Raw genomic sequence first — 111,892 nt, 5'->3', positions numbered from 1 at the left:
CCGCTGCTCGCCGACCCGGACTTCGCGAAGAAGACGCGGCTTGGCATGGCCGACGAAATCAACACATGCATCGGCTGCAATCAGGCTTGCCTCGACCGCATCTTCACGGAACGCACTGCGACATGCCTCGTCAATCCGCGCGCCGGGCGCGAGATCGAATTCGCGGCGGGCAAGGCCTTGCAGCCCAAACGTATCGCGGTGGTGGGCGGCGGCCCGGCCGGCATGGCGTTCGCGATCAACGCCGCCGAACGTGGCCATACGCTCACGCTGTTCGAAGCGCATGCGCAACTGGGCGGCCAGCTGAATCTGGCGAAGGTCGTGCCCGGCAAAGCCGAGTTTCACGAGATGCTGCGCTATTTCGAGGTGCGGCTAAAGCGGCTTGGCGTGACGTTGCGGCTCGGGCGAGCGGCAACGGCCGATGAACTGGCCAGCGAGGCGTTCGACGAGATCGTCATCGCCACCGGCGTCACGCCGCGCGTGCCCGATATCGTGGGTGTCGACCATCCGAAGGCGGTGTCATACATCGACGTGCTTGCGGGCAAGGTCGACATGGGCGCGCGCGTGGCGATCGTCGGCGCGGGCGGCATCGGCTTCGACGTGGCCGAGTATCTGCTGGGCGATGCGCAGGAATCGCTGGACCGTGGCGCGTTTTTCCGAGCGTGGGGCGTCGATGCCGCGAATGTGGATGCGGGCGGCTTAACGCGTAGCGACGCTCATGGCGCGCCGCGCCGTAGCGTGCACATGTTTCAACGCAAGGAGGAACCGCTCGGCAAGGGCCTCGGCAAATCGACGGGCTGGATCTTGAAGGCCCGCTTGCGCAAGGCGCGCGTCATGATGACGTCGGGCGTGACCTACGATGCGATCGACGACGAAGGCTTGCACTATCGCGTCGATGGCAAGCCGCATGTGCTCGCCGTCGATCATGTCGTGCTGTGCGCGGGGCAGAATTCGAACCGTACGCTTTACGATGAACTCGTTGCGCGCGCAGCGAAACCGAAGGTGATAGGCGGTGCCGACGTCGCCGCCGAACTCGATGCGTTGCGCGCTATCGATCAGGCCACGCGGCTCGCGATGTCGATGTGACGTCGCCGTCGGCGCACGCGCCGGCTCACACGCTGGTTACGAATACGCCTTGTCCGTGAGCGGCGCGCTCTTGCGGGCGTCGCGAATGAAAATTGCCGAGAGCGCCGCGCCAGTGACCGCAACCACACCGGCCAGCGCGAACGCCGTGGCGAACGACCCGCTGCGCTCCACCAGAAAGCCTGTCACTGCCGGCCCGATCACGCCCGAAAGGCTGCCCACGCAGTGCATGCAGCCGCTCACGCTGCCCACCCTGGCGGGATGCACGACGTCCTGCACGATCGCCCAGTAGAGCGCGCCCGTCACATAGAGCAGGAAGAGCGCAATGGACATCAGCGCGATGGCCGCGACAGCCGTATGCACCAGGCCGGCAACGCCCACGCACACGCCCGTCGCCGCGAGGCAAGTGGAAAGGACAATCTTGCGTGAGAGCATGAGCTTGCCGGTCCAGCGGAAGATCGCGTCGGAGATCGCGCCGCCCGCCGCGAGGCCAACGGTGCCCACGAGCCAGGGCACGACGGTGGCGAGACTCATTTCGCGGATGTTGAGGTGATGCGCCTGCACGAGGTAGCTGGGGAACCAGCTCAGAAAGAAGAACAACACGTAGTTGTAGGCGAAGAACGCCACGGCCGTCGCGATCACGAGCGGCTGGCGCAGCCATGCCGAGAGCGGCAAAGAAGCAGCGCTGTCGGGCACCGCGTGGGTCGTGTGCGCGACGCTCGGTCCCCGCCGCGCGGGCTCGGCTTCGTCGAGCGTGCTGACAAAGCGGCTTTCCGAAGGACGGTTGGCGGTGAGCAGCATCCACGCGACGCACCATATGAGGCCGATCGCGCAGATGATCCAGAACGCAGGGCGCCAGCCGAAGCTGATCGCGAGCAGCCCGATCACCGGGCCGGCAATCGCGCCGCCGAGGGGCGAGCCGGCGCTCAGGAGTCCCATGGAAGTCGCGGCGATGTCGCGCGGCATCCAGTTGTTGACCATCTTGTTCGCGCCTGCGCAGAGCGGCCCTTCGGCCATGCCGAACAGCACGCGCAGCACGAGCAGGCTCGCGAAGCCCACGGCCACGGCCGTGAGCCCGCAGAAGATCGACCACAGCCCGACCGCGAGGACATACACGATCTTCGGCCCGAGCTTGTCGCTCGCGAGGCCGCCCACGAAATTAAACAGCGCATAGCCGACGAAGAAGCTGCTGAACACGATGCCCATCTGCGCCGCATCGATGCCGAGGTCCTTTTGAACGAGCGGTGCGGTGATCGAGAGCGCCACCCGGTCGAGGTAGTTGATGCCGTAGACGAGGAATAACAGGAATACGGTTATCCATCCCATCGTGCGTTGCTTCATGTTCTGTCTCCAGTCTTTATCTAGTTGGGCGCGCGTGCGGCTTCAGGCCGGCGCGGGGCAGGCCAGCAGCGCAGTCGTGCCGTGCCGGCGCAGCGATTGCAGATGCGCGGCGAGACGCTCGGAGAACGCCTGCGGCCAGGGCGTTGCGCCGAAGACGCTCGTGTGCGAGATTGCGGCTTGCGCGGCGTCGAGCGCCGTGCTCGCGCCGCGCAGCTTCGCGGCGAGCGCGGGGGCGCCAGGATCGCTCACCACGAGCGACATGCCCGCGTCGCTGCGTTCGGTCGCGAGGTAGTGCAGCCAGGCGGCGAGCGCGCGTTCGAGATGAGGACGCTCGATACCGCGCGCCAGGCTCTCGCGCAGCGCGGGTAGCCAGCGCACCGGTATTTTCTGCGTGCCGTCCGTCGCGATCTGGCTGGTACGGTGCGCGAGCGTCGGGTTGGCAAAGCGCGCCAGCAGATCCTGGCAGTACGAATGAATGTCGAAGCCGGGCGGGACCGTCACGGTGGCGAGCAGGTCCTCGGTCATCAGCGCGCGCACGAAGGCGGCCAAGGCAGGATCGACCATCGCGTCGGAAACGGTTTCGCGCCCGCGCAACTGGCCCACGTACGCAATCGCCGAATGCGAGCCGTTCAGGAGGCGCAGTTTCATGGCCTCGTACGGATGCACATCGCGTGTGAGCAGCGCGCCCGCCTCTTCCCACGCGGGGCGCGGGCCGCTGAAGCGGTCTTCGATGACCCACTGGGTGAACGGCTCGCATACGATCGCGGCTTCGTCGCGCAGGCCGAGTTGCGCGGCAGCGGCGTCGAGCGACGCCGGCGTGGCGGCCGGCACGATGCGATCGACCATCGTGTTGGGAAACGCGATCGTCTCGCCGATGCGGCGCGCGAGGGCCGGGTCGAACTGCTCCGCATACTGGATCAGCAGCCTGCGCAGCGTGTCGCCGTTGGCCTGCATGTTGTCGCAACAGACCACGGTGAGCGGCGCGCCGGCCGGGCGGCTGCGGATGCCCGCGGCGAGCACGCCAAGCGTGGTGCGCGGCGCATCGGGTGTCATGAGGTCGTGGCAGGTGCCCGGGTCGCCGGCGTCCAGTTCGGCGCCGGCGGGCGCGATGCTGTAACCCTTCTCGGTCACGGTCAGGCTCACGATGGCCACGCCGGGGTCCGCAATCGTGCCGAGCACCCGGTCCATCGCCTCGGGCGCGTAAAGCGCGCCGCGCAGCGCGCCGACCACGCGACTCGCCGCCGTCTCGCCGCTGCGCTCGGTGACCGAATAGAGGTGGTCCTGGGCGGCCAGCGCCTGAGGCACGCGCCGCTCGCGCAGGCTCACGCCGACGATGCCCCAACGCGTGTCGCCGCGCTCGAGCAGCGTTTCCGTATAGAGCGCCTGGTGCGCGCGATGAAACGCACCCAGCCCGAGATGGACGATGCCGGGCCGCACGCGCTGGCGGTCGTACCCCGGTTGGCGCACGGCTGTCGCGGCGTTAGTTAGTGAGCGCTCACACAGGAGAGGTGCTGTCATTGCGTTGTACCATGGTACGTATGCGAATGACCGAAGCTTAGTCCGATGTTTTATCTCGTTTTATCGGGGTTAACGCTATGCAATGACCGTAAAGCGTATTTGCTACCATGGTACAAACAGTCACCCGTTACCCGCCATGAGCCAGACCGTCATCGAACCGCAAGAGGACACCGTCCTCGCCGCACTGAGCGGATTCGTCGCCAACCCCGACGCTTCTTATCGCCCGCAGGTGCACGCCTTTCTGCGCGACACCATCGTGCGCGGCGCGCTGCCGCCGCACGCCAGCCTTTCCGAAGCCGCGATTGCCGAAGCGCTGCAGGTGAGCCGCACGCCGGTGCGCGAAGCGCTCGCGCAACTCGCCGACGAACATCTCGTGAACATCTACCGCAAGGTCGGCACGATCGTCGCGCCGATCTCCATTTCGCAGCTCGAAGAGGGACGCTTCGCGCGCAGCACGCTCGAATGCGCGAACCACGTGCAGCTGGCTCAGACCATCACGCTCGACCAGCTCACGGAGTTCGGCCGGATCGTCGACGACCAGCGCGACGCCGTCGCGCGCGGCGACGTGGACCGCTTTTTCGATCTCGACGAGCTGATGCACCGGCGCCTGTTCGAATTCGCGGGCCGCTCGCATGTGTGGGAAATGCTGCAGCCAATGAAGCGCCAGTTCGACCGCGTGCGCTGGCTGCTGCTCGACCGTGTGGCGGACCATGCGCAGCGCGCGCTGCGCGAGCACGAGTTGATCCTCGCGCATATGGCCTCGCGCAACTTCGCGCAACTGGGCGCGACGGTGGCGAGCCATATCGACCGCGTGGGCTCGCATTTGCCGGAAGTGCAGGCGCGCGTGCCCGACTATTTCGTCGAATGAAAGAGAGTGGAGACAGCAATTGAAGATTGAACGGCTGCAGACGATCGTCACCTGCCCTGGCCGCAATTTCGTGACCGTGAAGATCGTGACCGACGAAGGCGTGTACGGTCTCGGCGACGCTACGCTCAACGGCCGCGAACTGGCCGTGCGCGCGTACCTCGAAGATCACGTGTTTCCGTGCCTCGTGGGCCGCGACCCACGCAATATCGAGGACATCTGGCAATACCTCTATCGCGGCGCGTACTGGCGGCGCGGCCCGGTCACGATGACGGCGATCGCCGCGATCGACATGGCACTCTGGGATATCAAGGGCAAGCTCGCGAACATGCCCGTGTATCAACTGCTGGGCGGCAAGAGCCGCGAAGGGCTGATGGTCTACGGCCACGCAAACGGGCGCGACCACGAAGAGGCCATCGACGCGGTGCGTCAGCATGTGGAGGAGGGCTACCAGGCGATTCGCGTGCAGTCGGGCGTGCCCGGTCTCGACAAGGTGTATGGCGTGGGCAAGGTCAAGGGCGAGTACGAGCCCGCCCAGAAGGGGCTGCCGCCCGAGGAGCCGTGGGACACGGCGCTCTATCTGCGCCATACGCCCGAACTCTTTCGCAAGGTGCGCGAGGCCGTGGGCTTCGGCCCGCATTTGCTGCACGACGCGCACCACCGCCTTACGCCGATCGAGGCCGCGCGCCTCGGCCGCGACCTGGAGCCGTATCGCCTCTTCTGGCTGGAGGACGCGACATCGGCCGAGAACCAGGAGAGTTTCCGCCTGATCCGCAGTCACACCAGCACGCCGCTCGCGGTGGGCGAGGTGTTCAACTCGATCTGGGACTGCAAGGACCTGATACGCGAACAGCTCATCGACTATATCCGCGCGACCATCGTGCACGCGGGCGGCATTACGCATATGCGCCGCATTGCCGATTACGCGGCCATGTACCAGGTGCGCACGGGCTTTCATGGCGCCACCGATCTTTCGCCGGTCTGCATGGCCGCCGCCGTGAACTTCGGCCTGTGGGCGCCGAACTTCGGCATTCAGGAACTGATGCCGCACAACGCGCTCACGAATGCCGTGTTCCCGCATCAGTACCGCTTCGAGAACGGCTTCCTCTTGATGGACGACGCACCGGGGCTTGGCGTGGACATCGACGAGACGCTGGCTGCGAAATGTCCCTATGAACGCGCCTATCTGCCGGTCGCCCGTCTGCGCGACGGATCGATGTGGAACTGGTAGGCATACCTGATCAAATATCCATGGAAGCGTCTACTATGTTGAGCGTCGTAGTCGATCGACCGAACAGCCTCGCCGTGCGCGAGATGCCCACGCCCACACCCGCAGCGGGAGAAGTGCGTGTACGGGTGCGTTATGCGGGCATCTGCGGCTCGGACCTGCACATCTATCGCGGGCACAATCCGTTCGTGTCGTATCCACGAATCATCGGCCACGAGTTCGTAGGCCGCATCGAGTCCGTGGGCGAGGGTGGCGATGCTGCGCGCGTGGGCGAACTCGTGGCCGTCGATCCCGTCATCAGCTGTGGGCGTTGCCACGCATGCCAGATCGGGCGGCAGAACGTGTGCCGTAATCTCGTCGTGCTGGGCGTGCATCGCGACGGCGGTTTCAGCGAGTATGTGTGCGCGCCCGCGCGCAACGCGTACCGCATTCCCGAGCGCATTGCGCAATCGTGCGCGGCGATCGTGGAGCCGTTTGCCGTGGCGGCGAACGTCACGGCGCGCACCGGCGTGCTGGACAGCGACGTTGCGCTGATTTACGGCGCGGGCACCGTAGGGCTCACGATCCTGCAGGTGCTCAAGCGCGTGTACGGCGTGCGTGCATTCATTACGGATCAGCTCGACGAGCGGCTCGAACTCGCACGCAGTTGCGGGGCGCAAGCCGACGAAACGATCAACACACGCAACGAGCCGCTTGCCGACGCGCTGCGCGCGCGCGACGTGGAAGACGGCCCAACGCTGATTTTCGATGCGGTGGGCCATCCGTCGATCCTCGAAGAAGCGGTGCGGCTCGCGGCTCCCGCGGGGCGTATCGGGCTGCTCGGCTTTTCGTCGACGCCTTCGGCCATCGCGCAGCAGGAGCTGACGAAAAAGGAGCTCACGTTGTGCGCCTCGCGCCTGAACTGCGCGATGTTCCCGACCGTGATCGACTGGCTCGAGCGCGGGCTCGTCACGCCGGAATCGATCATCACGCATAAGGTGGATTTTCGCGAGGTGAGCAGCGCGTTTGAGCTGGCGGAGCACAATCCTCGCGAAACCTGCAAAGTGTTGCTCGACTTCGGCGCGTAAAATACGGGGCATTCGTGCAACAGACTCTCATCGCGCATGCTCCCCCGAATACTCGTTAGCGCTTGCCTGCTTGGCCGCCCGGTTCGATACGACGGCTCGGCGAAAACCGTTGCGCATGCACTGATCGAGCAGTGGCAGCGCGAGGGGCGGCTCGTGCCCGTTTGCCCGGAGGTCACAGGCGGGTTCGGCGTGCCGAGGCTGCCTGCGGAAATCGCAAACGCCGCTTCGGGCGCCGCTGTGCTGGCAGGGATCGCACACGTGATCGACGCGCGTGGCGAGGACGTCTCCGCGCATTTCGTCGAAGGCGCCCGCGTCGCGCTAGAACTGGCGCTCGCGCACGACTGCCGCTACGCGTTGCTGACCGATGGCAGCCCCTCGTGCGGCAGCCGGGCCATTTACGATGGCAGCTTCGCGGGCCGCAAGCACGCGGGCGCAGGGGTGACGACTGCGTTGCTGCGCCAGCACGGCATCGAGGTTTTTGCCGAAACAGAAATCGAAGCGCTTCACGCGCGCCTCACGCAGGCAAGCGCGTAACACTACGACCGCGCAATCACGCATCCTCGCCGCTGCCGGATTCTTTCACGATCCATTGTTTGAACGCGCGCATGGCGGGCGTCGCCGTTTTCCCCTTTTGCGACGTGAGCCAGTAGCTGCCGGCCTGCACCTCGATATCGAAGGGCCGCACGAGCCTGCCCGCCGCGAGATCGCGCTCGAACATCGAAACCGGGGCGAGCGCGATGCCCGCACCCTGCATCGCCGCTTCCACCATGAGGCGCGACGAATCGAACACGGGCCCGCGCACGGGGCGCGGCGCGAGCCCGGCGGCTTCGAACCAGAGCGTCCAGTCGTCGGCGCGATACGAGCGCAGCAGTTTTTCGTTGGCGAGATCGGCGGGGCGCTGCAGACGGTGTGCGATATCGGGCGTGCAGAGCGCGGCGAGCGGCGCGTCGAACAGCTTCGCGGCGCGCGAACCGGGCCAGGTGCCGTCGCCGAACCGAATGGCGAAGTCGAGGCCTTCGCCCGCGAGATCGACGAGATTGTTGTTCGTCATGATGCGCAGCTCGACGAACGGATGCGCGTCGTGAAACGACTTCAGGCGCGGCATCAACCAGCCCACCGCGAAGGTCCCCACGGCCCCCACGGTCAGTACCTCGTGAAAGTGGCCGCCTTCGAACTGCCGCAACACGGCTTCGATGCGGTCGAACGCATCCGTGAGCACGGGGCGCAGCGCGAGACCTTCGTCGGTGATCGCAAGGCCGCGCGGCAGACGCTTGAAGAGGGTCGCGCCAAGCCGTTCCTCGAGCGTGCGGACTTGCTGGCTCACGGCCGCCTGGGTGACGTTCAACTCGCTCGCCGCGCGTGTGAAGCTCAGGTGCCGCGCCGACGTTTCGAAGGCGCGCAAGGCATTAAGGGGCAGATACGTGCGCATGATCGGTCTATAAGTTTTTCTGGGGCAGCGCGCAATTTATCATCGTTTGTCACCTCGTGGAGAACACGCGATAGTGGCGGCTCTTCAAGGAGAGGCCATGATCACGCGACGTAGATTCACGATGACGGTGTTGGGCGGTGCGATAGCTGGCATTGCATCTCAGGCATTCGGCGCGACGGTGGGAACGGCGCCGGAAGCGGACGCGACGCCCGCTGGCGCAGCGGACAAGCAGTTCGCCGCCATCGAGGCGCAGGCAGGCGGGCGTCTTGGCGTGGCGATGCTCGATACGGCGAGCGGAGACGCGCGCGGGTGGCGCATGCACGAGCGCTTTCCGATGTGCAGCACGTTCAAGGTGTTGCTCGTATCGGCCGTGTTGACGCGCAAGGATCACGGCAAGGAAGACCTCGCGCGCAAGGTCGTGTATTCGCCTGCGCAAGTCGTGTCGTATTCGCCGGTGAGCGGACCGCGCGCGGGCGGCGAGGGCATGACGGTCGCCGAACTGTGCGAAGCCGCGCTCACGCGCAGCGACAACACGGCGGCCAACCTGCTGCTGGAGAGCATTGGCGGCCCTTCGGCGATCACCGCTTTCGCGCGCAGCATTGGCGACCCGGTAACGCGCCTCGACCGCAACGAGACCACGCTCAACGAAGCGATCCCAGGCGATCCGCGCGATACAACCACGCCCGCCGCCATGGTCGCGAACCTGCGCGAATTGCTGCTGGGCGAGCGTCTTTCCGCGGCATCTCGCGAGCAACTCATTGCATGGCTCGTCGCCAACAAGACTGGCGACGCGCGTTTGCGCGCGGGCTTGCCGAAGGACTGGCGCGTGGGCGACAAGACCGGCACCGGCGACCGGGGCACGGCGAACGATGTGGCCATTGTCTGGCCCACCGGGCGCGCGCCCATTCTCGTCACGACGTATCTGACGGGCGCGACGCACGCGAGTTCGGCGCAGCGCGATGCGGCGATCGCGCGAGTCGGAGTATGGGTGGCGGGTCTCTGACTTGATACGGGCTCCTTATCGTATGAAAAGAGACCGATCGTTCGCTCGGCGCGCGTTCCTTACGCGTTGTTATATTTGCAACATTGACTTAATTTTTTGGCGTCGATGTCGTCAATACGGGTGACCTCTCACTACGGCGTCCCCATGTCATTCCTTACCAGAATCAAGATCGGCCCGCGTCTCGGCGCGGGCTTTGCCATTGTGTTGCTCCTGCTCGGCGCGGTGGGCGGGATCGCGCTGCTTCAGGCGTCGCGCATATTCGACGGCACGCAGGAAATCGCGACGGACTGGCTGCCGAGCGTCGAGACGCTCGGCAACATGCGCAACCAGGCGCAGGACGTGCGTCGCACGTCGCTGCGGATGCTGATCGCCAGCGACGCCAGCGAGAAGGCCACGCTGCACGACCAGCACGCCCAGATGATCAGCCAGTTCGGCACGCTGCTCGACAGTTATTCGAAGTTGCTCTCCTCGGCCGAAGAGCGCCGCTTGTTCGATTCGATCGGCGCCGCATGGACGCAATATCTGGACGACGACAAGAAGATCGAGGCCCTGGTCATGTCCGCCGATGGCGGATCGCCGGACGCCCGCGCTGCGGTTTCGAGCGCATCGGCGAAATCGTTCGTGGCGGTCATGGATCTCATCAACCAGGACGTGACCCTCAATCACAATGGCTCGACCGCCGAAGTCGCCACGGCGAAGGCGGCGTACCACAGCGCAGTCACCTGGACCATCGCGCTGATCGTGATTGCCATTGGCTTCGGCGCGACGATTGCGCTCTTCATTACGCGTTCGATCACGGGCCCGATCGCGCGGGCCGTGGACGTGGCCGAAACGGTGGCGCGCGGCGATCTGACCGCACGCATCGACGTGGACGGCACCGACGAGGCGGCCCAGTTGCTCGGCGCGCTTCGCCACATGAACGAGCGGCTCGTCGACCTGGTGGGCCGCGTGCGCACGGGCAGTGAAGGCATTGCCACGGCCTCTGCGCAGATCGCGGCGGGCAACACCGACCTGAGCCAGCGCACCGAAGAGCAGGCCGCTTCGCTCGAAGAAACGGCGGCGAGCATGGAAGAGCTGACGGCGACCGTCAAACAGAACGCCGACAACGCTACCCAGGGCAACACGCTGGCGGGCCAGGCTTCGCAAACGGCCACGCGCGGTGGCGAAGTGGTGGGCCGCGTGGTCAATACGATGCGCGACATCGCGAACAGCTCCGAGCAGGTCGCGCAGATCATCTCGGTGATCGAGGGCATTGCATTCCAGACCAACATCCTGGCGCTCAACGCAGCCGTGGAAGCAGCGCGTGCAGGCGAACAGGGCCGCGGCTTCGCGGTGGTGGCCGGCGAAGTGCGCACACTCGCGCAGCGCAGCGCGACGGCGGCGCGCGAAATCAAGGAACTCATCGGCGTATCGGTCGAGCGCGTGAACAACGGCACGGCGCTCGTGGACGACGCGGGCCGCACGATGGGTGAGATCGTGCAATCGGTCAAGCGCGTTGCCGACCTGATGAACGAGATTTCGGCGGCCTCGGGCGAGCAGCGCACCGGCATCGAGCAGGTCAACCAGGCCGTCACGCAGATGGACGAGGTCACGCAGCAGAACGCGGCGCTCGTCGAGGAAGCGTCGGCGGCGGCGCAGTCGATGTCCTCGCAGGCAGCGGCGTTGCGCGAGCTGGTATCGGCGTTCAATATCGGTTCTGGGGGCGGTGCGGCAACGACGAGCATCGCGCCGATTGCGAAGGTCGTCGCGGGCGCAACGGTCAAGCGTCCCGCAACTTCGAGGCCCGCGCCCGTGCGTGCCGCCGCCGCGCCCGCTCCGAAGGCGGAACGCCGTGAACCGGCAACGGCTACGTCCGATGACGACTGGCAGACCTTCTGATGGTCTTCTGATGTAGCGCGCTAAAGCGCAGTTCAAACGCACCGGTCAGCAGCACAACCGGGGCGTTTGTATTTTGATGCGCTTAGCGACGCATCAAAGCACGCCGAGCGTGGACTTCGGTTCCAGGAACGCTTCGATTCCGAACGCGCCGTATTCGCGCCCGATCCCCGATTGCTTGAAGCCGCCGAACGGCGCAGCCGGCTCATGTGCGAGCGTGTTGACGAGCACGCGGCCTGCTTCGATCTGCGTGGCCACGCCTCGCGCGCGCGCGATATCGGGTGAGAGCACGTAGGCTTGCAGGCCGTAGGGCGTGTCGTTGGCGATCTCGATGGCGTGTTCGGTGTCGCGATACGCGATGATCGAAAGCACCGGCCCGAAAATCTCCTCGCGCGCGATGGTCATATCGTTCGTCACGCCGCTGAACACGGTGGGGCGCACGAACCATCCCGACTCGATACCCTCGGGCCGCCCCGCGCCGCCCGCAATCAGGCGTGCGCCTTCGTCGATGCCGATGCCGATATAGCGCTGCACGCGCTCCCATTGCTTCTGGCTCACCATCGGGCCGACGCTCGTGTGCGTGTCGCGCGGATTGCCCGCCTGAATCTGCGCCACGGCTTGCCCGACGCGCGCTTCGAATTCGACGAGCCGCGACTGCGGCACCAGAATGCGCGTGCCTGCAATGCACGCCTGCCCGCTGTTCATGAAGCCTGCCTGCAGCGCGAGCGGCACGGCTTCGTCGAAATTCGCGTCGTCTAGCACGATGACCGGCGACTTGCCGCCCAGTTCGAGCGTCACGCGCTTGAGCGTTTCCGCGGCCGTGCGCAGGATCGTCTTGCCCACTGCGGTCGAGCCCGTGAACGAGATCTTGGCGACGTCGGGGTGTTCGGCGATGCGTGCGCCCACGACGTCGCCGCGGCCCGTGACGATGTTGAAGAGGCCCGCAGGCAAGCCCGCCGAATGCAGCGCCTCGGTCACGATGCGCGTCTGGATCGCGCTCATCTCGCTCGGCTTGATGACGGCCGTGCAACCCGCTGCGAGCGCGGCCGCGAGCTTGCCGCAGATGAAGCCCGCGTCGCTGTTCCAGGGCGTGATTAGCCCCGCCACGCCGAGCGGCTGCATGGTGACCTCGGCCGTGCCTGCGCGCCGCGTGAACGCGTAGCCTTCCAGCGTCTTCGCGGCGTCGCGCAGCACGTTGGAGGCGTGCTGCGCCATCCAGCGGCCGCGCGAGACCGGCGCGCCGTACTCGTGCACGATCGCTTCGAAGAGTGCGTCCTCGCTCGCGACGACCGCCTCGTGCAGCGCCATGAGCATCTCGATGCGCTGCGCTTTCGTGGTGCGCGAAAACGCCGGGAACGCGCGCTTCGCAGTGGCGATGGCCGCGTCCGCGTCCGCCGCGTCGGCGAGGCGGACGCGGCCGACCACGGCCTCGGTCGCGGGGTTGAAGAGGTCGAAGGACTCCTCGCCGTGCGGCATGACGAACGCGCCGTCGATATAGATCTTGTCGATGATCTGCATGGTTGCTCCAGAAAGCGTGAGTCGAAGAGGGCAAGATAGACGCCTGGCATTGCGTTGGCTAGCCGTACAATGCTGCATGACCTGTTGAGCGATTTGGGACAATGAAAACATCGGGCCTGGTGGAACTCGAAGCCGTGCTGGCCGTGGCGCGTCATCGCAGCTTTCGTGCGGCAGCGGATGAACTGAGCGTGTCGACCTCGGCGCTCAGCCACGCGGTGGCGGCGCTCGAAGCGCGCATCGGCGTGCGGCTCTTCAACCGCACCACGCGCAGCGTGGCGTTGACGGAGGCCGGCGCGCAGTTCGTGGGCAGCGTCGCGCCGGCGTTGTCCACCATCCGCGAGGCGCTAGACCAGGCGGGGAGCTTTCGCGACACGCCCTCCGGCACGTTGCGCATCAACGCTTCGGTGGGCGCGGCGAAACAGGTCATGCCCGTTTTTATCGCTTATCTGCAGCGCTATCCCGAGATGAAGCTCGATCTCGTCACGGAAGGGCGGCTCATCGACATCGTGGTCGAAGGCTACGACGCCGGCATTCGTCTGGCCGAAACGGTGCCGCAGGACATGATCGCCGTGCCTTTCGGCGACCGTCAGCGCTTCGCCGTGGTTGGCAGTCCAGACTACTTTACGAAGCATAAGCCGCCGCGCACGCCCGCCGACCTCAAGTCGCACCGCTGCATACGCAGCCGCATGCCGAGCGGGCAAATCTACCAGTGGGAGTTCGAGCGGCGCGGGCAGGCCGTGCGCGTGGACGTGGAGGGCGCGTTGACGCTCGACGACCCCGGTCTCATGCTCGCGGCCGCGCGCGACGGACTCGGCCTTGCGTATTTGACCGAATGGAACGTGAACGCGGACCTGGCGGCGGGCACGCTCGTGCGCGTGCTGGAGGACTGGACGCCGCCGCTCGACGGGCTCTGCCTCTATTACCCCGGGCGGCGGCACGCGCCGGCGGGATTGCGCGCGCTGATCGAGACGATCCGCGGGCACGCGGACGCCGTGCGCGAGCGCGCGCCCGCGCCCGCGAAAAAGAGCCGGCGCGGGGCTGCCGCCAAAGGCTGATCGTGGCGTGCGGGTTCATCGCCGGTTCCGATCGCCGTGACCCAGGCCATGACGCGCTTACGCGAGCCATACATCGCTGTTGCCTTTCCCCGACAGTCAGTGGGTCCATCTTTTGAAATAAGAATAATTCGCATTATCATCTCGCTCTTTCGCTGATCGGGGCTGGATGGCAGCGCGGCCCGGACAGCGCTCGTTGAACGCAAAGAAGAAGGGAAAGCATGGTTTCGGGGAAGCGCGCGTCGCGCACGCGCATGTCGCAAACGCGCATGTCGCAAACGCGCATATCGCATACGCGCATGTCGCAAACGCGCATGTCGCATACGCGCACGCAACAATGGCGCAGGATCTACGCACACGCGATCATCAACTCCGCGCTGGCAGCGGGCATTGCCGGCATCGCACACGCGGCGCACGCAGTCGACGCCGACGCGGCGAGCGCAGTCGCAAACCCAACCGCACCGGCCGACGAAGCCACCCAGCTCGCGCCCGTCAAGATAACGGGCAGCAAGACCAAGGGCTACGCGCCGCAAACCGTCGAGACGGGTCAATACCGTGGCATGGATGCGCTCGACGTGCCGGCCACGGTGAACGTCGTCACGCGCTCGGTCATGGACGCCCAGGGCGACACCGGCCTTTACGACGCGCTGCGCAACGTCGCGGGCGTGACGCGCCAGCAGGTCAACGGACTCGCGTACGACAACCTCTCGGTGCGCGGCATCCCGCTCGACAATCGCTCGAGCTTCTATCTCGACGGCCTGCTTCCCATCGACAACAACATCTGGATGCCGATGGAGAACAAGGAGCGCGTGGAAGTGCTCAAGGGGGCGTCCGCGCTGTACTACGGCTTCGGCGCGCCGGCGGGCATCGTCAACATGGTGATGAAGCGCGCGGGCAGCGCGCCCGTCACGAGCATTACGGTGCTCGGCGACTCGAACGGATCGATCGGCGCCGCCGCCGACATAGCACGCCGCTTCGGCCCGAGCGCCCAGTTCGGCATCCGCGTGAACGCGATGGACGAGCACGTCGAAACGCCGATCGAAGGCGATCGCGGCTACCGCAAGTTCGTGAGCGCCGCGCTCGACTGGCGCGTCAATGACAAGCTCAAGCTGCAATACGATTTCGAGCACATCGAAACGCGCATTGTCGAGCAGGCCGGCATCGCGCCGCTGGCCGCCGTGAACGGCAAGATCACGCTGCCTGCCATGCCGGACCCCTCGAAGCTGCTCGTGCCGAACGACAGGCCGACAACGGCGAGCGCCACGTCGCAGCTCGTGCGCGCCGACTATGCGTTCAACGACCAATGGAGCGCGATGCTCTCGCTCGGCCAGTCGATCACGCGGCGCGACCGCTGGGCCTGGGTGTTCCAGAAGTACAACGTCGCAACCGGCGCGGGCACGCTGCAAGGCAGCCAGCAATACGGGCAGATGTACGAGAACAAGAACGTGCGCCTCGAAGTGAACGGCGACTTCAAGACCGGACCGTTCACGCATACGGTCACGACGGGTGTCGTGCAGAACTGGCTGTTTCAGCCGGACTTCACGACGTACACCTATACGGCGGCGCAAAACCTCTACGATCCGATCGACATCACGACGCTCAAGCAAAGCGGCAGCGCGCGGCAGTTCTACGCGCAGCACGTGCGCAACAGCGGCGTTTATTTGTTCGACCAGATCGACATCACGCCGCGCCTGCAGGTCGTGGCCGGCGTGCGCCGCTCGGAGTACATGACCTCGCAGGCCGGTACGCCGAACTCCGATATCAACCACACGTCGCCCTCGGGCAGTATCACCTACCGCATCACGCCGCAGACGAGCGTCTACGCGAGCTACGTTGAAGCGCTCGAATCGGCGGGCAGCGCGCCGGCTACGGCCGTCAACGCGAACCAGATCCTGCCCGCGGCAGTGAGCCGGCAGCAGGAAGTGGGCGTGCGCACGCGCCTCGCCGGCAATGCGCTCGTATCGCTTGCGCTCTTCAACCTCAAACAGGCCAGCGCCGAAACGAATGCCGACAACGTCTATGTGATGGACGGCAACGCGCGCTATCGCGGCGTGGAGTTTTCGGTGCAGGGCGATGTGACGAAGGACGTTTCGCTCACTGCATCGGCGGTTTATCTCGACGCGAAGCAGATCGATTCTTCCGACCCGACGCTCGTCGGCAAGACGCCGGAGAATACGCCCCACGTCACGGCGAGCCTGTTTGCCGAATATCGCGTGCCGGTGCTCGCGGGTCTTTCGGTGAATGGCGGCATCTATTACGTGGGGCCGCGCCAGGTGAACAACGCGAACCAGGCGCAGATTGGCGGCTATACGCTGTTGACCGCAGGCGTGCGTTACGCAGCGCGCGTGTACGGCAAACGCGTTTCGGTGCAGGCGAATCTGGAGAACGCGGCCAACCGGCGCTACTGGAGTGCGGCGGGGTCGAATCAACTAGGCGTAGGACTCGGACGTACGCTGGAATTGACCTCAACGCTGGAGTTTTAAGTGTTGGCGCGGGGCCTTAAAAAATCTTCGCGCAGGGCCTTCAAAAATGCGCGGCGAGTCGATACAATGGCGACCCTTCGAGCCCACGAGGCGAGAATGGACGGGATCTAACGAGTCCCGGGTTGTATTGGATTGCCGACGTGGTGAAATTGGTAGACACGCTATCTTGAGGGGGTAGTGGCGAAAGCTGTGCGAGTTCGAGTCTCGCCGTCGGCACCAAAATTGAATCGAGTCTCGTGCGCAGGAACTGCGCGGTGATACTGGAATGAACTGCATACGCGCGCTTCTGCTGCAAATGGCGCAAGAGAGCCGGCTCATAAGCCGGCTTTTTGTTTTTGCGGGAAATCGTAAGGACTCCAGTATAGTTGCTGACGAGCACGCGAGACTGCTTGCGAGGTTGCGTGCGCGACGTATATAATCGCCGCTCTTCGAGCAGGTCCTTTAGCTGACATTGCTCGATTCTGCGTCATCCCACTGGCGCGGAAGCCGTTCTGCATGGGGGTATAGCTCAGCTGGGAGAGCGCTTGCATGGCATGCAAGAGGTCAGCGGTTCGATCCCGCTTACCTCCACCAACAGAACGCGTGGCCTTCGGGCACGTTGCTTCATCATCCTGATTCATTTCCCCGCGCCGCATCGAAATTCACGCATCCAATTCAATGGATCGCATTCGCGCGCGCATCGTCACAGCGGCAACGCGTGCGTCGACAGAATCTCCTTGAGCACCATGAAGCTGCGGACCTGCCGCACGCCCGGCAAGTACAACAACTGCTCTGCATGCAGCTGGTTGAAGCTTTCGTTGTCGCGCGTGCGCACCAGCATGAAGTAATCGAATTCGCCGGTGACGACGTGGCATTCCACGCAGCCTGAAACCTTCTGTGCCGCTTTTTCGAAAGCGGCGAACGCCTCGGGCGTCGAGCGGTCGAGCACGAAGCCGATCACGACCAGCATGCCTGCGCCGAGCGCCTTCGGATCGAGCAACGCGACGATCCGGCGTATCAGCCCCGACTCCTTGAGCCGTTCGACACGCCGCAGGCACGCGGGCGCGCTGAGCTTCACTTTGGCCGCGAGGCTGACGTTGGAAATCGATGCGTCCTGCTGCAAATGCCTGAGGATCGCGCGATCGATGCGATCCAATGCGAGCGGCTCATTCGGCGTAGCGGGAGAGCGTCTGGTTAATTTCATTGCGTCCTTTAGTCGCTTCGAAAATTAAAACTGCTCTGGAGTCAAAGCGAATGCTTTAAACGTAGGCTGTCGATATTTTTTTAGCAAGCTCATTTCGCGGCAACGCGCCTAACATTTCTCCATCGGGTTGCGCGTTCCAGGCGCGCACCGACCGTTGACCACGCCCCGCATGTGCCGACCTTCCGGAGATATTCGATGAACCTCCAGCGTTTCCCCCGTTATCCACTCACGTTCGGACCCACGCCCATCCAGCCGCTCAAGCGCCTGAGCCAGCATCTCGGCGGCAAGGTCGAGCTCTACGCGAAGCGCGAGGACTGCAACAGCGGACTTGCGTTCGGCGGCAACAAGACGCGCAAGCTCGAATACCTGATTCCCGACGCGCTCGCTCGAGGTTGCGACACGTTGGTCTCGATTGGCGGCATCCAGTCGAACCAGACGCGGCAGGTCGCAGCCGTCGCCGCACATCTCGGCATGAAGTGCGTGCTGGTCCAGGAGAACTGGGTCAACTATTCCGATGCCGTCTACGACCGGGTCGGCAACATCCAGATGTCGCGCATGATGGGCGCGGACGTGCGGCTCGTACCCGACGGCTTCGACATCGGCATTCGACCGAGTTGGGAGGAGGCGCTCGAAAGCGTGCGTGCGGCGGACGGCAAACCGTATGCGATACCGGCGGGCTGCTCGGAGCACCCGCTCGGCGGCCTCGGTTTCGTGGGCTTTGCCGAGGAGGTGCGGGCCCAGGAGGCGCAACTGGGCTTCAAGTTCGACTACATCGTCGTGTGCTCGGTGACGGGCAGCACGCAGGCGGGCATGGTGGTCGGCTTTGCAGCGGATGGCCGTGCGGACCGCGTAATCGGCATCGACGCTTCGGCTACGCCGGAGAAGACCCACGCGCAGATCACGCGCATTGCGCGTCATACCGCCGGGCTCGTCGATCTCAACCGCGATATCAGCGAAAAGGACGTGATTCTCGACACGCGTTACGCTGGCCCGGAGTACGGATTGCCGAACGAAGGCACGCTGGAGGCGATTCGCCTCTGCGCGCGCTTGGAGGGCGTGCTGACCGATCCCGTGTACGAGGGCAAGTCGATGCACGGCATGATCGACAAAGTGCGCCGCGGCGAATTCGAGCCGGGGTCGAAGGTGCTGTACGCGCATCTGGGCGGCGTGCCGGCTTTGAACGCGTATAGCTTTATCTTCCGCGACGGCTGAGTTCAAGCGTGGGTTCGCTGGCGTGCGAGGCGGCGCGCGGCGGACGCCACGGTCTTCGAGTTTGATCACGGTGTGCCGGGAGAATGGCATCGACAATGGCGCCCGACACGTCGTGGGAGTGCCGGGCCCTGTTGCCTCTACTGCGAACTCCGCGCCGGGCTTTTTAGCCCGGCGCTTTTTTTGGGGATCCAGATCGATCTGACAAGCGCCGTTCAGGTGACCCCATTCGCGCAACGTTGACGCGACGGCGAAGCCAGGCTCGAGTGACGGTCGTCATGCCCGCACCAACTTTGTGCGTGAATTACTTCACGTTACGGCTGCACTCCGATGACAGTCGCCAACGCCGCAACCGTCGAATCGCTTACGTCCTCATGTCGAAGCGCCTTTCAACAACGTCAGGTTCTCCGCTCGTTGGTTGCATTGGCGTATTTCGCAGGTGCAAAGCTAGGCCTTTCCTATGCGGTAGTGGGCGGCGCAATCTCTCTTGTATGGCCCTCAAGCGGCATCGCTCTCGTTGCGCTACTCGCTCTGGGCGTCGGAGTCGCCCCGGGTATTGTCGTTGGTTCCTTTCTCGCCAACGTGTCGGGAGGCGTGCCTGCAGCCGTCGCCGCGGCGATAGGCATCGGCTCGATGGCTGGACCGTTGACGGCAGCGCTATTGCTGAACCGCGCGACACGATTCCAGATCACCCTCGAGCGCATCAACGATGTGTTGGCCTTCATCGCCCTCGCTGCGGTGATGAGTACTGCAGTCAGTGCGCTCGTCGGCACGACCGCTCTGCTGGGAGGGGGACTCGTGCCGGTCGCCGGGTATGCCGCAGCCTTTCTGAAATGGTGGCTCGGCGACATGATGGGGGTCCTCGTCGTGGCGCCGGCCCTGTTCAGCTTCCTCACGTATTCGAACCCTCTCCGATCCGCACAGCGGATCATGGAAGCGTGCGGACTCATTGCGGCGACCTTTTGGGTCAGCTACCTCATTTTCGGTGCCCCGCAACTTGCCGGGCACGGCTACTATCCTGCCGCTCTGGCGGTCTTTCCATTCATTATCTGGGCGGCGCTGCGCTTCGATCGCCTGGGCGCCAGCAACGTGACGCTGATGGTCTCAGTCGTGGCCATCTGGGGCACTACCCACGGCACGGGGCCCTTTGCTGCCGATTCTCCTGTGGACAGCCTCGTGAGGTGGTGTGCCTTCGCGAACGTCGCGGCGGTAACGGGACTGTTGCTGGCGGCGGCACGCGCTCAGGAACGGGGCGCCCATGACCTGCTGCAGGCGGCCCGCATCGAACTGGAGCGACGCGTCGAGGAGCGCACCGAAGACCTGGAGAAGGCGAACAACGAGCTAAAAGAGGAGATGGGGCGACGCCGTCTGCTGGAAGGGGAACTGATCCAGATCGGCGATCAGCAACAGAAACTCATCGGCCAGGAACTGCACGACGGGCTCGGGCAACACCTGACCAGTCTGGGCCTGTACTGCGCCGCCTTGAATCAGAAACTGCAGACGCAGGGTCACCCGGCCGCCGCCGACGCCGCTATCGTCGTGGGCCTGGTGAAGCAGGCGTCCTTGATGACCCGCAGGATTGCCCATGGCCTGGATCCGGTCGCGATGGAATATGGCGGACTTGCGGACGCATTGCATGCGCTGGCGGAGACGGCTGGCGCGCTCAACGGCGTAGATTGCAAGCTGCGGATCGCGCCGGATGTGGATTTGCTGGACCCGCTGCTGCAGATCAACCTGTACCGGGCAGCACAGGAAGCCGTCAACAACGCGCTGAAATATTGTCATGGCCACCGCATCTGGATCGACCTCGAGCGGGCGGGCGGTCTCCAGACGCTTTCGATCAGTGACGACGGGGTAGGCATCGGCCCGGAAGAAATGGAGCGTGCCGCGGGCCTTGGACTGCACAACCTGCGTCACCGGGCAAGCCTTCTGGGCGGCTCCTGCACCGTGACCCGCAACGGCTTGGGCGGCACCACCGTCGCCATTAGCTATCCGCTACCGGAGGGTACTGGCCATGCAGAGGAAATGCGCTAGCCCAGGCCGTGCGACTCAAATCCTTATCGTGGATGACCACCCCATCATCCGGGACGGGATGACGCTCTTGCTCAATCTGCAAGAGGATCTGCACGTCTGCGGTGCGGCGGGCAGCGCCGAAGAAGCGCTCGCGGCGATGGAATGCCTGCCCGACATGGCCATTGTGGACATTAGTTTGCAGACGGACTCCGGCCTCGAGCTGGTCAAGACGCTGCGGCACCGTTATCCGGATCTCGCGATCCTTGTCCTCAGCATGCATGACGAAAGCTTGTTTGCCGAACGCGCACTGCGGTCCGGGGCTAACGGGTATCTGATGAAACTCGAGGCCACGGAGCATGTCGTGAGTGCCATCCGCGAAGTGCTGGCAGGCAACATCTACATGAGCGCCGCCATGCACGAAAAGCTCGCGCGGGCGCTTGCCGTCCCACACAAAAAGCCCGAGGGCCAAATTGCGAACCTTTCGGAAAGGGAATTCGAAGTTCTGCACCTGATCGGGCTCGGCTTCAGCAGCCGCGATATCGCAGAGAAGCTGAACCGGAGCGTGAAGACCATCGAAGCTCACCAGGCCAATATCAAGGAAAAGCTGAACATCCGTAGCGGCAAGGAGCTGACGCGGTTCGCAATTCAGTGGATCGAGAGCCAATAGGGCTGAGTCTGCCCACTGAATAAGGCAATCCCCTAGCCTCTTTTAGGACGGGCGCCTGGTTCATGCACATGGGGTCGGCGCATACAGTCGTAACTGGCCACCACCGAGCGCTTTGCCGCCGGTGCCTCTGCCGGAACCGTGCGACGGGCAAGCGCATGGCGATGCGAGCCTGCTCGATGCTCGCTGTAGCTGCCCTCAAGCGCGGAATCGTTTGCATATGTTCAACACAGTCGTGCTCGACGCAAAGAGGTTCGCTTTGAGCAGGATTTCGTTCGTCACAGGAGGAAATCAGCGAAGTGAAACGGCTAGTTATGGCGCCGCTCGCGCTCGCGTGACTGGGCGGCTCCCCTGGCGCCGAGGGCAGTCGGATGTGCGGCCAGCTCGCTTGAACGCACCCTGCTTCACTGCATCGATGGGTCGTTGACGCCGGTTGCATACAAGAAGACTTGTCGAACTGTACGTGGCAATCGTTGGAGGTAACTCATCATGAAATACCTTGCTCAAACTGTCGTTCTCCTGACTATCGCGGCTGCTCCGGTTCTCTCGTTCGCGCAGACGAACGGCGCCGTGACGACTGAACAAGTTCGCGCCGAGCTCGTCCAGCTCGAACAGGCTGGCTATCATGTCGGGGACGGCGACAATGCAAGCTATCCCGCCGATATCCAGGCTGCCGAAGCGCGCGTGACCGCGCAGAACGGCGGGAGCAGTTACGGCGGGATGGTCAGCGGATCGTCAGCATCTGGCGCACCCACGGCTATTACCGGTTTGAAGCCGGTTTACTTCGGCCAGTAAGGCATTGCGTTGACGGACTGTCTTGCGTGGTCTCGCAGCACGTCGCACTAACGCATCACACGTTACGCGAAAGCCCCTCTTCCGAATGGAGAGGGGCTTTTTGATTGCTTTGCGGAGTTTGGGGGAGAAGGTGGGGATCGGCGGAGGGCGGCTGCGGATTCAACCGATCGATGCAACGGTTTGATGAAATCGCTCAGCCGGTGTATCGAAGTTTAGTGTTTTTCGGCGGCGCTCATTGAGCCGCCTTGCCACGGCATTAGGCCTGCCCTGTGAGTAGACGGAGAGATCGGTACCTTTCGGGAAGTACTGCCTCAGCAATCCATTCGTGTTTTCGTTCGTGCCCGCTCCGCCAAGCTTACCTTCCTGTTCAGCGTTGACCCAGTCGGGGCTACGGTTCTTGCAGTATCGGGATAGTCCGTGCACGAATTGGATAGTTCACCAAGTGGGGTTGGCATAGTCTGCGAGCAACGATCTTCAGCGCGATCAAAGCATTCAAGAGAGCAGTCAAAAATAGACGGAGACGGTGCGAATGCATATGTATGAAGATGGTTTGCAACGTTGCAATGCCAATTACACCCCGCTGACCCCGGCGAGGCACAGCCGGTTCCGAAGTGGGGTGGGGTTCCTTGTGCGTTTATTGCACTCCGACCCCGCATGGAATGCGCGCCCGAGGAAATCATCGCTGACCGTTGTTCGTTCCTCGCGTCGTTCAAGGTTTCGAAGGCGGTCCGCTTCCGTGAACTGCCCAAAATATTTGAATTTTGCCTGTCGAGGGCATTGCGTAAGCAGCTGAATTCGACCTCCGCGATTGATCAGGGCCAGTTCGCGTTGTAGGGGAGACACGGATGGGTGAGTTGTTTTAAGGAATGTATAATTATTTAAAATCCGATCCCGATCCCAAATAGCTGAATATCTTCCGAGTTATTAATCAATGAAACAGAAAGAGGAGTTTCATTCTGAGGCTGACGATGACTCCAGTCCCTCAAATGAGGCCGAGCTATTTCGGACCCGGGATATAGAGCAGGCCAGAGATTGGGGGACGCGTACATTCTGCGAGAACGAACTTCGAAATATTGATGTGCGCGGTAAACTCGATGCGCGTCTAATGTATCGAAAGTACGGATCAATCGGCATTGGACGAATGAGCTACGGCGGCGAACTCAGGATTCGACCGACTACATTTGATGATTTCTATTTAGTACAGGTGCCACTCAGTGGCGGTGAGCACATCACCAATGGCAACCAGTCCGTCAGTTCATCGCCTACGGTAGGTTCGATTCTTAATGCCGGACAACAACATGAAATCGTTCATGCGACGGGCACCGAAAAGCTGATTCTCCGTATTGATCGCGGTTTGGTGGAGCGCCTGTGTGGACAGCATCTCGGCAAGGAAGCGCATACCCGGGTGGAATTCGAAACTGCGATGCCGCTCGATTCCGCAGCCGGCAGACGGTGGGCTTCCACCATGCAGTGGCTCTTCGACTACCTGGGCGGTACGCCTTCGTCATCGCCGCTGTTGGCAGCGCAAATCGAACAGATGATTGGCTCACTGCTGCTCATCAGTCAAGCAAGCAATCATAGTCTGGCACTCAACGAAGATCGGTCACGTTCCGTGACTCCGGCGTTTATCAGGAAAGCCGAGCTTTTCATCGAAGAGCGGGCGCACGAGCCTATTACGGTGGGGACCATTGCGGAGCACGTTGGGGTCAGCACCAGTTCGCTATACACAGGATTCAGAAAGTACCGGAATACATCACCCATGCACCTGCTGAAGAGCATCAGGCTCAATCGGGTGCGCGAGCAGTTGTTGAACTCTGACCCAAAAAATACAACGGTGACAGCGGTAGCGTATCAGTGGGGTTTTGCCCATCTAGGGCACTTCACCACTTATTACAAACGTTGGTTTGGCGAGACCCCTAGCGAAACACTAACTCGTTAAGCGGGCTAACGGGTGAGTGTCACGAACTCGCACCTGACGCCCCCGGCTGAGCGTCAACTGAAGATCTCCACCACGTGCGGCCAGAATCCGGAAATCGCGCGCCGCCTCGCCAAATGCTTCCGATGATGCGAAGGGCTTGCCCTTGCGGACAATTACGCCACGCTCCAAACTAAAAGTACTACGAATGAAATAGTTGATCAAGTCAAGCGCTAACCCGAACGGGGCTCTCAGGAGCCCCGTTTTCGTTTGTAGGGATAAACCCTCGAAACGCATATTGAATGCACAGATGGGATAGGGCTCGTAGTCATTGGAGTGTCGACTGCGCGGTCGGGCAATACGATTTGTCTTGCGGTCACTGCCTTACCTGGTGCGCAAAAAAATACCCCCCTTTACAAGGGCTAACCCCCTCCGAGGAGACATACAGATGTCGGACCAAACTGTTGTTCGCCGTCGCGTAGCGCAGCATTCGATCAGCGATTCGCGCTACAACGATGCAAAGTCGCAATCGCAATACCAGCCCTACAAGGACGCAGCTTGGGGCTTCATCAACCACTGGTATCCGGCGATGTTCAGCAAGGAACTGGTGGAAACCACGACCGAGAACGAAGAAGAACTCCAGACGGGCATTAAGGGCATCATGATCGCCGGCGTGCCCATCGTGCTGCGACGCGTCGATGGCAAGGTCTACGCAGTCAAGGACCAGTGCGTTCACCGTGGCATTCGTCTCTCCGAGAAGCCGATGTGCTTCAACAAGGAAACGATCACGTGCTGGTACCACGGCTTCACGTTCAATCTGGACGACGGCAAGCTCTCGACCATCGTTGCCAATCCGGACGACAAGCTGATCGGCACGACCGGTATCACGACGTACCCGGTTCAGGAAGTCGCGGGCATGATCTTCGTATTCGTTCGTGAAGACGACTTCCCGCTCGAAGACGTTCCCCCGCTGTCGGATGACCTGCCGTTCCGTTTCCCGGAAAACAACGAGCGCTTCCCGCACCCGCTGTGGCCGGACACGCCATCGATCCTGGACGAAAACGCAGTCGCTCACGGCATGCACCGCACGGGCTTCGGCAACTGGCGTATCGCGTGCGAAAACGGCTTCGACAACGCGCACATCCTGGTTCACAAGGACAACTCCATCGTTCACGTGAACGACTGGGTGCTCCCGCTGGGCATTCTGCCGGTCTCGGACGACTGCATTCAGGTCGTTGAAGACGAAAATGGTCCGAAGGGCATGATGCAATGGCTGTTCACGGACAAGTGGCAGCCGGTGCTGGAAAACAAGCAACTGGGCCTCAAGATCGACAACCTGAACGGTCGCTTCTATCGCACGTCGGTGGTCCTCCCGGGCGTCCTCATGGTCGAAAACTGGCCGGAAGAGCACGTCGTTCAGTACGAATGGTACGTTCCGGTCACGGACGATCTGCACGAGTACTGGGAAGTGCTGGTCCGCATCTGCCCGACCGAGGAAGATCGCAAGAAGTTCAAGTACCGCTTTGACCGCGTGTACAAGGAGCTGTGCCTGCACGGCTTCAACGACTGCGACCTCTACGCCCGCGAAGGTATGCAGCACTTCTACGCGGACGGCACGGGCTGGGATGACGAGCAACTGGTGTCGACCGACATCTCACCGGTCACGTGGCGCAAGCTCGCTTCGCGCCACAACCGTGGCATCGCGAAGCCTGGCAAGGGCGTCTACGGTGCAGTGAAGACTCATAGCACGCGCTTCAAGGAACTCGCCGATGGCAAGCGCCCGGCGTACTTTGTAGAACAAGTCTGGTTCTAAGGATTGGTCGGCACTCGTCAGGGTGCCTATCAGTTCTCCTTGGCACCTTGTAGCACGCTGATGCCCAGCTACGAGGAAGGAGATCGGTTCGTATTCCTCTCGGTCTCCATTCTCGTTTCTGTGTGCCATCAGGCCTCGACCTAACTAAACTTATCATCCGTATCCGTCATGAGCAGCCTTCCACGCGACCTGACTAATTTCGAAATCTACGACCTGTCGTTGCAGATTCGCAGTGGCAAGATCAGTCCGGTAGAAGTCACCAAGGCGATTCTGGCCCGCGTGGAAGCACTGGACGCGAATTTGCATAGCTATGCCCGTGTCACTCCTGAGTTGGCGTTGAAGCACGCAGAGCAGGCGGAGAAAGAGATTCGAGCCGGGGATGTAAGGAGTCCCCTGCACGGTATTCCGCTCGCAGTTAAAGATTTGTTCGATACCAAGGGCATAGTGACTGCCGGTGGTATGCCGATCCATGCCCAGCGCGTACCCACGGAAAACGCGACGGTCGTGCAACGCCTGCAAGATGCAGGGTCGGTGATGCTGGGCAAACTCCAAATGACGGAGGGCGCATTTGCCATCCACCATCCGACGATCCCTGATCCTGTTAATCCATGGGGTGCCGCGCACTGGTGTGGTGCGAGTTCCTCGGGTTGCGGTGTCGCTACGGCGGCTCGTCTGTGCTATGGCACGCTCGGTTCGGATACGGGTGGCTCGGTGCGTTTCCCCAGTGCAGCTAACAATCTGACTGGATTGAAAACGACTTACGGCACGATCAGCCGTAAGGGCACGATGGAACTGGCTGCATCGCTGGATCACGTGGGCCCCATGGCTCGCTCGGCCCGTGATGTGCTGCTCCTTCTCGCAATCATTGGTGGTCACGATACGCAACGCCTGCTCGCTACCATCGACGAGCAACGATTCGACAATTTCCTGAAAGGCTTCAAGGGATTGCGAATCGGCATCGACGAATCGTGGATTTCGGATGGCGTCGATCCCGTGATTCAGCGCGCGATTCAGCAGGTCAAGGTCATCCTTGCTGAGGCGGGCGGCGAAATCAAGAGCATCAAGGTTCCGGATACGCGGGCGACCAGTTCCAACTGGGAGCATCACTGCGGGGTTCAAACAGCTGTTGCTCATGGAGCGACGTATCCCGACAAGGCCGCTGAATACGGTCCCGCACTGGCCCGTTTGATTGATCAGGGACGCGAACTCAAGGCTGTGGACTACGAGCGAATCATTCGTGATGCTCAGCAGTTTACCCGCGAGATGGATGCGGTATTCACAGAAGTGGATGTCGTATTGGCTCCGGTGCAGCCCTATGCGGCACCGACGTATGAACAGTTGGCGGGTTTGGCTTCGGATCCTGAGGCTAACCGGCGTCTGATTCAGTTCACGTCGCCGTTCAACGCCTCGGGACACCCCGCATTGTCGGTACCCATTGGATTTACCGAGCAAGGATTGCCCATCGGTGGGCAACTGGTTGGCCGCAAGTATCAAGATGACCTGCTGTGTATGGTCGGCATGGTATTGCAGCGCCACAGTGATTGGCATCGTCAGGTCCCGCCTGGGTTGGCTTGATTGATATTGAAAGTGTTTATTTTGCGGATTAAGTCATGACCCAAGCTCATCAGGTAACCATTAACTTCGCAGACGGCGTGAGCCGTACATTTGCCGCCGGGTCGGGTGAAAACATTCTCGAAGCCGCAATCAAGGCAGAAGTGCCTGTGCTGTATCAGTGCAAGGCCGGGGCCTGCGCGTCCTGCACGTGCCAGCTCGCGGAAGGTGAGGCCGTGACTATCCCTGGCGCCAGTTCGACGCTCCTGGCTTCGGAATACGCAGAAGGAAACCGGCTGCTCTGCGTGACGAAGGCTGAATCCGATTGTTCAATCAACGTCGCATACGGTTCGGAAGTCGGCTCGTCGGTCGCCCAGGAGGTGAAGGTCTTCATCGACTCCGTGGAGCGTATCGCGCCCAATGTCATGCGTCTGACTGTCGAGCTGGCCGAAGGCAACTGGCTCGAATTCAGGCCCGGGCAGTTCATGCAGATCACGGTACCGGGTTTGGGTGTTCTCCGCAGCTACAGCCCGTCGTCTACCTCGCTGACCCTGCCGAAGATGGAATTTCTGGTCCGGCTGCTGCCCAATGGGGCGATGTCCACGTTCCTCGAAAACGAGGCGCAAGTGGATCAGGTTCTGACGATGAAGGGCCCCTATGGCGCGTTCTTCCTGCGCGAAGAGCATCGTCGCGCGCCGCACATCTTCGTTGCCGGTGGGACGGGTCTGGCTCCGATCCTGTCGATGATCGATGGCCTCAGGCAGGCCTCGGGCAAGAAGCCGCCGATGCTGCTCTCGTTTGGTTGCGCGGTCCCTGAAGCGCTGTTTGCGCTGGATGACATGGAACTGCGTCAGCACTGGTTGCCGACGTTGAAGACCCGCATCTGCGTGGATCGCAACGCTACGGAAGACATGCACGAAGGTTCACCGGTCTCGGCCCTCAAGGAAGGGGATGTGACGGATCCGAACACGGTGGCTTATCTGTGCGGCCCGCAGCCGATGATCGACGCGGCAACCAGGCGTCTGATCGAGTTGGGCATGAAGCCGGACTTGATTTTCGCAGAGCAGTTTGTTGCATCGAATTGAGGAATGGGCACATGGAATTCAATCCTACGAAGCAAATCCCGCTTTCGGCTCAGCAAACCGAATGGTACGAAAGGGCTAAGGCCAACCTGAGTTCGAAGCGTCTTCAAAAGCTGCTGTTCGAGCTGACGGACATTCACAGCCCTACGGGTTCGACGCGTGATGCTGCTGACTATATGCAGCAGCACATGGAGATGATCGGGCTGCAAACGAAAACGTACGACAACTCGGCCATCAGCCGATCGGTTATGGGTGAGCACCGGGGAACCGGTGGCGGCGCGTCGTTGCTGCTTTATGCGCCTATTGACACCCACCTGGATCGCACCAAGGAAGAAGAGATTCTTTCCGGCCCCGGTCAAGAAGCCGATTTGCAGCCGCACGCCAGGCAGATCGAAGACTGGGTATTCGGCCTCGGCGCTTCGAATCCGAAGGGCATGATTGCCACGCACGTTGAAGTGGCAACGGCAGTGCTGGAAACGGGTGTTCCGCTGAACGGCAATCTGCTTGTCGGTATGGCCGATGGCGGTATGCCCGTTGACATCAAGGAGCGTCATTCGGGCATGTCGAATGGCGTGATCAATCTGCTGAATCGTGGCATGTACCCCGATTTCGCAATCATCATGAAGCCGTGGAACTGGGTTTACCACGAAGAGCCGGGTATGGCGTGGTTCAAGATCACGGTCAAGGGCACGATGGGCTATGCGGGTATCCCGCACGACGTGCCGGGTTTCCGTTCGTCGGTGGTTCCCGCTGCCACGGTGATTCAGGAGCTGCAAGCATGGCTTCCTGAATACACGAAACGCAATACGTCGGGCGTTATCGAGCCCCATGGCTGGATTGCCGGCGTTCGTGGCGGTCAGATCGAAAGACCTGCATTCCCGTCCGCAGTCACAGAGATTTTCTTCGACGTTCGTGTGAATCCCCGGACGAGCCCCGCTGATGTCAAGGCACAGTTCGCGAACTTCATCGAGGACGTGAAGACTCGTCATCGGGAAATCACGATGGACTGGGAGATGTACGGCTCGGTCCCGGGCGGCACCACTGACCCAGAAAACTGGATTATTCAGTCGGCCAGGCGAGGTTGGGAGCACATCGAGGGCCGTCCGCATGGCGTACCCGACATGCTGGCCGGTCAAACGGACGGTGCGGCACTGCGTCGTTACGGTGTGCCGACTGCTCGCATCGGTTGGCCGTGGCCGGCTCAGGGCGCGCCAGTGCCTGTTGCCGAGGGACTGGGCGGCATGGGCGCCACCTACGTTCCCGACCTGATGCCCTGCGCCGAAAAAATCCTGTACGCGGTGATCGACACGCTTACCCGCGAACGGAGCGAGCTTGGCCTTTAAGTTTCTGTGGTTGTAGCTCCATAACCAGAAAGCAAGGAGACAGACATGAGCAAGACTTCTAAAGCTGTCAAGGATGCCTGGGTTAAGGATTAAATATGACCCACGATAAACATCAACCGTTCATCGATTTCACGATGGCCGATGCCGCTCAGGCATTTCACGACGGATCGGTGACGAGTACACAGTTGGTATTGGCCTGTCTGGAACGTATCAACGCAGGCAAAGCCCTGAACGCATTCGTTACCGTTGATGCAGAGGGCGCTCTGAAGGCTGCAGCGGCGATTGATCGGGCACGGCAGACAGGGATTCCGTTGGGGCCTTTGGCAGGCATCCCTATCGTGGTCAAGGACAACATTCATAGCGCGGGCATCCGCTGCACCGCAGGTAGTCCCGCATTTGCAGACTTCGTGCCGGTCGCGGATGCACCGACCTTGCGCAAGCTCCGGGATGCAGGAGCCATCGTGCTGGGCAAGACCAACATGCATGAACTGGCCTATGGGGCGACGGGCTACAACGGTGCCTTCAATACGGGTGCAGGCCGTGGGGTCCGTAACGCATACGACCAGACCAGAATTGCCGGCGGTTCGTCCTCGGGCTCGGCCGCTGCTCTGGGTGCACGGATGGCCCTAGGGGCATTGGGAACCGATACAGGCGGCTCAATGCGCATTCCCCCCGCACTCAATGGCGTGGCTTCGCTGCGTCCGACGTGGGGTCGCTACTCGGGCCTGGGCGTGATCCCCATTGCGAGGACGCGGGATACCGTGGGCCCCATGGCATTGAACATGCACGATGTGGCGCTCCTTGACAGTGTGATTTCTGACGAGTGCGCGTTGCCCCACGTGGAACTCAGGAAGCTACGGCTAGGCCTTCCCGCCGAGTTTTGGGCGAATCTCGATCCCGACACGCGCGAGGTCGCGGGCTCTGTGGTTACGCGTCTCACACAGTTGGGCGTGACCATCATTGATCTGGGCAAAACCGGATTGATCGAACTGAATGCTGCAGTTGGCTTCCAGGCGGTGGTTGGCGAGTCCCGATCCAGTATGGAGCAGTACCTGAAGGACAACGGTCATCAGATGACGGTCGAGAAACTGGCCAGGAAGATCGACAGTCCAGACGTGAAGTGGATTTATGAAAACTGGGTGCTGCCCAACAAGTTCCCGAATGCCGCAGGTGAACTCGTGGATGTGACACCCCTGTACGAACAGGCACAAAAGGCCGGTGGCGGACGTGATCAGTTGCGGGCCAGGTATGCCGAACTGTTTGCCCGGCATCAGTTGGATGCGCTGATGTTCCCGACTACCGCGTGCGTGGCGCCCGATGCTGACGACAGCATTTATGAGGAAGAGAACTTCCGGCGTCTGATCCAGAACACCGAGCCGATGGCGAGTGCCGGGCTTCCGGGCCTGAATCTTCCGGCAGGACTGGGTTCCCGAACGGGGCTCCCGGTTGGCATGGAGTTCGACGGTCCGCAAGGTTCGGATCGACGGCTGCTCGCTATTGGCATTTTGCTGGAAGGCGTTTTGGGCGGCATTGCGCGCCCCTGAGGGATCTCTATTGATCGGGGCTGGTGTGAGCCGCGTCGGCGCCTCCCGGCCCGCGACGGGCCTATACGTTGTTTCTGCAAGGATTGAACAGAGATGATTAATGCGCTGAGCTACATCGTGGTCGAGACTCACTGTATGCAGGAATGGATCGACCAGGTGACAAATCACATCGGCATGCAGATCGAAGTGACCGAAGCCGGAAAGACCATGCGCATTCGCGCGGACGAAAAGATTCAGCGGTTTGTCGTCACGGCTACCGATGGCGAGTCCATGATGGGTATGGGCTTCGAAGTTCCCGACGCCCCGACCCTGGTGGCGTGCACGATGGCATTGGAGGCCGCTGGTTATAAAACGACACCCGGCACGGCTCAGGAAATCGAATTCCGGGGCGTCAAGAACATGGTGCACTTCCATGACGATGATGGTGTGCGTCTGGAAATCGCCTATGGTCTGGCCGATGCGGACACGCAATTCGTGCCCGGCCGTCCGATTGGCGGCTTCCGTACCGGCAACATGGGCCTGGGTCACGTGGCGCTCATTACCGAGCACTTCGAAGAACTCTCGAACCTGTATCGCAGCGTGCTGGGCATGCATCTCACGGACTACACCTATAAGCCGTTCAAGGTCGAATTCCTGCACTGCAACCCACGCCACCATACGATTGGCATCGCGCATACGGGTGGCAAGGCCGGCATCTATCACCTGATGCTCGAATACAACGACTTCGATGACGTCGGTCGCGCGTACGATACCGCGCTCCTGAATCCGGATTCGATTGGCGTGACGCTGGGTCGTCACATCAACGACCACGCCACCTCGTTCTATCTCAAGAACGCGGACGGATGGATGTTCGAACTGGGTTGGGCTACGCGCACGGTCGGACCTGACTGGGAAGTCGAGGAACTGAAAGGTATGAGCCTCTGGGGTCATGACCGGACATGGCTTCCGGATCACAAACGCGAGGAAGCGCGACAAATTCTTAAACAACTGGCGGCCGAAGGCATGCGTGCACCGGTTGTTATCCCTGATACACAAAAGGCAAATTGATGAGCAACGCAAGCCCCGAAATCGCAAATTCACTCACGCTGGGTGACTTCGCGCTGAACTACCACGACGTTGGTGAGGGCGCGGGCGATCCGATCCTGCTGATTCACGGTTCGGGCCCCGGTGTCACCGCCTGGGCTAACTGGCGGGGCATTATTCCGGTACTGAGCCAGAAGGCTCGAGTTATCGCACCGGACATGCTGGGATTTGGATATACCCAGTGCCCCGAGCAGTTCAAGCTGACTCCCGCTGTCTGGGTGGAATCGTTGATCGCGTTGCTCGACGCGCTGGAGATCGAGAAGGTGTCGGTGGTCGGCAACTCCTTTGGTGGTGCCATCGCACTGGCACTGGCCAAGGCATATCCCGAGCGCGTGAATCGTCTGGTATTGATGGGCGCGGCAGGCATCAATGCGCCGATCAGCGAGGGTCTTGACAAGGTATGGGGTTACACGCCTAGCCTGGATGCCATGAAGGGGCTAATGGAAGTGTTCGCCTACGATCACTCGATCATCACCGACGACCTGGTGCGTATGCGTTACGAGGCATCGATCCGCGCAGACGTGCAAGAACGATTTTCCCGCCTGTTCCCGGCGCCGCGTCAGCAGGGCGTGGAAATGCTGGCCCTTGCTGAATCGGATCTGGCGGCAATCACGCACGAGACGCTGCTCATCCATGGCCTGAACGACCAGGTGATCCCGGTCGAGTGGTCGCGACGTATGAAGACGTTACTACCGAGCTCGACGCTGCAAGAGTTCGATCAGTGCGGACACTGGGTACAGATCGAAAAGGCTGCGACGTTCACGCTCGCGGTTTCGGAGTTCCTGCTCAATTAATTAACGGGACAAAGATGGAAGATCTCGATATCAAAGGCCGTTGGCAAATTCGGGCCTGGGAACAAATTTTTGATGATGGTCGAGTCACCCACCCGATGGGTACGGAGCTCGAAGGGTTCATGGAATACGGGCCGAATGGCATGTTCTGTGCCATCGCCAAAAAAGATCGCGCACAGTTCACGACCGGTGGTCAGTGGAATGCATCGGACGCAGAGAAGGCCGTGGCATACAACACCTACCTGACCTACGCCGGCGATTGGAGCATCGAAGGTAACGTGGTCACGCACGCGGTCAAGCACTGCCTGTTCCCGAACTGGGTAGGTGGCGAACAGAAGCGCTATGCGGAGTTGAAGGGAGATCTGTTGTCGCTGACCACGCATAAGCTGGAAGCGGGTACGTCGGAAGCCCGGGTCGCTCGTCTCACATTCAATCGCGTTTAAGGCCTGTGCATGTCAGTTATTCTCGAATGCCTTTCCCATACGCCGCTGCACGGGTATTTCGATCCGAAACCCGAAGTCGTTGCCGAAGTGGCCAGAATGGGTGCCGCCGCACGGGAACGCGTTCGCCAGTTCGATCCTGAACTCGTGGTCGTGTTCGCTCCCGATCAGAGCGTCATACGTTTGCCGGTCTGATCGGTGCGACGGACTACGCGGTGGCGGCCATCGAAGTCGTGGACAGTCGAATCCGCAACTGGGACATCAAGTTCGTGGATACGGTTGCCGACAACGCTTCGCGTGCCGCGTTCGTTTTGGGTTCGCGTCCGGTCCCACTCTCGCAACTCGATCTCACCGCGTGCGAGATGAGGCTTGAATCAGAGGGCGAAGTGCTCTCCACAGGCAACGGCGCTGCGTGTCTGGGCAATCCGCTCAATGCCGCGGTATGGCTCGCAGATCGTATGGCAGCACTGGGTGCGCCGCTGCGTGCGGGAGATGTGGTTCTCACCGGTGCGCTGGGACCCATGGTTGCCGTGTCCACGCCCGGCACCTACACGGCGGTAATCGAAGGGCTGGGCTCGGTCCGCGCAACTTTCATCGAGTAACGAATATGGCGAAGAAACTCAAAGTAGCAATCATTGGGTCGGGCAATATCGGCACCGACCTGATGATCAAGATCATGCGCAATAGCCAGGCTCTGGAAATGGGCGCAATGGTCGGTATTGATCCGAAATCGGATGGTCTGGCGCGTGCGGATCGTCTGGGTGTTGCGGTCACCCATGAGGGCGTTGAAGGCCTGACCCGGTTGCCCGTGTTCAAGGACATCGATTTCGTGTTCGATGCCACGTCGGCTGGCGCACATGTGAAGAACGACGCATTCCTTCGCACGCTGAAGCCCGGCATCCGCATGATCGATCTGACACCCGCTGCAATCGGACCGTACTGCATTCCTGTCGTGAACGGTGACACGAACGTCGATGCACTGAACGTCAATATGGTGACGTGTGGTGGTCAGGCCACGATTCCGATGGTTGCGGCTGTCTCGCGCGTGGCCAAGGTCCACTACGGCGAAATCATCGCCTCGATCTCCAGCAAGTCGGCAGGTCCAGGTACCCGGGCCAACATTGACGAGTTCACGGAAACCACCTCGAAGGCAATCGAAGCCGTGGGTGGTGCATCGAAGGGCAAGGCCATCATTGTTCTGAATCCGGCAGAGCCTCCGGTCATCATGCGTGACACGGTTTACACCCTGTCGGAACTCGCAGATCGTGATGCAGTTGAGGCGTCGATTGAAGAGATGGCCTGGGCCGTGAACGCCTACGTTCCGGGCTATCGTCTGAAGCAGAAGGTCCAGTTCGATGAAGTTCGGAACCTGAACATTCCCGGACTCGGCAAGTTGAGCGGTCTGAAGACCTCGATCTTCCTCGAAGTGGAAGGGGCCGCACACTACCTGCCCGCTTATGCAGGCAACCTCGACATCATGACCAGCGTCGGCATGCGTACCGCAGAGCGCATGGCTCAATCCATGATCGGCGCATAAGGGGACTGCAAATGACTCAGGGCAAGAAACTCTACATCTCGGACGTTACGCTGCGCGACGGCTCGCACGCGATTCGCCATCAGTACTCGATCCAGAACGTGCAGGACATCGCACGCGCGCTGGACAAGGCGAAAATCGATTCTATCGAAGTCGCGCACGGTGACGGTCTGCAGGGTTCGAGCTTCAACTATGGCTTCGGCGCACACTCGGACCTGGAGTGGATCGAAGCGGTTGCTGACGTGGTGACGCATTCGAAGATCGCGACCCTGCTGCTGCCCGGCATCGGCACGATTCACGATCTGAAGGCTGCCTACCAGGCGGGTGCGCGCGTGGTTCGTGTTGCTACCCATTGCACGGAAGCCGACGTTTCGAAGCAGCATATCGAATACGCCCGTGAACTCGGCATGGATACCGTGGGCTTTTTGATGATGAGCCACATGACCACGCCGGAAGCACTGGCTGGGCAGGCGAAGCTCATGGAAAGCTACGGCGCCACCACGATCTACGTCGTGGACTCCGGCGGTGCGCTGTCGATGCAAGACGTCCGTGATCGTTTCCGTGCTTTGAAGGCGGTCCTCGATCCCGCAACGCAGACGGGCATGCATGCCCACCACAACCTGTCGCTGGGTGTCGCAAACTCCATCGTTGCTGTGGAAGAAGGGTGTGATCGTATCGACGCATCGCTCGCCGGTATGGGCGCCGGCGCCGGCAATGCGCCGTTGGAGGTATTCATTGCCGCAGCAGAACGCATGGGCTGGAATCACGGCACGGATCTGATGACGTTGATGGATGCAGCCGATGACATCGTGCGCCCGCTCCAGGATCGCCCGGTTCGTGTGGACCGTGAAACGCTCGCCCTTGGCTACGCAGGCGTGTATTCGTCGTTCCTGCGTCACTCAGAAGTCGCGGCCAGGAAGTACGGTCTGAAGACCGTGGACATTCTGGTCGAACTGGGCAAGCGCCGTATGGTCGGTGGCCAGGAAGACATGATCGTTGACGTGGCGTTGGATCTGCTCAAAGCTCAAAAATAAATTGGTGATGGTTAGCCGTCACGCACGGAGGTGACTCCCTCGATTGCAGAGGGAGTCATAAATCGCGGTCCCCAAGGACACAGCGCTAAACACAGTGCCCGTAAATCAGGTGGGTGCTGACAGGTGAGGAGAAGCCAGAAGTGAAGATCAAACAATTTGTACTACTGATCGGGTCGGTGGTGGCAGTCAACGCCAACGCACAATCCGTTCAGATATACGGCCTTATAGACTCGGGTGTCATGTACACGTCGAACGTCGGTGGCAAGAAATTGGTGTCCATCGACCCGGATACTCAAGCACCTGATCTGTTCGGTTTCGTGGGTAGTGAAGATCTTGGTGGCGGCACCAAGGCGATCTTCAAGCTGGAAGGCCAGTTCAACATGAACAACGGCGCGATGATCAACGGTCTGTTCGGCCATACGGCATACGTTGGTCTTAAGGACGAAAAGTGGGGTACGCTGACGGCTGGCAATCAAATCGACTTTATGTTCGATTCGCTGGTCGCAGAACGCTGGGGTCCCGCATTCCCCGTTGTCAACGCAATGAACTTGCGCCAAAGCTCGTTCCAGGGCCTCAATAGCCCGCGCGGCGGTCCCGGCAACGGCTCATTCGACTTCGACCGTCTCCTGGGTTCGGCAATTCCGAACTCCATCAAATACACCAGCCCGACGTACAGCGGTTTCTCCTTCGGTGGTCTGTACAGCTTTGGCGGCGTCGCAGGCAACTTCGGTTCAAACTCGGCCCAGAGTTTCGGCGTGAACTATCGCAATGGCGGCTTCTCGCTGAATGGCGCATACACGTATATCAAGTATCCGTCGCTGAACAACGGGAATGACGGTATTCGAAACTTCGGCGTTGGCGCTTCGTACATGTTGGGCGCTGCTGAATTCGCTGCGCTGTATACGAATACGGAGAACACGCAAAATAGTGCACGCGTCGGTGTCTACGAAGCGGATTTGACGTATGAACTGTCCACTCCGCTGCACGCGCACTTCTCGTATCAGTACCAAAAGGGCAACGACGTGCTGAACGAGCAGCACGTGAATCAGGAAACGCTTTCGCTGATCTATCTGCTGTCGAAGCGCACGAGCCTGTATTCCACGCTGGCGTTCCAGCAATCGTCGGGTGGTCCGGCATGGATCCTGATGGCTGCGGGTCCGGCTTCGGGTGGCCGTCAAACGGCATTCAGCCTCGGCCTGATTCATTCTTTCTGATCCAGAGCGGACACATAGTGACGGTTCCTGACGCACCGTGCGTCAGGAGCATTTTAAGGAGACGTACGAATGAGCAACGAAGGCCGATACATGCGCGCTGCGCGCCTCCACGACAACACGTCGGGCACGTTCAGCATTGATACGATTCCGTATCCGACGCTCAAGCGGCCGACCGACGTCGTGATCAAGCTCAAGGCTTCTGGCATCGTTCCGAATCTGGGCAATGTGATCACCAACTACCGTTCGGAAAAACCGTATCTGGCGCATGCGGCATTGCCCGCCATCTACGGTCTGGACGCGGCGGGTGTTGTGGCTGAAGTCGGTCCCGCAGTGACGGGCCTCAAGGTTGGCGACCGCGTGTACATCAATCCGGGCCGTTCGTGCGGTTCGTGCCACGCCTGCCGCGTGGGCGAGCCCATCAACTGCGAAGCCTACGCATTTCAAGGCTACTTCGGCTTCGGACCGAAGTCGCAGTTCCTGTATGAAGAGTACCCGTACGGTGGCCTCAGCGAATACGCTACGGCGCCTGCTGACGGTCTGGTGAAGCTCGGCGAGAAGGTTTCGTTCGAAATCGGCGCGCGCATGGGCTATCTCGGCACGGCCTATTCGGGTCTGCGCAAAGCACAAGTCGCGGCCGGCAAGTCGGTGATGATCATCGGCGGAACGGGCACGCTGGGCCTGTGCGCCACGCTGATCGCACGTGCCATGGGCGCGACGAAGATCCTGGTCGTGGCTCGCAACGAGCAAACGCTGGCCGAGGTCAAGGCAATCGACCCGGCTCGTATCCTGACGTACTCGGTCGCCAACGGGTCGTCGGGCCTGGCTGCATGGGCCAAAGAGCAGACGGACGGCGTGGGCGTCGATTCGGTGATGGACGCTATCGCTCCGGGCCCGAACATGCAAGTCACCAAAGACGCATTCGGTGCTCTGCGTCGCGGCGGCAAGCTCGTGGAAATCGGTGCCCAGATCAACGAAGTGCCGGTAAACATGCACGAAATGATGTGCTCGGCGCTGTCGGTGATCGGCTCGCTCTGGTTCACGGTCGGCGAAGGCCAGGATCTGGTCGCGATGATCGAGGCGGGTACGCTCGATGTGTCGTCGTTCAAGAACCGCACCTACACGCTCGATCAAGCAAATGAAGCGCTGGAAGACGCAGCAAAGCGCGTCACGGGCTTCGTCAACGTCGTGGTTATTCAGGACTAGGAGATATACGAAATGGTACGTCGCGTTGTGACCGGCCAAAACAATGGCAAGTCCGTAATCTTGAGCGATTCCGAAGAACCGGGCCATGCTTTCGCAGCCGTTCCCGGTTTCAGGACCACGCAGATTTGGGCAACGAGTCCCGAAACCATACTCCCGCATTCGGCTGGGGACCCCGTTGCCGACGCAGCCACGGTGATGCCGGCGCTGAATGGCACGCGTCTGATGATCGTGCAGTTCCCGCCTGATGCGGTGATGGCGGATCCTTCGTTCGACGGCGCTGCCGCCGGCGCCGAGTATGCAGCCATCCTGCCGGGTCTGGCTGAATGCTTCGAACCCGATGGCTCGGGCTTTCATATCACCGACTCGGTTGACTACGACATCGTCCTTAGCGGCGAACTCTGTCTGGAACTCGATGACGGGGAAACACGTGTTCTGAAAACCGGCGATATCGTGGTTCAGAACGGCACACGTCACGCATGGCGTAACAAAAGCAATGCACCTGCCGTGATGGCTTCGATTCTGATTGGAGCCGAACGGAAGGCCTAACCAGGAACCGAAGTGGGGGAATGAAAAATGAACGCTCAACAGACCAATCGCAGTGACCATCATGCACACCATGCACAGCGAAAGACCAACAGCGTCGAAAAGCTGGAATGGAACGATGCTCTGCTACTTGGACATGGCCCTATGGATGATGAACATCGTGAGTTTGTTCAGGTTGTCACTGCATTGCGCAATAGTACGGCGCACACCGCTTTGGCTGCTCTCGATGCAGTGGAAAAACATTTGATAGCCCACTTCGATCTTGAACACGCGTGGATGGACAAAACGGCTTTTCCCGAGGTTTATTCCAGGTGCCATCGAGATCAACACGACGAAGTTCTTGGTTCAGTGTTTCAGGTGCATCAACTGGCAGCTATCGGTCAGATTGGGTTGGGCGCCGTGCATAGACTTGCACAATCGCTGATGGATTGGTTTCCGGGTCACGCGGACTATATGGACTCGTCCTTGTCTGCGTGGATCAACGGTAAAACGCATGGCGGTCAGGCCGTGGTATTGCGGCGCAATCTGGTGCACGAAGATCGGGTGCCTGACGAATCGCAGGCAGAGGCCGCGTAACTCGCTGTGACAAAAAGGGAGACAAAGATGTTGATGAAAGGGAAGGTTGGTCTGGTGACCGGCGGCGGCTCTGGAATGGGTCGGGCCGCTGCGCTGGCACTCGCCACGGAAGGGGCCACGGTCGTTCTGGCCGGTCGTGACGAAGACAAGCTGGTTTCGGTCCAGAAAGAAATCGAAGCCCTGGGCGGTCGGGCGGCAATCTTCCAGGCGGACGTTTCGAAGCGAGAAGACAATCAGGCGCTTGTTGAATTCGTGGAAAAAACGTTCAGTCGTCTCGATTTCGCATTCAACAACGCCGGCGGGCACGGGGACTTCAAACCCATTCACGAAACGCCAATCGATGAAGCGGAATGGGTGATCGATCTGAACTTCAAGGGCGTGTATTACGGTGTCAAGTATCAGGTCGAAGCGATGCTGCGTTCGGGCGGGGGCGCCATCGTCAATAACGCCTCGATCTTTGGATTGCGCGGTATGGACGGCATTGCCCACTACGTGGCGGCCAAACACGCGGTGGTGGGGCTGACCCGTGCAGTCGCCAAGGAATACGCGGTTCGGAACATTCGCGTGAATGCTGTGTGTCCGGGCGCCACCGAGACGCCGAATTACATGCGCAGTACTAGTGGTGACGTCCATCTGCTGGATGCAATGATTCCGATGCATCGAATCGGTCAGCCCGATGAGGTGGCGAGTGCTGTGATATGGCTACTGTCGGATCAATCTCGATACGTGACGGGGACGACCCTGAGCGTTGACGGCGGCATGACGATCTGACGTTGCAGGACCGGACCTTGAAGACGGCGAAAATACGCTTGCGTCAATTGTATTAATCGGGGAATTGAACTTTGAAGAGCCTCACGATCAAGGCGCGACTGATCGCCGTCATGACTGCATTGAGTGTGCTGCTGCTAGCGGGGGGCCTGATGGGGCTCTGGAGCATAAGTAGAGTCAACGATTCGCTACACGAAGTCTACGAAGCGAGACTGGTTTCCATTCAGCGTATCGATTTAATGAACACAGCGCTGAATCGTCTGCGATTCACCATTGCGTCCGCGGCGCTGGATACAAAGCAAGCGTATATCGATGCGAAGCTTCAGAGCTTCAAGAGTGATATGAAAATCGGGGATCAAGCGTGGGCGGATTACACGAAGAACCTGACTCTTGAAGAAAAGGCAGAGACTGCACGGATTGCTTGACAAGCGGATTTAGTCTGGACCATGATTAACCTATCGGCTAATTAACCAATTGGAAAAATCATTGGAAGCAGACCATCTCAGCGTCACATTTGCCGCGCTGGCTGACCCGACGCGGCGCGCCATCCTCGCCAGGCTGGCGCAAGGCGAAGCGACGGTTGGCGATTTGGCCGGCCCTTTCGATATGAGTGCGCCTGCCATCAGCAAGCACCTGCGCGTTCTCGCAAGGGCCGGCCTCATCACTCAGGGGCGCGACCGCCAGTTTCGCCCCTGTCGCATCGCGCCTGCGCCGCTTAAGCAGGCCGCTGACTGGGCATTGCAGTATCGTGCCCTGTGGGAACAGCGTCTCGACCAGCTCGACAGCTACCTGCAGCAACTGCAACAGAAGGCTGTGAAGGACTCCCACGGAAAGGCTGCGCCGAAAACCACGTCCAAAGTTTCCTCAACCCGAACCAGGAAGACTCGCCGCAATGACTGACAAACTTTCCGCTCCCTTCGTCATCGAGCGCCGCTTCGCTGCGCCGCGCGAACTCGTATACGCCGCGTTGACTGAAGCTGAGCATTTGAGTATGTGGATGAGCCCACCCGGCATGGAAATGTCCCACTGCACAGTGGATGCGCGGGTCGGTGGCGTCTTTCACTACGCGATGAAGCCGCGCGGCGTGCCCGACGCTCCCGCGATGTGGGGCAAGTGGACGTTCCGCGAATTGACGCCCCCTGCGCGCATTGTCGTCGTCGTGCAGTTTAGTGATGCCGAAGGCGGAGTGACGCGACATCCGATGTCCGCGCAATGGCCGCTTTATACGCTGTCAACGACGACACTCAGCGAAGTCGAGGGTGGCACGTTGATGCACCTTGAGTGGCGCGCTCTGGACGCCAGTGAAGCCGAGGAAGCCATCTTCGACGCGTCGCACGCCAGCATGTCTCAAGGTTGGGGCGGAACAATGGACGCGCTCGACAAGTACCTCACGCAGCAGCAAGCCGGGCGCTGAGTCGCAATGTCCGGCACGCTCCTGGAACCTGTCGCTCTGCCGAATTCTGGCGTATGTCTCAGAAAGGTCCGTCTTATGCCTTTTGCGTGAAAGGTGCAGCGGAGACCATCGTCGCACTCGGGAGCGACTGGATCGGGCGTCCTGGGCGCCAGTTTGCCTACGCGAGAACACGCAGTTCCCGGTCTTGCCGGGAAGAGCCGGTCGCGTCTGACGAGTTCCGCGACCGGCTGAGGTGGGGTCCTTCGGCTCGACTCGAATCAACGTCGTCAATGGTTAGCGCTGTCGCGCTTCAGGAGTTGGCCGGGGAGCCATGCTGCGGGCTATTGCCCGTTCTGAGCGGACGTTCGTGTTTGGGAGCCATTTGCTGGAGCAATGGTTCCGAGGAGTCCATTTGACTCCTTGTTAGGACCTGCCGAGAAGTACAGCGTGTCCGGGCTTGAATTGCGCCCGCCTCCGAGTGTCAGAGTCCACAGGCCGTCAATCGCCAGTGGATTGCCGAACTCATTCTCCAGCTGATCGACGAACGTGCCGTCATTGTCGAAGACATTGATTCGGCCATTGCCGAAGTTGCCGATGAGGATCTTGCCGCTGAAACGGCCGAACGCAAACGATGCGCGCGTAATGCCCCACGGCGAGTCGAGCGGTCCTTGGCTCGCAAAGCGGCGCAGCAGGTGGCCGTCGGTATCGAATACATCGACGAATCCATGACCGCGGCCTGCAACGTCGTCATGCTTCTGACCGTCCTGCTGCGCATAGGTGACGAAAAGGTCGCCATCGATGTTCGCAATACCAAACGGGGCGTAGCCGGCTGGGATGTTCGGATCGGCGAAGCCTCCGTCCGTCATCGCGGGCGTAAACAAACCATTCGTGCCGTTCGGCCCGAATACGTCGATCCGGCCCGATCGGAAGTTTGTCGCAAACAGGAATGCGCCTCGCGCGTTCACACCGAAGACGAGACCCTTGTAGACGGCCCCGTTGGCAGCGGTGGGATTGGATGAGTTATCGATCGCGATCACGGCGTTGTTAGCCGGATTCAACCCACCGGCCCAAGCGGAAATCGTCCCGTCTTCGGTCGCGAAGATGAATACGGCCGGGATCTGGGTAGCTGGCACGAGAAATGCCGACGAAGGATTCCATACGATGCCGGTCGGCGCCGCAGGTGCGGGATTCGGTGGCCTGCTGGCAAAGACGGGATGACAGTCGCTGGCCGGTATCACGTTGCCTGGAAGCGGGATGGAAACCTGCAGTGCTACCTTGGTGCCCGCGCCGTCATAAAGCGTGGAGCAGCCTGTGGCGTTGTCGTTGATCCAGAATGGACTTCCTGCCGGACTAAAGGCAATACCCCAGGCGTTCTGCAGTACCCCGTCGACCTTCGGAGCAGAGCCTGCCAGGTTGGATACAAGTGGCGTGACGGCGTAAGCTTCATCGGCAGCAGCATGTCCGATTGTGAAACCGGCGGCGAGGACGATCACCGCCGCCGCTTTGAGACCCCACGAGATCTGAGACATAACTTCCCTCCACGTCTGACTGGCGAGAAATCGCCGCAGGCTAAACGACCGCTGTACTTCAAATATTCCCGCTCGACGCAAAAAATTCCGCTAGCCACCCGATCGCATGACGCGATAGGGGACAAGCACGGCTTTTCGACTCGATTCATGGTTTCGCGAGCCAGAGACGAGCGAGTGGCCGTTGCACGTCCGAAAACCGTCGTTACCGTCGCGAAGGCTCGAATGACGGCAACGGGTCGAGTTATGCCTTTTGCATCAAACGCACACGGGAGATCATCCTCGCGCTCGATCGTCCGGCTCTGGTCGGCCACAAACTGCCGGTCACATGCGCCGCCGGCAGGCCGCTCAGGCGTCGGCTCTGCTTCGCAACCGGCCATCTGATTGTCACAAGGCGAGCGCTCGTTCATCGGCCAGAAGGACATCAATCTGAGCGGCCAACGACGCCCAGCGCTACCGAGCGGGGGCGTCTCCCCTGTTAATCCTTGTCAGCGTGCCGGATTGCGTGCCATGACGATCCACGCCGCGCCGCCGATCATCACCGACCGCTCGCCGGGGAGCCCCGCGAAGGCGGCGCGAACCGCGGCTGACGCGCGGGCGCGGATGTCGTCGGGCTGATCAGCGAGCGCGCGCGACAGTGGGCCGACCTCGAGCGTCATCTTCACCGCGTCGTCGATCGCAGCGTCCCGCGTCCCGCCCTCGCCGAACGGGACGGAAGCATCGAAGGGCGCGATAGCGATATCGGCGAAGCCGGCTGCCGTCAGGATGCGCGACACCCGCCCCCGGTCGCCGAACGAAAATGGGCCGGGCGCTTCGGGATCGGGCGTCGCGCTCGGCGCGAGGATGCCCTTGAGCGCGCCCATTGGCAGGCGCACCCAATCGTTCTCGGCCGCGCTGCGCCAGCAGACGGAAGCGACCCGTCCGCCCGGCCGCAGCGCGCGTCGCATATGGGCGAACGCCGCTGTCGGATCGTCGAAGAACATCACCCCGAAACGCGAGAACAGGATGTCGAACGCGCCCTCGGGCAGCTCTGCGCTGCTGGCGTCGGCCACCTGGAACAGGACCGGCGTATCCGGTGGCGCAAGCGCGCGCGCCCGGCTGATCAGCGGTTCGGATATGTCCACGCCGAGCACCTGGCCCCCCGCGCCGACGCAGGCGGCCAGAGCCAGACTCGACGCGCCTGCGCCGCAGCCGACGTCCAGCACGCGCTCGCCCGTCATGGGCGCGGCGGCTTCTATCGCGGCCTGGCCGAACACCGACACCATAGCGTCGAGCCGGGCCTGGTTGGCGACCCAGCGCTCTCCGCTTTGACCATTCCAGTCGGCCACCTGATAGGCATTTTCCTTTGCCATGTCATCTCCTTGTTCTGATTCGTTCTTAGCTAGCTACCCTTTGTTCGAGGCAAGGGCGAGCTGAACCGATGCCAAGGTGCGTATCGTCTCGAACAAACCCGCCGCCACCTGCGATAAGGCGCAACACCTGCGTGTGATCGTCTCAAGGGTCGAGACCGGCCGCCTGGCGCCGGACCTCGAAGGACAACCGCTCCTGCCATTCCGTCAAACTCGACGATCCGTCCTTCACCGCGCCGATCTACGCCGACCTTTTCGACAGCGACGACGCAACGGGAGAAGGGAATCCGTGCTCTCAAACCAGCATCGACTGCTGGGCGAAAATACCCGCCATTGCGCCCTGCGATGATGCCTGGGTGACCGAGGGCAAGCGGGGCGTGGCAAGGTCGCCGGCAGCGTAGATGCCGGGCATGCTGGTTTGGCGGCGCTCGTCGACCTTGAGGGCGATGCCGACGGGCGTATCGACCGTGGCGAGGCCCAGTGATTCATGCAGGCTTGCGGACGGCCTGTTGCGCGGATGGGCGAACAGGACGTCGACCGCGACATTGCGGCCGGTATCGAGATTGACGGTGGCGATATGGCCGTTGTGATGGGCGATCTCGACGATCCGGCCATCGACGACAGGTATGGTGCGGCATGCCAGATCGGCCCGGATATCGGGCGCAATGTCATGACCATCGGCGAAGACAGTCAGCTTGTCCGTCCAATCGAGGAACAGCCTGACTGACTGCTGCGACTGCGGGCCGGACCAGACGAGGCCCCAATGCTGGCCGGCGACTTCAAAGCCGTCGCAATAGGGGCAGGGCACGATGGACGTGCCCCAGCTTTCGGCAAAGCCAGGAACATCCGGCATCTGGTCGGCGACGCCATAGCTCAGGATCAGGCGGTGCGCCCTTAGGCTTTCGTTATCGTCAGTGACGACGCAGAAATCGTCGATGGCACCAGACACGCTCTCGGCCCGGGCATTGACCAGCCTGATCGTTGGATAGCGCGTCAACTGCTGCCGCGCCTCGACCAGGATGTCCAGCGGCGGCTTGTGATCGTGGCCGAGCAAGCCATGCGAGTGGCCGGCAAAGCGGTTGCGCGGCCGGCCGGTATCGAGAACGGTGACCTTGCGGCGGGCACGGCCGAGCTGCAGGGCGGCGGCGAGGCCGGCAAAGCTGCCGCCGATGATGATGACGTCATCCATGGTGATGGGCTCCGTGTTGTGATTGGGGGGGCTGGACGTGGTGGGCAATATCGTCCAGCGATACGCGCTTGAGGCAGTCAGCGGGCGGGACATCGGCATTGGCGAGCAAGTCGCCCATCACCGTGTTGACCGGCCGGACAATGCCGCAGTCGATATCGCCGGGCGGCACGGGGAAACCTGATTTGCACAACCGGTTGAAACCTACCCTTGGCTTGCACATTTAAGATACTGCGTGGTATCGTAGTGCAAGAATTTGAATACTGTCAAGTACTGGAATTGTCGTGACCAAAGACAACCAGGGCCGGCGCGGCCGGCCCACCAACGAGGCGCTTCGCCAAACGATCGTCGACGCCGCCTGCGAACTGTTTGTGGAATTGGGGTTTCAAGCGACGACCATGGACAAAGTCGCCCAGCGGGCGAAGATATCCAAGCTCAGCATCTATCGGCACTTCGAGAACAAGGAGGCGCTGTTCAGCGCGGCCATGGCGGCCCACTGCCATCAGTTTGCACCACAGGCCCTTTTTGAAGGCGTCGACGGTTCGGCCGAAGATCAGCTCATGGCGGTGGGATCATCCCTGCTTCGCACGCTGTTGAGCCCGGACGTCCGCAGCGTCGAAGCCATGGTCTTGGCCGACAAGACGAATCAAAAGTCGTTAAGTAAGCTCCATTACGAAGCCGGGCCCGCCTATGTCATCGCCCAAGTCGAGGCCCTGTTGCGTCAGTTGCACGCGAAGGCGGTTCTGAACGTGCCCGATCCTCTCCGGTCCGCCCGCTTGTTTGCTGCGCTTTTCAAAGGATCCGATCTGCTGCTTATCGCACGCTTCGATGAGGCGAGAGCAGAGGAAAGCAACGAAATCGAATCCTACTGCCGGTCGGCCGTTGCCATGTTCATCGCCGCGCACGGTGGCATCTAAAGGTGCGCGGCTTGATGAAGAATCCGCAGAGTTGCACACGCTGTTCGCTCTGAGCAATCTGTGGATGACGCGCGAACGACTGATGCGCGAGGCCGCTGCATGAGCGCAAAAGCCGCCGGTGCGGGCAGGCATCCTTGCACGGCGTAAGCAGCCTCACCAACTCCCGGGTCTACGCGTCCGCAGAGGCCGATGACTTGTCCCCCAGGCGACGGCACGGAATGACCGTTTCACTCCGATACCTACCCTTAGGACATAGACTGCTCGACCGGCTGCGACGGGTCGCGTGCCGCCCGTCGCGCCGGGCAGCGAGCGGTCTGGAACTGCGGCGCAATGCATCTACGCAGTCGCCGGGAGATTTGCGTCGGCTCGTCCTCGGCCACGTTTATAATCCGGCATGACTCCATCCATCTCCCACGCGGCAAGCTTACGGCCGCCAGCACCGGCTGCCCGATTCATCGGTTTTTTGGTCGCGCATACCTCAGCGGGCCATGCACGGCGGACGATCGCATGAAAATACCCAAACGACTTGCACCACTTCTCGAAGAAGGACTTATCGACGAAGTCATCGGCCAGTTGATGAGCGGCAAGGAGGCAACAGTCTACGTCGTGCGCAGTGGCGAATCGACGCGTTGCGCCAAGGTTTATAAGGACGCGAAGCAGCGCAGTTTTCGGCAAGCCGCGTCGTATCGGGACGGTCGCAAGGTCAAGAACAGCCGGCAGGCGCGGGCGATGGAAAAAGGTACGCGCTACGGCCGTCAGATGCAGGAAGCGTCATGGCAGAACGCTGAAGTCGACGCGCTGTTCCGGCTTGCCGACGCAGGTGTACGCGTGCCGCAACCCTACATTTGTACCGACGGCGTGCTGCTGATGGAGCTGGTGATCGACGAGGTGGGTGACGTCGCACCACGGCTCAACGATGTCGATCTGACCGAAGCCCGCGCCCTCGAACTGCATGCGCTGCTGCTGAACCAGGTTGTCCGCATGCTCTGCGCAGGGGTGATTCACGGCGACCTATCGGAATACAACATCCTGCTGGCAGCGGATGGGCCGGTGATCATTGATCTGCCGCAGGCCGTCGACGCAGCCGGCAACAACGAAGCCGCCTCGATGCTCAAGCGAGACGTCGACAACCTGGCCGCGTACTTCGGGCGGTTTGCACCGCAAATACTCACCGCGAGTTATGGCACGGAGATCTGGGCGCTCTTTGAAGCAGGGCGGCTGCATGTCGATGCCGAACTGACCGGTCGCATCGAAGTCGACACGCGACCTGTAGACCTCGATGGAGTGCTGCAGGAACTCGAAGAGACACGTCTTGAGGAGCACGCGCGAGTGCGGCGACAGCAGGAACTGGGCGCAGGCCGGTAACCGTGCTCGATGTCCCCCGAAGATCGCCCGAAAGTAAAGGTCTTCGAGGACGTCGCCGCTCGGCCAGGTGGCGATGCTCGCCGTGGTTCGACGACAGGCAGAACCCGGCCAGGAAGCGACGTTAGAGCCAAAAACATAGTCGGCCGCTTCTCAAGCCTTAACGGACGTTCCCGCACTCCCAATCGGGCTCTACTCGATCTTCGGTTCAGTTGAAGTCTTTGTAGATTTATCGACTCGCGCCTGATTTCCTGGACTCATCCACCGACACAGTTTGACGCCACGAATTGCGTGAGATACGACTTAGGGTCTCTCCACCAACGAGCGCCAACTACAGCAGCGAAGTTGCCGACACCATCCCTCTGACGCGACAGGCGTCGCTTATCGTGGCTATGCGACAGACCATCTGCGGATAGCGAAGGGATTGAGCGGGCGAGTGCAGCACGGCGAGTTCGCCGGCTCCCCGTCCCGACTCTGCTACTAGCATTCCTGCGCTTGCTCAGGTAACTGGCACGAACTCTCCTTCGGCGAAGAACCACGCCGACATCGTCCGTGCCAGTTCGAGCACGACCTCCGCGTCGGTCCGGCCGGAGGACGCGCGCACGTGGAAGGAATGATCTGCGTCGTCCACCACATGCAGCGTGGCGCGTGGCCCCAGCGTCTCGACGACCGACCTCAGCAGGTGAAGCTCGGCCAGCTTGTCGCGCGTGCCCTGCAGGAAGAGAATCGGCACCGTGACGTCCGCCAGGTGCCGTGCCCGCTCCACGCCGGGCGCGCCCGCCGGGTGCAGCGGGAATGCGACGAAAGCGAGGCCACGCACGCCGTCGAGCAGGGCGATGGCTTGGGCCTGGGACGTCATGCGGCCGCCGAACGACCTGCCGCCCGCGAAGAGCGGCAGGGCTGGCAGCCGCCGGCGTGCCTCTGCGACTGCTGCCTGCACGGCAGCATGTGCCACGGCCGGCGAGTCCACCCGCTTGGAGCCCCGCTCCATGTACGGAAACTGGTAGCGCAATGTGGCGACATCGGCCGCCGCAAGCGCGTCGGCCAATGACGACATGCCGGCATGCTGCATGCCCGCCCCGGCACCGTGCGCGAAGACATACAGGGCTCGCGCGTCCTCCGGCACTCGGAGGAGCGCAGAGACCTTAGTGCCGTCGGGCAGTGCCAGGGAAAGCGATTCTGGGTCGTCCATCGTATTCAGGTCGTGTCGTTGTGGCCATTGCGCCGATTCTGCATCAATGAGGCATCGGGGAGCGTTTGTGGCGGCGTCCGGCAAGGCATTGCGCAGGCGGAGTTTGCCGGCCGATCCACGGAGCGCGCGCCCATCGTGAACGGCGCCGCAGTCGCGATGTGTCGGTTGACGACCGCAAGCCCGACGGCGTAATTGCATGCCTGCATCATTGTCAGCGAACTGTTACGACACGGCAATCAGCGTCAAAGGAAGTTCTCGAAGGGCAGTTCATTTAGCTGGCTCTCTGGAAGAGCATGTCCGGCTGCAGAAAGTTCTGGGTTCGGCCAAATAGCGTCGTTCGCGTGATTGTTGCGAATGACAATGTCAGCCATCCGGATCCCATGGCAGCACTTATCTTGCCCACGGACCGTGGACACCTTGAATTTGGCGTCGGTCATTGTTTCAAAGGGCAGCGGTGCCTCGTAGCCGATCGTTGGGTGACGCCGCGTGCCGCAGTCGATCATGCGCGAACGGCCGTCGGACTCGCACGAGCGCTCAGTCAAATACTAGCGAGTCGAATGACGGCATTGGGTCGATCTGGCGCCTTCGCCAGCGGCCCAAATTCGTGCAATGACGGTTAGGCAAGAGGTGACGCGCTACGAAGCTCGTGGCTCCGACTTCCTCCCGTTGCTCCGGTCGTGTCTTTGGCGGTTGAAAGGTCTATGATGGGACTGTGAGGTTGCCATGCGTTGTCAGGACCCGAGCATCGAATGAAGCCACCACGCAATACCGACTCCGCGCCTGGAGAGTGGTATATCGACACAGCGTGCATCAATTGCGGTGCATCGCGTCATGTCGCGCCCGGGCTGATCGTCGAGCGAAACGACAAAAGTATCTTCGTTCGGCAGCCCGGCACGCCGGAAGAGCAGCTTGCTGCCTGGCGTGCGGTGTTCGTATGCCCGACAGCATCGGTACGCAGCGAAACGAAGCAGCTTCGTCCGAACGCGGTGATCTTTCCACAGCAGATCACATCAGGCGTGTGGCGCTGCGGATTCAACTCACGCTCATCGTTTGGCGCACATTCTTATTTTGCCTCGCGTGCGGACGGCAATCTGCTGATCGACTCACCGCGCTATGCGGCAGAGCTCGTCAAATGGTTCGACGACGCCGGTGGCATCGCACACATTCTTTTGTCGCATCGTGACGACGTCGCAGACGCGGACAAATACGCGCGTCGATTCGGCGCGCGCGTCTGGATTCACCGGGAGGACAGTTCGGCTGCCCCCTATGCAACGGATCTGCTCGACGACGTGTCGGCGCCGACCATTGCGGCTGGTGTACAGGCAGTCCCCGTGCCCGGTCACACTCGGGGTAGCGTCGTGTATCTCCTCGACGATCGCATTCTCTGCTCGGGTGATTCGCTTGCCTGGAGCCCACGCGAGCAGGACCTCGTCGCATTCAGGGACGCGTGCTGGTACTCATGGACCGAGCTCACCGAATCGCTCAGCAAGCTGGCCGTGTATCGTTTCGAATGGCTGCTTCCTGGTCACGGCTGGCTCGCGCACTTGCCGGCCAAGGAAATGAGTGCTCGCTTGGTCGCATTAGTTGCACGCATGCGAAATGGTTGAAGTCGCCGGGATAGCTCCTTCCGGCATGAGGCGCTTCGAATCCTCCCTGATTCCAGCCCTGCAATGAGGTGGCAGGACTCGGCCACCTACGGCCGTTCGACCGCGCTTTCTGGCGGACATTCGAACGTCGGAAACGGACAATCCACCGATGATCAAACTCGTTGCATCCTCGACCAAACCGCCCATCCTGCTCCAATAATTCGCAGACCAATGCGCTTGCAGCGCTAAACGAACTTATCATCGGCGCTTGCGCTTCGTTGTGCCTCTTCGCGGCGCCACTTAGAAACGCTGCACCCGAAGCGTCCGCTGAACCAGCGGGAGAACGCACTCAACGACGAGAATCCGATCAGTGAGGCGACTTCAGACAGCGGCCTGTTGCCGCTACCGACATACCGCTTCACCATCTCTATCCGTACCGAATCGACAATCGACAGATAACTCTCGCCGTACGGTGCGAGATGGCGATGCACAGTCCTGCGATCCATGCCCAGATGCTGCGCAATCCGATCGACCGAACAGGTGCCTGAAGGCAGTAGCGCAACGATCAGCTTCCTGATCTTGTCGGGCATCGTCGCGCTGGACTGCAGCAGCATCGAATCCAGGTAGCGGCGCACCTGCTGCGCCATGACCGGATCGTAGGCAGGGATCGCGGCGTCAAGATCGGACGCGAGACACACAATGCCGTCGAAATCCTGGTTGAATTCGACGGTCACGCCAAATACGCGCGTATGAATCGTCGTGCCGGCCGGAGCATGATGCGTGAAGCAGACGGTGCGGGGTTTCCAGGCGGCGCCCAGCACCATGCCCAGTACGCGGTAGAGGACCCCCAGTACCAGCTCCGTTGCCTGACGCATCGAACCCGGTATGCCGCCCACGATGTCCTCGCGGATGACCGCCAGACCCTCCGATTCCTCGATACGCATCACCACTGCCTCGTTCTGCAGCCGAAGGTAGTGCGACGCGGATTCCAGCGCCTTTCGCAGCGTTGGCTGTTCCCGCATTACAAATCCGAGCGCGCCGAGGTTCGAGATGTGGCGGGTCTCGGCCATGCGCAGCCCCAGATCCTCGACCGCTGCGGACCGGGCCGATGTCTCCAGCAGCCGCGCGACCGCCTCGGCCCGAATCATGATGTCGGGGTCGAGCAGCACAGACCGCTCAATTCCTGCGTCGCCCAACTGCTGATAGGGATCGAGACCCAGCGACCGGGCCACCTCGACGTAATTGGTGAGGGCTGCACTGCGAAGCAGATAGGACATATCGTTTTCCCGTAGCGTCCCAGAATGTAAATTATTTGTCCCAATCCGTCAAACGTCTTCCTGCCGAACCCGGATACTTGTCTCCGTTGGCACAGCACCGGGCAATCTACCGATTCTTTCAGGAATACCGAGGACACAGGCAATGAGCAATGAGACGAACCACAGCGCCACGACAGTGTGCGATCAGCTGCGCGCCACAGGCAACTGGAATCCTGCGTGGGATGCCATTGCCGAACTCGATCCCGTGTGGGCCGAGAAATTCATGACGATGGGCGCACACACCATGGTGTCCGGGGTGCTTGAACCCAAGGTGCTCGAGTTCCTTGCCATCGCAGTCGATTCGTCCTGCACGCACATGTATGCGCCGGGCACGCGCCGCCATATCCGCAAGGCGCTCGAACTGGGCGCCACGAAGGAAGAGATCGCAGCGGTTCTGCAGGCCGTCAGTGTCCTTGGCATTCATTCGTCCAGTCTCGGCGCACCAATCCTGCTGGAGGAGCTGGCCGCGTTTGAGCAGGCAAAGTGCAGGGGGGCACAGGCTGCTGCCTGACGCCACCAACACACCAACCCCATTCTTGATAAGGAATACACATCATGCATTTCATGGACGACTCGCTGCTGCCTGAAAATCAGCAAAAACTGGTCATTCAGGTGGCGCCGTACGGGCCGCAATGGATCCCCGGTGATTCAGACGATATCCCGGTCACGATGGAAGAACAGGTGCAGAAGGCCGTGGACTGCTACAACGCAGGCGCGACGGTGCTGCACGTGCACGTGCGCGAAGAGGATGGCAAGGGCAGCAAGCGTCTGTCGAAGTTCAACGAGATGCTCGCCCTTCTGCGCGAAGCGGTGCCGAAGATGATCCTGCAGGTCGGCGGTTCGATCTCGTTCGCACCGGAAAGCGACGGCGAAATGGCGAAATGGGCGAACGACGACACGCGCCACATGCTCGCGGAACTGGACCCGCGTCCCGAACAGGTGACCGTGGCGATCAACACGGGCCAGATGAACATCATGGAGTTGCTGACCGAGGCCGACATCGCCGGCACCTCGTTCATGAACCCCGCGCTTCAGGCGGCTTACCGCGACATGATCTCGCCGTCCAATCCGTCGTGGCATGTCGAGCACATCCGGCGGCTGTTTGCCGCCGGCATCCAGCCGCAATTCATGCTGGGCAATCTCGCGCAGTTCGAAACGCTCGAGCGTCTGATCCGCAAGGGCGTCTATACCGGCCCGCTCAACCTCAATTACGTGGCCATCGGCGGCGGCGCTGCAGGGCTGCATCCGGCCGACATGCTGGAGTTCGCGCGTCGCACGCCGGACGGTGCCGTGCTCACGATCGAAACGCTGGGCCGCAATGTCGTGCCGATGAACACGATGGCCATCGCGCTGGGCCTCCATGTGCGCGTCGGTATCGAGGACACGCTGCTCGGCCCGGACGGCAAACGTGCTACCTCCGTGCGGCAGATCGAGCAGATGGTGCGCATTGCGCGCGAACTCAATCGTGACGTCGCCAGTGCGGCGGAGGCACGCGACATCTACCAGATCGGTACCCAATGGAAGTCTGTTGAGGAGACGCTGGACAGGCTGGGCATGGTGCCGAACCGGGCACCCGAGCAGCGCGGCGTGCCGGCACGCAAGGTTGCCTGACCGGCATGTCGAGGTGCAGGGGCGGCAACATACTGCGCCTCGCATGCAGTCCAACCCATCAGGCATGGAGACAGATGATGTTCTGGAAGAAAAGCCCCGCTGCCGTCCTGGCGACCCTGCTGGTAATTCACCTGCTGGCGCACATCGACCGCAACATGCTGCTGGGGTTCTCGCCGCAGATCATCCGGGACCTGGCGCTCAGCCATACGCAATACGGGTTTCTCGCCGGCGCGGTGTGGGTACTGAGTTTTGGCGTGATGGCGATGTTCATGGGTACGCTCGCCGACCGTTTCAGCCGCCCCCGGATCATCGCTGCCGGTGTGCTGATCTGGAGCGTTTGCACCCTGGCGTCGGGCCACGCCCAGAGCTTCGGGCAGATGGTGGTGGCCCGTTTTTTTGTTGCCAGCGGAGAGGCGGCGCTGGTCCCTGCCGCAGTGGCCCTGCTGGCTGAACTCTTCTCCGGCAGGCGGCGTGGCACGGCACTGGGGCTCTTCTTCATGGGCATTCCGCTGGGTGTCGGCTGCAGTTTCCTGCTTGCTGGCAGCTTTGGCGCCACGCTCGGGTGGCGCTCCACGTTCCATGCGCTGGGCGTGATTGGCATTGCGATTGCGCTGCCGCTGGCGCTGCTCAGGGAAGACCGAAGCGCACTCGCGCCGCAGGAGCGCGGCGCACCATTCCTTGAGCAGGCGCGCGCCGCGTTGCGCACCGTTGGCAGTAATCGTGCACTGGGTTTCACGATTGTCGGTTTCGTGCTGGTGCATCTGGTTTTTGCCAGCTTCTCCTTCACGCAGCTCTGGCTCGTCGACGAGCGAGGCATGGATGCGGCCGGTATTGCCACACGGATCGGGGCGTTGCAGCTGGTATTCGGCACGCTTGGCGCGGCAGCCGGAGGCGCAGTGGGGGATCGCGCGGCGAGGCGCCTGCGCGGGGGACACGCAAGCTTCATGGCGTTGCTCGTCCTGATCTGCGCCCCGTTGATGCTGGCATATCGATTCGTACCGGCCGGCTCGCCCCTGTTCTATATCGGCATGTGTGCCGGATTCTTTCTGCCGATGGCGGCCTATGGCTCGGCCCTGACGGCCATAACCAGCATGACGCCGGCAAAGATGCGCTCGACGGTGACTGGCTTCACGATGTTGTTGATCAATGTATTCGCGCTCGCCATTGGCACGGTGGCCATTGGCATGCTGGCTGACCATTTGAAGCATGCAGGCAGCACCGCACCATTGACGGGCGTCCTGTTCGTCAACGATGTGCTGGCGATCAGCTCGGCCGTCTGGTTCGCTCTTGCGGCGCGCGCCTCAGGCAGGCAGCGCGTTGCCTCAACCGAACATGTTCAACCTGCGAGATCCTGAGAATGCAAAACCAACGTCAGAATCTGGCTGGGCGTATCGCTCTTGTTACGGGTGCCGGCCGCGGCATGGGCGGCGCCATTGCCATCGACCTGGCCCGCACGGGCGCGGACATCGCGATCTGCGACATCGACATGCCAGCGCTCGAAGCAACGCGCGCGGCGGTGGAAGCAGCCGGCGCGCAGTGTCTCGCGCTACGCTGCGATGTCTCGTCGAGCAGCGAAGTTGCCCGGCTGTTTGCCGCCATCGTCCAACGCTTCGGCACGTTGCACATTCTGGTCAACAATGCTGCGCGCGTGCCGAACACGCCGCTAGATACGATGCGCCGCAACCAGCACTACGCCTACATCACCACGCCCGTGCCGCGGCAGTCACTGGGCTTTACCGGCACCATCAGCGATGAAGAGTGGCATCGCTACTGGGATGTCAATGTGCACGGCCTCTTCTATTGCACACGCGAAGCGCTCAGGCTGATGGAGCCGCAGCGCGACGGCAGGATCATCAACATCGCGTCGATTGCCGGCATGTCGGCAATGAGCGCGCACAGTCCGCACTATTGTGCGACCAAGGGTGCGGTAATTGCTTTCACGAAGTCGGTTGCGGCCGAGGTGGCGGGTGCCAACATCTTCGTCAATGCGATGGCGCCAGGCGGCGTGGCCACGCCCGAATTCACCCAATACTTCAAGGCCGCAGGCGAGGAAAAGTGCAACCAGTTCTGGCAGCTGATACCCGCCGGACGCCTGGGCACGATGGAGGAATACGCCTCGACGGTGACCTACCTGGCTGGCGATCACTACCTCGTGGGCCAGGTGATCAGCCCCAACGGTGGCGTGGTGATCTGACCGGAGCGCCACGTGACCCGAAGCGATCACGTCATCAACCCGTGCATCAATATCTGCCGGATGGACCCGAGCGGTAAGTTCTGCCAGGGGTGCTGGAGAACGCTCCGTGAGATTGGCCTATGGGATCGGATGACTGACCAGCAGAAGGCCGAAATCGCAGCGGCGGTCGAACGCCGCCGACCCACATTCGCGTGCCGTTTGACGCCGCGCCACGACTGCGATGTTTTAGAAAATGGATTGCGAGAGTGAACGGATTGATGCTGCAAAAGCAGTTGCTGGTTCCCGACCGGCGATATCGCGACGATCGATGCGGACGGCTTCATGCAGATCCCTGACCGCAGATTGCGAAGCGGTGGATGCCGGACGCGGTCGTGTTCGTCGAGGCGCTGCGCATGGGTGCCACCGGCAAGGTGCTGAAGAACCAGCTGCGCGAAGCGTTCCATGACTATCTGCTGGTCTGATTTCCGGGCGGATGGTTGCTTGGTATCGAACGCGGATGGACGTCGTTACGGGTTGCTTGGATATACCAAACAGGAGACAAAATGAAACTGAAGTGGTTGGTGGCAGTTGTGCTGGCTGCAATGGGAGGCACCACGTACGCGCAGTCATCGGTGACGCTGTATGGCGTCATCGATTCGGGGTTGTTGTATCAGAGCGCGAATGCAGCGAACTTTCAGTCGAAAGTGAACCTCGGCCATGTCTACGAGCTCAAGGATGGCGGGATCTATTCGAGCATCTGGGGTCTCAAGGGCAGCGAAGACATCGGGGGTGGCTACAAGGTCGGTTTCAGGTTGCAGGGGTCATTCAACAGTTCGAACGGCAAGCCCGGGCTGGCCGACACGCCGGGTGCCACAGCGCTGTTCAACCAGCAGACGACGGTGGGTGTATCGAGCCCGTTCGGTACGATCGACATGGGCCGGCAGATCGTGCCGATGATCTATGCGATGGCAGATACGGACGTACGGAACGCCCAGTACTTCGGCAGTATCCTGACCGCATGGCTAGGCATGAACCAGGCCGCGGGCTGGCAGGGCCTCAGCACGAACGGCCCGATCGGCGCGCTGTACGACGACAACGCGATCGTCTACCGGTCGCCGAAGTTCTACGGCGCGTCGCTTGCGCTCGAGTATGCTCCCGGCGGCGTTCCGGGTCGGTTCCAGGGCGGCACGCGCGAGTCCGCCGTGCTGCAGTATTCGAACTATGGCCTGAACCTGGCAGCTGTCTACTACAACGGTCACGACACGAATCCATTCACGCAGACGGGCCCCACGACAATCGTCACGGCGCCGTCGACCGGCTTGGCCAACAACCGCTTCTGGTATCTGGGCGCGCAGTACACCTTCCACGATTTTTCCGTGTCAACGTCATACAGCATCGGCAAGAACCCCGCGAACAGTGGCCACGCCAACTTCGAGATGATTTCCGGGGGGCTCGGCTACAAGTTCAGCCCGGCTTTCAAGGTCACCTCGGGCTTCTATTACCTGAAGGATCGTAACCACTCATCCAGTCAATCGAACGAGTTTGCGCTGGGCGCCGAATACAACCTGTCCAAAACCACCCTCGCCTACACGCAGGTCGGCTATGTCAACAACCGCGGCAACATGAGCCAGACAATCACCTACGGTGCGCCCGTTCCGGAAGGCAGGTCAACCACGGCGGCGATGGTCGGTATCCGCCATAGCTTCTGATCTCCCCACGCAGATAACAAGTGGAACATGCAATGAAAACAAACTGGGCGCTCGGGATCGCGGGCGGCGTATTGATCGCGTTGGCATCGGTTCATGCCTGGGCGCAGGTGGGTGTAAGCGAAACGAGCGCCGCTTCGAACGGAACCGCGGTTGCGGCCTCGGGCAGCATGACGGCGAAAGACATCCGAAAAGCCGATCATGCGCTGCGCCGCAAGGTCTACTCCGCGATCGTCACGCACAACAACGAGATCAACGCTGGCAACATCAGCGTCATCGCGAAGGGCGGCGCAGTGACGCTCGACGGCACCGTGGTCGATGCATCGCAGATCGACAAAGTGAGCGAGATCGCGAAAGGCGTTCCGGGCGTCACATCCGTTACCAACAAGTTGACGGTCAAAAAGCCGTTTGGCGGGCAGTAACTGGGCTTGGCGGCGATCCGACAGAGCCTGATGTGATGTCGGGGCAGGCGCTTAACGCCCAATCCATTGAGCGCATCTGCATGCAGTCACGCGCTGTCGCGCATACAGGCTCTTGCACCTGACTTGCGAGTGAACGTCGTGTACTCCAGTCATCGCGATTCGCTGGAAGATCTCGCGGCGGGGCGCGCTCATTTCGCGCTCAGTTTCGCTGTCCGTCGTCGTCGACCCCGCCGAGCAAGGCAAAGGCTACTCGACGCTGCTGATGGAGACCTTCGTTGGCCGCATGCGAGCGTTGGGCAAAGCCACCATCCACCTGATGTGCAAGGACCGGCACGTCGATCTGTACCGGAAGTTCGGCTACGAGTACGTGAGACCGTCCGACTCCGACCACGGTGGCATGGTGTGGCACGAGATGATCCTCGTGCTCTGACTCAGCGATTCTGCTCGGACACCTCTCCGGCATCGGCATCGGTCTCGCGCGCATCATGGCGCGAAACTCCTGCGTTCCCGATGGACTCTGTTGCCGCGCCCGTCTCAGCGGGCGGCAGCGGTCCGGCCGCCTCGTCACCGAGCAAGGGGCGCTCGGGGTGCACGAACAGCCATAGCAGCGCACCGCAGGCGGCCGCCGCGCCGATTACGATCATGCCGCTTGCCCAGCTATGCGTGACCTTGACGATCAAAGCCAGCGTCATGGGGCCCGCGACGTTCGAGAGGGCCCCCCACACGTTTGTCCAGCCCGACATGACACCGGCAAACGCGCGCCCGAGATCCTGCGTGGCAGACCACACGACCACCTGCACGAATCCCACCGCGGCAAAGGACAGGCACAGCAAGCCGATGACCATCGCAATCGAATCCGCGCGCGAAGCCGCCGTCAATGCGGTTGCGCTCACGACAAATCCGGTCATCGCAACGGGCGTGCGCGCCCGATAGATCGAGCCGGTCCTTCGAAGCAGCCAGTCGCTGAACGCGCCTGCGACGAATACCGCCACGAACACGGCAACCCAGGGCAACGATGCGTAGAGGCCCATCGCCTTGAGCGAAAGCCCGCGTGCACGCATGAGGTAGGTTGGCAGCCACGTCGTATAGAAGCTCTGGATCAGCACCAGCAGGAAGTACTGGACACCGAAGATCCAGAAGCGCCACTGCCTCAGACAGCGCCTGAGCGCGCCTCTCGCTGCCGCGCGCTCGGGTGGCTGGCCGGCTGCGATGTACTCGACCTCTGCCTTCGTGATGAGCGGATGTGCCGCCGGCGTGTCGCGGTAGCCGAACCACCAGATCGCGCCGAGCAGCAGGCCCAGTGCGCCGAATCCGAAGAAGACGGCATGCCAGCCGAACCGCGCGATGGTCCACGCCGTAAGCGGCGCTGAAACGATCGGGCCGAGATAAAGTCCTGCGAGCAGGAGCGCATTGCCTTTTGCGCGCTCGCTGGCCGGAACCCAGCGCTTGAGCGCGACGACACTGCTCGACCAGTCCGCCGACTGCGCCCCGCCCAGCACGAGGCGGCACCCGAAGAGCCAGGCGAACGAGGTGCCCAGGGGCGTGGCAAGCATCATGAGCGACCAGAGCGTGCTCGTGCCGAACAGCACCTTGCGCGACCCGAAGCGTTCGGCAGCGCGGCCGGCCGGTATCTGGCCGATTGCATAGGCCCAGAAGTAGATCGTGAGAATCATCGACATCTCGACGATCGACAGGCCCAGTTCGTTCTGTATCGTCGGGGCCGCGACGGCCATGGCCGTGCGGTCGAGCGTCATCACGAACGTCAGTGGCGCAACGAGCAATGCCACGATCTTCCAGCGGAGATGGTTCACGGTGTGCAACATCCCTTGTACGAAAAACCGCGAATTACGCCTCGCGGTCGGCGTGATCGGGATCGGCGGCTTCAAACCCTTGCGGATCGCGCTCGGCCCACTGATGCGCCCAGGCCAGCAGCGGCTGCAATGCGGTCAAAAGCTTCCTGCCTTCGGCTGTCATTCGGTAACCGCCATCGCCGTGCTCGACGAGACCGGACGCCCGCAATTCCGCGAGCCGCGTATTGAGCAGGCGGGCATTCGTGTCGCACGCTTCCTGGAGCGCGCGAAACGTCATCGCCTCGCCGCGAAGTTCCCACAGTATCCGCAGTGCGGTACGCCGCCCGAGCAGGTCCAGCACGACCATGATTGGCCGTCCGGTGGTCGAGCCGCGAACGGGTTGTCCTGGCCGTGGAATCTTCATGCTTTACTTTTTAAAGCATCGAATCCAGGCTGTCAACCCGTGAGCGCGGAACATGCGATGCGCCATCTGGCGCTACGCATGATGTGAAAAGCGCTGGCCGAGTTCGCGCAACCAAGCCAGAAAGGTGTTGATTGCCGGATCGTCGAGGCGCGCGTCGCGGACATAGCTGCAGTAGCGCCATGCCGGTAGGGCGGGGCCGTCGAACGGGAACACGAGACGGCCCTCTTTGACGTCGAGCGCGACAAGCGCGGTAGGGCCCATTGCAATCCCCAGACCGTCAATGGCGGCTTGCAGGGTCAAATAAAAGTGATCCAGTTGCTGGGAATGGCGCGTGGCAAGCCCTGGGTGGCCGCTCGCCGCAAGCCATTCCGCCCAAAGGCCGGGGTAGGTCGCCGTGTGAAGCAGGGTGTGGTGCGCCAGGTCCGAAACGCGGTGTATCGGGTGAGACTCCAGCACCTTGGGTGAGCACACCGGCAGCCGGACTTCCGATAAAAACTCCTTGACCGCATACCCCGCCGACTTCTGCTCGCTTCCGCGAATCGCCACGTCGCATTCGTCGCCGAGCTTTTCGATTGGCTCGTCCGAAGTCGTCAGCCGAACCTCGACCGCCGGATTGGTCAGCTGGAAGCTGGAAAGTTGCGGCAATAGCCAGCGCAACGCGAACGTCGTCGGCGCGTTGACCCTCACGATCTGCGCGCGCGTGGCCCGAAGCTGCTCACTGGTTGCCAGCGCGATGCGATCCAGCGCCGCCGATACCTCGGCCAGGTAGGCGCGCCCCGACGCGGTCAAGACGACCCTGCGGCCGCGACGCTCGAACAGGTCGAGTCCAAGCCAGTCCTCCAGTTGCCGAACTTGTCGGCTAACGGCCCCGTGCGTGACGCAAAGCTCCTCGGCCGCCACCGAAAAGCTCTCCGCGCGGGCGGCGGCTTCGAATACGCGCAGGGCGTTCAACGGCGGTAGACGACGCGACATCAACCCACACTCCTATGTGACTTTTTCTGACAAGCACCGTGAGTTTACATCGCTTTTCGTGGCAGCAGCGTAGCCCTATATTGAGCCCCTTGCAGCAGTTCCGGTTCTGGATCTGTTCGATTAACTCACCAGGGGAAATCTCGCATGTCGAATGTCGTCGTGGTCGGCGCGCAGTGGGGCGATGAGGGAAAGGGCCGGATCGTGGATTGGCTCGCGGAGAAGGCGGATATCGTTGTCCGTTACAACGGTGGGCACAACGCCGGGCACACGCTGGTGGTGGACGGCCAGACCTACAAGCTTGCGCTGCTTCCCAGCGGCGTCGTGCGCGGGAAGCTTGGCCTGATCGGCAATGGCGTCGCGCTCGATCCCGAGGCGCTGCTCGCGGAGATCGACCGCATGGCGGCGATGGGCATCCGCGTCACGCCGGAGGTACTGCAGATTGCCGAGACGGCCACGCTGGTCCTGCCGGTGCATCGCGCGATTGACGCTGCCCAGGAACGGATGCGCGCGAAGCCGCTCGGCACCACTTTGCGCGGCATTGGTCCGGCATACGAAGACAAGGTCGGGCGTCGCGGCCTGCGCGTGTGCGACCTGGCTGAACCGGAACTGCTGGCCCAGAAGCTCGAGGTTCTGCTCGAGCACCATAACGCCTGGCTTCGCGGCTCGGGCCAGGAGCCGTTCCCGCGCGAGCCGATGTTGAGCGGCCTGCTCGCCATGGCGCCGCGCATCCTGCCGTTCGTGGGCCGCGTCTGGGAGCAGCTCGACCACGCCCGTTCGTTGGGCAAGCGCGTGGTATTCGAAGGCTCGCAAGCGGTCATGCTCGACGTGGATTGGGGCAGCTACCCCTATGTGACGTCGTCGAGCACCATTGCCGCCGGCGCAGCCAGCGGCGCCGGCATCGCTCCGTCGCAACTAGGGCGCGTGCTTGGCGTCAGCAAGGTCTATGCAACGCGTGTTGGCGAAGGTCCGTTCACGTCGGAACTGGACGGCGCGCTCGGCGACGTGCTCCGGCAGCGCGGCGGCGAGTACGGGGTCAACACCGGCCGTCCGCGCCGCTGCGGCTGGCTGGACACCGTGCAGTTGCGTCAAAGCTGCAAAGTCGCAGGCATCAACCAGCTCGCGCTGACCAAGCTCGATGTGCTCGATGGCTTCGAGTCGGTGCAGCTCTGTGTAGGCTATATGCTCGATGGGGCGCGCATCGACTACATGCCATCCACGAACGCCGAGCAGCAGCGCCTGCAGCCGGTTCTCAGGCGCTTCGAGGGCTGGGCCGATTCGACCCGTGGCGTGCGCTCCTATGGCGACCTGCCGCCGCAGGCAGCAGCGCTGATCGAAGCGATTCAGAACGAAGTCGGCGTTCCCGCGGCGATGGTCACTACCGGCCCTGAACGCGACGATGCGATCGTCCTGCAATCCCCATTCGCGTAATGGTCGAATATCGGCCTAACCTTCGCTGGCCATCCTTGAACGGATCTCGGCAGCCGAGAGGTCGCGCTGATGGGTGGCGATCTGCCAGGTATTTCCCCACGGATCTCTGACCATCGCGCGCCTGTCGCCGTATGGCAGGTCGGCCGGAACTTCGAGCGAGACCGCGTTAGCCGCAATCGCTCGCTGGTAGGTCGAATCGGTGTCCTGAACGTAGACGTACAGAAATGCCGGCATCGGCTCGCGCAGACCGTCTGAGCCGCTAACCATCACCACGGAATCGCCGATCCTGATTTCGGCAGGCAGCCCATGGCGGAACGCGCCCTGTGCCTCAAACACCGTCTTGATGAAGGCGACCAGGTTCTCCGCGTCGCGTACGACGATTCGGGGCGTGACGGTATGCCATCCATCGGGCTGAAATTTCGCCATGTCGGGCAGCCTCGCAAGAGATTCGCACGGGCATTCTCCGCCAGGTGCCGGGTTGGCGCTAGCCGCGTTTGCGCAGCGGCTCGAGCAAGCCCTTCAGGCCGTTATGGTCCAGCTCTTGCATCAGCGCGAGCAGACGGCCGATCTCGCCCGGCGGGAACCCTTCGCGGGCGAACCAGTTGAGGTAATGCCCAGGCAGGTCGGCGATGAGCCGGCCCTTGTATTTGCCGAAGGGCATGGCGAGGGTGACAAGGCGTTCGAGGTCTTGAGCTTGCATGACGGTATTGTGCACGGCCCGGCGTTCACGCGCGAATCCTACCCGGCGCGAAGCTCGGACGGATCGAGGAAAAAGTTTCGGTTGCCGGCCATGCGCCCGACCATGAAGTCGATGAACGTCTTCACGCGCAGCGATTGTTCGGTTCGATGCCTGTAGTAGATATCCGACGATGCGCGCCAATCGCTCGGGCCACGTGATCAATATTTGATCGATTGGCGGCTACCGGGCCCCGGCCGGGTTTGGCGTGTACTCGTCGACGAAGTTTGCCGTCGAAGGCATTACGGAAGCGTTGCATGCCGAGTTGAAGCCGCTGGGCATTCACGCGACCGTTGTCGAGCCGGGCTATTTTCGTACCGACTTTCTGGATGCGTCCTCGCTGCTCGTCGCGCCCCACGTGATCGACGACTACGACGAAACCTCGGGCGCAGTTCGCCGCAAGGCCGTGCAAATGAACCACAACCAGCCCGGCGACCCGACGAAGCTTGCCGCAGCGTTGATCACGCTCGTCGACGCGTCGAACCCGCCGTTGCGCCTTCCGCTCGGCACGGACACGCTCGCTGCCATCGCTGCGAAAAACGCTTACGTGACGCAGGAAACGCAAACGTGGCAGGCGCTGTCGACATCGACTGACTTCCCTGCCTGAGTGACCTCGCAAGTTGACCTGCGGCCCGCGCCGTTCCTCACGGCGTCCCGTTTGCGCAATGCACGGCAAACCCGGGCCGTTCGGCAAGCCGTTCGAAATACGCAGCAACAGCGGGCAAATGCGGATGCTCGAACGGCGTGCCGAACCAGCGGTTCACCGACAGCCCAACGGGAATATCCGCAAGCGAGAATTGCGCGCCGGCGACGAACGCGCCGGTCGCCTGCCAGTCGATCCATTGATCGACGCGAGCCCGCCCGAACGCATCGGCAGGATAGAGCTGCGCGCCGCCATAACGCGACGCCAGATAGCGGATGATGGTGTTCGACTCCCACAGAACGAAATCGCCGTCCTTGATGACCGGCACGAGCGCATTGGGATTCAATGCGAGGAACTCCGGCGTTTGCGCCGAGCGAAAGCCCGAGCCCCAATCCTCGCGCTCGAAGGGAAGGTTCAATTCGACACAGGTCCAGAGCACCTTGCGAACGTTGATGGACGATGCTTTGCCGAAGATGTTGAGCATATCGAAAGGAAAGAAGAGGGAGCCGCGCCGGTCCACGATACGCCACGCATGTGGTCGCCGCCATGTACAGTTCCCCGAACACGCGCCGCTGCAGTTCCCGGCAACGCTTGCAATCCGCACGCAACCGGTGCATGGTTCAACGACTTTCCCCGGCTCGAACCAGGAGACACCATCGATGTCGCTCGCGCTATATGGTCATCCGTTTTCCTCGTACACGCAGAAGGTGCTCATCGCGCTGTACGAGAACAACACACCTTTCGAGTTCCGCGGCGTCGGTCCGGATTCGCCCGAGCATACGGCGCAGTGGCTGCAACGCTGGCCGCTGCGCAAGTTTCCGGTGCTCGTGGATGGCGAGCGCAACGTTGCGGAAACCAGCATCATCATCGAATACCTGCAGCTCGCGCATCCCGGGCCGGTGCGCCTGCTGCCCGCCGATCCCATGGCCGCGCTCGACGTGCGCTTTCTCGACCGCTTCTTCGACCTGCATGTCATGACGCCCGTGCAACGCGCTGTTGACGGCGCGTTGACCGGCGACCCGGCAAGGCGCGACGAAGGGCGCGCCTTCGCGCAGGAAAAGCTCGAACTCGCCTACGCATGGCTCGAAGGCCATCTGGCAGGCAAAACGTGGGCGGCGGGCGAGGACTATACGATGGCGGACTGCGCCGCGTCTTCGTCGCTTTTCTATGCGGACTGGACGCATCGCATTGCCCCGGCCTATCCCATGCTGCGTGCCTATCGCGAGCGCCTGCTCGCGCGCCCTTCCTTCGCGCGGGCCGTGAACGAGGCGCGGCCGTATCGTCCGCTCTTTCCACTCGGCGCCCCGGATCGCGACTGACACGATACGATAAGGCATGCGAAGGATGTGAGGCAGCAACGTGAAAGAGGCTTGCACCATGCAAGCCTCTTTCGCTATGCAGACAACGAAATCAGCCCACCGAAGGCTCCCCTTCGCCGGACTGCTTGCCGGGGCGGTCGGCGGGCGACTGCTTGCGCGACTTGTCATCGCGCTCGGGCATGGCGCTGCGCTTGTCGTCGCTATGCTCGGTGTGTTTCTGCTGCGGTTTTTGGGTGGCGTTGCTGGCGCCATTTTCATGGGGCTTTGGGGTGCTGGCGGTCATCGTTCCTCTCCCATTCCGGTAGGCCCGCCAGATCCCGCAAGGCCCGCTCCCGGGGCGCACGCCTGTTGTCAGCGTGAATCGACCCTAAGCGCTTTCGCGTTCCTTGAGCCGTTTGCGGTGCGCGGCAACTTTCGCGCGATTCCCGCAGATCGCCATGCTGCACCAGCGGCGCGCGTGCCCGCGCGTATGGTCGGCGAACAGCAGCGTGCATTTCGGGCCCTCGCAGGCTTTCACGTGCGTAAAGTCTTGCTCACAGACGAGTTTCGCCAACGACTCGGCAATGGGCATCAAGAGTGATTCCGGCGTTTTCCAGCGGCGATTCACGCGGTATTCAAACGCCGCTGCGCCGTCACTGCCGGACGCAACGACTTCGCCATAACGGTCGTCACGCGCGAGCAAATCGTTGAGCGGCGCAAGTTCGCCGAGATCGCCGCTGGCGAGCGGCAGGCCTTTTCTTTCCCGCACGAAGGTCCTGAACCATTCGCGTAGCGCGCGCGCCTCGCCCGCGACGCTGTCGAACTCGGCCGCGGTGAACTGCGCGCGCATGGCGGCAAGCGCCGGCGCGGGGACCATGCCCGCCTGTTCGAGCCAGGACAGCAAACCTTCGCCGTCGGCGATCCAGTCGATCGGCACGTCCACCGGTGTTGCAACCGAGTTCAGGAAGTCGAGCCCCGGCGCGTCGGCCACGAATATCGCCGGTATGGGACGGAAGTCCATTTTCTTGCCGCAGAAGGGTAATCAGGGTGCATTCAGTGTAACCAGCAAAATCATCCTTGACAAGTTACGTCTCTGGTCAGTAACCTCTAAAATATCGTTAACACGGTTACATAAGGAGCGGGTATGTCTCACGGCGAAACGAGTATGGTGCTGGCGCACGGCGCCTGGGCGGATGGGTCGAGCTGGAGCAAGGTGATCGAGCGGCTGAACCGGCAGGGCATCGACGCCGTCGCGGCCCCACTGTCGCTCGCTTCGCTGGCTGACGATGTGGCGGCGCTCGAGCGCACGCTCGAACGGATCGACGGACCGGTCGTGCTGGCCGGCCACGCGTACGGGGGGGCCGTAATCGGCGCCACGCGTGCTGCGAACGTCGCGGCGCTGATGTACGTGGCCGCGCTCGCGCCCGACGAAGGCGAAACCGTGGCCGACGTGTTCTATCGCGGGAAGACGCACCCGCAGGCGCCGCAACTCGCGCCCGACCGGCACGGCTGGATCTGGCTGCCGCAGGAGGCGTTTGCGAACGCGTTCGCGCAGCATGCCACCGCGCAGGAGGCGGCGGCGCTCGCCGCGATCCAGCGCCCGATTGCGGCGGCGTGTATCGGCGAAGCGGTGGCGCGGCCGCTATGGAGAGACCGGCCTGCCTGGTTTCTCGTCGCGGACGAGGACCGCATGATCGATCCCGATACGCAGCGCTTCATGGCTAGCCGGCTGAACGCTCAAGTCCGCGCCCATGAAGTCGATCACACGCCGAGCGTCACGGCCCCCGACGCCGTGACCGAGGTCATCGCCGAAGCCGTTCGGTCCGTCTCTGCGCGCTAAACGCGCGGTTTTCCGCTCACCACTGGAGGAACCCATGACTGCCATTGCCTACCGCCGTGCCGATGTCGACGGCTTCAACGTGTTCTACCGGGAAGCCGGGCGCGCCGACGCGCCGAAGCTCCTGCTGTTGCACGGCTTTCCGAGTTCTGGCCACATGTTCCGCGACCTCATCCCGAAGCTCGCCGACCGCTTTCACATCGTCGCGCCGGATCTGCCGGGCTTCGGTCAATCGGACTTGCCGGACCGGGGCCAATTCGCGTACACGTTCGAGAATATTGCGAAGGTGATCGCGCGTTTCACCGAGCGCATCGGCTTCGACCGGTTCGCGGTGTACGTGTTCGACTACGGCGCGCCCACGGGCTTTCGCCTCGCGCTCGCGCATCCCGAGCGCATCACGGCGATCATTTCGCAAAACGGCAACGCCTACGAGGAAGGCCTGAGCGACGGCTGGAATCCGGTTCGCGCGTACTGGCAGGACCCGTCGCCGGCCAATCGCGATGCGCTGCGTGCACTGCTCTCGCGCGAAGCGACGATCTGGCAATACACGCACGGCGTGCCCGATACGTCGGCGGTGTCGCCGGACGGTTATTCGCTCGACGACTACTATATGAACCGCCCCGGCGCGCACGAGATCCAGCTCGACTTGTTCCGCGACTATCGGAACAACGTTGCGCTCTACCCCGAGTTTCAGGCGTATTTCCGCACGCATCTGCCGCCGTTTCTCGCTGTGTGGGGCAAGAACGATCCGTTCTTTCTGCCTCCCGGCGCGGAGGCATTCAAGCGCGACCTGCCGCAAGCCGTGGTGCGCTTTTTCGACACCGGCCATTTCGCACTGGAAACGCACGCCGACGAGATCGCGACCGCGATCACGGAATTTCTCGAATGATGGTTGGCAATACTGATCGAGTGAGGAGCGGGAAGATGGCCGGAAAAGTCGCAATCGTAACGGGCGCGAGCCAGGGCATTGGCCGTTCGACGGCCGTGAGGCTGGCGCGTGACTTCGACGCGATCGCCGTGGTGGCGCGCAGCCGCGAGCAGCTCGAAGAGACCGCCGCGCAGGTGAGGGACGCGGGCGCCGAGGCGCTCGTCATCGACATCGATCTCTCGCTTGCCGATGCCGCGCGGCAAGTGGTGGAGCAAACGCTTGCGGCATATGGGCGTATCGACGCCTTGCTCAACATTGCGGGCGCGGTGCCGCAGATCGATCTGTTCGAGATGACCGACGAGCAATGGGAGCGCGGTCTCGCGCTCAAACTGCACGGTGCGCGACGCCTGACGATCGAAGCGTGGCCGGCACTTAAGGCCAGCGCGGGCGCGGTCGTGCTGATGTCGGGCAATTCGGCCGTGTTCCCGAAGGCGCCTTATGCGGCCGTGGGCACGATCAACGCGGCGATCGTCGCGCTGGCGAAGGCCTTTTCGGACCGCGGCATCGCGGACGGCGTGCAGGTCAACAGCGTGCTGCCCGGACCCGTGATGACGGGTCGCCGCCAGTCCTATCTGGAGCACTGGGCGCCGCTGCATGACATGAGCGTCGAGGAAGCCACGGCGAAGTTCCCGGCCGAAGCCGGCATTGCGCGCTACGCTGGCTGTATTTCATCGTGAGCCTTGCGGGCACGGCGATGGTCGGCACCGGGCTCGTGATGTGGACCGTGAAGCGCCGCCAGAAGCTGCCCGATCCCGAGCGGCCGTACTTCGGCTTTCGCCTCGTGGAGCGCCTGAATATCGCGAGCATCGCCGGCCTTTCCATTGCGATGACGGGCTATTTGTGGGCCAACCGTCTGCTGCCGGTTTCGTTGACGCATCGGGCGGAGGCGTAAATCAACGCGTTCTTCGCAATCTGGGCAGCGACGCTGCTTTACGCGCTCGCGCGCCCCGCTAGACGCGCGTGGATCGAGTTGCTGTGGTTCGCGTCTGCGTTGCTGGCGTTGTTGCCCGTGCTCAATGCGTTGACGACCCAGCGCCCGCTCTGGCGCAGTCTCGCGAATGGCGACTGGGTCTAGGCCGGCTTCGATCTGATGATGTGAGCGCTCGCGGCGCTGCACGCCGCGCTCGCGATGCGCACGGCGCGCCACCGGCCGCGTGCGAAGCCGGCGGACAAGCGCCGCGTGAGTGCGCTTGCGGCGCAGGAGCACATGATGCCGCTTTTCGCCTTGATACTGTGCGTGCCCGCCTTTGCGTGCCTCGCGACGGCCATGGAGCGTCATCAGGAGACGCAGTTCGGCGCGCGGTTGCCCGCCGCGCTTTCCCGCGTTCTGCGCTGTGCCGGATGGTGCGCGTTGCTCGTTGCACTGTGGCTGGCGGTGGCGGGGAAGGGCTGGGCGCTCGGCTCGTCTGGTATGGCGGTTACACGAGCCTGGCAGCGGGCATCGTATATGGAGTCCTGATTGTCTATGCGCAACGAGCGTCGGCGCGGTACGGTAAGGGCTTCGCGGCATTTGCAAACATGCCGGTTTTCATGCTTTATTTAAGCTGCGGTTACAGATCGGCGGCCTTCATTCATGTCACATTGGGTGTCTTGCGCCGACAACGGAACCAATTTCGCGCCGAGGTCGTTCCGAAGCAAGCGACTAGTATAGGAATACCAATTACCTGGTGCGTGAAGGAGTTGCAAACATGAAAAAGCTTGCGCTTATGTTGCTTCCTGTTCCGCTCACCATGCTGGCGCCGGTCGCTCAAGCGCAAAGCAGCGTCACCCTGTACGGCGTGATCGACGAAGCCTTTCAGTTCGTCCACAACGCCGACGCTCAGGGCAAAAACCTGTATCGGATGCAAGGCGGCAATCTGCAAGGGTCCCGCTGGGGGTTGAAGGGAACGGAGGATCTGGGCGGCGGCCTGAAAGCGATCTTCCAGCTGGAAAGCGGATTCGACATCAATAGCGGGACTTCGGAGCAGGGCAGCCGCCTGTTCGGCCGCCAGGCGTTCGTGGGCCTGACGCACCAGCAGTACGGTACGCTCACCCTGGGTCGTCAATATGACCCGGTCGTCGACATGGTCCAGCCCCTTACCGCAGACAATTACTGGGGCAGCACCTTCGCGACGCCAGGCGACGTCGACAACAACGACAACAGCTCTCGTACGAACAATGCGATCAAGTATCTCTCGCCGCAGTTCGCGGGCTTCCAGATCGAGGGCATGTATGCGTTCGGCGGCGTCGCGGGTGCGACGGGTTCGCAGCAGACCTGGTCGGCGGCGGCGAGCTATGTGACTGGCCCATTCAGCATCGCGGCGGGCTACCTCCGCATGACTAACGCAAACTCCACGATTCCCCGCACCAACTGGACCAGCACTTCGGACGGCACGTTCGATGGCGGTTTTCAGAACCTCGCGTACGAAACCGCCAAGTGGGTCGGCATTGGCTCCGTCGCGCTGCAATACGTGGCCGGACCGTGGACGTTCGGCGGCCGGTATAGCAATGCGCAGTACAAGGCCGACGCGCAATCGCTTTTCCCGTCCAATCAGCGCTACAACGTCGCTGGCGGTTTCGTGAACTATGCGCTCACGCCGGCGTCGCTCATCGGCGTTGGCTATACGTGGACGCACAGCGCGGGCGACACCTCGGCGACCTACAACCAGGTCTCGCTGGGGGGCGACTACAACCTCTCCAAGCGTACCGACGTGTACCTTGTCGGCGCGTGGCAGCACGCCAACGGCACGCAGCGCGTACCGACCGCAACGGGTTCCATTCTGACCACCGCGGTCGCTTCCGTGGCGGACTATGGGCTGAACGGCAGCTCAAGTTCGCAAATCATGGTGAGCCTCGGCATCCGCCACAAATTCTGATCTCCCGCAGCATCGCTTTTACGCCCGCCGCACCGCATGGCCGTTCCGGCCGTGCGCCGGCGGGCGTGTCATCGCGCCGGCCAGCCGTTGTCGCTGACGGTAGGACCATGGTCTGATTGTCTTCGCTGTGCCGCTCCCACATCATTGAACAGACCACTGCGCCGGTCGCACGGCGCGGTGTTTGCCCCGCATCCGGGCGTCGTGCCGTCAGCACGACTGTCGCTTGCCAACCTCCCGCCGATCGCAGCAGGCTAATCGGCGCGCTCTCGCACGCGCTCAAGGAGTTGATATGGATACCTATATAAATCGTCGGACCGGCGCCCTGTGCGCCGCTGTGCTGCTTCTGATGAGTGCCGCGCAGGCAACGCCTATTGCCTATCCCGCGAAGGGGCAGAGCGCGCAGCAACAGCATGCGGACGAATCGGCGTGCTACTCGTGGGCGAAGAGCAACACGGGAATCGACCCGAAACAGGTTGCGTCGACGCCACCGCCGCCTTCGGGCCCGGCCGTGGGCGGCGGCGAGCGTGTCCAGGGCGCGGCGCGTGGCGCGGCAGGCGGCGCGGTGATAGGCGCGATCACGGGCGACGCGGGCAAGGGCGCGGCAGTGGGCGCGGCGGCCGGCACGATGGTCGGTGGCTCACGCGCGCGGCAGAACCGGCGTGCCCAGCAGGCGAACGGCCAGCAACAGCAGCAGGGCGCGATCGACACGTTCAACCGCGCCTTTGCCGCGTGCATGCAAGGGCGCGGCTACACGGTGCAGTAGCGCGTGCGGTGCGCGCTGTGGTTTCGGACGGCGTAAGACCAAGGTCCGATTTGTCCTGTACGTGGCGTCTGCGACTATGTAACTGAACGATGAGCAACGATGTGCGAGCAACGTCTCATTCTCGCGTGAGCTTTGATCCGCATGCGTGAGTGCCGTGTCCGGGCTGTAAAAACTCAATGGAGGACAACAATGAAGCGACGGATTTTTGTGCTTACGGCGGCGGCCGCGGCTGGGCTCGCTGTTGCGGGTTGCAGCACGACCACGAGCAGTGGGACGAGCGGCGCGACCGACGCGGCAAAACGCCAGGAGATCGATGCGGCCGTGGACGGCACGATGTCCCGGCTGTTCTCGACTGTCCCGGGCTCGCAGGAACTCGTTTCCAAGTCGCAAGGTGTGCTGGTCTTTCCTTCGGTCGGCAAGGCAGCGTTCATTATTGGCGGGTCATATGGCCAGGGTGCGTTGCGCGTAGGCGGATCGACGGCCGGGTACTACAGTACGGCGGCCGCTTCGTTCGGTTTGCAGGCAGGGGTGCAGTCGACCGCCGTGATCTTTCTCTTCATGACGCAGGACTCCCTCGACAAGTTCCGCAACTCGAAGGGCTGGTCGGTTGGCGGCGACGTTGCCGTTGCGCTCGTCAAGGTCGGTGCGAATGGGCAGATCGACACGAGAACCGCAACGGCGCCGGTCCAGGCGATCGTGATGACCAATACGGGCATCATGGCCGATGCGTCGGTCGCCGGCACCAAGGTGACGAAGCTCGATCTGTAACAGGAGATCGCGATGCCGTACCTCAAGTGGGTTGTTTCAGCAGTCATCGTCGCCGCGGCGCAGCTTGCCGCGGCCCAGGGCCAGACGACGGCCAACGTGACGCACGAGCCGGGTAAGGCCACCGTCACCGGCATGCACAAGGTGACGGCGACCATCACGAAGATCGACGCCGATACCCGCACCGTCACGCTCAAGCGTCACGACGGCAAGATGGTGGAAGCCGAGTTGGGACCGGAAGTCAGAAACTTCGACCAACTAAAAGTCGGCGATGTCGTGACGATGACCTATAAGGAATCCCTCACGCTGAGCCTGAAGAAGGGAGGCGACGGCGAGACCTCGGTACAGGAAACGCCGAAGGCCGAGCGCGCGGCTGCCGGCGAGAAGCCCGGCGGCATGGTCGGGCGTGAGGTGAAGGTCACGGCGAATGTCGTGGCCGTCGACGCCAAAACGCAAACTGTCACCTTGATGGGACCCGAAGGCGGGACGATGGACCTGCGGGTCGAGGATCCCCAACAGCTTGCAAGCGTGCAGGTCGGCGATCAGGTCGAGGCAGTGTATACGGAAGCGTTCGCCGTATCCGTCAAGCCTGCACAACACAAGTAGTCGCGCATGGGACAGCCGCTTGCGCTCAGGATGCCGGTCGGCGCGCACGGCGGCGCCGGTCTGGCTGTCCTCACCGGTAACCGGACGCTTGGTCAAATGAACAACGTGACACGATCCGTGGCCGTCGTCGACGACGAGGAGTCGGTCGGGCGAGCGATCCAGCGCCTGTTGAAGTCGGTCGGCATCGACTCCGACGTGTACACCAGCGGCGAGGCCTTTCTAGACGCGCTGGCGGCCGCGGCGCCTCACGCGCCGGCGTGCGTGGTCCTCGATATCCAGATGCCCGGCATCAACGGTATCGAGGTGCAGCGCCGGCTTGGGGGCACCGGCATCCAGTGCATCGTGATTACGGCGCACGACGATGCGCGCGTGCGCGAGCAGGCACAGGCAGCCGGCGCGGTTGCGTACCTGCGCAAGCCGTTCGACGACTCCGCGCTCATCGGCGCGGTCCATGCGGTGCTCGGCGTGCCGCCGCCAGGCTGACGCCTCGCATGCCGAATCGGTACAGCGACGATGAATCGACCACGCGATGACCGGATCCAGCAAGGCCCCGCCATGAAGCGCGCCGAGCTTCTCGTTTGCCACGACTGCGATCTCATGCAGCGCGGCGCGCCTTGCTCGCCCGGTGGCACGCTGCGCTGCCTGCGCTGCAACGCCGAACTGGAGCGGGATCTTCCAGAAAGCCTCGGGCGTGCGCTCGCGTTCGCGTTGGGCGCGCTCGTGCTGTTCGTCATTTCCAATTTGTATCCGATCGTCGGGCTCTCGGTGAACGGCAATCTCGTGCGCACGACGCTGTGGCATTCGGTCGAGATTCTCTATGTCGACGGCATGTGGCCCATCGCGGCGCTGGTGTTCGCCACGACGATCCTCATGCCGGGCATGCAGGTCATGTGCCTGCTCGCCCTCCTCGTGCCGCTTGCGCTCAACCGCGCGCCCTGGCAGGCGCCGCTCCTGTTTCGCGTGATGTACACCGCGCGGCCCTGGGGCATGACCGAGGTGCTGATACTCGGCCTGCTGGTCGCGCTCGTGAAGCTGTCCCATATCGCAACGGTCGTGACGGGTGTTGCATTGTGGTCGTTTGGCGCGTTGATGCTGGTGCTCGCGGGCGCGAGCGCGGCGTTCGACGCGAGGCAGTTCTGGTCGCGCGTGGCGCGCGCGACGCAGCCGGCCAACGCGGTCAAGGTGGCCGACGCGCCCAGCGTGACAACGAACTTCGCGCGTCGCCAGGAGGCCGGAGCACGAGGCGAACGCGCTGCAGGTCCGCTCACGGGCGCCGCCTGCGGCATCGCGCGCTGCCATGCGTGCGGGCTGCTTGCGCGCATGCCGGCAGCCGCGCATGCGGCGACGTGCCCGCGCTGCGGCAGCGCGCTGCATATGCGCAAGGTTGCGAGCCTCTCGCGCACGTGGGCGCTTCTGGTCGCGGCGATGGTGCTGTACGTGCCAGCGAACGTGCTGCCCGTCATGGACACGAGTTCGCTGTTCGGCACGCAAAAGGACACGATCATGAGCGGTGTGGTGTATCTGTGGGTGTCGGGTTCCTGGCCGCTCGCGCTGCTCGTGTTCATTGCCAGCATCGCCGTGCCCATGCTGAAGATTCTCGGGCTTTCGTATCTGACGTGGTCCACGCAACGCCGCTGGACATGGCTGCCCGAGCAACGCACGCGTATCTATCGACTGATCGAGCTGGTCGGCCGCTGGTCGATGCTCGATATCTACGTGATCACGATGCTCGTCGCGCTGGTGCAGTTCAACGCGCTCGCCACGATCAGGGCAGGGCCCGCCGCGATCGCCTTCGGCGCCGTCGTGATCCTCACGATGTTCGCCTCGAACATGTTCGACCCTCGTCTCATCTGGGACGCGATGGAGCGCGAAAATGGCAGCGCCCGGTAACGACAATTCCTTGCCGGACCTGCCCGAGGCGAAGCCGGTGCGCGGCTCGCGCTGGCGCATGCAGATCGTCTGGCTCGTGCCGATCGTCGCGGTGCTCATTGGCGGCTGGCTCGCGGCCAAGGCGATCATCGAGGAAGGGCCGACCATCACGATCAGCTTCAAGACCGGCGACGGCCTCGAGGCCGGCAAAACGAAGATCAAGTACAAGGACGTCGATATCGGCGTAGTGAAGGCGGTCACGCTCTCGCCCGATCACAAGCGTGTGATCGCGACGGGCGAACTCGTGAAGGACGCGGCGAGCATGCTCGTCGACAACACGCGCTTCTGGGTCGTTCGTCCGCGCATTTCGGGCGGTACGGTTTCGGGCCTGAGCACGTTGCTCTCGGGCTCTTTTGTCGGCATGGACGACGGCAACTCCAGCAAAGCGCGCCGCGACTTCGTGGGGCTCGAAGTGCCGCCTGCGATCCCGAGCGACATTCCGGGGCGCGAATTCGTGCTGCACAGCATGAACATGGGCTCGCTCGATGTCGGGTCGCCCGTGTTTTTCCGCCGTCTTCAGGTCGGGCAGATCGCCTCCTATGAAATGGACCCGAACGGCAAGGGCGTGACGCTACGCGTGTTCGTGAACGCGCCCTATGACAGGTTCGTACGCAGCGATACGCGCTTCTGGCACGCGAGCGGGCTCGACGTCTCGCTCAGCCCGGACGGCGTGCAGATCAACACGCAGTCGGTAGTGTCGCTGCTCATTGGCGGCGTGGCGTTCGAAGCGCCCGACGCCGGCGGTGAATCGCCCGAGGCCGACGCCGACTCGAAGTTCGAGCTTTACGCCACGCACGCCGACTCGCTGAAGGAGCACGACCGCATTGTCGACACCTACGTCGTGACCTTCTACGACTCGGTGCGCGGGCTGACCGTAGGCGCGCCCGTCGATTTTCGCGGCGTCGTGATCGGCGAGGTCACACGCATCTACACGCGCTTCGACCCAGTCAAGAAACAGTTCAGCATTCCTGTCGAAATCAATCTGTATCCGGAGCGCTTTACGTCGCGCTTCGAGAATGGCCAGCCGGCCGGGCGCCTCACTTCGCAACCGCGCCAGCTTGCCGAGTTCCTGATAGCCAGCGGCTTCCGGTTCCAGCTGCGCTCGGGTAATCCGCTCACGGGGCAGCTCTACGTCGCCTTCGACGTTTTCCCGGACGCGCCGAAGGCCAGGATCGACTGGTCGAGAACGCCGCCCGAACTGCCGACGGTGCCGCGCACGCTGCAGTCGTTGCAGGATTCGCTCACGCGGCTGCTCGCGAAGCTCAACGGCATTCCGTTCGAGGCCATCGGTGCGAGTGCGCAGCGCACGCTGCAAAGCGCGAACGACGTGGTGGCGAAGCTCGGCACCGACGTCGTGCCGCAGGCGCACGACACGCTCTCGGCGGCAAAATCCACGCTCAACTCGGCCACCGACGCCTTGCAGCCCGACTCGCAGCTCCAGCAGAACACGAGCGACGCCATGCGTGAACTGGCCCGCACCGCCGCCTCGGTGCGCATGCTCACGGATTATCTCGAGCGCCATCCCGAGGCCGTGGTGCAGGGCAAACCAGGAGGCAAGCAGTGAAGCGCCGCAACCTGACCGTGCCTACCGCTTTCGCCGCTGCGCTGGCGTGCCTCGCCGGCTGCTCCTCGCCGTCGCCCACGTTCTATGCGCTGCGCGCCGACGAAGCGAGCGCCGCGACGTCGAGCGCATCCCCTGCCGTGCCAACGGGCGCTGCCGCGATAGATGTCGTCGTCGGTCCTGTGACCGTGCCCGACATGGTTGACCGGCCACAAATCGTCACGCGCAATCCTGACAACACGATCCAGATGAACGAGTTCGCGCGCTGGGCCACGCCGCTCAAACTGGACGTCGGGCGCGTCGTCGCCGCGGACCTTGCGCAGCGGCTCGGTACGGCGCACGTCTCGACATTCGATGGCGCGGCCACCCCGCCGGTCTGGCGCGTGCGCGTAGATATCACGCGCATTGACAGCGTGCTGGGAGATTCGGTGACGATCGATGCGCAATGGGTCGTGCGCCCGCCGGGTCACCAGGCGCTGACGCTCGGCCACACGGTGGCGCACGAGCAGGTGACGAGCCAGGACTACGGCGCGCTCGTCGACGCGCACGATCGCGCTCTCGCCACCATCAGCGCGGACATTGCCGCCGCCATTCGCGCGGACCATGCAACCGTTGGCAGTGCGACGGATTGAGCGCGCCACGCGGGGTCTCATGAAGACGATGCGTTGTGCGTTGCTCGCGCTGACCACGGCGCTGGCGTTGGCGGGCCACGATGCGTCGGGCAGCGTGTCGCGCAACGAGGACACGTCAGCGGGACTCTTCGCGGTGCTCGATTACGTCGTTGCGCCCGCCGAGCCGACGTCCGCGCAGAGCGCGGTGGCGTTGCGCGAGGCCGGCGTCGAGCAGGAGACGATCAAGGCGCGCATCGTCGAAGCCTGGTTCTACCGGCTGCGTGCGGACCCGGCCGTAGCGGTCGCCGTGCCCGGCGGCGTGGCGGGCCTCGAAGCGCGGCTGCGCGGCGACGCGGCGCGCGAGAGCCTGATCCGCGGCGGCATTGCGCGTCTGACGCCGCAGGATCGGTCGGCGTACTTCACGCTGCTCGCGAAATACATGGGCCGCGTGGCGCGCAGCAATTGCCAGGGCATGGCGAGCGTGCAGGACATTGCCGGGAGTATTTCGATCGGCAGCATGAGCGATGCCGACACGGCCGAGTATTTCACGTTGCTTTATCGCGTGGTGATCCGTTCCGTACTCGCCGCGCCGGTCATGCTGCCCACGCCCGTGGCGTACGAACTGGCGCTGCAGCATCTCGACGATGCGGTCAACGCCGCCCTCGCTGGCGATCCGCAATCCGTGGCGCGGCTCGAGCGCGTCACGAACGGCGGGCCTGGCGCCACGATGGCCGACATCTGCTGGGCGAGCGCGGTGCTCATGCGCTCGACGGCGGCGATGAGCGGACCCGATCGCGACGCGCTACTGCTGTACATGCTGGGCGAACACGCCCCGGCGCGACCGTCTGCTCCCGAACCCGCCCACGCGCCGTGACACGCCGCGACGCTGCGTCGGTGTTGCGCCGGTGTGACGTGTCACGGCGAAGCCTTCGACCAGCCCGGGCCCGGATCGAAGGACGTCATCGCTTCGGCTTTCGTCGCGCCGTCCGGGCCGAGGTCGCGCTCGTAGACCTGGCCGTCGTGGCTCACCATGAATGTCTTGATACCGGTGTCGCCGTACCGGACCGGCCACGCGACGACGCCAAAACCGCCGAACAGCTTGTTGTTGACCATGTAGTTATACGCGCCGCCCGGCGCGTGCGGACCCTGCGAGGTCAGCAGCTTGTAGTGGTAGCCGTAGTAACCGGCGTTTTCGGCGTTGCGTGCGCCGGCCTTGAGGAATGCGACGCCTAGCGGGCTCGGCGTGGCGTCGGGGCCGGTCGGCCAGTAGAGGCCGTCCTGCTTGCCCGGCGAACTCGCGAGCTTGCTGGCGTAGACCAGCATGTTGCTGCCGTCGTGATAGGTCTGCGCATATTCGCGTTGCGCGTCGTAGACCGCGAGCATCGTCTGCATCACGGCAAGCTCGTTGCGGCCAATGCGGCGCACGCGCATTTCCTCGACACCGGCGTGCGTGTCGAAGTGCCATCCCTGGGCGGTCTTGACGAGCGGGACCGGAAAGGTCCAGCCGTCGTCGCCAACGGCGATCATTGCATGATTCGCATCGGAATCCTGAATGCCGTGCGAGGTCTGCCATTCACTCAGGAATTTGTCGCGGATCTCCGCCCCAACCGGCGGGATGAGCTGGCGGAAATCGGCGCCAAAGAGCGTGCGCAGTTCCGCCTCGTCGTTGCCGGCCACGGCGTCGCCGAACGCGGCCATCGCCGCGTCGGGCGTAGCGAAGGTGCTTTGCCCGGCGGCCGCGCAAGGCCGCGGCGCGTACGCGAGGAGTGCGATGGCGATCGCCGCTGCGAGCGCTGCCGATGCAGCCGGACGGAGAAACTCATGTCTGTTCATGGCCGTTCTCCCTAGCGTCTGCCGCCGCTACGACCGCCGCCACCGCCGCGCATACCGCCGCCGCCGCTCGGACGATTGAACCCTGAGGACTGCATGCTGGAGCGGCCGCGGCTCGCGTCGCGCTGGGTGGCGCCGCCGCTGCCTACACCCTGGAAGGCGCCATCGCGGCCGCCTCCGCCACCGTAGCTCCCGCCACCGCCTCCGCCATACCCGCCGCCTGCCCCGGTGCTCGCGCGATTGCTCACGCCGGCATTGTTGCCCATGCCGCCGCGATTACCTGTGGCGCCGTTATTGCCGATGTTCCCGCGGTTGCCGCCGGCGCCGTTATCGCCGAGATTCCCGCGATTGCCGCCAGCACCGTTATTGCCAGGGTTCCCGCGATTTCCACCCGCCCCATTGTCGGCGAAGTTCGCGCGATTGCCGACACTCGCGTTATTGCCCGCGCCGCCGCGATTGCCGGTGTTGCCCTGATTCCCGCGGTTGCCATTGCCCGGGCCCTGGCCGCCTGCGCCGCCGCCGCGGTTGCCGGCGCGGTCAGCCACGCTGGCGCCGTTCTGGCCGTTCTGGCCGTTCTGGCCGCGATAGTCGCGGCGGCCGTCGGCGCCCGCCACGTTGTTGCCGAATTTCTCGCGCGTAGCATTGTCACGGTAGGCAACGCCCTGGCGGTGGCTCGAATCGTGCTGCCACCTGCCTCCCTGGACCTTCGTGCTGTCGAAATTGCGATTGACGTTTCGCGCCTTGTCCACGTTGATGTTGACGTCGCCGCCGCCCCAGTTGCAGTCGCTGAAGATCGCGCCCGCGGCGGCGAGCCCGACGCCCCACGCGAAGCCGGTCATCAGCGCGCCGCCGGGATAGTAAGCGGGATACGGCGGCCAGGCGTACGGCGGGTAAGCCGGGTAGCTCCATGCGCCGTACACGACCGTGGGGTTGTACGCGGGCACGTAGATCACCTCGGGGTTGGCAGGCTCGATCTTCACGATGGTCTGGCTGGTCTGGCCGCCTTGCGCGGGCGGCTGCTCGACCACGACCTTCTGCTGCTCGTTGCTCTTCAGGTTGCCCGAGTCCTGTGCGCGCGCACGCAGGCGCTGCACCGCGGCGAGCACATCCTTTTCCTGGGCGAGGAATGCGTCACCGAGCTTCTGGGTCCAGTCGAGCTTGTTGTTCATCGGTTCAAGCGCCTGCGGGAACGCGACGAGCGATTTCACGCTCGTGTCCCAAGGCTGGTCCTGCACGGCCTTTACGGCTTCGTCGCCCTTCAGCTTCGGGTGCTCCTTGACCCAGCGGGCCGCGTGCACGATTTCGAGCGGGTAAGTCGATGCCATCAGGACCTGCGCCAGCACCGAATCGGGATAGAGCGCAATGGGCGCGACCAGCGCCTCGAGCTCCTCGGGTTTGTAGGGGGCGGGCTGCGGCGCGTCTTGCGCGCGCACCGCCTGAGCGCCTGTCAGGAGCAACGCGAACACGAGCAGGCAGACCGTGTACGTGCGTTGTTTGATCCATGAGATCATGGCCGATCCTTCCATTCGTTTGCTCCACCGGACTGTGGGACGGATAGCGACAACGTGAAGGGGCGAGCGCGTGCGCGCGCATTCTTTTTCGAGTGTGGCGAGGCGGAGAGCCCCACGGGTATAGTCCGGTAAGCCGCTCTGTGCTGGCAATCGGACCAGAGTCCTATTGACACCGGAATGGCGCCGCAATGATGCTATTCACTCGTCGAGGCAGCAGCGCCGATACCTGGAGGTCCAAAATGAAAATGCGATTTGCTGCGCCGTGTGCGATGGCGCTCCTGCTTTGTGCGCCCGTTTTCATGTCTGAAGTATTTGCGCAAGCAGGAACGATGGGTACGAAGCAGATGCGGGACGTGCAGCGCAAAGCGGAGCATAAGGCCCGCTCGAACCAGTCCCAGCAACATAGCCAGCAAAATGCGACGCAGCATCATGCGGTGAGTGCAGCCGCGCCCGCTTCGGCGCCTTGATCGCCAACGGCACCGAACGAGCCGTCACGCGCTGACAATGTGACGGATCCTGCGCGGCTCATCTAGCGCGTTTCCAGGTCGAAATAATGGCTGCGGTTATTTCATAAAAAACATATTAGATAATTCGCGCGAAAAAAGTTTCATTTTTATTCAAATTGAGTAGAGGTGATTGCGCGAGCCATTATCGAAATCAAAGAGGACGTTCGCAAATATTCCGGCAAATAGTCAGTGTATATAGGCTGGCGCAAGCGCATTCAAGGCATGGAGCGCTTGAATGGCGTTGTATGCGGAAAAGATTGTCGAAAACAATTGCGCACGGAACGAATCATCGGCAATTTCTTTCATATAATTAACGCGCGGTGTAAGCGTACAGCGACGCGGTTCCGCAGTCATGATCCCATTCATTCTTTTCTTCAATGACTGACTCAGTCTCCGGAACTCCCGGAGCGTTCTTCGAAAATCAAAAGTAGGCGGTAGTCAGTATTGGGGCGCAACCTGCCTCACAAACGGCCGGAATTCTGGTGCTCGTCAATCCGCCCCGCTCAGGCGCTGAAGCGTTTGAAACGTTTCGCAGGCCCGAGCAGGGCAGCGTAGTCGGAGGACACCGTGATCAGGGCAGACATGGGGAACGAAAAACTAAAACTGAACAGGTCGAGAGCCGAGCACGCAGCGGCGAGCCTGCTGGCGTGGCTCGACAGGATCAAGCCACGCAGTCTCCCGAACGGGCGGCCATTGGCCGCGCGCAACACCGCTCACGTATCGGTGCAGGCCTCGCAAGCCATCGCGCAAAGCCTGCACAGCGTCCTCGAAGTCGTGCCCGCGGCGGCGCTGGTGATCGACGAGGCGGGCAGCGTCGCAGGGGCCAATGGCATGGCGACCCACGTGCTCGGCTACGCCCTGGGCGAATTGATCGGCATGCGCATTGAAAACGTGCTCGTCGCCTGGCGAAGAGACGCGCGCCCCGTATCGTTCGGCGCACTGAAGACCGCGGAAGGGCTGCCGCATAGCGTGACGCGCGTGGCGGTCGCGCGTGCGAAGAACGGCGCCGATATCGACGTGCATGTGAGCGCTTCGGCGTCGCTCGCCGCCGGTCCCACGGCGCGCATGGTGGTCGTCATCGAACCAGAAAGTCACGACACGACGCTCGCGGAGTCCAGCAACGAACCACGCCGGCTGCGTCGGGAGCGGGCATCCGAGGTGGGCGACATGGCCGCCGCGCTCGCGCACGAAGTCGACCAGCCGCTCACGGCCATTCTCAGCAACGCGCAGGCGGCGCAGCGGTTTCTCGCCCAGAGCCCGCCGGCCATGAGCGACCTGCGGGAACTGCTTGGCGAGGTCGTGTCCGATAGCACGCGTGCGCACGCGATCATCCGCAAGATGCGCCAGTCCGCGCGCTGCGAGCCGCCCGAGCTATGCCCGGTCGATGTCGGCAGCCTCGTGCGCGACGTGGTTCGCCTGCTGCGCCGCGAGACGGAGACCTGTGGCGCGGCCGCGAGCGCGCGCATCGAAGACGGCCTGCCGCAAGTGCGCGGCGATGCGGTTCAACTGCAGCAGGTGCTCGTCAATCTGCTGTTGAATGCGCTCGATGCGGTGCACGACTGCCGCGCGGAAGATCGCAGGGTGTGCATCGTCGTCACGGCGAGCGAGGATCGCGGCAAGGTGCGCCTCGCCATCCGCGATCATGGGCCGGGTGTCGATGCCGACCGGCTCGTCACGCTGTTCAAGCCGTTCATGACGTCCAAGCCGCAAGGGCTGGGCCTCGGCCTCTCCATCAGCCGCACCATCGTCATGGCGCACGGCGGCCAGCTATGGGCCGAGCGCAACGCCGATAGTGGCCTGACGTTCCATATCGAACTTCCAGCGGAGGGCGCGTGCGTGCAGACGACTACGCGTTTTTCACCATGAACTCGCCAGCCTCCATCGTGTTCGTCGTGGACGACGACGAGCACGTTCGCAACGCACTCTGCCGCTTGCTGCGATCCGGCGGCTACACGGTAGAGGCCTACGGCAGCGCCAGCGCGTTCCTGCACGGCGCGGATCTGACGAGCGCGCCGGCGTGCCTGCTGCTCGACCTCCAGTTGCCCGACCTGAGCGGCATTGAGTTGCAGCAGCGGCTCGAGGGCAGCGTGCCGATCGTCTTCGTTTCGGCCCACGGCGACATGAATACGGCGGTGCAGGCGATGAAGGCGGGCGCATCGGATTTCCTGACGAAGCCGATCGACGCGCAGGTGCTGTTCGAAGCCACGTCGCGCGCGCTCGAACGCGCGTGCCAGCTATACGAACAACGCGAGCAGCACGCGGAGATCCAGCGCCGGATGGAAAAGCTCACACCGCGCGAGCGCGAGGTCATGGCGCTCGTGGTGACGGGCCGGCCGAACAAGCTCGTGGCCGATGAGCTGGGCGCGGCGGAGAAAACCATCAAGATTCACCGGGCCCGCGTCATGGAGAAGATGAAGGCGAACTCGCTTGCCGATCTGGTGCGGCTCATGACCACGTTCGATGCCGACGCGCCTGAGCTGCACCCGCTTCCGCACACGGGCTGAGGGACCAGGGGAATTAGGGACCAAGGGACAGGGCACGCGCGCCGTCGTTCCGTCACTTCAAATGGCTATTGCGCCAGTCGCGCGGGGTCATGCCGAAGCGCGCGCTGAACCAGTTCGTGAACGAGCCCTGCTGGGCGTAGCCGAGCAGGTCGGACACACGTCCGATGGGATAGCGCGAGTTGCTCATGTAGCGCACGGCAAGTTCGCCCCGCACTTCCTCCACGAGCCGCGTGAAGCTCGTATTGGCGACGCCGAGCTGGCGCTGCATGGTGCGCACGCTCAGCCGCAGATGCGCAGCCACCCCTTCGACGCTGGCCTGCTCGAGCGGCAGCAGCAGGTAAATCGCCTTGCGCACCTCGAGCGCCGTGGAATCGACGCCCGTCGCGTTGAGCGATTCGGCGAGGCTCTCCGCGTAGCGCACCAGTTCCGGGTCGGCGGCGGGGTTCGGGTAGTCGAGATCGGCGGCCGTGCATACGATGCCGTTGAAGTCGCTGCCGAATTCCAGCGGACAGCCGAAAAAACGCCGGTGAAACGTGAGGCTGGGTGGCGCCCGGTGAACGAAGTGCACCGCGCGCGGTTTCCAGTGCTCGCCCAGCAGCGCGCTGGAGTGGCGCGCGAGCACGCCCACCGCGAGTTCGATGGCCTGGTAAGTGGGGGTGCCCGGATCGACGACCAGTTCCTCGCGGATCGTGACGGTTGCGCCCGAGTCTTCGACGTACACCGCGAGCGCTTCGTTGAGCAGATGCCGATATTCGGCCGTGGCGAGCAGCACCTCGCGCAGCGTGCGCTTGTGCGCAAGCAGAATGTTGACCACGCCGGTGCCGAACTTGTGGCGGGTCTCGGCCATTTGCAGTGCGAAGGTCGGGCACGCGGCCTTTTCCGCCGAACGCTCCAGCAACCGGCACGCGGCGGCGGCGGGAATGCGGCGGTCGGGGGTCGCGAGCGCCGCGGCGTCCACGCCTGCCTCATGCGCAAGCTCGACCGGGTTCAATCCCACGCGCTTTGCCACGTCGAAATAGCCGCTCAGCGAGACCGAGCTCAGCGTTGTTTCCATTGTCGCGACTCCTCCTTGCTGCAGCCTCATTGCGCCTCGTCAGCCCGTAAAACATGGGCTTGCGCTTATCTCGGTGTTAACGCCTGGTGGCGCGAAAAGCTAAAACGATGGCGCGCGATCAGAAAAGTGTAACGCAGGATTGCCGTATCGTGCATCTCAACGGATCAGCCCGGTTCCGAGCGGTATTTCAGGGTTCCGGCCACGTTGCCAAACGTTGAAATACCATGCCCCATATTGGAGAACACGATGCAATTCCTCGACGATTCGCTGCACCCTGAGAACCAGGACAAGGTTGTGATCACCACCGCGCCGTATGGCCCGGAATGGATGCCCGAAGACTTCCCGGAAGACATTCCGGTGACGATGGAAGAACAGATCCAGAAGGCCGTGGACTGCTACAACGCGGGCGCAACGGTGCTGCACCTGCATGTGCGCGAACTCGACGGCAAGGGCTCCAAGCGCCTCTCGAAGTTCAACGAGCTGATCGCGGGCGTGCGCGCCGCGGTGCCGGACATGATCATCCAGGTGGGCGGCTCGATCTCGTTCGCGCCGGAAGACGACGGCCAGGCCGCCAAGTGGCTTTCGGACGACACGCGCCACATGCTGGCCGACCTCGAACCGAAGCCGGACCAGGTGACCGTGGCAATCAACACCACGCAGATGAACATCATGGAGCTGCTCTATCCGGAATACCTGGAAGGCACGTCGCTGTCGCACCCGGCGCTTATGGCCGCGTACAGCGAAATGACGGTGCCGGCCGGCCCGGCATGGGTGGAGGAGCATCTGCGCCGCCTGCAGGCTTCGGGCATTCAGCCGCACTTCCAGCTCACGGGCATCCACGCGCTCGAAACGCTCGACCGCCTCGTGCGCAAGGGCGCGTACAAGGGTCCGCTGAACCTCACGTGGATCGGCATTGGCGGCGGCTTCGACGGTCCGAACCCTTTCAACTTCTTCAACTTCGTGCACCGTGCGCCCGATGGCTGCACCGTCACCGCCGAGTCGCTGCTCAAGAACGTGCTGCCGTTCAACATGATGGCGATGGCCATGGGCCTGCACCCGCGCTGCGGCATTGAAGATACGATCATCGACCAGCACGGCAACCGCTTCACGTCCGTGCAGCAGATCGAGCAGTGCGTGCGCGTGGCGCGCGAACTGGGCCGTGAAATTGCCACGGGCAAGGAAGCGCGCGAGATCTACCGCATCGGCGTGCAGTACGAGACGGTCGACGAAACGCTCGCGGCCAACGGCATGGCGCCGAACCGCGTGGCCGGCGTAAAGAACCTGCCGCTGCGCGCAGCGTAACCGCAATGAGGCCCGGCGCCGCGGGCGCGGGCCTCGATACGGGTGTCCGGCGCTTGCCTTGTGGCCGCCGGCAGACCCGAGAAAACAACGGAACCCGACGAAGAGCGGGCTACTACGGAGACAACCCATGCTTACGCATGCCGAGCCCACCGCAGGCGAATTGACGACGACCAAAACGAGCGTGCCCGCTTACGCGTGGGTGGTGTTCGCCTTGACGGTCGGGCTGCTGCTTTCGGACTACATGTCGCGCCAGGTCCTGAATGCGGTTTTTCCGCTGCTCAAGACCACATGGAATCTTTCGGACACGCAGCTCGGCTCCCTGAGCAGCGTGGTCGCGCTGATGGTGGGCGTGCTCACGTTTCCGCTTTCGGTGCTGGCCGACCGCTGGGGCCGTGTGAAGAGCATCGTCCTGATGGCGGCGCTGTGGAGCATCGCCACGCTTGGCTGCGCGCTCTCGACGAACTACGGCGAAATGCTGCTTGCACGGGCCTTCGTCGGCATCGGCGAAGCGGCTTATGGCAGCGTGGGGATTGCCGTTGTCCTGAGTATTTTTCCGGTGCGGCTGCGCTCCACGATTACGGGCGCGTTCATGGCGGGCGGCGCGTTCGGTTCGGTGCTGGGCATGGCGCTGGGCGGTGCGGTGGCGGCGCAGCTTGGCTGGCGCGCGGCGTTTGGCGCGATGGCGGCCATGGGGATCGTGCTGGTCGTGATCTATCGCCTCGTCGTCACGGAAAAGGGCCTTGCCCCGCTGCAGCCGGCAAACGTGAGCCGTGAGGCGAATGGCCTCGGGATGCGCATGAGCCTGCGCGCGCTGCTCAAGGGCCTGTTTTCCACGCGCTCCGTGGTGTGTGCGTATGTGGGCAGCGGCGTGCATCTGCTCGTGCCGGCGGCCGTGTGGAGCTGGCTGCCGAGCTTCCTGAACCGCTACTACGGCATGGCGACCGGCAAAGCGGCCGGGACTGCCGCCGTGTTCGTGCTGGTGACGGGCATTGGCATGGTGGTGTGCGGCAACCTCGCGGACCGCTTCAGCAAGGATATCGGCGCGCGCAAATGGAGCATCGCCATTGCGTACTGCCTGATCTGCTTCGCGCTGCTCACGGTCGGCTTGCGCATGCCGGTGGGCCCGGCGCAACTGGTTCTGATCGGCGCGGCCATGTTCTTCTGCGCAGGCGCGGCGGGCCCCTCGGGCGCGATGGTGGCGAACCTCACGCCGCCGTCGATCCACGCCTCGGCGTTCGCCACGCTCACGCTGGCGAACAACCTGCTCGGCCTCGCACCCGCCGCGGTGCTCACGGGCATGGCCGCCGACCACATCGGCCTGCTGGGCGCGCTGCAGCTCGTACCGTTCGCGCCGCTCGTGGCGGCAGTGGTTTTCCTGATCGGCAAGCGAAACTACGCCATCGATCTGGATCGTGTGAACGCACTGCGCGAAGAAGCCGGTGGCCACGCACAACGATGAATTTGAATCGGAAGTTTGAGTCAGCTTGACCGGGTTCGAGTCAATGCGTTTGAGTAAAGGATAGGAGATTGAACATGGCGAAAGCAGTGCGCTTCCACGAAACCGGCGGTCCCGAAGTCTTGCGCTACGAGAGCGTCGAAGTGGGCGACCCCGGCCCCGGACAGGTCCGCCTGCGCCATGAGGCCGTCGGCCTGAATTTCGCGGATACCTACTTCCGCTCCGGCCTGTACCCCGTTCCGCTGCCTGCCGGCATGGGCGTGGAAGCCGCGGGCGTAGTCGAGGCCGTGGGCCCCGAAGTGAGCAACGTCGCGGTTGGCGACCGCGTGACCTACACCGGCTTCATCAACACGCTCGGCGCGTACAGCACCGAACGCCTGATTCCGGCGGCCCCGCTCATCAAGCTGCCCGACGCGATTGCGTGCGAAACGGCGGCCGGCATGACCATGCGAGGCCTCACTTCGTCGTACCTCATGCGCCGCATTCACGACTTCAAGGCCGGCGACACGATCCTGTTGCATGCCGCGGCAGGCGGTGTCGGTCTGATCGTCTCGCAGTGGGCGAAGTTGCTGGGCCTCACGGTGATCGGCACGGTGTCGAACGAGGCGAAGGGCGAAGTGGCGCGCGCGCATGGCTGCGACCATATCGTCTACTACGGCCGCGAAGATGTCGCGAAGCGCGTGCGCGAACTGACGAACGGCGTGGGCGTGAACGTGGTGTTCGACAGCGTGGGCAAAGATACCTTCGAGGCGTCGCTCGACTCGCTCAAGCGCCGCGGCCTGATGGTTTGCGTCGGCACGGCTTCCGGTCCGATTCCGCCGTTCAATCCGCAGATCCTCGCGATGAAGGGCTCGCTCTATCTCACGCGCCCGGCGCTGGCGGACTATATCGCCGACCCCGCGGAGAAGAACGAGCTTGCCGGCGAGCTTTTCGGCCACGTTGCCGCGGGCCGCATCAAGATCGAACTGAACCAGCGTTACGCGCTGGAAGACGCGGTGCAGGCGCATCGCGACCTCGAAGCACGCAAGACGACGGGGTCGTCGGTCTTCGTCATCTGAGGAGCGCAGCATGAAAGTCGAACAACTGACCTATGCCATCGGCGCGGAACTGACCGGCGTGAATCTCGCCGATGCCGTTCACGACGACGGGCTCTTTGCCGAGATTCGCGCGGCGCTGCTCAAGCACCGTGTGCTGTTCCTGCGCGATCAGGACATCACGCGCGCCGAACACGTGGCGTTTGCGCGCCGCTTCGGCGAGCTGGAGGATCATCCGGTTGCGGGCAGCGACCCTGACCATCCGGGCCTCGTGCGCATCTACAAGAATCCGGAACAGCCCAACGACCGCTACGAAAACGCGTGGCACGCGGACGCCACGTGGCGCGAGGCGCCGCAGTTCGGCGCGGTGCTGCGCTGTGTGGAATGCCCGCCCGTGGGCGGCGACACGATGTGGGCGAACATGGTGCTCGCCTACGAGAAGCTGCCGGAACACGTGAAGGCGCAGATCGCCGGACTGTATGCGCGCCACAGCATCGAGGCGAGCTTTGGCGCGGCCATGCCGATCGAGAAGCGCCATGCCTTGAAGGCGCAGTTTCCCGATGCGGAACACCCGGTGGTGCGCACGCATCCGGAGACCGGCGAGAAGGTGTTGTTCGTGAGCGCATTCGCGACGCACTTCACGAACTATCACACGCCCGAGCGCGTGCGCTTCGGGCAGGACGCCAACCCGGGCGCGGGCGACCTGCTGCGCTATCTCGTGAGCCAGGCCTATATTCCGGAGTACCAGGTACGCTGGCGCTGGAAGCCGAACAGCTTCGCGATCTGGGACAACCGCAGCACCCAGCACTATGCGGTGATGGACTATCCGCCGTGCCACCGCAAGATGGAACGCGCCGGCATTATCGGCGACAAGCCGTACTGAAGCGCGCAGGAGACCAAAGCAAATGACGCTGAAGACCACACCGACCATCCTGATGGTCCCGGGGTTGCGCGACCACGTGGCGGAGCACTGGCAAACGCTGCTGCAGCAAACGCTGCCCAACGCGGCTTCGGTGCCGCCGCTCGAGCACGACAAGCTCAGCTGCGCGGCGCGCGTGGCCGCGCTCGACGCGGCGCTCGCGAAGATCGACGGTCCCGTCATTCTCGTGGCGCACAGTGCGGGCGTGATGATCACGGTGCATTGGGCGCAGCAGCACAGCCGCAAGATTCATGGTGCACTGCTCGCCGCCCCGGCCGACCTCGAAACGCCGCTGCCGCCGGGCTACCCGTCGTTCGATGCATTGGCCGGGAACGGCTGGAACCCGATTCCGCGCAAGCCGCTGCCGTTCCCGAGCATCGTGGGCGCAAGCCGCAACGATCCGCTCGCGCGCTTCGAGCGCGTGGAGGCCATGGCGAAGGACTGGGGCAGCAGCCTCGTCGACCTGGGTGGAGTCGGCCATCTGAATCCCGCAGCGGGTTTCGGCGAATGGCCGATGGCGGAGATGTTGATTCATGAACTTGTCTGATCAAACGTGGGCGGCGCAGGCGAGTCGCGACGCGGGCGAACCACCCGTGCTGACGATCGACGCGTTCTTCGACTTCATCTGCCCGTGGTGCCTGATCGGCAAGCGCAATCTGGACGCAGCGCTCACACGTTTCGCGAGTTCGCGGCCCCACGTGCGCGTGCGTGTCCAGTGGCGCTCGCATCAACTGCTGCCGTGGACGCCGCTCGAAGGCATGCCGTATCAGGCGTTCTATCGCGATCGCCTGGGCAGCGCCGAAGCGGTCGCCGCACGGCGAGCGCAGGTGCAGCGCGCGGGACGCGACGCGGGTGTCGAGTTCGCGTTCGAGCGCATCGAGGTGCTGCCGAACACCGGCGCCGCGCACGACCTCGTCACGTTTGCCGCCAGCCGCGGCACACGCGAACAGAGCGCGGCGCTGATCGACCGCCTGCTCAAGGCTTACTTCATGGAAGGCGAGAACATCGGCGATTGCGCGGTGCTCGAGCGCCTCGGTCTCGAATGCGGCCTTGAGCGCGAGAGCCTGGCGGCGCACGTTGCCGCATCGAAGCGCCTCGCGGACCCGACCGGTCAGCGCGCGCCCTACGCCGACCCGCAGGTGAGTGGCGTGCCGTATTTCGTGTTCAACACGGGTTATTCGCTCTCGGGTGTGTATTCGCCGGTGGCGATGGCGGGCACGATGGCGCTGGCGATCGAACACTGAGGCGGACTGAAGGAAGTCGAGGGGAACGGGAATGACACGTGAAGTACCGGTCGGCACGGCCGACGACCTGGCGCCGGGCCAGCGCAAGCTGGTGTTCGTCGATGGCGGCAGCATCGTTCTGTTCAATATCGAAGGACAGATGCACGCGATCGATAATTCGTGCCCCCACAACGGCGCCTCGCTCGCGAGCGGCCCGCTCGAAGGATACATGGTGCGCTGTCCGGCGCATGGACTGCGCTTTGACGTGCGTAGCGGCTGTATGCAGGGCGCGGGCGGACTGAAGCTCACGACATTTCCTGTGCGAGCCGTGGAAGGAAAGCTGCTGGTGAGTGTGATGGAAACGCCGGCTTCCATCCAGGCATAGCAGAGCGGCATCGCATACAAGAACTGCACACGTATAAAAGTCACTTAGGATAGCAAACCATGCAAGGTATGATGATGGAGCAGCCGCTCCTGGTTGCTTCGCTGCTCAAGCACGCAGAACGCCATCACGGCGCGCGGGAAATCGTTTCGCGCCGCGTGGAAGGCGACATTCACCGCTACCGCTATCAGGATCTCGCGCAACGCGCGCGCCGCATAGCGAATGCGCTGTCGAGCCTCGTCATTGCGCCGGGCGAGCGGGTGGCGACGCTGGCATGGAATGGCTACCGGCACATGGAGCTGTACTTCGCGGTATCGGGTTCGGGCGCTGTGCTCCATACGCTGAATCCGCGCCTGCATGCCGACCAGCTCGTGTACATCATCGAGCATGCGCGGGACCGCGTGATCTTTTTCGATCTCACGTTCCTGCCGCTCATCGAAAGCGTCGCGTCACGCGTGACGACCCCGAAGTTCTTCATTGCCATGACCGATCGCGCACATATGCCGCGCAACCATCGCCTTGGATCGAGACTCCTCTGCTACGAGGACCTGATCGACAATCACAAGGACGATTTCGAATGGCCGTTGCTCGATGAAAACAGTGCCTCGTCGCTCTGCTATACGTCGGGCACGACCGGCAATCCGAAAGGCGTGCTCTATAGCCACCGCTCGACGCTGCTGCACACCTTCGCGGCGGCGCTGCCCGACGCGCTGAACTGCTCGGCGCGCGACGCGATCCTGCCCGTGGTGCCGATGTTCCATGTGAATGCGTGGGGCCTGCCGTACATCGCCTGCATGACCGGTGCGAAGCTCGTGTTTCCGGGCCCGGCGCTCGATGGCAAGTCGCTGTATCAACTGATCGAGGAAGAGCAGGTCACCGTGTCGGCTGGCGTTCCGACTGTCTGGCAAGGGCTGCTTTCGCACGTCGAATCGGTAGCGGGTTCGTTCTCCTCCATGCGCCGCACGGTCATCGGCGGCGCGCCGTGCCCGACCGCGATGACGCAGGCGTTCCAGAAGCGCTATCACGTCGACGTGCTGCACGCGTGGGGCATGACGGAGCTGAGCCCGGTTGGCACGGTTTGCAGCTTCAAGGCGCACCAGACCGGGCTGGCGGAAGACGAGCGCTATGCGCTGCAGGCGAAACAGGGGCGCCCGGTGTTCGGCATCGACATGAAGATCGTCGACGCCGCGGGCAAGGAACTGCCCTGGGACGGCAATGCCGCCGGCGACTTGCAGGTGCGCGGCCACTGGGTCGCAAGCGACTACTTTGGCGGCGACTACGCCTCGCCGCTGCAGGACGGCTGGTTCCCGACCGGCGACGTGGCGAAGATCGATGCCGACGGTTTCATGCAGATCGTGGATCGCAGCAAGGACGTCATCAAGTCGGGCGGCGAGTGGATCAGTTCCGCCGACATTGAAAATGTCGCGAGCCTGCACCCCGAAGTCGCGACGGCGGTGTGCATTGCAGCGCGCCACCTGAAGTGGGATGAGCGGCCGCTCTTGCTGATCGTGAAGAAGCCGGGCAGCGCGCTCGAAGCCGACGATCTGCTGACGTTCTTCGACGGCCGCGTGGCGAAATGGTGGAAACCCGACGCCGTGCTGTTCATCGACGCCGTGCCGATCGGCGCGACGGGCAAGGTGCTCAAGAACCAGTTGCGCGATCAATACGGCGGCCACTACTTGCAAGCTGGTTAATGCCCCTGGTCACATAGTTTCATTCAGGCAATACCCTTGAGGTAATCCCCATCAGGCAACAACAAAAGGCGCCGGGACCACCCGGCAGCCACACACACGGAGAGAGGCAATGAAATTGAAGTTCGGCAGCGTGGCAGCGCTGGTCCTGTTCGCCAGCGCAGCGCATGCGCAATCGTCGGTCACGCTTTATGGCGTGGTCGACACCGGTGTGCTGTACCAGAGCACTTCGGCCGCAAACTTTTCGGGGACTGCGAAGAATCTGGGGAGCGTCTGGCAACTCAAGGACGGCGGCATCTTTTCGAGCATCTGGGGTTTGAAGGGGACCGAGGACATCGGCGGCGGCTACAAGATCAACTTCAAGCTGCAAGGGTCGTTCACGTCGAACAACGGCAAGCCGGGCCTGTCCGACACGCCGGGCGTAACGGCGCTGTTCAACCAGATCACGACCATCGGCGGATCGGGTTGGTTCGGTTCGATCGATGCGGGCCGCCAGATCATCCCGATGATCTACGCGATGGCGGACACGGACGTACGCGGCGCGCAGTACTTCGGCAGTATTCTCACCGCGTGGCTGGGCCTCAATCAGGCCGCCGGCTGGCCGGGCACGAGCACGAACGCGCCGATCGGCGCGCTCTATGACAGCAACGCGATCGTCTATAACTCGCCGAAGTTCTATGGTGCTTCGCTCGCGCTGGAGTACGCGCCGGGCGGTGTGCCGGGGCAGTTCCAGGGCGGCACGCGCGAGTCGGCCGTGCTCAAGTACTCGAACTACGGCCTGAACCTGGCCGGGGTCTATTACAGCGGGCACGACACCAACCCGTACGCGGGCACTTACCCGACGACGCCGGCCGCGCCGGCGACGGGCCGCAACAACAACAACTTCTATTACGTCGGCGCGATGTACACGATCAGCGGATTCTCGATATCCGGCTCGTTCAGCTCGTCCAACGCGTCCAGCCTGTTCACCAAAGCGACCTATAACTTCGAAATGATCTCGGCCGGCCTGGGTTACCAGTTCAGCCCGGTCTTCAAGGTCACTTCGGGCTACTACTATTTAAAGGACCGCAACAACTCGGCGAACCATTCGAGCGAAGTCGCCGTGGGCGCCGAATACAACCTCTCGAAGGCGACCAAGGCTTACGCCCAGGTCGGCTACGTCAGCAACAAGGGGACCATGAACCAGACGATCATCTACGGTGCGCCGGTCGCGCCGGGCCAGTCGACGACGGCGGCGATGGTGGGTATTCGTCACGCGTTCTGATCCTCATAAACTCAAGAAGAAACGGAGTAATTCATGAAGAAGACCACGGTAGCTGGATTGGCGATCGCGATGCTCGTCGCGGCGGCTTCCATGAGTGCGTGGGCGCAGGGTGAGGCGAGCACGCCGGCGGGGGCACAGGCGGCGTCCGCGACGGCGGCGCCCACGGCGGTTCCCACAGACAGGCAGGCGAATCGCGCCATGCGCCGCAAGGTGTATGCGGCCATCGGGAAGGACAAGTCGATCAACGCGGGTAACATCAGCGTGGGCGCCAGGGGTGGCGCGATTACGCTGAACGGGACCGTTTCGGACACGGCGCAGATCGCCAGGGTCGAGGAGATCGCGAGGGGCGTTCCCGGTGTGACGTCGGTGACCAACAAGCTGACGGTCAAGAAGTCTTTCGGCGGCATGTAAGTCGCCACAAGAGGCGCGGAGTGCGGCGAGGCCGGGAGTCCCCCTGGTCGCGCCGCGCTTCGCCCAGCAGCACGGAGGTGGAATCCAGTCGCCTCTTGCTGTTACTCCGGACTGCTAATAACAATCCGGAGCGTCGATCAGGCTCGTGTGCAGGCGCGAGTCTGGAGGCGTGAGTTCGACGTTAGAGTCGGAGCGTTTTATCGCCGTTTCGCGGGTGCGGAACGGCGATTTTTTTATGCAGCCACCGCCCGCACCACCATCACCACGCCCGCCGCAATCGCAGCCGCGCCAATCCCGCGTGCGACTCTTGCGCCACCCGGCATCCACCTCTCCGCAGCAATCGCCGTCGCGACCAACGCCATCGCAGGCCGATCCATCACGCCCGCCGCAATCAGCGCCGCCATCAGATTTCCGCAGCAGTACAGGCAATGCTGGCCGAGCCTCAAGCCGTGTCGCAGCGCAGCCTGCACATCGAGCCGCGCATGCCAGTACGACGGCATATTCCCGCAGCAAGCAAGCCACCGCGCTTTCCACGCGGAGAACTGCAACACGCCCGCAATCACGACGACGACACCTGCCACGGCAGGCGCGGTATGCGCCAATGCAGGCGCCTCCACCGCTAGCGCGGTCAGTTGCGTCCCCGCCGCGAACACGAGTACCCCAACCACGAGCCACACGAAGAAATACCCGGCCCCGGCCATTACGGTCATCCCACCCGCACGTGCCGCGCGTGCCTCGCCCACCGCCTCGAAACACCGCCACAATGCTGGCGCGACCGCAGGCAGCATCATCGCGACCATCATCACATTCCACATGCCGGCAAACGATACGGCGGCGTCGAACCAGGTCCGTCCACACATGGGTGTCCAGAGCGCGGACATCGTCCAGCCACCAGGCATTGGCGTGCCACCCATCGCCTGCATCGAAGCGGACCAGACGAACGTTGCCGCCGCGCTCGCCGCAACGACCAGCGAGGCAACGCCGAAGAAAATCGCGCGCGGCGTACCGCTGTGCCGCCGTACCGTCATGCCGACGTTATCCATGATGTGCCTCAGCTTTGCGCGTACTCGTCGTGCCGGTGCCACCAGATGCCGCGCTCGTTGCGTCCCTTCGGCGCGCGGTCGAGCCACTGATACATGCCCCACACGCCATCCAGGCCGCGCGCATAGGTCGAGTACGTGTGATAGACCACGCCGTCCTCGAGCACGAATGCGCTGAGGCCCGGTCGGTCGCGCGTATAGGTCGCCGCGTCGGTGCCGCAGCTCGCCGCGAACTCGGCAACGGGCGCGGGCGGCGGATTCATGTCCATGGCGTGGCCGCTGCGCGCGTAGTTGTATTCGATATCGCCCGCGCGCTGCTGCGCCGTAGTGAACGATACGTTGAAGTCGAAGTTGAAGTCGTTGCCGCTCGACGAGGCCCACGGGAAATGCCATCCCATACGCTTGCGGTAGCCGAGCAGCTTCGCGAGCGGCGCGCGCGACACTGCCATGAGCCGCACGTCGTGGTTCGCGAGATGTACGGCGATACCGTCGAAACCATCCGCAATCGACGAACACGACGGGCAGCCCGCCGCGTAATCCGGCCCGAACATGAAGTGATAAACCAGTAACTGCGAGCGCCCCTTGAAGAGATCGGCGAGCGCGGCGCCGCCATCTTCGGTTTCGAAGCGATACGTTTTGTCGACACGCACCCACGGCAACGCCTGGCGTTGCTGCGCCAGTGCGTCGCCGCGGCGGGTGTGTTCTTTCTCGGCGGCGAGTAGTTCGATGCGTGCCGCAAGCCAGTCTTCGCGTGTTCCTGTGGTATGGGTTGCCATCGCCTGGTCCTCCTATGGATTCACTATGGTGGCGGCGCACTGTGCGCATCGCCGTGTCGTTCGATCGATGATTCGTTTGATCGCCGTGTTAGATTAGGTCCGGACCGAGGAGGAGGGGGAGTGACAAGTGTGGCGGGATTTCCATGACCATGGATTCGCTGATCACGGCTGCGGCGCGCGCGCTTGCGGCCGGTGATCCGCTTGGCGCGCTGAACCGGGTCGCGTTGCGCGACGACGCGCCCGCGCTCGCGCTGCGCGGCATCGCCATGGCGCAGCTCGGTGACTTCGCGCGCGCCAAAGCGCTGCTGCGCAGCGCGGCGCGCGGCTTCGGCGCGCGCGAGGCGGTGGCTCGCGCGCGCTGCGTCGTCGCCGAGGCCGAAATCGCGCTCGCCTCACGCGATCTCGGCTGGCCGACCGATACGCTCGCTGCGGCGCGGCAAACGCTGGAAGCCCATGGCGACCGCCTCAATGCGGCGCACGCGCGCTACCTGGAAATTCGCCGTTTGCTGCTCATCGGCCGGCTCGACGAGGCCGGGGGCATGCTTGCCGAAGCCGATCCCGCGCCGCTGCCGCCCGCATTGCGCGCGGCGCATGAGCTGATCGCCGCCGGCATCGCCATGCGGCGCATTCAAACGCAGGTGGCGCGGCGCTCGCTCTCCGAGGCCGCACGCGCTGCGCGCGCGGCGGGCATCGCGGCGCTGAGCGCCGAGATCGAGAGCGCCGCGCAGCTGTTGACCTCGCCGGCTGCGCGCCTTATCGCGCGCGGTGAAGAGCGGGTGCTGCTGCTGGAAGACGTCGAGGCGCTGCTCGCCTCGAAGGCGCTCATCGTGGACGCGTGCCGCTACGTCGCCCGCGAAGGCGCCACGGTCATCGAACTGGCAAGACGGCCCGTGCTGTTTGTGCTCGCCCGGGCGCTCGCCGAGGCGTGGCCCGCCGACGTGCCGCGCGACGCGCTCATCGCCCGCGCCTTTCGCACCCGGCACGCCGACGAAACGCACCGTGCCCGCCTTCGCGTGGAAATCGGCCGCTTGCGCACGCTGATGCGCGACGTGGCCGAGATCGGCGCGACCCAGCAGGGCTTTGCGCTGGCGCCGCGCCACTCGAGCGAAGTGGTGGTGCTGGCGCGGCCTGTGGAAGAAAAGTACGCTGCCGTGCTGGCTTTTCTCGCCGATGGCGAATCGTGGTCGAGTTCGGCGCTGGCGGTCGCGCTCGGCGCGAGCCAGCGCACCGTGCAGCGCGCGCTCGATGCGCTTGCCGCGGCGGACAAGGTGCAGTCGTTCGGTTACGGCCGCGCGCGCCGCTGGACCACGCCGCCCGTCCCGGGATTCGCGACGACCTTGTTACTCCCCGCGCCGCTGCCAGGCGATTAGGATGAACGCCTGTCCCTTCATTCAAGGAGGTAATCATGAAACGTTCGACCGCCGAAATCGTCCGCGAGTACGGTCCTTTTCCCGGCATCGAGAAGGTGGGCGGGGTCTCGTACGACGGCAAGCAGGTGTGGTTCGCCGCGGGCGAGCGAATCGCGTCGCTCGATCCGCAGAGCGGCGAGACGCAGCGCTCGATTGACATCGCGGCGCACGCGGGCACGGCCTTCGACGGCCGGCATCTGTTTCAGATCGCCGAGGACCGCATCCACAAGATCGACCCTGAAACGGGCCGTGTGCTCGCCACGATTCCCGCGCCCGGAGGCGGCGGCGACTCGGGACTCGCTTGGGCGGACGGCACGCTTTGGGTCGGGGTGTATCGCGAGCGCAAGATCCATCAGGTCGATCCGCAGACCGGGGCGATTTTGCGCACGCTCGAATCGAGCCGCTTCGTCACGGGCGTGACGTGGGTGGACGGCGAGCTGTGGCACGGCACCTGGGAAGGCGACGAGAGCGACTTGCGGCGTATCGATCCGGGCACGGGCGAAGTGCTGGAACAACTCGACATGCCGCCCGGCACCGCCGTTTCGGGGCTGGAGTCCGATGGCGGCGAGCAGTTTTTCTGTGGCGGCGGCAACAGCGGGAAGATTCGCGCCGTGCGGCGGCCGAAGCGCGAGGGCTAGGCGAGCGGGCGTGCGAGAAGCTCAAGCGCACCCGCTTGCATGCAACGCTCAGAACGTATAGGTGGCCTTGCCGAACGCCGTGCGCCCCAGCGTGTTGTACCCGTAGGCGCTCACGTACTGCCGGTTGAACACGTTCGAAAGCGTGGCCGAAAGCGCGAGATGCGCGTTGACCTTGTACGACGCGCGCAGGCTCACCGTCGTCCACGATGGCAGGTAGATCGTGTTGAGCTGGTCGTCGAACGTCGAGCCGTTATACAACAGCGAAACGCCGGTGCTGAGCGCGTGGAGCTGGAACTCGTCCCATGTGTGATCCACGCTCAGGCTCACCGTCTGGCGCGGGCGGCGATTGAGCCAGGTCTGGTCGGTCACGTCCTGTGGATTCAGAATCCCCACCGTGAGGCTCACCGGCGTGGACTTGCCGAGCGTGCCCTTGTACGAGAGGTCGAGCCCCTGTATGTGCGCGCGGCCCACGTTCACGGGCAGGAAAGTCTGCGAGTTGTACGTGATGAGATCGTGCACGCGCGTGTCGTACACGGCTGCGGTGAACGTGCCGATCGACGTGGTGGCATCGAGCGCGGCTTCGACCGAGTCGCTGCGCTCGGGCAGCAGGTTGGGGTTCGAGTAGCCCGGATAGTAAAGGTCGTTGAACGTCGGCAGGCGGAACGCATTGCCGTACGAAACGCGCGCCGTATAGACCGGCGTGACCGCCCACGAAAGCGCGACGTTGCCCGTATTCACCGATCGCCCTTGCACGATTTCGTGTCGCCCCGCCAGAAACAGCGTGACGGGTCCGAGCGTGGTGGACTGATGCATCGACACGGCCGAATCGTTGCGCGCGGGCAGGCCGCCCGGCACATCCACCGGCAGGAATGCCATCTCGCGCGTGTAGTCGTAGGCGAGCTTGGTCTCGCCGTCGAGCGGCATGCCGAAGAGCGTGTGGCCCCTTTCCTGATGCGTCATCGACGTGGTAGTGGAAAAGCGCGTCGAGTCGATCTCGTCGGTCGGGATAGTCGGGTCGTTCGAATAGAGGAACTGACGGTCCGTCCCGTAGCCCACGGACTGGTCGAACTGCGTGGTCGGTGTGATGTCGAGGTGGAACGCGATGCCGGTCGTGAGCTGGGTGTCGCGCTGGCGGTCGTTGCCTCCCGCGTTGTCGTACGAGAGATCGGAGCGGTGGTAGAGCGCGAAGGTCGAGATCGACCACCTGTCGTGCGCGTAGCCGAGGCGCGCGTCCAGGTTCTGCGCGTGGTACGGGTTGCGGCCGTCTTCGTGGCCGTAAGCCCAAGGCTGCGTCGCGTCGATGCCCGCCGTATTGTAGTCGTGCAGGCCCAGCGAGTAGGTGAGGCCGCTCAACGCGGAAAGCGGCCCTGTCGAGCCGATCGTGCCCGAGGTGCGCACCTGCGTGTCGAAGGTCTTGTTCGAGCCGCCGCCGAACGAGACGGTGGTCTGGTTCGGCTGGTTCGACGCATGGCGCGTGAAGAGCTGCACGACGCCGCCCACGGCATCCGCGCCGAACGAGGCGGCCGCGGGCCCCGAGATCACCTCGACGCGGTCGAACGAGGCGGTCGCCAGATCGGCCCATTCGGCCGTGCCCGTGGTGACGGAGCCCACGCGTATACCGTCGATGAACACGGCCACCTGGTCAGCCGACGAGCCGCGGATGCTCACCCCCGTGTACGACCCCGGGCCGCCGGTCTGCGAGACGGTGACACCCGGCAGCGTGGCGAGCGCCTGCGCGATGCCGGGGTCGACGGGGGAGACGCGGTCGAGGTCTTCGCGAGTGAGCACCTGGGTGGTCGCGTAGCGCTGGTCGAACGATTGCGGCAGATGCTGCGTGTCGCCCACGACGAGGATATTGGGCAGCGTGGTGTCGCCGCCGGCTTGCTGCTGCGTCTGGGTGGACGATGCGTCGGCGGCGTCGGCAGCGGCGTCGGCATGCGCGGATTGCCACGCACAGGCGAGCGCAGCGGAGGTCAATACGAATTGGCGAAACTTCATGATGCGGTGGCTGGAAACAGCTCCTGAAATACGGGCTGTCCGTGCAACGGGCGATCGCCGCGTGGGCGGTGCTTGCGCATCGGGGATCCCCGCCCGCTGCGGCTGCTGGACTCGGCTGATGGCAGGTCTCCTGGCTCGCGGGTCGACATCCGTTGCCGGCCTTCCCGGTTTCCCAGTGGCACGCTCTGGCATGGACTCGCCGCTTACAGTTGCGGGGGCAGCCGCAGTCTTGCACTGCGTTCCCTTTTGATCCCGTCGCCGGGAACCATCAGCGCGCAAGGGTAATGGCCGCGCATTAGCCTCGTCAACCTTTGACGAATGTCGTGTGGCGAAAACACCCGGTTTGGCCACTCCCGAAACTTACGCTATCCTTGCAGCTGTTTTTCGCGCGTAGGCGCTGCACGAGCGAAATGCAGCAGGGAAGCCGGTGGGAATCCGGCGCGGTCGCGCCACTGTGACTGGCTGTCAATCGAGCCAGAAGTCAGACCTCGCTGCGTTTATTTCACGACTCGTTCCAGGGCGCGTAAACCAAGGAGCCGTCAATGCACACCCTCCTACCTTAGAAAGGCGGCCCAATCCGGTCGCCACCACTGGCCCCGATGCGGCGATAGACCGCTCACGGACCGCCATGCGTTCGCTGTTCAAAAGCACGCTGGATATTGACGGATTAACGACGACGTCGGAGCACCTCGCCGCATCGAGCGAGGGCTGACGGCGCTCGTCCATGCATTCTTTACAAGCACAAACAAGAAGACTCATGAACACGCACATTCTGGCCGTCCTTGGTGGCGCGGCTTTGGCATTCACAGGCGCTGGCGCCTCGGCGCAGCAGGTCACGTTGTACGGTGAGATCGACGCTAGCGTCGACTATTTCAGCGACGTTGGCGGCCACACCCAGTATCGCGCAGGCTCGGGCCTTATCGACGGCAGTTTTTGGGGCCTGCAGGGCAGCGAGGATCTCGGCGGCGGCAACGCCGCGATCTTTCGCCTCGAGCGCGGCTTCTCGGTCACGTCTGGCGAAGCCTTCAACGACCATCCGTTCTACGTCGGTTTGCAATCCGAACGATTTGGCACGATCACGCTGGGCCGCCAGTACGACACGATGCACGACTACTTCGCCCCGTTCACTCTGACGGGCGGTGCGGGCGGGACGGCATTCGCGCATCCGTTCGACAACGACAACGCCAACAATTCGTGGCTCGCCTCGAACGCCGTGAAGTTCGCGAGCGCCACGTACGGTGGTTTCAGCGCCGGCGCGATGTACGCGTTTTCAAACGCGGCGGGCCGCTTCGCGCAGAACCGCGCCTACGGCTTCGGCGCGCATTACGAGGGCGGCCCGTTCAGCGCCGGCGTGGCATGGATGCACATCGACGGACGCGGCGCCTCTTCGGTCGGTGCGTACGATACGTCGGTGCTGCCGGGCGCGGGCCTCGTGCCGACCGAGGTCGCGGTGCAGCGCGAAGACACCATCGGCGCGGGCATGAGCTACGTGCTCGGCGACGTGACGCTCGGCGCGGCCTGGTCACGTTCCATTCATACCGGCGTGAGCGAGGCCGACGGCGGCGCGCCGCTGCCTTCGATCGCCTTCAGCAACTACGAAGTGAACGCGCTTTGGCAGGTCACGCCCGCGTTCTCGCTGGCGGGCATGTATGCCTATACGGGCGCGACCTCCGCGCATTGGCATCAAGGCGCGCTGCAGGCCGACTATCAGCTGTCGAAGCGCACGGACGTGTATACCGAGGCGATCTATCAGCGCGCGTCGTCCGGTGCGTTCGCGATGATCAACACCTGCGACCCGTCGGGCGGCCGCAACCAGGTGCTCGTGGCGGCGGGCATCCGGCATCGCTTCTGACGCACACACAAAGCGGCCCCGAACCCTTGCGATTCGGGGCCGTTTTACCGCGTGGCTAGATCACGAAGCCGAAAGCTTCACTGCAACGCCGGTCGAAGAATAAACGGGGGTGGCCTTGAAGCCATCCACCGTGACCGTCGCGAATTTCACCGATGCGCCGCTGCCGTCGATCACGTCGATCGAGTCGCCCGCTCTCGGCGTATAGCCGTTCACGAACTTCACATGCAGCGTGCCGCCCGCCACCGTGAGCTGGCCGCCCACGCGCAGGCGTCCGCCGCCGTTGCCGTCGATGTCGAGTTCGAGCGTCGTGCCATCGAGTTGCGTGTATTTGCCCGTCACCGTCAACGGCGCGCTCGTCGCCACGGTCACGCCGCCGCCGGACCCGACGTACACGTCGCCGTTGCCGAAGGCCGTGGTCGACGCTGCGCAGAGCACGCCGCCGCTCACCTGCGAGCCGCCCGTGTAACTGTTGTTGCCCGCGAGCGTGAGCGTGCCGCTGCCCTGCAGCGTGAGCTTGCCCGAGCCGGCGATGTCGTTGCGCCAGCTGTCGGCGGCATTGAACCCGCCCTGGGTTGCGTCCATCGCCACGATCACGTTGCCGTTGAACGTGCCATAACCATCTGCGGCACTAAACATGTTCAGACGGCCCCAGCCTTCGGCGTCGTCCATGACCGGATAGCCCGAGGCGACTTCGGTCGTCTTCAGCACGACGCGGCGCTGGCCGGCGCTCAGGTATGGGAAGCGCGTTTCGAGTAGCACCTCGGCACCCTTGGGCACGACGGGCGGCGCCTCGGTCGATTCAATCTGGCTGAAACCGAACGTCATGCGGCGCGCGAATTCCGACTTGTTGGTCGCATAGACGGCGAAGCGGTCGGTCGCGGTCGTGGCCGAATGCGCGAAGGCGGGGAAGGTCGTGGCGCTCGTGCCGGTGGCCTGTTCGAGCGCGCTGTGCGCCTGCGCGTAGGCCGCGCTCTTGAGCGTGGCGTTGGCGGGGTCGTAGAGATTCGCGGCGGTGACGGCCAGCGCGAACATGCGGCCGCCAATTACATCGAGCGGCGAATGCATGCCCGCGAGAATACGGTTTTCGCCGAGTTCGAGGCCGCGGCTCGCCATTTCCTGGTAACGCTCGGGCACGAGATACGCCATCGTCATCGCGTCGCGCATGGCTTCGGCTTCGTGGCCGCTGATGAAGCCGCCATCCGTCGAAGGCGTCGTGCTGATGGCCGGCACGAGCGTGGGATCGACCACGACGCTCGTGCTCCAGCGGAACGGTCGCGCGTATTTGTAGAAGCGCTTGGCGGGCTCGGTGGAAGCGTTGTTGCCCATCGTGTTGAGCAAGTCGACCACCTTGCCGAAGGTCGCGTTGCTCGTGCTGCCTACGCCCGTGTTGTTGCCCGAGTCGTTGTAGAGCGTCGTGGTCGCGTCCGCGGGAATCGACGTGATGCTCGTGGTTTGCTGGGCGGCCGAGCGCCAGGCGGCGGTGAGCGGCCCCATGCCGTCGGTCACGCTGTAGCCCTTGCCGCGCCGGTCGTCGTAGTAGGCCGCGTCGGCCTGCGCCGCGCTGCGCTGGGTCGTCGCGGTCACGACGTACTGGATGTTCGCGTTCAGCACCGTGCTGTTGAGGATCGCGCCGTTGGGCGTGCCGTCGGTGGGGACGCCCGTCCACGTCGAAGGCACGACCGCGGGGAACGTGCCGTTGGCAGGCGCGGAAACGCCCGCGTCCACGAGCAGCGTGAGCGGCTGCCAGAGATCGAGGAAGCGCGCCACCACGCGCACGCCCGCATTGGTCGCGAGCGTGGCGTAACGCGCGTCGCCGCGCTGGTTGGTCGCGATATTGTCGACGAAAGCAGGTACGTCGGGAATCGGCGCGTTGTCCACGAAGCCGGGGTCGGTGGGCGGCGCGGGAATGGCGGCAGTGGTGGCGGGATCGCTATTGCCGCCTCCGCAGGCGGTCAGCGCGGCAACGCTGATAAGCACTGCCAGGTAGAGCGGCAGCGCAGTTCGGTGGCGTGATGCGGGCATGCTGAGGGCTCCGTCGTCGTGGTGGATGCGGTGTGGTTATTCCTGACTGACGGCGGCGAATTATGCTTACCCTCGATTACTCCCTAATTACTAATTTATTACGCTGATGTTAAACGGTAACGGAATTGAAGTGCGGGTGAAATATGATTCGCCGTTCATTTACTGCCGCGCCTCGAGATAGCCGACCCGTACGGGCGGCACGAACCACGCGAGACAGAGGCCGGCTAGCGCGGCCACGGCAGCGACGATGAGGCCCATGTGGATCGAATCCACGAGTGCGCTGCGCGCCGAATTCATCATCGCGTCCCCGGCATGGCCGGCGCTCACGAGGCGGCTGATCAGCGCGGCCTGGTCGGCGCGGTCCACGAGCAGTTCGGGACTCGCAAACGACTTGAACCATTGCGTCGCCTGATACGAGTCGAGCGAGCGATTCACGCCCATCGTGTAAATATGCCCGAGCAGCGCGCCCGTCATCGCCGTGCCCAGCATGCCGCCGAATGTGCGCAGCGATTGCAGCATCGCCGTGGCGGCGCCGAGATGGTCGCGCGAGACGATCTGCTGCGAGCAGACCGTGAGGCTCGTGCCCACGAGGCCCAGCCCCAGGCCGCTCGCGCCCATGCACGCCATCCACACGAGATGCGGCTCATTGCCTCGCAGCACGACCACCGCGAGGCTCGCGAAAGCGGACAACGCAAAGCCGACGTAGAGAATCGCGTTGGCGCGCCGGATACGCGTGACCACGCGATTGTTCACGAAACTGCCGACCGTCGTGCCGAGCAGGAGCGGCGTGATCAGCATGCCCGAGGCGCGCGGCGACATCGCATAGCCGCCCTGGAACAGCAGCGGCACATAGAAAACTAGCGAGAACAACGCAAACCCGCCGAGCACCGACATCGCAAAGAGCGGACCGAGCTTGCGGTCGAGCAGCATGTCCACGGGGATGATCGGATAGCCCATGCGCTTTTCCCAGAAGAAAAGCGTCAATGAACAGACCAGCACGATCACCGCGAGCACGATCGTCGAAGTCGTCCAGCCTTGCCTCGGCAAGAGCTCGATGGCGAGTTGCAGCGCGCCGAACGTGACGGCGACGACGCAAGCGCCGAGCCAGTCGAGACGCAGTCGCGCGCCTTCGCGGGCATGGTGCAGATGCGGCAGGAAAGCGTGCACGAAGAAGAGCGCCACCACACCCACCGGCACGTTGACGAAGAACACGAGGCGCCAACTGCCGTGCTGGGTCAGCATGCCCCCAAGCGTTGGCCCGACCACGTTTGCAAGGCCAAACGCAGAGGAGACGAACACCAGCCAACGCAGGCGTAGCCGCGGATCGGGGAACAGGTCGGCGACGGTGGCGAACACCGTCCCCATCATGATGCCGCCGCCGATGCCCTGCAGGCCGCGCGCGAGCACGAGAAACAGCATGTTGGTCGCGATCCCGCAGAGCACCGAGGCGAGGGTGAAGACCAGGATCGCTGCCAGCATGAAGGGCTTGCGGCCGAACAGATCGCCCAGACGCCCGAAGATCGGAATCGTGATGACCGAGGCAAGCATGTAGGACGTCGCGACCCACGCATAGAGCTCGAACCCCTTGAGCTCCGCGACGATGCGCGGCAGTGCGGTGCCAACGATGGTCTGGTCGAGCGCGATCAGCATCGAAACCGACGCGACGCCGAGCATCGCCAATACCGACTCGCGAAACGGCAACAGCTGCCGCGCCTGATCGTGAAGCCCAATGCTCGTGGCCATGTAGCGCTCCTCACCGCTGCGACGCGGCTAATCTGCTATGCGGCGCCCAGCAAAAGATCAATCGGTCGGGCCCGCGCGTGCGACCTTCATGCGCTGTGCAATGATGGTACGCCCGCTGATGCGAATGTCACGGAACGAACACGCCATCGACGAACTTATTCCACCGGGCCCGCGCGAGGCCAGGTGAGTCCGGAAGCGTTTGCCAACGTTTCGCGGCTCGTCGATCTGCAATTCAATTTCGCTCTGCAGGGAGTAAATCGGCGAGTCCGCTGTTTGCCTTCACATCGACCGGGATTCGACCAATACGGAGGGGACGTGATGAACGCTGCAGTTCGACTCGTTTTGCGGGCAACGGTGAGCGGTGCGGCCGTGCTTTCCCTGGCCGGTCTATGCGCCGCGTCGTCGAGTGACGCGGGAGCGTCTCGCGACAGTGAGGAAGCCTCGTTTCTCTCTGAAAACGACGCGGCCATGACGAAGATGATGACCGGAATGGCGGCCAGGCCCACGGGCGACGTCGACCGCGATTTCGTCGCAACAATGATTCCCCATCATCAGGGTGCCGTCGACATGGCCATGGCGGAACTGCGGCATGGACACAACGAACAGTTACGCAGGATCGCTCAGGAGATCGTGGTCGAGCAACAGCAGGAGATCGTTGCCATGCGCCTCGCGGTGCATGACCCGAACACGGCGCCGACGCCGATGTCCCACTGACCCACTCGCATCAAGACGCAGGAGACAACGTCATGAAATACAACGCCATGCTTGGCGCGGCCCTGACCGCCGCTGCGCTTGCCGCCGCAACGCTCGCCGAGGCGGGGCAGGTTCCCGGCTCGCTAGCGGCGGCCGATATTCCGGTGAGCCATCGGGACCGCGTTTATTCGTCTGATCAGTTTTCGAACACCGTATCGATCGTCGATCCCGCAGCCAATCGTCTGGTCGGTGTCATCCGCCTCGGAGAGCCGACCCCGGCCAACTTCAGCCCGCTCTATCACGGTCAGTTGCTCGTGCACGGTATGGGCTTTTCGCCCGATCACCGCACGCTGGCCATTGTCTCCATCGGCTCGAACTCGGTGACCTTCATCGATACGCAAACTAATGCGGTCAAGCACGTGACCTATGTGGGCCGCTCTCCGCACGAGGCTTTCTTCACGCCCGACGGCACCGAAGTGTGGGTGACCGTGCGCGGCGAGAATTACGTCGACGTGCTCGACGGCAAGACCTTCGAAGAGAAGACGCGCATTGTCGTGCCAGCCGGGCCGGGCATGCAGATCTTCTCGCCCGATGGAAAGTACGGGTATATCTGTTCGTCCTTCAACCCGGAAACCGACGTCGTTTCGGTAGCCGATCACAAGGTCGTGGCCCGCGTCGCGCAGGCGAGCCCGTTCTGCCCGAACATTGCGGCGACGCCGGATGGCCGGCAGGTCTGGTTCACGCTGAAGGATGTGGGCAAGACGCAGGTGTTCGACGCCCGCCCACCGTTTGCGCTGCTGAAAACGCTCGATACGGGGCCGATCACCAATCATGTGAACATCGTGCAGAACGCGCACGGCATGTTTGCATACGTGACGGTCGGAGGCCTGAACCAGATCAAGGTGTTCCGCACCGACGACTTTTCGCAGGCAGCGACCATTGCGGTTGGCAGCCTGCCGCACGGCATCTGGCCGTCCGGCGACGGCACACGTGTCTATGTGGGCCTCGAAAACGGCGATGCGCTGACGGCAATCGACACGCTGACCAACAAGGTCATCGCCACGGTGCCGGTCGGCCAGGCGCCGCAAGCCGTGGCGTATGTGCCCGACGCCGTGCCGGATGGCGACGGCACGGCCAACACGCAGCCGCTCGGCGCGGCGGGGGAGGCCACGCACGTCATGCTGGTTCCGGTGGGCGGCGCCGCGGCCGACCATGGCGCTGCGCCCACTTCGGTGGCGTTGTTCGATCAGGGATTGCTGCAGGTGCTGCAGGCTGCGGTGACGGGATTGCAGGCGGGCCAGCCGTATTTCCTCGGACTTTCGGACCATGCCGACGGCAGTGGCCGCATCGACGTCCTCGCGAGCTTCAAGGCCAATCCGGCCGGCTCGGCGATCGTCGACACGCTGGGCCAGATTCGACAGGTCGTCATGCCTGGCACGCCGGGCGTGGGCGATCACCGAAGATATCTCGTGATCGCTCCGAACGTGGGCGGCGCGCCCGGACCCGCAGTGCAGGTGCAAGCCTTGTGAGTGTCCCGGGCATCGTCCTGGTCATTTCGAATTCCTTAGTAAAAGGCCAGGGGCGCGTGGGCGAGACTGTCTGTTTGCCCACGTAAGGCAGCGCCTGACGCTTGACGCCAGCTTTTGTGGGAAGCTAACTGACGGTGATCGACACCCGAAAGCGAGGTGAGGAAATGAGAGCCTCCCGCAATCTGGCTATCAGCCAGCTTACTGTCCTTCTCCTGCTCCTTCTGGCGTACGGCATGGCCAGCGCTGCCGGCGATCGTGCAGCGCCCGCAGCCTCACCCCGCTTCGAGCCGAGCGAGCTTTCGACAGACTGCATCGACCGGGAATATCGCGGGAAGAACGCCAGACTGGGACTCGACTACACCGACCTGATCAACAACTGCGGCGCATCGGTCATCATCACGTGGCAGTCATTCAACAACGGCGCGCCGCAAGCGGAAGGCGGGGGAATGGGGCAATCGGAATGCATACCGCCTGGCGGTTCCATCACCACCGCGTCGCGCGAGCGGCTCGGCGCGGCGAGTGAGAACCTGCCCGTTAGCGTCGTGACCTGCCAGTGATGGCGGCGGCGCCGATTCAGTCGGAGATGGCTCTCACCCTTCGCGAGGCCACGTCGATTCGCTGGCACTTCTTTCTTTCCAGCCACTGCAATGACTTCTCGACGATGTCGGCAGGCACCTCGTCGAATGACGTGTTGCGGATCAATGTCTCGCTCGCGGCAATGTCGTTGAACTCCCCCAGCGTCTTTTGCACGGACGTCAGTTCCTTGATGGTGCGCTCGTGCTCGCCTTTGATCACGGGTTGAAAAAACTCGAGTAGATAGCGCAGCTTTTTACCGGCCTTGCGCACGTCATGGAGATTTTCCTCGTGGCTGTCCTCGCTTCGCGCGGCGCGTCTGCTGCGCTTTCGAAGCGTGCGCTGCGCCATACGGACTCGCCGCCTGGCAAACGCGCGGATCGGAAGATCATTGCAACACGACTGCAGCGTGGTTTGCGCACGCAGCACGGCGTCGTTCAGAAATGCCTCGACGGCGTCGCTCTTGATCATGGCCTGGCTATGCGCCACCGCTTGCGCGCGCTTCTCACGCGCGGCGCTCACGAGCAGTTCGATGGATGCGTCTGACTTCTGTGCGGTTTTGAGGAGATCGCCCGCGATGTCCCAGTCGCGCGTTCCGCCCGCCACGGCGGCCAGACGCTTGAATTCTTCGCTGGCGTGCGCGGTGGCTTCCTCACCGAGCCAGGGCGAGTACGCCCAGTACAAAGCACGAAGTTTTCTGAAGGCCACCCGAAGCTGATGAAACGCTTCGGGGTCGACTTCTGTCGCCAGGGTTTTCGTTCTTTGCACCACCTCGACGACCACTGGCATGGCCAATGACGAGAAGGTGCTGGCGATGGAGGTCTTGCTGGTGAGTGACGCAGCAGGGCGGCGCCGATCGATTCTGAAGCGAGTGCGCGGCCGCGGCAAGGGCCAGTCACCGTCCATATCCATTTCAGCCTCGAGTCTGACAAAAACAGGTTGGCCCAAACCATACCATATGGGCGGTTGGCAACCTAATCTTCGTGACGATTTGATGAAGTGTGCAAATTCTGACGAGTTGACAGCCTTTGCGTCGCCAGCAGGTTGAACTTCTGATTTTCTGTATTACGATGCTTAGCTAAGTCAGGCGTTGCTGTGCGGATGCATCGAGAAGCGCCCCCCGGGAACGAAGTGGGAGTTCGAGTTGAAGAAACGGGCCACCGTGATCTGTCGTAGAGGCAAGCGAATTCTCCTGGTAGCACGCAGTCAGTCGAAGTGGGCACTACCGGGTGGCATGTTGAAACGCGGTGAGCATCTTACGGAGACCGCGCTTCGGGAACTCAAGGAGGAGACCCGGCTCCTGGGCAAAACGGCCAGATATCTGTTCGACATTCGCGGCAAGCAGAAACACCACCACGTTTTTTCCTGCGAAATACCGAGGCAGGCCAAGGCACGGCCGAGCAGCGAGATAGCCAGGTGTCGATGGGTTCATCTCGACGACATCCCGCGCCTGATCACCAGCGGCCCAACGAACGATATCGTGCGGCTGATCAACCAGCGGCGCAGGAAGTAACACCACGGCCCTCGTGGTGAGGGATTGAACGCCCACGGCGTTCAATCCGGATGCATCTGCCATCCAGGCAGATGCCCCAAGCCCATCGTCACCAACGCTTCGCGCCCATCACGCGTTTTCGTCGCCTTTGGCCGGACGGCCCGTCTTGACGGTCTCGAGCGCTTCGATCGCAGCCAGCAGCCGCTTCTGCGGGGCCGATTCCAGCAATTGAAGGCCGGCGCGCAAAAGTTCGCTCTTTCTCACGGCAACACCGGCCTCCAGGCACTTGCGTTTGAGGAGTGCGATGCGCTGGTAATCCGTCTTGGGCATCGTGAAGCTGTCGCGCACGACCTTGTCTTTCTTCACGCGCTTGGCCTTGACCTTTTCGGCCGGTGCGGCTGCAGGTGCAGGAGCCGGTGCCTCTGCAGCGGCGCGAGCGGGTTTCGCCGCCGCTTTGGGTACGGCCTTTTTGCGTTTGGACTTAACCGCCGCTTCCGCTGCCGCAGCGGGCTTTGCTGCTTCGCTTTGCTCTTGCGCGGTTGCCTCGGTTGCCTCGGACTTCGGGAAGTGGAACGCCTTCTTGGTGGGTTTGCGTGTGGTCGCTACAGTCATGTCGATCTCCGGTCTGAAAACGGTATAAACAGTATATACGGTTTATAGCGACATTCCACACGTGCCGCGATCCATCTTCGAACCTGTTCAGTGAGTCCTTGCTAACACGTCCTCTGAATGGGGAGGTCAGCATCCATAAGCTCTCTTTTACGATCGACTGCACTGTCACCCAATCGTCACATTGCGAACGTAACGTCCAGCGCATCAATAACGATTTTAAGGAGTACGGGATGAGAGTCAGTCTCTTTGCGATTGTCATTCTCGCGCTGGGCACGGGCATCGCCCAGGCCGCGGATATCACGGGCGCGGGCAGCACCTTCGCGGCGCCGATCTACACCAAATGGGCGGACGCGTATCAGAAGTCGGGCGGCGGCAAGGTCAACTACCAGGGCATTGGCTCGTCGGGCGGCATCAAGCAGATTCAGGCCAAGACTGTCGATTTCGCGGGTTCGGACGCTCCGCTGAAGGACGACCAGCTGGCCAAGGACGGCCTGTTCCAGTTTCCGACGGTGGTCGGCGGCGTCGTGCCGGCGATCAACGTGCCGGGCGTGAAGCCGGGCGAGATCACCCTGTCGGGCCCGGTGCTCGGCGACATCTACCTCGGCAAGATCAAGAAGTGGAACGATCCGGCCATCGTCGCGCTGAACCCGAAGGTCAAGCTGCCTGATCTCGACATCGCCGTGGTCCGCCGCGCCGACGGCTCGGGCACCAGCTTCATCTGGACGAACTACCTCTCGAAGGTCAACCCCGAGTGGAAGAGCAAGGTCGGCGAAGGCACGACCGTGA

At 63.0% G+C, this 111,892-nt stretch carries 106 protein-coding genes, 2 tRNA genes, 10 pseudogenes and 2 riboswitches (1 of these 120 cut by a window edge); of the genes and pseudogenes, 86 read left to right on the top strand and 32 right to left on the bottom strand.

Annotated features, from left to right (window positions below; genetic code table 11):
- Positions 1–1,083: the 3' portion of an FAD-dependent oxidoreductase gene (locus tag M3A49_RS25350; RefSeq protein WP_266231521.1), read on the top strand. 939 nt of this gene lie to the left of the window's left edge; the window shows 1,083 of its 2,022 coding nt (coding positions 940–2,022); the start codon falls outside the window, past its left edge; its stop codon occupies positions 1,081–1,083.
- A 36-nt stretch (positions 1,084–1,119) separates the two neighbouring features.
- Here the strand turns inward: M3A49_RS25350 and M3A49_RS25345 are convergent, their stop codons facing one another.
- Complete coding sequence (locus tag M3A49_RS25345) at positions 1,120–2,421, bottom strand: MFS transporter (RefSeq protein ID WP_266231520.1); 1,302 nt, start codon at positions 2,419–2,421, stop codon at positions 1,120–1,122.
- A 42-nt stretch (positions 2,422–2,463) separates the two neighbouring features.
- Positions 2,464–3,939 carry a mannitol dehydrogenase family protein gene (locus M3A49_RS25340; RefSeq protein ID WP_266231519.1) on the bottom strand — a complete coding sequence of 492 codons (1,476 nt, stop codon included), beginning with the start codon at positions 3,937–3,939 and terminating at the stop codon, positions 2,464–2,466.
- 136 nt (positions 3,940–4,075) lie between these two features.
- Here M3A49_RS25340 and M3A49_RS25335 point away from each other — a divergent pair, with 136 nt between their 5' ends.
- Genes M3A49_RS25335 through M3A49_RS25320 form a run of 4 tightly spaced genes read left to right on the top strand, consistent with a single transcriptional unit; the run spans position 4,076 to position 7,633 of the window.
- Positions 4,076–4,807 (top strand): GntR family transcriptional regulator, encoded by a 732-nt coding sequence (locus M3A49_RS25335; RefSeq protein ID WP_266231518.1) that lies wholly within the window; start codon positions 4,076–4,078, stop codon positions 4,805–4,807.
- A gap of 19 nt (positions 4,808–4,826) precedes the next feature.
- Positions 4,827–6,035 (top strand): D-mannonate dehydratase ManD, encoded by a 1,209-nt coding sequence (gene manD / locus M3A49_RS25330; RefSeq protein ID WP_266231517.1) that lies wholly within the window; start codon positions 4,827–4,829, stop codon positions 6,033–6,035.
- 35 nt (positions 6,036–6,070) lie between these two features.
- Positions 6,071–7,099 carry a Zn-dependent oxidoreductase gene (locus tag M3A49_RS25325; RefSeq protein WP_266231516.1) on the top strand — a complete coding sequence of 343 codons (1,029 nt, stop codon included), beginning with the start codon at positions 6,071–6,073 and terminating at the stop codon, positions 7,097–7,099.
- Between the two features lie 36 nt (positions 7,100–7,135).
- Positions 7,136–7,633: a DUF523 domain-containing protein gene (locus M3A49_RS25320; protein WP_266231515.1), complete on the top strand. Its 498-nt coding sequence runs from the start codon at positions 7,136–7,138 to the stop codon at positions 7,631–7,633.
- A 16-nt stretch (positions 7,634–7,649) separates the two neighbouring features.
- On the opposite strand, the gene M3A49_RS25315 is transcribed toward M3A49_RS25320, so the two are convergent.
- Complete coding sequence (locus tag M3A49_RS25315) at positions 7,650–8,528, bottom strand: LysR family transcriptional regulator (RefSeq protein WP_323183249.1); 879 nt, start codon at positions 8,526–8,528, stop codon at positions 7,650–7,652.
- A 121-nt stretch (positions 8,529–8,649) separates the two neighbouring features.
- Here M3A49_RS25315 and bla point away from each other — a divergent pair, with 121 nt between their 5' ends.
- A complete protein-coding gene (gene bla / locus M3A49_RS25310) occupies positions 8,650–9,531 on the top strand; it encodes a class A beta-lactamase (protein ID WP_416339006.1) in 882 nt (293 codons plus the stop codon).
- A gap of 144 nt (positions 9,532–9,675) precedes the next feature.
- Positions 9,676–11,409 carry a methyl-accepting chemotaxis protein gene (locus tag M3A49_RS25305; RefSeq protein WP_266231513.1) on the top strand — a complete coding sequence of 578 codons (1,734 nt, stop codon included), beginning with the start codon at positions 9,676–9,678 and terminating at the stop codon, positions 11,407–11,409.
- Positions 11,410–11,502: 93 nt separating this feature from the next.
- Here M3A49_RS25305 and M3A49_RS25300 read toward each other — a convergent pair whose 3' ends face one another.
- Positions 11,503–12,924 carry an aldehyde dehydrogenase family protein gene (locus tag M3A49_RS25300; protein WP_266231512.1) on the bottom strand — a complete coding sequence of 474 codons (1,422 nt, stop codon included), beginning with the start codon at positions 12,922–12,924 and terminating at the stop codon, positions 11,503–11,505.
- Positions 12,925–13,025: 101 nt separating this feature from the next.
- On the opposite strand from M3A49_RS25300, the gene M3A49_RS25295 reads away from it, so the two are divergent.
- The 4 genes from M3A49_RS25295 (at position 13,026) to M3A49_RS25280 (ending at position 17,032) form a co-directional block, all read left to right on the top strand.
- Complete coding sequence (locus tag M3A49_RS25295) at positions 13,026–13,979, top strand: LysR family transcriptional regulator (RefSeq protein ID WP_266231511.1); 954 nt, start codon at positions 13,026–13,028, stop codon at positions 13,977–13,979.
- A gap of 218 nt (positions 13,980–14,197) precedes the next feature.
- Positions 14,198–16,459, top strand: coding sequence for a TonB-dependent siderophore receptor (locus M3A49_RS25290; RefSeq protein ID WP_266231510.1), 2,262 nt, complete (start codon positions 14,198–14,200; stop codon positions 16,457–16,459).
- Positions 16,460–16,593: 134 nt separating this feature from the next.
- Positions 16,594–16,678: transfer RNA gene (locus tag M3A49_RS25285), tRNA-Leu, on the top strand.
- Between the two features lie 278 nt (positions 16,679–16,956).
- Positions 16,957–17,032: transfer RNA gene (locus tag M3A49_RS25280), tRNA-Ala, on the top strand.
- Positions 17,033–17,141: 109 nt separating this feature from the next.
- Here M3A49_RS25280 and M3A49_RS25275 read toward each other — a convergent pair.
- Positions 17,142–17,642 carry an Lrp/AsnC family transcriptional regulator gene (locus M3A49_RS25275; RefSeq protein ID WP_266231509.1) on the bottom strand — a complete coding sequence of 167 codons (501 nt, stop codon included), beginning with the start codon at positions 17,640–17,642 and terminating at the stop codon, positions 17,142–17,144.
- 195 nt (positions 17,643–17,837) lie between these two features.
- Between M3A49_RS25275 and M3A49_RS25270 the strand changes: the two genes are divergently transcribed.
- The 4 genes from M3A49_RS25270 to M3A49_RS25255 all read left to right on the top strand — a co-directional run bounded on the left by M3A49_RS25270 (position 17,838) and on the right by M3A49_RS25255 (position 22,323).
- Entirely contained in the window at positions 17,838–18,854 is a 1,017-nt protein-coding gene (locus M3A49_RS25270; protein ID WP_266231508.1) for a 1-aminocyclopropane-1-carboxylate deaminase, read from the top strand.
- A 327-nt stretch (positions 18,855–19,181) separates the two neighbouring features.
- Entirely contained in the window at positions 19,182–20,885 is a 1,704-nt protein-coding gene (locus M3A49_RS25265) for an MASE1 domain-containing protein (RefSeq protein ID WP_266231507.1), read from the top strand.
- 28 nt (positions 20,886–20,913) lie between these two features.
- Positions 20,914–21,531, top strand: coding sequence for a response regulator (locus tag M3A49_RS25260; protein WP_254353117.1), 618 nt, complete (start codon positions 20,914–20,916; stop codon positions 21,529–21,531).
- Positions 21,532–22,017: 486 nt separating this feature from the next.
- Positions 22,018–22,323 carry a DUF4148 domain-containing protein gene (locus M3A49_RS25255; protein ID WP_266231506.1) on the top strand — a complete coding sequence of 102 codons (306 nt, stop codon included), beginning with the start codon at positions 22,018–22,020 and terminating at the stop codon, positions 22,321–22,323.
- A 159-nt stretch (positions 22,324–22,482) separates the two neighbouring features.
- On the opposite strand, the pseudogene M3A49_RS25250 reads toward M3A49_RS25255, so the two are convergent.
- A pseudogene (locus M3A49_RS25250) lies at positions 22,483–22,665 on the bottom strand (transposase); the annotation flags it as partial.
- Positions 22,666–23,254: 589 nt separating this feature from the next.
- Between M3A49_RS25250 and M3A49_RS25245 the strand changes: the two are divergent.
- From M3A49_RS25245 to M3A49_RS25145, 21 genes and pseudogenes are all read left to right on the top strand, one after another.
- Entirely contained in the window at positions 23,255–24,262 is a 1,008-nt protein-coding gene (locus tag M3A49_RS25245) for an AraC family transcriptional regulator (protein ID WP_254353119.1), read from the top strand.
- A gap of 424 nt (positions 24,263–24,686) precedes the next feature.
- Positions 24,687–26,051 (top strand): Rieske 2Fe-2S domain-containing protein, encoded by a 1,365-nt coding sequence (locus M3A49_RS25240; protein WP_266231505.1) that lies wholly within the window; start codon positions 24,687–24,689, stop codon positions 26,049–26,051.
- 168 nt (positions 26,052–26,219) lie between these two features.
- Positions 26,220–27,626: an amidase gene (locus M3A49_RS25235; protein ID WP_266231504.1), complete on the top strand. Its 1,407-nt coding sequence runs from the start codon at positions 26,220–26,222 to the stop codon at positions 27,624–27,626.
- 35 nt (positions 27,627–27,661) lie between these two features.
- Positions 27,662–28,687 (top strand): FAD-binding oxidoreductase, encoded by a 1,026-nt coding sequence (locus tag M3A49_RS25230; RefSeq protein WP_254353122.1) that lies wholly within the window; start codon positions 27,662–27,664, stop codon positions 28,685–28,687.
- Positions 28,688–28,698: 11 nt separating this feature from the next.
- Positions 28,699–30,027, top strand: coding sequence for a M20 family metallopeptidase (locus M3A49_RS25225; protein ID WP_266231502.1), 1,329 nt, complete (start codon positions 28,699–28,701; stop codon positions 30,025–30,027).
- Between the two features lie 95 nt (positions 30,028–30,122).
- On the top strand, positions 30,123–31,571 hold the full coding sequence (gene iaaH, locus M3A49_RS25220; RefSeq protein WP_266231501.1) for an indoleacetamide hydrolase: 1,449 nt from the start codon (positions 30,123–30,125) through the stop codon (positions 31,569–31,571).
- Between the two features lie 93 nt (positions 31,572–31,664).
- Positions 31,665–32,618, top strand: coding sequence for a VOC family protein (locus M3A49_RS25215; protein WP_266231500.1), 954 nt, complete (start codon positions 31,665–31,667; stop codon positions 32,616–32,618).
- A complete protein-coding gene (locus M3A49_RS25210; protein WP_266231499.1) occupies positions 32,618–33,448 on the top strand; it encodes an alpha/beta fold hydrolase in 831 nt (276 codons plus the stop codon). Before M3A49_RS25215 ends, M3A49_RS25210 begins: the two co-directional genes overlap by 1 nt.
- Before the next feature lie 14 nt (positions 33,449–33,462).
- On the top strand, positions 33,463–33,888 hold the full coding sequence (locus M3A49_RS25205; protein ID WP_266231498.1) for a lipocalin-like domain-containing protein: 426 nt from the start codon (positions 33,463–33,465) through the stop codon (positions 33,886–33,888).
- A 9-nt stretch (positions 33,889–33,897) separates the two neighbouring features.
- Positions 33,898–34,053, top strand: a pseudogene (gene mhpB, locus M3A49_RS25200) (3-carboxyethylcatechol 2,3-dioxygenase); the annotation flags it as partial.
- Between the two features lie 2 nt (positions 34,054–34,055).
- Positions 34,056–34,487 (top strand): annotated as a pseudogene (locus M3A49_RS25195) (fumarylacetoacetate hydrolase family protein); the annotation flags it as partial.
- Positions 34,488–34,492: 5 nt separating this feature from the next.
- On the top strand, positions 34,493–35,422 hold the full coding sequence (locus M3A49_RS25190; protein ID WP_266231497.1) for an acetaldehyde dehydrogenase (acetylating): 930 nt from the start codon (positions 34,493–34,495) through the stop codon (positions 35,420–35,422).
- 11 nt (positions 35,423–35,433) lie between these two features.
- Complete coding sequence (dmpG, locus tag M3A49_RS25185; protein ID WP_266231496.1) at positions 35,434–36,453, top strand: 4-hydroxy-2-oxovalerate aldolase; 1,020 nt, start codon at positions 35,434–35,436, stop codon at positions 36,451–36,453.
- A 140-nt stretch (positions 36,454–36,593) separates the two neighbouring features.
- Positions 36,594–37,667 (top strand): porin, encoded by a 1,074-nt coding sequence (locus M3A49_RS25180; protein WP_266231495.1) that lies wholly within the window; start codon positions 36,594–36,596, stop codon positions 37,665–37,667.
- A gap of 69 nt (positions 37,668–37,736) precedes the next feature.
- Positions 37,737–38,870, top strand: coding sequence for an alcohol dehydrogenase catalytic domain-containing protein (locus M3A49_RS25175; protein WP_266231494.1), 1,134 nt, complete (start codon positions 37,737–37,739; stop codon positions 38,868–38,870).
- A 12-nt stretch (positions 38,871–38,882) separates the two neighbouring features.
- Positions 38,883–39,416 (top strand): cupin domain-containing protein, encoded by a 534-nt coding sequence (locus M3A49_RS25170; RefSeq protein WP_266231493.1) that lies wholly within the window; start codon positions 38,883–38,885, stop codon positions 39,414–39,416.
- A gap of 27 nt (positions 39,417–39,443) precedes the next feature.
- Positions 39,444–39,989, top strand: a complete 546-nt coding sequence (locus M3A49_RS25165) for a hemerythrin domain-containing protein (protein ID WP_266231492.1) — start codon at positions 39,444–39,446, stop codon at positions 39,987–39,989.
- 27 nt (positions 39,990–40,016) lie between these two features.
- A complete protein-coding gene (locus M3A49_RS25160; RefSeq protein ID WP_266231491.1) occupies positions 40,017–40,760 on the top strand; it encodes an SDR family NAD(P)-dependent oxidoreductase in 744 nt (247 codons plus the stop codon).
- Between the two features lie 71 nt (positions 40,761–40,831).
- Positions 40,832–41,182: a Tar ligand binding domain-containing protein gene (locus tag M3A49_RS25155; RefSeq protein WP_266231490.1), complete on the top strand. Its 351-nt coding sequence runs from the start codon at positions 40,832–40,834 to the stop codon at positions 41,180–41,182.
- A 61-nt stretch (positions 41,183–41,243) separates the two neighbouring features.
- Entirely contained in the window at positions 41,244–41,657 is a 414-nt protein-coding gene (locus M3A49_RS25150) for an ArsR/SmtB family transcription factor (protein WP_266231489.1), read from the top strand.
- Entirely contained in the window at positions 41,650–42,171 is a 522-nt protein-coding gene (locus tag M3A49_RS25145) for an SRPBCC family protein (RefSeq protein ID WP_266231488.1), read from the top strand. The genes M3A49_RS25150 and M3A49_RS25145 overlap by 8 nt, the downstream gene beginning before the upstream one ends.
- Before the next feature lie 320 nt (positions 42,172–42,491).
- Here the strand turns inward: M3A49_RS25145 and M3A49_RS25140 are convergent, their stop codons facing one another.
- Together M3A49_RS25140 and M3A49_RS25135 are read right to left on the bottom strand one after the other, a co-directional pair.
- A complete protein-coding gene (locus M3A49_RS25140) occupies positions 42,492–43,679 on the bottom strand; it encodes a TIGR03118 family protein (RefSeq protein WP_266231487.1) in 1,188 nt (395 codons plus the stop codon).
- 485 nt (positions 43,680–44,164) lie between these two features.
- On the bottom strand, positions 44,165–45,028 hold the full coding sequence (locus M3A49_RS25135; RefSeq protein WP_266231486.1) for a class I SAM-dependent methyltransferase: 864 nt from the start codon (positions 45,026–45,028) through the stop codon (positions 44,165–44,167).
- A gap of 170 nt (positions 45,029–45,198) precedes the next feature.
- Between M3A49_RS25135 and M3A49_RS42740 the strand changes: the two are divergent.
- Positions 45,199–45,426 (top strand): annotated as a pseudogene (locus M3A49_RS42740) (DUF736 family protein); the annotation flags it as partial.
- On the opposite strand, the gene M3A49_RS25130 reads toward M3A49_RS42740, so the two are convergent.
- Positions 45,321–46,214, bottom strand: coding sequence for an NAD(P)/FAD-dependent oxidoreductase (locus tag M3A49_RS25130; protein ID WP_266231485.1), 894 nt, complete (start codon positions 46,212–46,214; stop codon positions 45,321–45,323). The pseudogene M3A49_RS42740 and the gene M3A49_RS25130 overlap by 106 nt on opposite strands.
- 281 nt (positions 46,215–46,495) lie before the next feature.
- Here M3A49_RS25130 and M3A49_RS25125 point away from each other — a divergent pair, with 281 nt between their 5' ends.
- The 3 genes and pseudogenes from M3A49_RS25125 to M3A49_RS25115 all read left to right on the top strand — a co-directional run bounded on the left by M3A49_RS25125 (position 46,496) and on the right by M3A49_RS25115 (position 48,493).
- A complete protein-coding gene (locus tag M3A49_RS25125) occupies positions 46,496–47,128 on the top strand; it encodes a TetR/AcrR family transcriptional regulator (RefSeq protein ID WP_266231484.1) in 633 nt (210 codons plus the stop codon).
- Positions 47,116–47,231 (top strand): annotated as a pseudogene (locus M3A49_RS25120) (IS5/IS1182 family transposase); the annotation flags it as partial. The gene M3A49_RS25125 and the pseudogene M3A49_RS25120, both read left to right, overlap by 13 nt.
- A 404-nt stretch (positions 47,232–47,635) precedes the next feature.
- Positions 47,636–48,493, top strand: a complete 858-nt coding sequence (locus tag M3A49_RS25115; protein ID WP_266231483.1) for a PA4780 family RIO1-like protein kinase — start codon at positions 47,636–47,638, stop codon at positions 48,491–48,493.
- A 496-nt stretch (positions 48,494–48,989) separates the two neighbouring features.
- Here the strand turns inward: M3A49_RS25115 and M3A49_RS25110 are convergent, their stop codons facing one another.
- Positions 48,990–49,682, bottom strand: a complete 693-nt coding sequence (locus M3A49_RS25110) for an alpha/beta family hydrolase (RefSeq protein ID WP_266231482.1) — start codon at positions 49,680–49,682, stop codon at positions 48,990–48,992.
- A 242-nt stretch (positions 49,683–49,924) separates the two neighbouring features.
- Positions 49,925–50,185 carry a hypothetical protein gene (locus M3A49_RS25105; protein ID WP_266231481.1) on the bottom strand — a complete coding sequence of 87 codons (261 nt, stop codon included), beginning with the start codon at positions 50,183–50,185 and terminating at the stop codon, positions 49,925–49,927.
- 246 nt (positions 50,186–50,431) lie between these two features.
- On the opposite strand from M3A49_RS25105, the gene M3A49_RS25100 reads away from it, so the two are divergent.
- Positions 50,432–51,289 carry an MBL fold metallo-hydrolase gene (locus tag M3A49_RS25100; RefSeq protein WP_266231480.1) on the top strand — a complete coding sequence of 286 codons (858 nt, stop codon included), beginning with the start codon at positions 50,432–50,434 and terminating at the stop codon, positions 51,287–51,289.
- 224 nt (positions 51,290–51,513) lie between these two features.
- Here the strand turns inward: M3A49_RS25100 and M3A49_RS25095 are convergent, their stop codons facing one another.
- The gene (locus tag M3A49_RS25095) at positions 51,514–52,545 is read right to left on the bottom strand and encodes an AraC family transcriptional regulator (protein ID WP_266231479.1); all 1,032 of its coding nucleotides are present in this window, start codon (positions 52,543–52,545) and stop codon (positions 51,514–51,516) included.
- Positions 52,546–52,687: 142 nt separating this feature from the next.
- On the opposite strand from M3A49_RS25095, the gene M3A49_RS25090 reads away from it, so the two are divergent.
- The 9 genes and pseudogenes from M3A49_RS25090 to M3A49_RS25050 form a co-directional block, all read left to right on the top strand.
- Positions 52,688–53,095 carry a carboxymuconolactone decarboxylase family protein gene (locus M3A49_RS25090; protein WP_266231478.1) on the top strand — a complete coding sequence of 136 codons (408 nt, stop codon included), beginning with the start codon at positions 52,688–52,690 and terminating at the stop codon, positions 53,093–53,095.
- Positions 53,096–53,139: 44 nt separating this feature from the next.
- The gene (locus M3A49_RS25085; protein ID WP_266231477.1) at positions 53,140–54,195 is read left to right on the top strand and encodes a 3-keto-5-aminohexanoate cleavage protein; all 1,056 of its coding nucleotides are present in this window, start codon (positions 53,140–53,142) and stop codon (positions 54,193–54,195) included.
- A 74-nt stretch (positions 54,196–54,269) separates the two neighbouring features.
- A complete protein-coding gene (locus M3A49_RS25080; protein WP_323183247.1) occupies positions 54,270–55,550 on the top strand; it encodes an MFS transporter in 1,281 nt (426 codons plus the stop codon).
- Positions 55,551–55,552: 2 nt separating this feature from the next.
- Positions 55,553–56,389, top strand: a complete 837-nt coding sequence (locus tag M3A49_RS25075) for an SDR family NAD(P)-dependent oxidoreductase (RefSeq protein WP_266231476.1) — start codon at positions 55,553–55,555, stop codon at positions 56,387–56,389.
- Positions 56,390–56,401: 12 nt separating this feature from the next.
- Complete coding sequence (locus M3A49_RS25070) at positions 56,402–56,638, top strand: DUF1289 domain-containing protein (protein WP_266231475.1); 237 nt, start codon at positions 56,402–56,404, stop codon at positions 56,636–56,638.
- A 27-nt stretch (positions 56,639–56,665) separates the two neighbouring features.
- Positions 56,666–56,850, top strand: a pseudogene (locus M3A49_RS25065) (hypothetical protein); the annotation flags it as partial.
- An 81-nt stretch (positions 56,851–56,931) separates the two neighbouring features.
- A complete protein-coding gene (locus tag M3A49_RS25060; protein ID WP_266231474.1) occupies positions 56,932–58,077 on the top strand; it encodes a porin in 1,146 nt (381 codons plus the stop codon).
- A gap of 32 nt (positions 58,078–58,109) precedes the next feature.
- On the top strand, positions 58,110–58,496 hold the full coding sequence (locus tag M3A49_RS25055) for a BON domain-containing protein (protein WP_266231473.1): 387 nt from the start codon (positions 58,110–58,112) through the stop codon (positions 58,494–58,496).
- Between the two features lie 202 nt (positions 58,497–58,698).
- A pseudogene (locus M3A49_RS25050) lies at positions 58,699–58,926 on the top strand (GNAT family N-acetyltransferase); the annotation flags it as partial.
- 1 nt (position 58,927) lies between these two features.
- On the opposite strand, the gene M3A49_RS25045 reads toward M3A49_RS25050, so the two are convergent.
- From M3A49_RS25045 to gcvA, 3 genes are all read right to left on the bottom strand, one after another.
- The gene (locus tag M3A49_RS25045) at positions 58,928–60,307 is read right to left on the bottom strand and encodes an MFS transporter (RefSeq protein ID WP_266231472.1); all 1,380 of its coding nucleotides are present in this window, start codon (positions 60,305–60,307) and stop codon (positions 58,928–58,930) included.
- 34 nt (positions 60,308–60,341) lie between these two features.
- Entirely contained in the window at positions 60,342–60,653 is a 312-nt protein-coding gene (locus M3A49_RS25040) for a winged helix-turn-helix transcriptional regulator (protein ID WP_254353139.1), read from the bottom strand.
- A 129-nt stretch (positions 60,654–60,782) separates the two neighbouring features.
- A complete protein-coding gene (gene gcvA / locus M3A49_RS25035; RefSeq protein ID WP_254353140.1) occupies positions 60,783–61,682 on the bottom strand; it encodes a transcriptional regulator GcvA in 900 nt (299 codons plus the stop codon).
- A 144-nt stretch (positions 61,683–61,826) separates the two neighbouring features.
- Here gcvA and M3A49_RS25030 point away from each other — a divergent pair, with 144 nt between their 5' ends.
- Complete coding sequence (locus M3A49_RS25030) at positions 61,827–63,110, top strand: adenylosuccinate synthase (protein ID WP_266231471.1); 1,284 nt, start codon at positions 61,827–61,829, stop codon at positions 63,108–63,110.
- A 15-nt stretch (positions 63,111–63,125) separates the two neighbouring features.
- Here M3A49_RS25030 and M3A49_RS25025 read toward each other — a convergent pair whose 3' ends face one another.
- From M3A49_RS25025 to M3A49_RS25015, 3 genes and pseudogenes are all read right to left on the bottom strand, one after another.
- Positions 63,126–63,536, bottom strand: a complete 411-nt coding sequence (locus M3A49_RS25025) for a VOC family protein (protein ID WP_266231470.1) — start codon at positions 63,534–63,536, stop codon at positions 63,126–63,128.
- A gap of 58 nt (positions 63,537–63,594) precedes the next feature.
- Entirely contained in the window at positions 63,595–63,810 is a 216-nt protein-coding gene (locus M3A49_RS25020) for a DUF3820 family protein (RefSeq protein ID WP_028208077.1), read from the bottom strand.
- A gap of 38 nt (positions 63,811–63,848) precedes the next feature.
- A pseudogene (locus tag M3A49_RS25015) lies at positions 63,849–63,971 on the bottom strand (LysR family transcriptional regulator); the annotation flags it as partial.
- Positions 63,972–63,973: 2 nt separating this feature from the next.
- Here M3A49_RS25015 and M3A49_RS25010 point away from each other — a divergent pair.
- Positions 63,974–64,453, top strand: a pseudogene (locus tag M3A49_RS25010) (SDR family NAD(P)-dependent oxidoreductase); the annotation flags it as partial.
- Positions 64,454–64,490: 37 nt separating this feature from the next.
- On the opposite strand, the gene M3A49_RS25005 reads toward M3A49_RS25010, so the two are convergent.
- Entirely contained in the window at positions 64,491–64,973 is a 483-nt protein-coding gene (locus M3A49_RS25005) for a glutathione S-transferase family protein (RefSeq protein WP_266231552.1), read from the bottom strand.
- Between the two features lie 175 nt (positions 64,974–65,148).
- Between M3A49_RS25005 and M3A49_RS25000 the strand changes: the two genes are divergently transcribed.
- A complete protein-coding gene (locus M3A49_RS25000; RefSeq protein ID WP_254353144.1) occupies positions 65,149–65,808 on the top strand; it encodes a glutathione S-transferase family protein in 660 nt (219 codons plus the stop codon).
- 91 nt (positions 65,809–65,899) lie between these two features.
- Here the strand turns inward: M3A49_RS25000 and M3A49_RS24995 are convergent, their stop codons facing one another.
- Both M3A49_RS24995 and M3A49_RS24990 read right to left on the bottom strand, forming a co-directional pair.
- Positions 65,900–66,091, bottom strand: coding sequence for a hypothetical protein (locus M3A49_RS24995; protein ID WP_266231469.1), 192 nt, complete (start codon positions 66,089–66,091; stop codon positions 65,900–65,902).
- A gap of 84 nt (positions 66,092–66,175) precedes the next feature.
- On the bottom strand, positions 66,176–66,808 hold the full coding sequence (locus M3A49_RS24990; protein ID WP_266231468.1) for a CGNR zinc finger domain-containing protein: 633 nt from the start codon (positions 66,806–66,808) through the stop codon (positions 66,176–66,178).
- A gap of 123 nt (positions 66,809–66,931) precedes the next feature.
- On the opposite strand from M3A49_RS24990, the gene M3A49_RS24985 reads away from it, so the two are divergent.
- The 13 genes and pseudogenes from M3A49_RS24985 (at position 66,932) to M3A49_RS24920 (ending at position 78,516) form a co-directional block, all read left to right on the top strand.
- On the top strand, positions 66,932–67,627 hold the full coding sequence (locus tag M3A49_RS24985; protein WP_266231467.1) for an alpha/beta fold hydrolase: 696 nt from the start codon (positions 66,932–66,934) through the stop codon (positions 67,625–67,627).
- A 34-nt stretch (positions 67,628–67,661) separates the two neighbouring features.
- The gene (locus tag M3A49_RS24980) at positions 67,662–68,513 is read left to right on the top strand and encodes an alpha/beta fold hydrolase (protein ID WP_266231466.1); all 852 of its coding nucleotides are present in this window, start codon (positions 67,662–67,664) and stop codon (positions 68,511–68,513) included.
- A gap of 35 nt (positions 68,514–68,548) precedes the next feature.
- A complete protein-coding gene (locus M3A49_RS24975; RefSeq protein WP_266231465.1) occupies positions 68,549–69,229 on the top strand; it encodes an SDR family NAD(P)-dependent oxidoreductase in 681 nt (226 codons plus the stop codon).
- A pseudogene (locus tag M3A49_RS42735) lies at positions 69,184–70,011 on the top strand (DUF3325 family protein); the annotation flags it as partial. The gene M3A49_RS24975 and the pseudogene M3A49_RS42735, both read left to right, overlap by 46 nt.
- 229 nt (positions 70,012–70,240) lie before the next feature.
- On the top strand, positions 70,241–71,407 hold the full coding sequence (locus tag M3A49_RS24960; protein ID WP_254353151.1) for a porin: 1,167 nt from the start codon (positions 70,241–70,243) through the stop codon (positions 71,405–71,407).
- Positions 71,408–71,753: 346 nt separating this feature from the next.
- Positions 71,754–72,170 carry a glycine zipper family protein gene (locus tag M3A49_RS24955; RefSeq protein ID WP_416339005.1) on the top strand — a complete coding sequence of 139 codons (417 nt, stop codon included), beginning with the start codon at positions 71,754–71,756 and terminating at the stop codon, positions 72,168–72,170.
- A 189-nt stretch (positions 72,171–72,359) separates the two neighbouring features.
- Positions 72,360–72,938, top strand: a complete 579-nt coding sequence (locus M3A49_RS24950; RefSeq protein WP_028208091.1) for a YSC84-related protein — start codon at positions 72,360–72,362, stop codon at positions 72,936–72,938.
- 12 nt (positions 72,939–72,950) lie between these two features.
- The gene (locus M3A49_RS24945) at positions 72,951–73,541 is read left to right on the top strand and encodes a copper-binding protein (protein ID WP_254353154.1); all 591 of its coding nucleotides are present in this window, start codon (positions 72,951–72,953) and stop codon (positions 73,539–73,541) included.
- A 96-nt stretch (positions 73,542–73,637) separates the two neighbouring features.
- The gene (locus tag M3A49_RS24940; protein WP_028208093.1) at positions 73,638–74,024 is read left to right on the top strand and encodes a response regulator transcription factor; all 387 of its coding nucleotides are present in this window, start codon (positions 73,638–73,640) and stop codon (positions 74,022–74,024) included.
- Between the two features lie 72 nt (positions 74,025–74,096).
- Positions 74,097–75,431, top strand: coding sequence for a paraquat-inducible protein A (locus tag M3A49_RS24935; RefSeq protein ID WP_266231550.1), 1,335 nt, complete (start codon positions 74,097–74,099; stop codon positions 75,429–75,431).
- The gene (locus M3A49_RS24930) at positions 75,415–77,034 is read left to right on the top strand and encodes an intermembrane transport protein PqiB (RefSeq protein WP_266231463.1); all 1,620 of its coding nucleotides are present in this window, start codon (positions 75,415–75,417) and stop codon (positions 77,032–77,034) included. The genes M3A49_RS24935 and M3A49_RS24930 overlap by 17 nt, the downstream gene beginning before the upstream one ends.
- Positions 77,031–77,663: a PqiC family protein gene (locus M3A49_RS24925; RefSeq protein ID WP_266231462.1), complete on the top strand. Its 633-nt coding sequence runs from the start codon at positions 77,031–77,033 to the stop codon at positions 77,661–77,663. The genes M3A49_RS24930 and M3A49_RS24925 overlap by 4 nt, the downstream gene beginning before the upstream one ends.
- Before the next feature lie 19 nt (positions 77,664–77,682).
- On the top strand, positions 77,683–78,516 hold the full coding sequence (locus M3A49_RS24920) for a hypothetical protein (RefSeq protein ID WP_266231461.1): 834 nt from the start codon (positions 77,683–77,685) through the stop codon (positions 78,514–78,516).
- 41 nt (positions 78,517–78,557) lie between these two features.
- Here M3A49_RS24920 and M3A49_RS24915 read toward each other — a convergent pair whose 3' ends face one another.
- The 3 genes from M3A49_RS24915 to M3A49_RS24905 all read right to left on the bottom strand — a co-directional run bounded on the left by M3A49_RS24915 (position 78,558) and on the right by M3A49_RS24905 (position 81,855).
- Complete coding sequence (locus M3A49_RS24915) at positions 78,558–79,475, bottom strand: DUF2950 domain-containing protein (protein ID WP_266231460.1); 918 nt, start codon at positions 79,473–79,475, stop codon at positions 78,558–78,560.
- A gap of 11 nt (positions 79,476–79,486) precedes the next feature.
- Positions 79,487–80,983 (bottom strand): DUF3300 domain-containing protein, encoded by a 1,497-nt coding sequence (locus tag M3A49_RS24910; RefSeq protein ID WP_266231459.1) that lies wholly within the window; start codon positions 80,981–80,983, stop codon positions 79,487–79,489.
- Between the two features lie 692 nt (positions 80,984–81,675).
- A complete protein-coding gene (locus M3A49_RS24905; RefSeq protein ID WP_266231458.1) occupies positions 81,676–81,855 on the bottom strand; it encodes a hypothetical protein in 180 nt (59 codons plus the stop codon).
- Positions 81,856–82,071: 216 nt separating this feature from the next.
- Between M3A49_RS24905 and M3A49_RS24900 the strand changes: the two genes are divergently transcribed.
- Entirely contained in the window at positions 82,072–83,355 is a 1,284-nt protein-coding gene (locus M3A49_RS24900; protein WP_266231457.1) for a sensor histidine kinase, read from the top strand.
- Complete coding sequence (locus M3A49_RS24895) at positions 83,352–83,993, top strand: response regulator transcription factor (protein ID WP_266231456.1); 642 nt, start codon at positions 83,352–83,354, stop codon at positions 83,991–83,993. Before M3A49_RS24900 ends, M3A49_RS24895 begins: the two co-directional genes overlap by 4 nt.
- A 52-nt stretch (positions 83,994–84,045) precedes the next feature.
- On the opposite strand, the gene M3A49_RS24890 is transcribed toward M3A49_RS24895, so the two are convergent.
- On the bottom strand, positions 84,046–85,047 hold the full coding sequence (locus M3A49_RS24890) for an AraC family transcriptional regulator (RefSeq protein ID WP_266231455.1): 1,002 nt from the start codon (positions 85,045–85,047) through the stop codon (positions 84,046–84,048).
- A 246-nt stretch (positions 85,048–85,293) separates the two neighbouring features.
- Here M3A49_RS24890 and M3A49_RS24885 point away from each other — a divergent pair, with 246 nt between their 5' ends.
- The 10 genes from M3A49_RS24885 (at position 85,294) to M3A49_RS24840 (ending at position 94,729) form a co-directional block, all read left to right on the top strand.
- Positions 85,294–86,349 (top strand): 3-keto-5-aminohexanoate cleavage protein, encoded by a 1,056-nt coding sequence (locus M3A49_RS24885; protein WP_266231454.1) that lies wholly within the window; start codon positions 85,294–85,296, stop codon positions 86,347–86,349.
- Positions 86,350–86,476: 127 nt separating this feature from the next.
- On the top strand, positions 86,477–87,808 hold the full coding sequence (locus M3A49_RS24880; RefSeq protein WP_266231453.1) for an MFS transporter: 1,332 nt from the start codon (positions 86,477–86,479) through the stop codon (positions 87,806–87,808).
- Positions 87,809–87,882: 74 nt separating this feature from the next.
- Positions 87,883–88,863 (top strand): quinone oxidoreductase family protein, encoded by a 981-nt coding sequence (locus M3A49_RS24875; protein WP_266231451.1) that lies wholly within the window; start codon positions 87,883–87,885, stop codon positions 88,861–88,863.
- Between the two features lie 10 nt (positions 88,864–88,873).
- On the top strand, positions 88,874–89,722 hold the full coding sequence (locus M3A49_RS24870; RefSeq protein ID WP_266231450.1) for a TauD/TfdA dioxygenase family protein: 849 nt from the start codon (positions 88,874–88,876) through the stop codon (positions 89,720–89,722).
- A gap of 22 nt (positions 89,723–89,744) precedes the next feature.
- Entirely contained in the window at positions 89,745–90,305 is a 561-nt protein-coding gene (locus M3A49_RS24865; RefSeq protein ID WP_266231449.1) for an RBBP9/YdeN family alpha/beta hydrolase, read from the top strand.
- Positions 90,292–91,002 carry a DsbA family oxidoreductase gene (locus M3A49_RS24860; protein WP_266231448.1) on the top strand — a complete coding sequence of 237 codons (711 nt, stop codon included), beginning with the start codon at positions 90,292–90,294 and terminating at the stop codon, positions 91,000–91,002. The genes M3A49_RS24865 and M3A49_RS24860 overlap by 14 nt, the downstream gene beginning before the upstream one ends.
- Before the next feature lie 31 nt (positions 91,003–91,033).
- Positions 91,034–91,366 carry a Rieske (2Fe-2S) protein gene (locus tag M3A49_RS24855; RefSeq protein WP_266231447.1) on the top strand — a complete coding sequence of 111 codons (333 nt, stop codon included), beginning with the start codon at positions 91,034–91,036 and terminating at the stop codon, positions 91,364–91,366.
- Positions 91,367–91,425: 59 nt separating this feature from the next.
- Positions 91,426–93,057, top strand: coding sequence for a 3-(methylthio)propionyl-CoA ligase (locus M3A49_RS24850; protein ID WP_266231446.1), 1,632 nt, complete (start codon positions 91,426–91,428; stop codon positions 93,055–93,057).
- 109 nt (positions 93,058–93,166) lie between these two features.
- Positions 93,167–94,318, top strand: a complete 1,152-nt coding sequence (locus tag M3A49_RS24845; RefSeq protein ID WP_254353172.1) for a porin — start codon at positions 93,167–93,169, stop codon at positions 94,316–94,318.
- 33 nt (positions 94,319–94,351) lie between these two features.
- Complete coding sequence (locus M3A49_RS24840; RefSeq protein ID WP_266231445.1) at positions 94,352–94,729, top strand: BON domain-containing protein; 378 nt, start codon at positions 94,352–94,354, stop codon at positions 94,727–94,729.
- 233 nt (positions 94,730–94,962) lie between these two features.
- Here M3A49_RS24840 and M3A49_RS24835 read toward each other — a convergent pair whose 3' ends face one another.
- Together M3A49_RS24835 and M3A49_RS24830 are read right to left on the bottom strand one after the other, a co-directional pair.
- A complete protein-coding gene (locus M3A49_RS24835) occupies positions 94,963–95,772 on the bottom strand; it encodes a DUF2182 domain-containing protein (protein WP_266231444.1) in 810 nt (269 codons plus the stop codon).
- 8 nt (positions 95,773–95,780) lie between these two features.
- Positions 95,781–96,545, bottom strand: coding sequence for a DUF899 domain-containing protein (locus M3A49_RS24830; protein WP_266231443.1), 765 nt, complete (start codon positions 96,543–96,545; stop codon positions 95,781–95,783).
- A 149-nt stretch (positions 96,546–96,694) separates the two neighbouring features.
- Here M3A49_RS24830 and M3A49_RS24825 point away from each other — a divergent pair, with 149 nt between their 5' ends.
- The gene (locus M3A49_RS24825) at positions 96,695–97,915 is read left to right on the top strand and encodes a helix-turn-helix domain-containing protein (RefSeq protein ID WP_266231549.1); all 1,221 of its coding nucleotides are present in this window, start codon (positions 96,695–96,697) and stop codon (positions 97,913–97,915) included.
- A gap of 35 nt (positions 97,916–97,950) precedes the next feature.
- Complete coding sequence (locus tag M3A49_RS24820) at positions 97,951–98,592, top strand: PQQ-binding-like beta-propeller repeat protein (protein ID WP_266231442.1); 642 nt, start codon at positions 97,951–97,953, stop codon at positions 98,590–98,592.
- A 48-nt stretch (positions 98,593–98,640) separates the two neighbouring features.
- On the opposite strand, the gene M3A49_RS24815 is transcribed toward M3A49_RS24820, so the two are convergent.
- On the bottom strand, positions 98,641–100,590 hold the full coding sequence (locus M3A49_RS24815; protein ID WP_266231441.1) for a TonB-dependent receptor domain-containing protein: 1,950 nt from the start codon (positions 100,588–100,590) through the stop codon (positions 98,641–98,643).
- Between the two features lie 102 nt (positions 100,591–100,692).
- Positions 100,693–100,875: riboswitch (cobalamin riboswitch) on the bottom strand.
- 73 nt (positions 100,876–100,948) lie between these two features.
- Positions 100,949–101,100, top strand: a riboswitch (cobalamin riboswitch).
- Positions 101,101–101,347: 247 nt separating this feature from the next.
- On the opposite strand from M3A49_RS24815, the gene M3A49_RS24810 reads away from it, so the two are divergent.
- A complete protein-coding gene (locus tag M3A49_RS24810) occupies positions 101,348–102,442 on the top strand; it encodes a porin (protein ID WP_266231440.1) in 1,095 nt (364 codons plus the stop codon).
- Between the two features lie 60 nt (positions 102,443–102,502).
- On the opposite strand, the gene M3A49_RS24805 is transcribed toward M3A49_RS24810, so the two are convergent.
- Positions 102,503–104,464 carry an acid phosphatase gene (locus tag M3A49_RS24805; protein WP_266231439.1) on the bottom strand — a complete coding sequence of 654 codons (1,962 nt, stop codon included), beginning with the start codon at positions 104,462–104,464 and terminating at the stop codon, positions 102,503–102,505.
- 159 nt (positions 104,465–104,623) lie between these two features.
- A complete protein-coding gene (locus tag M3A49_RS24800; protein ID WP_266231438.1) occupies positions 104,624–106,207 on the bottom strand; it encodes an MFS transporter in 1,584 nt (527 codons plus the stop codon).
- 318 nt (positions 106,208–106,525) lie between these two features.
- On the opposite strand from M3A49_RS24800, the gene M3A49_RS24795 reads away from it, so the two are divergent.
- From M3A49_RS24795 to M3A49_RS24785, 3 genes are all read left to right on the top strand, one after another.
- The gene (locus M3A49_RS24795) at positions 106,526–106,921 is read left to right on the top strand and encodes a DUF305 domain-containing protein (protein WP_266231548.1); all 396 of its coding nucleotides are present in this window, start codon (positions 106,526–106,528) and stop codon (positions 106,919–106,921) included.
- A gap of 32 nt (positions 106,922–106,953) precedes the next feature.
- Positions 106,954–108,429, top strand: a complete 1,476-nt coding sequence (locus tag M3A49_RS24790; RefSeq protein WP_266231437.1) for a YncE family protein — start codon at positions 106,954–106,956, stop codon at positions 108,427–108,429.
- Positions 108,430–108,593: 164 nt separating this feature from the next.
- Positions 108,594–108,986, top strand: a complete 393-nt coding sequence (locus M3A49_RS24785; RefSeq protein ID WP_154678156.1) for a hypothetical protein — start codon at positions 108,594–108,596, stop codon at positions 108,984–108,986.
- A gap of 16 nt (positions 108,987–109,002) precedes the next feature.
- On the opposite strand, the gene M3A49_RS24780 is transcribed toward M3A49_RS24785, so the two are convergent.
- A complete protein-coding gene (locus M3A49_RS24780) occupies positions 109,003–109,914 on the bottom strand; it encodes a CHAD domain-containing protein (protein WP_266231436.1) in 912 nt (303 codons plus the stop codon).
- Between the two features lie 232 nt (positions 109,915–110,146).
- Between M3A49_RS24780 and M3A49_RS24775 the strand changes: the two genes are divergently transcribed.
- Positions 110,147–110,515: an NUDIX hydrolase gene (locus M3A49_RS24775; RefSeq protein ID WP_028208124.1), complete on the top strand. Its 369-nt coding sequence runs from the start codon at positions 110,147–110,149 to the stop codon at positions 110,513–110,515.
- A gap of 108 nt (positions 110,516–110,623) precedes the next feature.
- On the opposite strand, the gene M3A49_RS24770 is transcribed toward M3A49_RS24775, so the two are convergent.
- Positions 110,624–111,106, bottom strand: a complete 483-nt coding sequence (locus tag M3A49_RS24770; protein ID WP_254334635.1) for a hypothetical protein — start codon at positions 111,104–111,106, stop codon at positions 110,624–110,626.
- Between the two features lie 230 nt (positions 111,107–111,336).
- Here M3A49_RS24770 and pstS point away from each other — a divergent pair.
- Positions 111,337–111,892, top strand: a 556-nt coding sequence (pstS, locus tag M3A49_RS24765) for a phosphate ABC transporter substrate-binding protein PstS (RefSeq protein WP_266231435.1), incomplete at its 3' end; no start/stop codon positions are given.

The sequence above is a fragment of the Paraburkholderia sp. CNPSo 3076 genome, assembly GCF_026343935.1.
Taxonomy (GTDB): domain Bacteria; phylum Pseudomonadota; class Gammaproteobacteria; order Burkholderiales; family Burkholderiaceae; genus Paraburkholderia; species Paraburkholderia nodosa.
This window is presented reverse-complemented; position numbering and strand designations above follow the sequence as displayed.

Excerpts from the sequence above, each read along its gene's own strand:
- M3A49_RS25345 (WP_266231520.1), bottom strand. The coding sequence starts at position 2,421 with ATGAAGCAACGCACGATGGGATGGATAACCGTATTCCTGTTATTCCTC.
- M3A49_RS25340 (WP_266231519.1), bottom strand. The coding sequence starts at position 3,939 with ATGACAGCACCTCTCCTGTGTGAGCGCTCACTAACTAACGCCGCGACA.
- M3A49_RS25335 (WP_266231518.1), top strand. The coding sequence starts at position 4,076 with ATGAGCCAGACCGTCATCGAACCGCAAGAGGACACCGTCCTCGCCGCA.
- M3A49_RS25325 (WP_266231516.1), top strand. The coding sequence starts at position 6,071 with ATGTTGAGCGTCGTAGTCGATCGACCGAACAGCCTCGCCGTGCGCGAG.
- M3A49_RS25320 (WP_266231515.1), top strand. The coding sequence starts at position 7,136 with ATGCTCCCCCGAATACTCGTTAGCGCTTGCCTGCTTGGCCGCCCGGTT.
- M3A49_RS25315 (WP_323183249.1), bottom strand. The coding sequence starts at position 8,528 with ATGCGCACGTATCTGCCCCTTAATGCCTTGCGCGCCTTCGAAACGTCG.
- bla (WP_416339006.1), top strand. The coding sequence starts at position 8,650 with ATGACGGTGTTGGGCGGTGCGATAGCTGGCATTGCATCTCAGGCATTC.
- M3A49_RS25305 (WP_266231513.1), top strand. The coding sequence starts at position 9,676 with ATGTCATTCCTTACCAGAATCAAGATCGGCCCGCGTCTCGGCGCGGGC.
- M3A49_RS25300 (WP_266231512.1), bottom strand. The coding sequence starts at position 12,924 with ATGCAGATCATCGACAAGATCTATATCGACGGCGCGTTCGTCATGCCG.
- M3A49_RS25295 (WP_266231511.1), top strand. The coding sequence starts at position 13,026 with ATGAAAACATCGGGCCTGGTGGAACTCGAAGCCGTGCTGGCCGTGGCG.
- M3A49_RS25290 (WP_266231510.1), top strand. The coding sequence starts at position 14,198 with ATGGTTTCGGGGAAGCGCGCGTCGCGCACGCGCATGTCGCAAACGCGC.
- M3A49_RS25275 (WP_266231509.1), bottom strand. The coding sequence starts at position 17,642 with ATGAAATTAACCAGACGCTCTCCCGCTACGCCGAATGAGCCGCTCGCA.
- M3A49_RS25270 (WP_266231508.1), top strand. The coding sequence starts at position 17,838 with ATGAACCTCCAGCGTTTCCCCCGTTATCCACTCACGTTCGGACCCACG.
- M3A49_RS25265 (WP_266231507.1), top strand. The coding sequence starts at position 19,182 with ATGACAGTCGCCAACGCCGCAACCGTCGAATCGCTTACGTCCTCATGT.
- M3A49_RS25255 (WP_266231506.1), top strand. The coding sequence starts at position 22,018 with ATGAAATACCTTGCTCAAACTGTCGTTCTCCTGACTATCGCGGCTGCT.
- M3A49_RS25245 (WP_254353119.1), top strand. The coding sequence starts at position 23,255 with ATGAAACAGAAAGAGGAGTTTCATTCTGAGGCTGACGATGACTCCAGT.
- M3A49_RS25240 (WP_266231505.1), top strand. The coding sequence starts at position 24,687 with ATGTCGGACCAAACTGTTGTTCGCCGTCGCGTAGCGCAGCATTCGATC.
- M3A49_RS25235 (WP_266231504.1), top strand. The coding sequence starts at position 26,220 with ATGAGCAGCCTTCCACGCGACCTGACTAATTTCGAAATCTACGACCTG.
- M3A49_RS25230 (WP_254353122.1), top strand. The coding sequence starts at position 27,662 with ATGACCCAAGCTCATCAGGTAACCATTAACTTCGCAGACGGCGTGAGC.
- M3A49_RS25225 (WP_266231502.1), top strand. The coding sequence starts at position 28,699 with ATGGAATTCAATCCTACGAAGCAAATCCCGCTTTCGGCTCAGCAAACC.
- iaaH (WP_266231501.1), top strand. The coding sequence starts at position 30,123 with ATGACCCACGATAAACATCAACCGTTCATCGATTTCACGATGGCCGAT.
- M3A49_RS25215 (WP_266231500.1), top strand. The coding sequence starts at position 31,665 with ATGATTAATGCGCTGAGCTACATCGTGGTCGAGACTCACTGTATGCAG.
- M3A49_RS25210 (WP_266231499.1), top strand. The coding sequence starts at position 32,618 with ATGAGCAACGCAAGCCCCGAAATCGCAAATTCACTCACGCTGGGTGAC.
- M3A49_RS25205 (WP_266231498.1), top strand. The coding sequence starts at position 33,463 with ATGGAAGATCTCGATATCAAAGGCCGTTGGCAAATTCGGGCCTGGGAA.
- M3A49_RS25190 (WP_266231497.1), top strand. The coding sequence starts at position 34,493 with ATGGCGAAGAAACTCAAAGTAGCAATCATTGGGTCGGGCAATATCGGC.
- dmpG (WP_266231496.1), top strand. The coding sequence starts at position 35,434 with ATGACTCAGGGCAAGAAACTCTACATCTCGGACGTTACGCTGCGCGAC.
- M3A49_RS25175 (WP_266231494.1), top strand. The coding sequence starts at position 37,737 with ATGAGCAACGAAGGCCGATACATGCGCGCTGCGCGCCTCCACGACAAC.
- M3A49_RS25170 (WP_266231493.1), top strand. The coding sequence starts at position 38,883 with ATGGTACGTCGCGTTGTGACCGGCCAAAACAATGGCAAGTCCGTAATC.
- M3A49_RS25165 (WP_266231492.1), top strand. The coding sequence starts at position 39,444 with ATGAACGCTCAACAGACCAATCGCAGTGACCATCATGCACACCATGCA.
- M3A49_RS25160 (WP_266231491.1), top strand. The coding sequence starts at position 40,017 with ATGTTGATGAAAGGGAAGGTTGGTCTGGTGACCGGCGGCGGCTCTGGA.
- M3A49_RS25145 (WP_266231488.1), top strand. The coding sequence starts at position 41,650 with ATGACTGACAAACTTTCCGCTCCCTTCGTCATCGAGCGCCGCTTCGCT.
- M3A49_RS25140 (WP_266231487.1), bottom strand. The coding sequence starts at position 43,679 with ATGTCTCAGATCTCGTGGGGTCTCAAAGCGGCGGCGGTGATCGTCCTC.
- M3A49_RS25135 (WP_266231486.1), bottom strand. The coding sequence starts at position 45,028 with ATGGCAAAGGAAAATGCCTATCAGGTGGCCGACTGGAATGGTCAAAGC.
- M3A49_RS25130 (WP_266231485.1), bottom strand. The coding sequence starts at position 46,214 with ATGGATGACGTCATCATCATCGGCGGCAGCTTTGCCGGCCTCGCCGCC.
- M3A49_RS25115 (WP_266231483.1), top strand. The coding sequence starts at position 47,636 with ATGAAAATACCCAAACGACTTGCACCACTTCTCGAAGAAGGACTTATC.
- M3A49_RS25110 (WP_266231482.1), bottom strand. The coding sequence starts at position 49,682 with ATGGACGACCCAGAATCGCTTTCCCTGGCACTGCCCGACGGCACTAAG.
- M3A49_RS25105 (WP_266231481.1), bottom strand. The coding sequence starts at position 50,185 with ATGATCGACTGCGGCACGCGGCGTCACCCAACGATCGGCTACGAGGCA.
- M3A49_RS25100 (WP_266231480.1), top strand. The coding sequence starts at position 50,432 with ATGAAGCCACCACGCAATACCGACTCCGCGCCTGGAGAGTGGTATATC.
- M3A49_RS25095 (WP_266231479.1), bottom strand. The coding sequence starts at position 52,545 with ATGTCCTATCTGCTTCGCAGTGCAGCCCTCACCAATTACGTCGAGGTG.
- M3A49_RS25090 (WP_266231478.1), top strand. The coding sequence starts at position 52,688 with ATGAGCAATGAGACGAACCACAGCGCCACGACAGTGTGCGATCAGCTG.
- M3A49_RS25085 (WP_266231477.1), top strand. The coding sequence starts at position 53,140 with ATGCATTTCATGGACGACTCGCTGCTGCCTGAAAATCAGCAAAAACTG.
- M3A49_RS25080 (WP_323183247.1), top strand. The coding sequence starts at position 54,270 with ATGATGTTCTGGAAGAAAAGCCCCGCTGCCGTCCTGGCGACCCTGCTG.
- M3A49_RS25075 (WP_266231476.1), top strand. The coding sequence starts at position 55,553 with ATGCAAAACCAACGTCAGAATCTGGCTGGGCGTATCGCTCTTGTTACG.
- M3A49_RS25060 (WP_266231474.1), top strand. The coding sequence starts at position 56,932 with ATGAAACTGAAGTGGTTGGTGGCAGTTGTGCTGGCTGCAATGGGAGGC.
- M3A49_RS25055 (WP_266231473.1), top strand. The coding sequence starts at position 58,110 with ATGAAAACAAACTGGGCGCTCGGGATCGCGGGCGGCGTATTGATCGCG.
- M3A49_RS25040 (WP_254353139.1), bottom strand. The coding sequence starts at position 60,653 with ATGGTCGTGCTGGACCTGCTCGGGCGGCGTACCGCACTGCGGATACTG.
- gcvA (WP_254353140.1), bottom strand. The coding sequence starts at position 61,682 with ATGTCGCGTCGTCTACCGCCGTTGAACGCCCTGCGCGTATTCGAAGCC.
- M3A49_RS25030 (WP_266231471.1), top strand. The coding sequence starts at position 61,827 with ATGTCGAATGTCGTCGTGGTCGGCGCGCAGTGGGGCGATGAGGGAAAG.
- M3A49_RS25025 (WP_266231470.1), bottom strand. The coding sequence starts at position 63,536 with ATGGCGAAATTTCAGCCCGATGGATGGCATACCGTCACGCCCCGAATC.
- M3A49_RS25020 (WP_028208077.1), bottom strand. The coding sequence starts at position 63,810 with ATGCAAGCTCAAGACCTCGAACGCCTTGTCACCCTCGCCATGCCCTTC.
- M3A49_RS25005 (WP_266231552.1), bottom strand. The coding sequence starts at position 64,973 with ATGCTCAACATCTTCGGCAAAGCATCGTCCATCAACGTTCGCAAGGTG.
- M3A49_RS25000 (WP_254353144.1), top strand. The coding sequence starts at position 65,149 with ATGTCGCTCGCGCTATATGGTCATCCGTTTTCCTCGTACACGCAGAAG.
- M3A49_RS24995 (WP_266231469.1), bottom strand. The coding sequence starts at position 66,091 with ATGACCGCCAGCACCCCAAAGCCCCATGAAAATGGCGCCAGCAACGCC.
- M3A49_RS24990 (WP_266231468.1), bottom strand. The coding sequence starts at position 66,808 with ATGGACTTCCGTCCCATACCGGCGATATTCGTGGCCGACGCGCCGGGG.
- M3A49_RS24985 (WP_266231467.1), top strand. The coding sequence starts at position 66,932 with ATGTCTCACGGCGAAACGAGTATGGTGCTGGCGCACGGCGCCTGGGCG.
- M3A49_RS24980 (WP_266231466.1), top strand. The coding sequence starts at position 67,662 with ATGACTGCCATTGCCTACCGCCGTGCCGATGTCGACGGCTTCAACGTG.
- M3A49_RS24975 (WP_266231465.1), top strand. The coding sequence starts at position 68,549 with ATGGCCGGAAAAGTCGCAATCGTAACGGGCGCGAGCCAGGGCATTGGC.
- M3A49_RS24960 (WP_254353151.1), top strand. The coding sequence starts at position 70,241 with ATGAAAAAGCTTGCGCTTATGTTGCTTCCTGTTCCGCTCACCATGCTG.
- M3A49_RS24955 (WP_416339005.1), top strand. The coding sequence starts at position 71,754 with ATGAGTGCCGCGCAGGCAACGCCTATTGCCTATCCCGCGAAGGGGCAG.
- M3A49_RS24950 (WP_028208091.1), top strand. The coding sequence starts at position 72,360 with ATGAAGCGACGGATTTTTGTGCTTACGGCGGCGGCCGCGGCTGGGCTC.
- M3A49_RS24945 (WP_254353154.1), top strand. The coding sequence starts at position 72,951 with ATGCCGTACCTCAAGTGGGTTGTTTCAGCAGTCATCGTCGCCGCGGCG.
- M3A49_RS24940 (WP_028208093.1), top strand. The coding sequence starts at position 73,638 with ATGAACAACGTGACACGATCCGTGGCCGTCGTCGACGACGAGGAGTCG.
- M3A49_RS24935 (WP_266231550.1), top strand. The coding sequence starts at position 74,097 with ATGAAGCGCGCCGAGCTTCTCGTTTGCCACGACTGCGATCTCATGCAG.
- M3A49_RS24930 (WP_266231463.1), top strand. The coding sequence starts at position 75,415 with ATGGCAGCGCCCGGTAACGACAATTCCTTGCCGGACCTGCCCGAGGCG.
- M3A49_RS24920 (WP_266231461.1), top strand. The coding sequence starts at position 77,683 with ATGAAGACGATGCGTTGTGCGTTGCTCGCGCTGACCACGGCGCTGGCG.
- M3A49_RS24915 (WP_266231460.1), bottom strand. The coding sequence starts at position 79,475 with ATGAACAGACATGAGTTTCTCCGTCCGGCTGCATCGGCAGCGCTCGCA.
- M3A49_RS24910 (WP_266231459.1), bottom strand. The coding sequence starts at position 80,983 with ATGATCTCATGGATCAAACAACGCACGTACACGGTCTGCCTGCTCGTG.
- M3A49_RS24905 (WP_266231458.1), bottom strand. The coding sequence starts at position 81,855 with ATGAATGGGATCATGACTGCGGAACCGCGTCGCTGTACGCTTACACCG.
- M3A49_RS24900 (WP_266231457.1), top strand. The coding sequence starts at position 82,072 with ATGGGGAACGAAAAACTAAAACTGAACAGGTCGAGAGCCGAGCACGCA.
- M3A49_RS24895 (WP_266231456.1), top strand. The coding sequence starts at position 83,352 with ATGAACTCGCCAGCCTCCATCGTGTTCGTCGTGGACGACGACGAGCAC.
- M3A49_RS24890 (WP_266231455.1), bottom strand. The coding sequence starts at position 85,047 with ATGGAAACAACGCTGAGCTCGGTCTCGCTGAGCGGCTATTTCGACGTG.
- M3A49_RS24885 (WP_266231454.1), top strand. The coding sequence starts at position 85,294 with ATGCAATTCCTCGACGATTCGCTGCACCCTGAGAACCAGGACAAGGTT.
- M3A49_RS24880 (WP_266231453.1), top strand. The coding sequence starts at position 86,477 with ATGCTTACGCATGCCGAGCCCACCGCAGGCGAATTGACGACGACCAAA.
- M3A49_RS24875 (WP_266231451.1), top strand. The coding sequence starts at position 87,883 with ATGGCGAAAGCAGTGCGCTTCCACGAAACCGGCGGTCCCGAAGTCTTG.
- M3A49_RS24870 (WP_266231450.1), top strand. The coding sequence starts at position 88,874 with ATGAAAGTCGAACAACTGACCTATGCCATCGGCGCGGAACTGACCGGC.
- M3A49_RS24865 (WP_266231449.1), top strand. The coding sequence starts at position 89,745 with ATGACGCTGAAGACCACACCGACCATCCTGATGGTCCCGGGGTTGCGC.
- M3A49_RS24860 (WP_266231448.1), top strand. The coding sequence starts at position 90,292 with ATGAACTTGTCTGATCAAACGTGGGCGGCGCAGGCGAGTCGCGACGCG.
- M3A49_RS24855 (WP_266231447.1), top strand. The coding sequence starts at position 91,034 with ATGACACGTGAAGTACCGGTCGGCACGGCCGACGACCTGGCGCCGGGC.
- M3A49_RS24850 (WP_266231446.1), top strand. The coding sequence starts at position 91,426 with ATGCAAGGTATGATGATGGAGCAGCCGCTCCTGGTTGCTTCGCTGCTC.
- M3A49_RS24845 (WP_254353172.1), top strand. The coding sequence starts at position 93,167 with ATGAAATTGAAGTTCGGCAGCGTGGCAGCGCTGGTCCTGTTCGCCAGC.
- M3A49_RS24840 (WP_266231445.1), top strand. The coding sequence starts at position 94,352 with ATGAAGAAGACCACGGTAGCTGGATTGGCGATCGCGATGCTCGTCGCG.
- M3A49_RS24835 (WP_266231444.1), bottom strand. The coding sequence starts at position 95,772 with ATGGATAACGTCGGCATGACGGTACGGCGGCACAGCGGTACGCCGCGC.
- M3A49_RS24830 (WP_266231443.1), bottom strand. The coding sequence starts at position 96,545 with ATGGCAACCCATACCACAGGAACACGCGAAGACTGGCTTGCGGCACGC.
- M3A49_RS24825 (WP_266231549.1), top strand. The coding sequence starts at position 96,695 with ATGGATTCGCTGATCACGGCTGCGGCGCGCGCGCTTGCGGCCGGTGAT.
- M3A49_RS24820 (WP_266231442.1), top strand. The coding sequence starts at position 97,951 with ATGAAACGTTCGACCGCCGAAATCGTCCGCGAGTACGGTCCTTTTCCC.
- M3A49_RS24815 (WP_266231441.1), bottom strand. The coding sequence starts at position 100,590 with ATGAAGTTTCGCCAATTCGTATTGACCTCCGCTGCGCTCGCCTGTGCG.
- M3A49_RS24810 (WP_266231440.1), top strand. The coding sequence starts at position 101,348 with ATGAACACGCACATTCTGGCCGTCCTTGGTGGCGCGGCTTTGGCATTC.
- M3A49_RS24805 (WP_266231439.1), bottom strand. The coding sequence starts at position 104,464 with ATGCCCGCATCACGCCACCGAACTGCGCTGCCGCTCTACCTGGCAGTG.
- M3A49_RS24800 (WP_266231438.1), bottom strand. The coding sequence starts at position 106,207 with ATGGCCACGAGCATTGGGCTTCACGATCAGGCGCGGCAGCTGTTGCCG.
- M3A49_RS24795 (WP_266231548.1), top strand. The coding sequence starts at position 106,526 with ATGAACGCTGCAGTTCGACTCGTTTTGCGGGCAACGGTGAGCGGTGCG.
- M3A49_RS24790 (WP_266231437.1), top strand. The coding sequence starts at position 106,954 with ATGAAATACAACGCCATGCTTGGCGCGGCCCTGACCGCCGCTGCGCTT.
- M3A49_RS24785 (WP_154678156.1), top strand. The coding sequence starts at position 108,594 with ATGAGAGCCTCCCGCAATCTGGCTATCAGCCAGCTTACTGTCCTTCTC.
- M3A49_RS24780 (WP_266231436.1), bottom strand. The coding sequence starts at position 109,914 with ATGGATATGGACGGTGACTGGCCCTTGCCGCGGCCGCGCACTCGCTTC.
- M3A49_RS24770 (WP_254334635.1), bottom strand. The coding sequence starts at position 111,106 with ATGACTGTAGCGACCACACGCAAACCCACCAAGAAGGCGTTCCACTTC.